Raw genomic sequence first — 111329 nt, forward strand, 5'->3', positions numbered from 1 at the left:
CCACCGCCTCACCGATCGTCTTGGCCGCGGCCGCGACCGAGGCCTGATCGATCAGGTCGAGCTGCACACCGATCAGGCGGTCGTCTTCCGCCGCCGCGCCGGTCGCCTCACGTAGCGATGCCATTCCGGTGTCCGGTGTGCGCATCGCCGCGACCACGCGCCACCCCTCGCGATACAGGCGCGCGGCGGTGGCGAGCCCGAGACCACGGGAGGCGCCGGTGACGACGACGCTGCGCGGCTCAGCCATTCTTGCTCGCGCAGGCGCCGACGCCGGGCGGTGGTGCATCGACGTGCGGGCGACCGTTGGGCTCACCGCTCGCCCACGTCGACCAGATGCCCACCGAGTACGGACCTTTCGCCCCGGCCTTCTCGTAAAAGCCTTGAGGGTCATACACTTTGGCCTCCGGATACGGCCACGGGCAGGCCACCGAGGTGGCCGAGTGGGTGACCTTGATGACCCAGAACCAGCCACCGTAGGCGAAGTAGGAGACGTTGATGATCGCGAACATCACCAGGAACGTGCCCAGCACCGGTCGAGTCGGGAACAACTTCGCCTTGGCCGCAAGCTTTTCCGCGACCGACTTGCCGGTGTCGTCGCGGTAGCACAGGATCGCGGCCGGCACCATCACGAAGCACACCGAGAACGACTCCCAGATCAGCGGGAACTGGAAGGTGGTGCCGGTGAACACCGAGCCCCACGGAATCACCTGCGAGTAGATGTACATGCCCCAGTGAATGAGGATGTTCTCCAGGCACGCATCGAAGACGAACCCGATCGCCAGCGTCAGCAGACCGAGGCTGATCAGCGGGTGCCGCGACACGTAACTCGCGGGTCCGTGTTTGGCCTGCAGCTTGCGCAGGATCCAGACCGCCGGGAAGTAGGGGCCGAAGTAGAACATCACGTAGCCGAAGACGACGAACGGCTCGACGGTCGGCGAGATCGACACCAGCGGAAAGTATTCCGGCCAGTGCACCAGATCGGGGTTGTACACCGCGAAGGGCGACCAGTTCATGATCGGGTCCTGCCACACGATCAACGTGGTGCACAGGAACATCAGCATCGCCGGGCTACCCGGGTTGCGCCGCCAACCCCGGATGAACACGACCAGCAGCAACAGCAGTGCCACCACCGTGGCGCCGTCCAGGAAGTCGATGTAGTCCAGCCCGAAGCTGAACTTCACCGGACGCGGGCGACCTTGCACATTGGGGTTGGCAACGCGCGGGTCAAGGGCCACACGGCAATTCACGATGAAGAACAGCGCGAAAGCGGCCAGCGCGGCGCCGGCGATCCAGCCACCCCAACTGCGCTTCGGCGCAGCCGGCCGGGTGCCCGTGGCCGGCGGTGTGGATTGGTCGGTACTCATTTCTTGCTCACCCTTCTTCGCCGAAGCGGTCAACGAGGTGCGAGTTGACGCCGTCGGCGTCCAGCGTGCGAGCCACCAGATAGCCGGCGCCCATCCAGGCACGGCGGGTCCATTTACCGAACGACACCCGAGTCCCGGGGGCGCCGGACGCAGCCGGCATCATCTTGACCCGCTCCAGCGCCTCTTTGACGCCGCGCGGGCTGAGCGGGTGGGCGTCGGTGAATGCCCGCACGAGGGTGGCGGCAACGTCGCGATTGACGACGGTTACGCAGAATTCGGGGCGACTGCCGCTGTACTTGGTCGCGTAGCTGTCGAGGAAGTCCTGCCCGATTCGATTCGCCTCGTCGTACTGGTCGACACCGGTCCAGCCCATGAACGCGTTCCACATGATCGGGTTGACCCACGCGTTCTGCCATGCGGTGGTGGTGAAGCGCGGCGGGTCCCAGCCGATGGCCTCCAGCGCGGGGTTGATGAAGACGACGCCGAATCCGAATCCCAGGTGGACGATCGCCTCGGCCTTGGCTTGGTGCAGCGTGCTGACCGCCTCGTTGATGTCCTGAGCCGTCTGGGCTATGGACGTCTCCGCGACGATCCGAATCCCTTTGCGCCGACACGCACTTCGCAGATTCTCCAGGTAGCTCTCGCCGATCAGGCTCTGCTCGACCAGAACACCGATCTCGGTAAGGCCGCGTTTGGCAACAAGGTCCGCGATGAAGATCGGCTCGTCGGTCATCGATCCCTGCGGAAAGGCGAACGTCCACTCGCCCAGCCAGTCGTCGGTGCCGGTCACGCTGATCGCGGGCACCTTGAACCGTTCCTCGATGGCTTCGCGCAACGGCACGCAGTTATCGGTGATGTTGGGGCCGAAGACCACCAGGCAGCCCTCGTCGACCAGCTCGCCGTAGGCGTCGATCACCGCTTTGACCGAACCCTTGGGCAGGCCCTCGACCTCGCGATAGATCATCTGGACGGGACGGTCCATCAGACCCTGCTGCAGGGCCTCCTCGAATATCAGGTCGAAGGTCTGAGTGAAGGAGGCGAACAGCTCCTCGGGAAAACCCGGCGGGAGCTTGAAGTCCATCAAATAGCCGACCTTGATCGGCTCAGCAGTGCTCTCGTAGGACATAGAACCTCCACTGGGCCGGTTCACCGCCTGTGGTCGCCCGGCCTCGGCAAACCTAATATTTGTTCAGACCCTAGCGTCGCCGCCGAGGTGCGTCAATCTCCGGATGCGACAGACTCGCTGAGGTAGACGCCGATCATTTCCTTGAGGCTGCGGGTGACCGCTGCGTCGTCGGTGAGCGGGCCGGCAATCGCCGCCTCAGCGGCGGCGTGCATCGGTAAACCCTCGGCGACCAGTCGGCCGGCGGCGATCAGCACCCGGGTGGAGGCCACCTCGCGCAGGCCGCCGGTTTCCAGGCGACGGATCGCCTGCCCGAAACGCACCAGCTCCGCGGCGGTGGCGGAATCCACCCCCGCCTCGTAAGCGACGATGCCTTCCTCGATTTCGCGTGCCGGAAAGCCGAATTCGATGGCGACCATCCGTTGACGTGTCGAGTCCTTGAGGTCCTTCAGCACGCTCTGGTAGCCGGGGTTGTACGACACCACCAGACCGAATCCCGGTGCCGCGTCCAGCGTCACCCCGAGCCGCTCTATCGGCAGCTGACGGCGGTAATCCGCCAGCGGGTGCAGCACCACGGTGGTGTCCTGACGCGCCTCCACCACCTCGTCGAGGTAGCAGATCGCACCCTCACGCACCGCGCGGGTCAGCGGGCCGTCCACCCACTCGGTCTCGCCGCCACGCAACAGATAACGGCCGACCAGGTCGGCGGTGGTGAGGTCGTCATGGCAGGCCACCGTGATCAGTGGCCGCTGCAGGTCGTGGGCCATCGCCTCGACGAACCGGGTCTTGCCGCACCCGGTCGGACCTTTTAAAACAATCGACAGGCCCTGGCGGTAGGCCGCCTTGAACACGGCCTCCTCGTTGCCGACCGCGGTGTAGAAGGGTCGCGTCGCATCCGCCGCGGACGATGCACCGTTCTGGTGCGCAAGCGCGGACTCGTTGGCCATCACTACCCTTCCGCCAGCCGCTGCATTGCGGTCCCTGGAGCCTAAACGGAACAGATGTTAGTTTCAACAGAGCTCGAGGCCCGCCCGGGCGTCACGACACCCGCCGCTTCACTTCTGCCGAGCGGATCGCCGAACGAAACAGCGGCCCAACGACACTCGTCAGCTCATCGGGTCGGGCGATGCCGGCGTGCGCGGTGCTGCCGAACACCCGGCGCAGCGACTCCACATCGGTGCCCGCGCCGACAGTCAGGCACACGCAGCCGGTGCCGCGCCGGCGGGCCTCGGTCAGTGCACGGCGGGCGTCCGCGGCACCGTAAGCGCGTTCATAGCCGTGGTCGTAGGCCAGTCCGTCGGACAACACCACCAGCAGTCGGCGTGACGTGCCGCCGCGCGCCTCCAGGACGGCCGAACCGTGTCGCACCGCAGCGCCGAGTCGCGAATAAGCGCCCGGTTCCAGGCTGTTCAACCGCCGCAGGACGTGGCTGTCGAGAGCGTCGTCGAATCGCTTGACCGGCACCATCGTCACGGCACCCCGGCCCTGCGAGTAGTAGGCGTACAGGGCGACCCGGTCGCCCAGATCGTGCAATGCGACGGCGAGGTTCGCCACGACGGTCCGCTGCTGTTGATGCACGGTCCGTCCCAGCGTGCCGGCCTCGGCCGTCGAACCCGAGATGTCCAGCAGCAGTAGCACCGACAAGTCCCGTCGGCGCCGCAGGCTGTCGAGATACACCGATTCGTCGGGCACGGAACCGGCCATCGCCTCGACACGGGCCTCGACCACCGCGTCGATGTCGATGTCGTCACCCTGCGCCTGTCGGTGCCGGCGATGCAGACCCATGCCGAGCCTGGCCAGCGGGCGCCGCAAGCCGATCGCATCGTCGATCGCCGCGCTCGCTGATACCTTTGTCGCACAATCGGTTTCGAGCACGGTGCACCAGTCGGCCCGGTAGCTCCAACGATGCAGGTCCCACTCCGGATACTTCACGCCGCGGCTGCTCAGGTCGGCCGCGTGATCGATGACGTCCTCGCTCACCGACGATGCCAGCGATGAGACGGCCAACGCGCCGCGAACCGAGGCGTTGGTGCGATGAGTGGGGTTGTCGGCACCGGGCGGGCCGCCGCCGCTGCCGGTCTTGCGTGCCGAGGACAACATCTTCTTCAACCACTTGCCGATGAACCCACCGCCGCCCACCGGGCTGGTGAACAGGTCGGGGTCATCGGTGTCGTCGACTTCACCGTCGTCGAGCTCGTCCAGCTCCCGGCTCTTCACGCTGCGCGGGACATGCGCGGCCTGTTCGCCTTCCGCCTGCTTGGCGGCGCGCGACGACGCGGCGATCAGCTTTCTCACCCGGATGACACCGAATTCCGGCGGTGGGTCGTCGACCGCTTCGCGTCCAGACGCCAGGGTGAGCGACGCGGCAGGACAATCACTGCGACTGGCTGTGTCCAGGTCGCCCAGCGATGCCAGTGCCCGCGGCAGCACATCGGCGTTGGCGATCAGAGCGCGATGCCCCTCAACGGCCAAATAGCGCCTGGCCGAACGGGAATGACCGGTCAGCGAGCGCACGACAGCGGGTTCGAAACTGTTCGCGGCGATCATCGAGGCCTGCACGGCGACCGCCGCGAGGTTCGTCCGAGCGGGCAGCGACGGGTCGACGAAGATCGTCTGCCCATCCGTCCACGGCGGCTCGCCCGGGCGCTGCGCGTCGATTGCCACCGCACGGCCTGCAAACGCGGAGGCCAGCATGCCGAGGGTGCGCAGCCGATCGGCTTCGGCGCCGTCGAGCGGGGTCACCTCGATGACGCTATCCCCCCGGGCCGTTGGGCCACTTCAGGAGCGAACCGGCGTCGACGCGGATCTGTTGACCGGTGATGTACCGACTGTCGTCGCTGGCCAGGAACACGCCGAGATTGGCACTGTCCTCGGGTTCGATGTACGGGATCGGCATCGCTTGAAAGATGGTGAACAGCGGCTCGGCGTCCTCGCGGGTTGCCTGCTTGCCCTGCTGGGTGAGGTCGGGCCGGAACATGCTGTACATGCCGTCGTTCTGCAGCAGCTGGGTGTTGCAGTTGGTCGGGTGGATGGCGTTGACGCGAATCATGCGGGGCGCCAGGTGCATACACATCTCTTCGATGTACTCCATCACGACTCGCTTGCTCCAGCCGTAGCCCGCACCGCCGGGTCCCATGTTCGGGTTGTCGGTGGTGCCGCGAATCATGCCGGCGGTCGATCCGGTGACGATGATCGACGCCCCGTCGGGCAGATGGGGCACGGTGACGGCGACGGTGTTCATCACGCCGAGGAGGTCGACGTCCGAGGCGTCGACGAACGACATCGCGTCGTGCGGGCGGCCCATCGCCATCGGCAGGATCCCTGCGTTGGCTACGACGATGTCGATACGTCCGAGATCGGCGAGGCCGGCCTCGACCGCCTCGCGGAGTTCATTGCGCTCACGCACATCGGCGATCCGCGCGACGACGCGACGGCCCAATTCCTTGACTGAGCGCTCGGTTTCGGCGAGATCGTCCGGAGTTGCGAGCGGATAGGGATTGGAGGGGATGTCGCGGCAGATGTCCGTCGCGATGATGTCGGCGCCCTCCCGGGCCATCGCGATGGCGTGGGCGCGGCCCTGCCCCCGGGCCGCCCCGGTGATGAAAGCGACCTTCCCCTCTAGCTTTCCGGGCATCCGTGCTCCGTCCTCGACGATCGTTGAGCGCGGGCCCAGTCCCCGTGCTCGAATTCACCGAACCTAGCCAGCGTTACGGATCGCGTCAACTCTGTAAGGACAAATGTTTGGTTATTGTGCGGGCGGCCGACCGACCGCTCGTTCCCGTCGTCAGACCGGGATCACAGCGATTCAGCTGCTCGGGGTGCTGATACCGGTGCTTTCGTCGCGCGGGCTAGGCCGGAGCGACGGGCAAACCCGAACATATATTTGGTTGAACGGCGTGCCGGGAGGCCGCGTCGATAAGATCCGTCAATGCAGATGCTGCTGATCAAACTCGGGCTGATCCTGTTTGTGATCGGCCTGTTGACCGGGTTCGCCGTTCAGGCGCTGAAGAATCCACGGATGGGTTTGACCAGTCATCTCGAGGGAGTGCTGAACGGCATGTTCCTGGTGCTGCTCGGCCTGCTGTGGCCACACGTCCACCTGCCGCATGCGTGGAGTGTCACCGCGGTCGCGCTGATCGTGTATTCCACCTACGCGAACTGGCTGGCGACACTGCTCGCCGCGGTGTGGGGCGCCGGCCACAGGTACGCACCGATCGCCGCGGGTGACCATGAAACCTCGGCGCTCAAGGAGCGGATCTTCGGCTCGCTGTTGATTTCGCTGTCGGTCGCGATCGTCCTCGGCGTCGTCATCGTGATCGTCGGGCTCTGAGGACTAAACGCCGCTACGGCCGAAGGAGAACCGCATGACTGCACCTGACACGCCTGCCGCAGCGCCCGCAGGAACCGTGACCGTAACAGAGAGCGGCACAGGGACTTACACGCAGCAGATCACCGCGGGGCGACACCGGCTCGTTGCCGACGAGCCGCAGCCTGTCGGAGACGATGAGGGGCCGAATCCGTACGATCTGTTGCTCGCCGCGCTCGGGTCATGTACCTCGATGACAGTGCGGATGTACGCCGACCGCAAGGGATGGCAGCTTGATCGGGTTCAGGTGACGTTGCAGCACAGTCGGATTCACGCGCGGGATTGCGCCGACTGCGAAACCAAATCCGGCTGGGTCTCCCACATCGATCGCGACATCGAGTTGACCGGAGACCTCGACGATGTGCAGCGGCAGCAGTTGCTGCATATTGCAGAACGCTGCCCCGTCCATCAGACACTGAAATCCGAGGTCGACATCGCAACGTCCTTGCGCTGAGCGAGGTGACAGACTGCCCGCCCGATCCCAAGCGCTATGTGGATCCGACTTACGGGCACATCTTCAGCGGTGGATCGATGCGGACGATCCGCCGGTCGTCCCGCTGACGGAGGCGTTCGCCTGGCCAACTGACGAAGCGCTCAGATGCTAGCGTGACCAACGACGGCCAGTACGTCCGGGCCAACGCCCCGAGCCGGATTCGCGTTCCTGAACCCTGCCGGCATCGTGCGAATCTTCCACGCCTGCTAAGCCCTGATCGGTTCTAGCACAACAGGATCGGCCCTCGCCTCCCTGACCGGAGGCTGGGGCCGGCCCGGCTACCTCGTGTCCTGTGGCGTCAGCTGATCTTGGTGTATTGCATGGTGTAGTGAAGGGTCTGTCCCACAAGAGTGTTGTTGTCGATCGTCTCGATACCGTTTGACCGCGGCGCGGTCCAGGTGTCTCCCTGTAAGTGAAACTCCTGCGCGTTGTATGGCCCGACCACTTGCGAGCGCTTGCAGCCGTCGCCACACGAAGTGAAGACGACAGTTACGGGTGGCGGGTTGTTGGGTCCGGCTAGGTACGTCAGCTGGTAGGTGCCGTCAGTTAGTTCGGCCGATGCCGGAGACGCCAGCCCAACTGCTGCGCCGGCCAGGGCAACGCCGACCGCAAGTCCACGAGTAAATGCCATCGTTCCCATTAACCCGCTGACCTCACTGATACCGTGTCAACTGAAAGTTGACATACTTTCCATCAGGGCACGTATAGCGACCGGCCAAGGAATTAGCGTCGATAGTTTCCTGGCAATCTGCGAGTTGCGCGGACCAGGTGGAGCCCCGCAAATGATATTCCTTGGTTGATTGATCCGGATGGCTCTCCTCTCGGGTGCAATCCGGACCACACGGAACGAACAATTGTGGCATGAAGGACCCCGCCGGAAATTTGTTCGAGTCGTTGACCGTATATCTGTAATTACCCGACAGCGGTTCCGCCGCCGACGCTGAACCGGCCAACCCCACCGCCGCACCGGCTATCACTGCGGCTACGGCCGCAATCCGTGTGGTCTTCATGGGCGCGCTCCCCTTCTGCTCAGATCCGATCGGAGCGACAGATTCGCCCCGCTCCGCAGACCGTATGCCGACCGGACTCCGACGCGATACAGGGATTTCCCTCGTATTCTCGCGCAGGGGACTGCTTGACATACCTGCGCTAGTGGCAGGTGGCACCGCTGCTGAGCAGGCACAGCCCGCCGTCGCTCCTCACCCCGGTGCTGGGTTTTCTGCCCTGGCTGGGGTTCGGCCCGGACGCGCCGGTCGCGGCGTGTCGTGCCTATCCGGTACAGATGGCGACGTGACTTAGAAACATCCGCGTCGCCGCCTGTCCCTCGCTCGGGTTCCCGTTGTTGATCTCGATCACAGATCCGTAATCGCAAATTATGTTTTCTGGAACCACACACCGCGTTCGCTTTTTTGTGATTAGGCAGCGTTTTGATGTAGCTCTGATTCTTCACGCAGGCGAGGCCAGCATCGCCAATGGCAAGCGCAATTCATTTCCCAAGAGAATCTCATCTAGAGATAGAAAAACGCGAAACACCCCCGGCCTGTTGGGGCCGGGGGTGTTTCGCGTGGCTGTTACTTAGTGAGCGTGGCCGTGGTGGTGGCCGTGCCCGTGGTCGTCGGCCTCTTCGGCCGGCTTCTCGACAATCGCGGTCTCGGTGGTCAGCACCATGCGGGCCACCGACGCGGCGTTGAGCACCGCCGAGCGGGTGACCTTGACCGGGTCGATGACCCCGTCGGCGCCGAGGTCGCCGTATTCCAGCGTTGCCGCGTTCAGACCGTGCCCTACCGGCAGCTCACTGACCTTGCTGACCGCGACCGCGCCGTCGAGCCCGGCATTGGTTGCGATCCAGTGCAGCGGGGCGCTGAGTGCGTTGGAGAACACCTCGACACCGCTGGCCTCGTCGCCGGACAGCGATGCCTGCAGCTCGCCGAGCGCCTTGCGCGCGTGGATCAGCGCCGACCCGCCACCGGAGACGATGCCTTCTTCCACCGCCGCCTTGGCCGCGGCCACCGCATCCTCGACGGCTTCCTTGCGCTTCTTGAGCGCGGTCTCCGTCGCCGCGCCGACCTTGATCACGGCCACGCCGCCGGCCAGTTTGGCCAGCCGCTCCTGCAGCTTTTCGCGATCCCAGTCGGAGTCGGTGGCTTCGATCTCGGCGCGCAGTTGCTTGGCGCGGTTGGTGATGGCGTCGGTGCCACCGCCACCCTCGACGATGACGGTGTCGTCCTTGCTGACCACCACGCGGCGGGCCGAGCCCAGCACGTCGAGGCCCACCTCGCGCAGCGACAGACCGACGTCGGGGTTGACGACCTGTCCGCCGGTGACGATCGCCAGGTCCTCCAGGAACGCCTTGCGGCGGTCGCCGAAGAACGGCGCCTTGACCGCGACGGCTTTCAGCGTCTTGCGGATCGCGTTGACCACCAGCGTCGACAGCGGCTCGCCCTCGACATCCTCAGCGATCACCAGCAGCGGCTTGCCGGCCTCGGCCACCTTCTCCAGCAGCGGAAGCAGGTCGGGCAGCGAGCTGATCTTGTCGCGGTGCAGCAGGATCAGGGCATCCTCGAGGATGGCCTGCTGAGCGTCGAAGTCGGTCACGAAGTAGGCCGACAAGAAGCCCTTGTCGAAGCCGACGCCCTCGGTGAACTCGAGTTCGGTGTTCAGCGTCGACGACTCCTCGACGCTGACCACACCGTCGTCGCCGACCTTGCTGATCGCCTCACCGACCAATTCGCCGACTTCCTCGTCACGGGACGAGACGGTGGCGATCTGCGCGATGCCGGTCTTGCCGGACACCGGGGTAGAAGCGGCCAGCAGCGCCTCGGAGACCGCGTCGGCGGCCTTGCTGATGCCCTGGCCCAGCGCGATCGGGTTGGCGCCGGCCGCGACGTTGCGAAGCCCGTGCTTGATGATGGCCTGCGCCAGCACGGTCGCGGTGGTGGTGCCGTCACCGGCGATGTCGTTGGTCTTGGTGGCCACCGACTTCACCAGCTGGGCACCCAGGTTCTCGAACGGGTCTTCCAGGTCGATCTCGCGAGCGACGGTGACGCCGTCGTTGGTAACGGACGGGCCGCCGAAGGCCTTGGCCAGCACCACATTACGGCCACGCGGGCCCAGCGTCACGCGGACCGCGTTGGCGAGCTTGTCGACACCGGCTTCCATTGCGCGGCGCGCAGTCTCGTTGAACTCAATCTGCTTGCTCATGAATGTCCTTCTGACTGACGAGTGCCGCCCCGGAGCTCACCCGTCGTGACGGGAAGCTCCGGGGCGGACACAGGTGCTTATTTGTTGACGACAGCCAGCACGTCGCGGGCCGAGAGGATCAGGTACTCCTCGCCGCCGTACTTGATCTCGGTGCCGCCGTACTTGCTGTAGATGACGGTGTCGCCTTCGGACACGTCCAGCGGAATCCGCTTCGAGCCGTCCTCATCCCACCGGCCGGGGCCGACGGCGACGACTTTGCCCTCTTGGGGCTTTTCCTTAGCGGTGTCGGGAATGACCAGACCGGATGCGGTCGTGGTCTCGGCCTCGTTGGCCTGTACGAGGATCTTGTCCTCGAGTGGCTTGATGTTGACGCTCGCCACGATTGGAGCCCTCCACTTAATTAGTCAGGTCGGGGGCGGTTGCCCCGATTTACCAGGTGTTTTTGGCTTTCGTCCGTACCTGCGCGTCGTCGTCGCGGGAGCCGACGCCGGGCTTGGCCGATTGCCACCTAGCACTCTATACATGCGAGTGCTAGCACTCAAGGCTGGGCTGGTGCTTCAGGCGACTTGGCCTTTTACCACCGGCAACCCCGGATCGCTGGCGACGTCGAGCGGAGACGGCGCCGCACCGGCGGCTAGCAGGTGCGCGGCGAACGCGGCGATCATCGCCCCGTTGTCGGTGCACAGCCGAAGCCGCGGGATGCGCAGGGTCAGTCCGACCGCCTCGCAGCGCTGCGCGGCGAGCTCCCGCAGCCGCGAGTTGGCGGCTACCCCACCCGCGATCAGCAGCGTGGACACTCCCAACTCGGTCGCGGCGCGAACCGCCTTGGCGGTCAGCACGTCGGCGACCGACTCCTGGAAGCCGGCCGCGATGTCGGCAGTCGACGCGTCCGGATGGCTCTCGACGTAGCGTGCCACCGCGGTCTTGAGGCCGGAGAAACTGAAGGCGTTTCGTTCGTCCCGCGGTCCGGTCATCCCGCGCGGAAAGACGATGGCCTGCGGATCACCGGTCTGCGCGAGATCGTCGAGCACCTTGCCGCCGGGATAACCCAGGCCCAGCAACCGGGCCACCTTGTCGTAGGCCTCCCCCGCGGCGTCGTCGACGGTGCTGCCCAGCTCGACGATCGGCTCGCCGAGCGAGCGGACGTGCAGCAGGTGGGTGTGGCCGCCCGAGACCAGCAGCGCGACGCTGTCCGGTAGCGGCCCGTGCTCGTAGACGTCGGCCGCCAAGTGACCGCCCAAATGGTTCACCGCGTAGAACGGCACGTCCCAGGCGGCTGAATACGCTTTGGCCGCAGCCACTCCCACCAGCAGGGCGCCGGCCAGACCCGGCCCGATGGTCGCCGCGACGACGTCGGGCTTCTGCAGGCCGGCGGTGTCCAGGGCGCGGCGCATCGCCGGACCGAGCGCTTCGAGGTGCGCCCGCGAGGCCACCTCCGGCACGACGCCGCCATAGCGGACGTGTTCCTCGACGCTGGACGCCACCTCGTCGGCCAGCAGCGTCACGGTGCCGTCGTCGTCAAGTCGTGCGATCCCGACACCTGTTTCATCGCAGGATGTTTCGATCGCCAAGATGGTCGTCACTGGGTCAGCGCCTCCCGTCGCATCGTGTACGCGTCCGCGCCGCTGATCCGGTAGTACCGCTTACGCACGCCCACCTGGGTGAACCCCACACTGCGGTACAACGCGATGGCCGCGTCGTTGTCGGTGCGGACCTCCAGGTGCACGACAGAGTTGCCGGCGATGCCCAGCAGGGCGTCCAGCATGCGCCGGCCGATACCGCGACCCTGATAGTCCGGGTCGACACCGATGGTGTGGATTTCGTATTCGAACGGCGGCGTGCGGCCCAGCCGGGAGATGCCGCCGTAGCCGACCAGCAGTCCGTCGCGGGCGGCCACATAGTGGTTGTGCTCAGCTGCGAGTTCACGGACGAATGCGACTGTGGGCCAAGGGTCGTCACCCGGAAACAGTATCGCTTCCAATTCGGCGCAGCGCTCCGCGTCGGCCTTGGTCAACCGGTCGATGGTCACGGTCACTGGGCGGCCCGCTCTGCCAGTGTCTTGGCGTCCGGTCGCCGCAGATACAGCGGCACCAGTGCCGCGGGCGGCCGCGACCAGTCGATCATGGCAACCAGGCCAACCGAATTGGGATACAGCGGTTCGACGCAGGGCAAACCGAACGTCACCGCGTGATCGGGCGAACCGGCGACCGACTGCGCACCAGCCGGTACCACGTCGGCCGGAGCGCTGACCGCGGGCCCGTCGACGCGGATCCCGTCACGGTAACGGGCCCAATAGATCTCGCGCCGACGGGCATCGGAGACCACCAAGACCTCGCCGCTGGTCTGCACGCCGATGGCATCCAGACTGCACACCCCGTACACCGGGATGTTCAGCGCGTGGCCGTACGCCGAGGCGGTCGCCATCCCGACCCGCAGACCGGTGAACGGCCCGGGGCCGCAACCGACCACCACCGCGTCGAGGTCGGCCATCGACCGTCCGGCGTCGGCTAGCGCGGCCAACACATTCGGGGTGATGCGTTCGGCGTGCGCGCGGGCGTCGATGCTGATCCGCTCGGCCACCAGCCGGCCGTCGGCGACCAGGCCCGCCGTGACCGCGGGTGTCGAGGTGTCGATGGCCAGGACGAGATTCACGGCACGCTCCACTGCCATGTCGCGGTTCGGGTGTCGGAGTTGCTGATCCGCTCCAGCCTGATGTCGAGGTGCCGATCGGACAGTCGTTCGGCCAGACCCTCGCCCCACTCCACCACGACCACGGCGTCGTCGAGTTCGGTGTCGAGGTCCAGGCTCTCGAGTTCGTCCAGCAGGTCTGCGCCGGTGTGGTCGAGGAGCCGGTAGACGTCGACGTGAATCATCGCCGGAGCTCCGTCATGCCGCGCCGGATGCACCCTGGCCAGCACGAAGGTCGGTGAGGTCACCGGGCCGTCGACATCCATGGCCGCCGCGATCCCCTTGGCCAGCACGGTCTTTCCCGCCCCCAGCGGTCCGGAGAGCACCACGACGTCGCCGGCCCGTAGCTGGCTGCCCAGTTGCGAGCCCAGCGCGACGGTGTCGTCGACGTTCGGCAGCGTCGCTATGCCCGACGCCCCGTCAGTCACGGCGCAAGACCCGATCGCGCAGCCGCTGGCTCAGCACCGCGAACCTCCCCGGGCTCGCGTGCTTGACCAGCCGCACCAACCCGTCGTTGACCGACGCCGGCTTGTCCAGCAGAACCAAATGGCCTGCCCGCGCCACGATCACCAATTCGGATTCCGGTAATGCCTCCGCCATCCTCCTGGAGTAGTCGGCGGGAGTGAGCAGATCGTGGTCGCCGCAGACGATCAGCGTCGGGATCTTGGCCAGTGTCGGCAGTGCCGCCGTTTCGTCATGCGCCTGCAGGGCTTGCAAGAACTCCACCATCGTCCGGACCGGGGTGTCGAGCATCATCGACTCGGAGAACGTCGTAATGCGGCGACTGACCCGCTTGTCGCTGTACGACGCGGCCCGCAGGATCGGTCCGATCAGCGACCGCGCGGCGGTGCGGCCACGGTGGACGAGCTTGGGCGCCGACCGTGCGGCTCGCCGAACCGCTTCCAGCGCAGGGTTGTTGAGGATCTCACCCAGCGGCGACTCGGCGACACCTTCGGCCGCCGACGAGATCAGCGCGGCCCCGGTGATCCGGCTGCCGTAATGCTGCGGGAACTGCCGGGCATGCGACAACACCGTCATGCCGCCCATCGAGTGGCCCACCAGGACAATCGAACCGCGGGGTGCGATCACTTGGAGCAGGGTCTCCAGGTCGCGGCCCAACTGGGTGATCGTGTAGGTCTTCGACGGCGCTTCGCCGGAGCGTCCGTGACCCCGCTGGTCGTAGAAGATCATCCGGACCTGTGGGCCCCATTCCTCAGACAATCGCATGCGCTGAAAGTGGAAGGAGCCCATGCGAAGACAGAAACCGTGGGCGAACACGACCGTCAACGGCGCATCGGTGGGGCCGACCTCACGCACCGCCAGATGCACACCGTCGGGGGTGGTCACCAGGTAGCTGCGATCACCGTCGAGGGTCTCGAAATCTTCGTGCTCGAACGGATCCTCGACCGCGGCGCGCCGGTTCAGCATCGAGTGCGCCACAGTCGCCCCCGCAATCGTGCCCACCGCACCGATTCCGGCGGCGCCGGCCAGCCAGCGTCCCCGCACCGGCCTACTGCGATGAAAGCCGTTGAAATGGTCGTCGCTCAATGCTTTTCAGCCTCGCGATAGGTTCGGACGATGCGGCCACGCGGACTGGTCACCACTTCGTAGTGGATGGTGTCCAGCAGGTCCGCCCAGTCCTGCGCGGTCGATTCACCCTCGGAGCCGGGCCCGAACAGGATCGCCTCGTCGCCTTCGGCGACGTCGACCGGCCCGGGACCGAGGTCCACCAGAAACTGATCCATGCAGACACGACCGACACCGGGCCGCCGGCGGCCGTTGATCAGCACTTCCAGCCGTCCGCCGAGCGACCGGAACACCCCGTCGGCGTAGCCGATCGGCATCAGGGCCACGGTGGTGTCCTGCTGGGCGATCCAGGTGTGTCCGTACGACACGCCTTCGCCGGACTTGATCGACTTGACCAGTGCGACAGTGCATTTCACGGTCATGGCCGGTAGTAGGCCCAGGTCGCCGAGCGTGGGCACCGGGCTCAGGCCGTACAGCGCGATCCCGGGCCGGACCAGGTCGAAGGCCAGCTCCGGGCGCGTCATGGTGGCCGACGAATTCGACAGGTGCGCCACCTCGAAGGGCACCTTGTGTTCGCGGGTCAGCGCCAGGATATCGGTGAACCGTTGCGCCTGAGTGTTATTGATCGGGTTGTTGGGCTGGTCGGCATACACCATGTGCGACATCAGACCGCGTAGCGTCACGCAGTTCTCGGCGATGGCCCGGCCCAGCGCTCTGAGCACCGTCGGGTACTGCGCCAACGGAACGCCGTTGCGGTTGAGGCCGGTATCGACTTTCAACGTGACCGCGGCGGGGCGCCCGGTGCGGCGGACCGCGGCCAACAGCTCGTCGAGTTGGCGCGCCGAGGACACCGCGATCTGCACGTCAGCCAGCAGCGCCGGCCCGAAGTCGATGCCGGGCGGATGCAGCCAGGCGAGCACCGGGGCGGTCAGGCCCGCCGCGCGCAACGCCAGCGCCTCGTCGACGGTGGCGACGCCCAGTTCCGCCGCGCCCGCGGCCAGAGCGGCCCGGGCGACCTCGACGGCGCCGTGACCGTAGCCGTCGGCCTTCACCACGGCCATCACCTGCGCGTCACCGGCGTGCTCGCGCAGCACCCGCACGTTGTGCTGGATCGCACCCAGATCCACGACTGACTCGGCGAGGACGCCCGGAGTCAAGGAGATCGGCGTGACGGACACGGACGCCATTCTCCCAGACCGGGCGAGTTACTCCGCCGAAGCGCCGAACGTGCAGCTACGGCGGCCACGAGGCCGAAAATCCCCCTGGTTGCACGTTCGGCGAGCGAGAGACTCAGTGGGCGAAGTGCTCGGCCTGGTAATGCCCGCCGGGCTTGAGCTTGTCCAGGCTGGCCAGGGCGCTGCGGGCGTCGTCGTGCAGGGCCCGGGCCAGGTCGGCCGACAGCCCCTCGCGGACGACGATGCGCAGCACCGACACGTCCGTCGCGTTGTCCGGCATGGTGTACGCCGGCACCTGCCACCCGTATCCGCGCAACTCGTGGGAGACGTCGAACTCGGTGTAGCCGCAGTTCCTGGCCAACCGGAAGCTGACCACCGGGATCGCCGAGCCATCCGAGATCAGCTCGCAGTGGTCTCCCACCCGCAACTGTTCGCCCAGCCAGCGCGCGGTCTGCGACAGCGTTTGCATCACCTGCGTGTAGCCCTCGCGGCCGAGTCGCAGGAAGTTGTAATACTGGCCGATCACCTGATTGCCCGCCCGGGAGAAGTTCAGGGTGAACGTCGGCATGTCACCGCCGAGGTAATTGACGTGGAACACCAGATCATCGGGCAGATGCTCCTTGCTGCGCCATACGACGAAACCCACGCCGGGATACGTCAAGCCGTACTTGTGACCGCTGACGTTGATCGATACCACCCGGGGCAGCCGGAAGTCCCACTTCAGCTCCGGGTGCAGAAACGGCACCACGAATCCGCCGCTGGCCGCATCGACGTGTACCGGGATGTCCGGGCCGCCGTCGGCCGCCAATGTGTCCAGCGCCGCGCAGATTTCGGCGATCGGTTCGAGTTCGCCGGTGTAGGTGGTACCCAGAATTCCCACCACCCCGATGGTGTCCTCGTCGACGGCGTCGATCACCTGCTCCGGCGTGATGACGTAGCGGCCTACCTCCATCGGCAGGTAGCGCGGCTCGACGTCGAAGTAGCGACAGAACTTCTCCCAGACCACCTGGACGTTGGAGCCCATCACCAGGTTCGGGGTGCGGCCCTTCCAGTCCTTGCCGATCTTTTCGCGCCAGCGCCATTTGAGCGCCAGTCCGCCGAGCATCACCGCTTCGCTGGACCCGATCGTCGACACCCCGGTGGCAGTCGACGGGTCGTCGTCGCGCAGACCGTCGGCGTGGAACAGGTCGGCCACCATGCACACACAGCGCTGCTCGATGGCCGCGGTTGCCGGGTACTCGTCCTTGTCGATCATGTTCTTGTCGAAGGTCTCGGCCATCAGCCGCCCGGCCTCCGGGTCCATCCAGGTCGTGACGAAGGTCGCCAGGTTCAGCCGGGAGCTGCCGTCGAGCATCAGCTCGTCGTGGATGAAGCGGTACGCCGCCTCGGGGTCCATCGACTCCTCGGGCATCCGCAGCGCGGGCACCGGCGTGGTGAAGAGCCGGCTGGTGTAGGCGGGGCTGACGGAATGCGATGGCACGGACGGGTGACTCATGTGGATCCTTTCGGCAGAAGCGCGGCGAGGGCAGGACGGATGTGGGCGAGGATGCGCGACGCCGAGGTCGGTGCGTCGCCGGGTCCCGGATCGGCGGCCGACGACGCGGCGGCGCGGGCGTGAACGAACGCCCCAGCGGTCGCGGCCTCGACAGCGGACAGGCCCGCGGCCAAGAGCGCACCGATGATCCCGGACAACACGTCTCCGGAACCGGCGGTAGACGCCCAGGACTGACCGGCCGGGTTGAGGTAGACCGGGCCGCCGGGATCGGCGACGACGGTGACGTTGCCCTTCAGCAGTACGGTCGCGCCCAGTGCGTCGGCGAGTTTGCGTGTCGCGCCGACGCGGTCGTCACCGGGAGGTGCGCCGGCCAGCCGGGCGAACTCGCCGGCATGCGGGGTGAGCACGGTCGGGGCGCGGCGCCCGGCCAGCACGTCGGGGTGCGCGGCCAGGATGGTCAGGCCGTCGGCGTCGACCAGCACCGGCAGGTCGGTCTGCAGCGCGAACCACAGTGCGGCAGCACCGGTTTCGTCGGTGCCCAGCCCCGGCCCGACCACCCAGGCCTGCACCCGCCCGGCGGCGGCCGGGGTGGGCGAGGCGATCACCTCGGGCCAGTGGCTGAGCACCTCGCGGTGGGCACTGCCGGAGTAGCGGACCATTCCCGACGTCGCCGCGACGGCAGCGCCGGTGCACAACACCGCGGCGCCCGGATACGTCGACGAGCCGGCCATCACGCCGGTCACGCCCTGGCTGTACTTGTCGTCGCGAGGTCCCGGCACCGGCCAGCGGGCCGCGACGTCGGCCGCGTCGAAGCCGACGAGGCCGGTGTCGGGCAGGTCGAGGCCGATGTCGACCAGTTGCACCCGCCCGCAGTCGGCCAGCGCGTGCGCCGGCTTGAGTCCGCCGAATGTGACCGTCAGCGCGGCCTGCACGGCCGGGCCGTCGGCCGCACCGGTCGCGACGTCGATGCCGCTGGGGATGTCGACGGCGACCACGGGTATCCCGCGCGCCCCGGCGAAGACCTCGGCCGCGTCGGGCCGCAGCGGCCCGGAGCCCGAGATACCGACCACCCCGTCGATCACCAGATCGGTTGCCCCGTCGACACTGTCGACGATCCGGCCGCCGGCCCTGCGGAACGCGGCCAAGGCCTTCGGGTGCGTGCGCTCCGGCTTGAGCAGGATCGCGTCGGCAGCCGCCCCGCGCCGCCGCAGGTAGGTCGCGGCCCACAACGCGTCGCCGCCGTTGTCGCCGGAGCCGACGACGGCGCACACCCGCCGGCCGGCGACTCCGCCGGTGCGGGCTTTCAGCTCGGCGAGGATCGCGGCCGCCAATCCATATGCCGCACGCGCCATCAGGGCGCCGTCGGGCAGGTTCGCCAGCAAGGGCGCCTCGGCCTCACGGATCGCGTCTGCGTAGTAGTAATGCCGCATCACCGCCAGCATTCCACGCTGGGAGAGGGATTCACACACAGCCCATACTCAGGGCCCGTCCGTACGGTCGGGCGCATGGCACGAACAGACAACGACACCTGGGACCTGGCCACCAGCGTGGGCGCCACCGCGACCGGCGTCGCGGTCGGACGCGCACTGGCGAACCGGGCAGCCCACCCACTGATCAACGACCCCTTCGCCGAGCCCCTGGTGCGCGCGGTGGGCGTGGACTTCTTCACCCGATTGGCCAGCGGTGAACTGGATGCCGCCGAGGTCGACGACGGCGGCGAGTTCGGCATGCAGCGGATGGGCGACATGATGGCCGTGCGCACCCGCTTCTTCGACGACTTCTTCACCGGGGCGGCCGACGCCGGCATCCGCCAGGCGGTGATCCTCGCCTCCGGTCTCGACGCCCGCGGGTATCGACTGCCGTGGCCGGACGGCACCACCGTCTACGAGATCGACCAACCCACCGTCATCGAGTTCAAGGCGCGCACCCTCGCCGAACTCGGTGCCGAACCGACCGCCGATCTGCGATCGGTCGCGATCGATCTGCGTAATGACTGGGCCGCCGCGCTGCGTGGAGCCGGTCACGACTCCACCCAGCCAACCGCCTGGAGCGCCGAGGGCCTGCTGCCGTTCCTGCCACCCGAGGCTCAGGATGCGTTGCTGGACAACATCACTCAACTCAGCGCCGGAGGCAGTCGATTGGCCACCGAGAACATCCCGAACGCCGGCGAGGCGGTACCGGTGATGGCGGACCGGATGCGGCAGTCCACCGAGGCCTGGCGCAGGCACGGGTTCGACGTGGAGATGACCGACCTCTGGTACGGCGGCGACCGGCACGACGTGGTCGAGTACCTTGGCCGCCACGGCTGGGAGGTATCCGCCGTCGGAGCTGCGGAACTCGTTGCCAAGCACGGTATTTCGGCAGTCGCCACCGGCGACGACGCAGCCAAGAATTTTGCCGGGATCAGCTATGTGAGCGCGACGCGGTTGTAACCCTTGATCCGGTGCGGCACCCCGCGTAACGTTGAGTTGCAATTACGAAACCCTGCGTATCGTAATTGAGGCTTCCGCCGCAGGCGCTCAGCGATGACGCGAAAGGATCTCCCCCGGTGCGCAGCCGTTACGCGGGCCAACCTTTCACCAGTTCCGACACCGACATCGCCGCCGCGCTGGAGCAGGTCAGCATTCCGACGCTGCTGCTGTCCCTGGTGCACATCTCCGGTGACCCTCGCTTCATCCGCGATTTCAGGCCCGCGGGGATCTTCCTCAACGAAGTCCAGGGCTACATGTCCGAGCAGGACAAGGCCCGCGCCCGCGCCGAGGCTCTTCCGGTGATCGCCGACTACCGCGACCGCGGCTGCCCCGAACCCGCTGCGCTGCCGCAGCAGCTCATCCGGGAGATGATGGACTGGGCGGTCTGCGAGAACGTGCCGGAGGACTACCTGCCGCTGCTCGCCGAGGAGATGGACCTCGACGGCGTCGATCCGCGCCGGCCGGCCGCGCTGGACTCCGACCGCGCAGCGCAGGTGCCGATGGTGGTGATCGGCTGCGGAGAGTCGGGAATTCTGGCCGGTATTCGGTTGCGCCAGGCCAACATTCCGTTCACCATCCTCGAAAAGAACGCCGGCCCCGGCGGCACGTGGTGGGAGAACAGCTACCCGGGTGCGCGGGTCGACGTCGCCAACCACTTCTACTGCTACAGCTTCGAACCGAGCAACGACTGGTCGCATTTCTTCGCCGAGCAGCCGGAACTGCAGAGCTACTTCGCCGGCGTGATGGACAAGCACCGTCTGCACGAACACGTGCGATGGCAGAGCGAAGTCGTCGCGGTCGAGTGGGACGACGAGGACGGCCTGTGGACCGTCACCACCCGCGAGGACGACGAAGGTCTGACCACATTGCGGGCGCGGGCCGTCATCACCGCCGTCGGACAGCTCAACCGCCCGCACGTGCCAGAGTTTCCCGGCGCGAACACCTTTCGCGGTCCATCGTTTCATTCTGCGAGCTGGGACCACTCGGTCGATCTGACCGGCAAACGGGTCGCGCTGATCGGCGCCGGCGCCAGCGGATTCCAGATCGCGCCGGCGATCGCCGACGACGTCGCGCACCTCACCGTCTTTCAGCGGACCGCGCAGTGGATGTTCCCCAACGCGATGTACCACGACGAGGTCGGCGACGGGGTCCGCTGGGCGATGCAGCACCTGCCCTATTACCAACGCTGGTACCGGTTTCTGGTGCTCTGGCCGGGTGCTGACAAAGGTCTGGACGCCGCGCGGGTCGACCCGGCCTACGCCAACCAGGACTACGCGGTCAGCGAGATCAACGCCATCGCCCGGGTGATGTTCACCGACTGGATCAGCGGTCAGGTGGACGGCGACGAGGATCTGCTGGGCAAGGTCCTGCCGGACTACCCGGCCACCGGCAAGCGGACGTTGCAGGACAACGGCACCTGGCTGCGGACGCTGTGCCGCGACAACGTCGAGTTGGTGCGCACGCCGATCACCGAGATCACCGCCGACGGCGTCGTCACCGCGGACGGCCGGCACCATGATGTCGACATCATGGTCTACGCCACCGGATTTCGGCACACCGACGTGCTGTGGCCGATGACGGTCACCGGCCGCGACGGCGTCGACCTGCACGGCGTCTGGGGCAGTCGGCCGTTCGCCTACCTGGGTATCACAGTTCCGCGATTTCCCAATTTCTTCGTCATCTACGGCCCAGGTGCCCACCTGGCCCACGGCGGTAGCCTCATCTTCAACTCCGAGCTACAGATGCGCTACATCAACAGCTGCCTGGCGAAACTGTCTGAACCCGAGGTACATTCGATCGAGCCGACCGCCGAGGCGGCGGCGGACTGGCATCGGCGCACTCAGCGCGAGATCAACCAGATGGTGTGGGCGCACCCGAAAGTCACGCATTCCTACTTCAAGAATGCCGACGGCGAGATCCACACGGTCAGCCCGTGGCGGCTCAACGAATACTGGTCGGCCACCCGCGAACCGGACTGGTCGGCGTTCGTGACCCGTACTACTCGACGGTAGTCGACGTGTCTCGTTCCCCTCGCCGCGTTCCGCGGCGCATCGTCACTCGACGGTGCTGAGTTGTCTCGTTCCTCCTCGCCGCGTTCCGCGGCGTATCGTCACTCGAGGTGATTGACTCGCCTCGTTCCTCCTCGCCGCGTTCCGCGGCGCATCGTCACTCGACGGTGACCGACTTGGCCAGGTTCCGCGGCTTGTCGACATCGTAGCCGCGGGCCTGGGCAACCGCCGCCGCGAACACCTGCAGCGGAATCGTCGACAGGAGTGGCTGCAAAAGCGTTGACACGGCTGGGATCTCGAACAGGTAGTCGGCATAGGGGCGAACCGTGTCGTCCCCCTCCTCGGCGATCACCACGGTGACCGCGCCGCGGGTCTGGATCTCACGGATGTTCGACAGCAGCTTGCCGTGCAGCATGGCCGAACTCTTCGGCGACGGCATCACCACGATCACCGGCAGGTCGTCTTCGATCAGTGCGATCGGACCGTGCTTGAGCTCGCCGGCGGCGAAGCCCTCGGCGTGCATGTAGGCCAGTTCCTTGAGCTTCAGGGCGCCTTCCAGCGCGACCGGGTAGCCGACGTGGCGACCCAGGAACAGGATCGTCGAGGCCTGGGCGAAGCGCTTGGCCAGCTCGGCGAACGGCTCGATCTCGGAGATCACCCGGGCCACCAGGTCGGGCATCGCCTCGAGGTCGCGGTACTCGCGTTCGACCTCGTCGGGGTATTTGGTGCCGCGCGCCTGCGCCAGCGCCAGTCCGACAAGGTAGTTGGCGGTGACCTGAGCCAGGAAAGTCTTGGTCGACGCCACCCCGATCTCGGGGCCGGCGCGGGTGTAGAGCACCGCGTCGCATTCGCGGGGAATCTGCGAGCCGTTGGTGTTGCAGATCGCCAGCACCTTGGCCTTCTGCTCCTTGGCGTGCCGAACCGCCTCGAGGGTGTCTGCGGTCTCACCGGACTGCGAGATCGCGATGACGAGCGTGCTGCGGTCCAATACCGGGTCGCGGTAACGGAATTCGCTGGCGAGTTCGACCTCGACGGGCAACCGCGTCCAGTGTTCGATCGCGTACTTGGCCAGCAGACCGGAGTGGTAGGCCGTGCCGCAGGCCACGATGAAGACCTTGTCGATCTCACGTAGTTCCTGATCGGAGAGCCGCTGCTCGTCGAGCACGATGCGGCCGTCGACGAAGTGCCCCAGCAGAGTGTCGGCGACCGCGGTGGGCTGCTCGGCGATCTCCTTGAGCATGAAGTACTCGAAGCCGCCCTTCTCGGCGGCGTCTACGTCCCAATCGATATGAAAAGTACGAGCGGTCGCGGTTACGTCATCGCCGTGGAAGTCGGTGATCCGGTAGCTGTCCGCGGTGATGACGACGGCCTGGTCCTGCCCGAGTTCGACCGCCTCGCGGGTGTGCCCGATGAAGGCGGCGACGTCGGAGCCGACGAACATCTCGCCTTTGCCGATGCCGACCACCAACGGTGTCGAGCGGCGTGCCGCGACGATCGTTCCCGGCTCGTCGGCGTTGGCGAACACCAGGGTGAAATGACCTTCGAGGCGACGCAGCACGGCCAACACGGACGCGGTGAAGTCGCCCGCCGTCTCACTGTGCTGGTAGGCCTGGGCGACCAGGTGGACGGCGACCTCGGTATCGGTGTCGCTGGCAAACTCGACCCCGGCGGCCTCGAGCTCCTGGCGCAGGGGTGCGTAGTTCTCGATGATGCCGTTGTGGACGACGGCGATCTTGCCGGCCGCGTCGCGGTGCGGGTGCGCGTTGCGGTCGGTGGGGCGGCCGTGCGTCGCCCAGCGGGTGTGGCCGACACCGGTGGTGCCGCGCAGCGCGGCGGCGTCGGTCTCGGCGAGCGCGACCTCCAGATTCGCCAGCCGGCCGGCCCGGCGGCGGACGGTCAGCTGACCTGCGCCGTCGACCAGGGCGATGCCGGCGGAGTCGTATCCCCGGTATTCCATCCTGCGCAGCGCGTCGACGACGACATCGAGGGCAGGCTGATGCCCGACGTAGCCGACGATTCCGCACATAGCCCTTCAGGGTAGTGCAGACGGCGCGTTCGGGCGGTCCGCCAGGGCTGCCTAGAGAGCAGAACAGCCGCCCCGATGGGGGCGGCTGCCTGCCTGTGACCTGGGAAAGGTCAGCGAAATGTCGTGGCGTGGAAGACGTGGCCGGGGCTCAGTGCTGCCAGCCGCCGTGGTCTGGTCCGTTGTTCCAGCCGTGGTCCGGTCCGTTGTTCCACCCGTGGTCCGGGCCGTGGTTGTCCCAGCCCCCCGGGCCGCCCTGCCAGGGGCCCTGACCGTGCCAATGGCCCTGGTCGTGGGGTTCGCCGTCGAAGAAGTTGTCATCGTGGCAGCGGCCCCCGTCCCAGTTCGGTCCCCACGCCGGGTCGAACCACTGCCCCGGGCACCAGTGGTAGTCCGGCATCGGAGCCGAGGGCATGGCCTCAGCGACGCTCGCCGCGCCCACGCCGGCGAGTCCGAGACCCGAGGCGATGGCGGTTGCAGCTGCGATTCGTTTGATGTTCATCACCGGCTGTTCGTACCACCCGAGGCCGTGCAGCTAAACCCTTAGCTGACAAAATTTGTTGTGAATCGCCGTGAATATCGTTGGTATGTCGTGTGTTCGAAGTTGCGCAAGACCTGTGTTGACGTCGGCGCACGTGCCCTGGGCTGCGGTGGACCGCCGAGCGGCCACCCACGCAGCCGACGTGTGTGTCCACCCGTGTCAGCAACTGCCGACTTGCTGTCAATGTGCTTGATATCGGCTGGAACGGCGCGTCGACGAGGCGTCGGTCTGGGCAGGCCGGTGCGCTACCGTCATCGGGTGGCGAAGACCAGCAAGGTTGTCGGTACTCTGAGCCGACGAGGCCCGCACCGAGTGCTGCGCGGCGACTTGGCTTTCGCGGGCTTGCCTGGCGTGGTGTACACGCCGGAGGCGGGTCTGCATCTGCCGGCTGTGGCGTTCGGCCACGACTGGCTCACCGGCGCGGCGCGGTACTCGGGTCTGCTGGAGCACCTGGCGTCGTGGGGCATCGTCGCGGCGGCGCCGGACACCGAACGCGGGGTGGCGCCGTCGGCGTTGAACTTCGCTTACGACCTGGGCACTGCGCTCGACATCGCCACCGGGGTGCGACTCGGGCCGGGCCGGATCAGCGTGCACTCCGACAAGCTCGGCGTGATCGGACACGGGTTCGGCGCCTCGGCCGCGGTGTTCGCCGCCGCCGGGATGAAGGTCAAACCCGCAGCGGTAGCGGCCATCTTCCCGGCCGTCACCACCCCGTCGGCCGAGCAGCCAGCCGCCGGCCTACGGGTTCCGGGCGTGGTGTTCAGTGCGCCCGGCTCGGCAAAAGCGCTGCGCTCCAACGCCATTGCACTCTGGAAAGCATGGGACACCGCGACGCTGCGGATCGTCAACAAAGCTCAGGCCGACGGCTTGGCCGAAGGCCGGCGACTGGCGACGGCCTTCGGGCTCGGCGGACCGGATCGCAAGACGCAGAAGACGATCCGCGCCCTGCTGACCGGCTACCTGCTCAGCACGCTCGGCGGCGACAAGACCTATCGCGATTTCGCCGACCCCGACGTGCAATTACCCAAGACCTCGCCACTCGGCGAGGAGGCCGCGGCCCTGACACCCGAAGAGAAGTTCGTCGCGCTGCTCAAGGGCTGAGCTACCGGTCGGCTGAGTCACTGGCCCGCTTGGGGCAGTTGGTCCTCGGCGATCTCGCACGGCGTTGCTCCGCCGGCCGTCGTTCCGGACGGCGGGTGCTGATCGGCGGGCGGCCCACCGGTCGGTGGCGCATCTGGCGGCGGCGCATCCGGCGGTGGTTCGGCCTGACGCGCGGCCGGGTCGCCGACGGCTTCAGCAGTAGCGGGCGGGTTCTCGGTCGCCGGCGGGCTTTCGATCGCCGGCGGATCAGGCAGCAGGTCATCGCCGGCCGGTGCGGCGGCGTCGGGCGGGTCGCCGGGTAGTGCATCGTCGGGCAGATCGTCGTCGTGCCGTGGATCCCCGTCGTCGAGGCCCAAGGGGTCGTCACCGAGTCCACTGCCGTTCGAACCGCCGCCCAGAGCGCCCAGCAGGCCGCCGATACTGTCGACGAGGCTTCCGAGGATGCCGCCGATGCCGCCCGTCATGCCCCCGAGCCCACCGAGACCGCCTGCGCCGGTGGACAACCCGGATGCGTCACCAAGCGGCGCCGTCGCCTCCGGTGCTGCCGGGCCGATGTCCTCCGGTGCATCTGGCGACACCGGCGGCGGCAGGTCAGGTGGCGGCGGCGACGCAGCCGGCACGGTCGGCGCCGGGCCGGCGGGCAGCGACAACGCCGGCGTCGTGGCCGGGACCGGGCGCTCCTCCGGCGCGGGTTGCCAGCCCGGGCCGAGGTCGCCCGGAATCTCGAAAGACACGTCGGCGGTAGCGGCCAGCGCCTGGATGGCGGAGTCGTAGGCCGCCGCGACCGAGGCACTGGCAGAGCTCATCGCCGCCACCCAGTCATTGCGAATGTCGTTGTCCACGTAGGGCAATACCTGCTCGCGAATCACCGTCTCGGCCACCGATCGCTCACCCGATCCGGTGGTGACGGTGTGCGCGGCAGCGAGCCATGTCGAGCGGTCGGCGGCCCGGCGTTCGTCGATGGCGACAGCGGTCGCGACCTTTCCGTCAATCGTCTGCCACAGCTGGTCTCGCAGCGCGGTGCACTGACCGGCCGCGGCGCGGACATGGTCGGCGACCACCGCAGCGGCATCGCAGTGCCGTCGTAGAAAACGCGTCGCCGCGTCAGCGCCGGAACCCCGCCAGGCCGAGGCTATTTCGGTGGCCTGGGTGCGCTGCACCCACAGCGCCTCCTCGACCGCGGTGAGCGCGACGCGGAGTTCGGCGGCGTCTCTGTCGAGCACGCGCAAGTCCAGCCCGGCCTCGCTCTCGTACCAGTCCTGCACCTGCGACGGGTGTGCGGTGAGGGCGGGTTGCTCGTAGCCGAGCGCCTGGCAGGCCTGCACGTAGGTTCGCGTGTGTTCAACCGCCGGCCGGCCTTCGTCGAGGCGCGCGGCGACGTCATAACGCTCACTCATTGCTTTCAGGCGATCCGGGCGGCGGCGAGGTGCTCGGCGTCGTCGTAGCGATCGGCGCCGGCCCGTAGCGCAGCGGCGACTTCCATGCTGGCCCGGGACCACTGGGCGAGCTCCGCGCCGAGGCGGTGCAGGGCGAACCTCAGCGCGTCACCTTGGCCGATGTGGGCGCGGCCAGAGCTGGTGCCGTCGAAAGCCAGCCTGCCGAAATGGGTCCGTGCTGCACCGTCGAGGAGGTGTGCGGCCTCGTCGAAGCGATTTGCGATGGTGTGTAGGGCCGCCGCGTCGACGTATACGTCTCGTTGTGCCATAACAGATTCGACGCAACGAGTTGCGAAACGGTTCCGCCGCTAGCGGGTGCTGCGTACCGTATCGGCGACGTGCGCGGCCAACCGATGGGCGACGTGCTCGTCGTCGGCTTCGACCATCACCCGGATCATCTGCTCGGTCCCCGAGGGCCGCAACAGGATACGACCGGTGTCGCCGAGTTCCTCCTCGACCTGCTGCACCGCGGTCTGCACCGACGGCGCCGCAACCGCAGCCGCCTTGTCGGCGACGTCGACGTTAATCAGCACCTGCGGCAGGGTGTGCATCGCGGAGGCGAGGTCGGCCAGCGAGTTGCCGGTCTGCGCCATCCGCGACATCAGCCGCAGACCGGTCAGGATGCCGTCGCCGGTGGTGGACAGCGTGGGCAGCACGATGTGCCCGGACTGCTCGCCGCCGAGGCTGAACTTGCCAGATCGCAACTCTTCCAACACATATCGGTCGCCGACGCTGGTAGTGCGAACCTCGACACCGGCCGCGCGCATCGCCAGGTGCAGACCCAGGTTGCTCATCACGGTGGCCACCAGGGTGTTGCCGGCCAGCTCGCCGGACTCCTGCATCGCCAGCGCCAGGACCACCATGATGGCGTCGCCGTCGATGACGCCGCCCGCGGCGTCGATGGCCAGGCAGCGGTCGGCGTCGCCGTCGTGGGCCAGGCCGAGATCGGCGCCGTGTTCCAGCACCGCCGCACGCACCACGTCGAGATGGGTGGAGCCGCAGCGGTCGTTGATGTTGCGCCCGTTGGGTTCGGCGTTGATCGCGATGACGCGGGCACCGGCGGCGCGGTAGGCACGCGGGGCGGCGGTCGAGGCGGCGCCGTGGGCGCAGTCGACCACCACGGTCAGCCCGTCGAGCTGGACGGCGTTGGCCTTGCCGACCTGACGGAGGTAGCGGTCCAGCGCATCCTCGGCGTCGATCACCCGACCGATGTCGGCGCCCACCGGACGCAAGCCCGGTCCGCCCGCGACCAGATCCTCGATCTGGTCCTCGGTCGCGTCGTCGAGCTTGTGCCCGCCCGGCCCGAAGATCTTGATCCCGTTGTCCGGCATCGGGTTGTGCGACGCGGAGATCATCACCCCGAAGTCGGCGTCGTAGGCGTGCGTCAGGTACGCCACCGCCGGGGTCGGCAGTACGCCGCAGCGCAACGCGTCGACGCCCTCACTGGTGAGACCGGCGATCACCGCGGCTTCCAGCATCTCGCCGCTGGCCCGGGGGTCGCGACCGATCACCGCGACGCGCCGACGGCCGGTTCCAGCCCTGGTCAGCCGCCGTGCTGCCGCGCCGCCGAGGGCCAGCGCGAGCTCGGCGGTGAGCTCGCGGTTGGCGACTCCTCGGACGCCGTCAGTGCCGAATAGTCGACCCATGCGGTCAAACCTCTCACAGTTGGTAACCGCGCACACATACGACAAAGGGATTGGCCGTAGTGCCATCCAACTGGTACGCGGCCGTGATCGCCGCCGGCGAACGAAGAAAGATCAGCGCTTGCTGTACTGCGGCGCCTTACGGGCCTTCTTCAGGCCGTACTTCTTGCGCTCGGTGGCACGCGGGTCACGGGTGAGGAAGCCGGCCTTCTTCAGCGCGGGCCGGTCCTCGGGCTGGACGATGATCAGCGCCCGGGCGATCGCCAGACGCAGTGCACCGGCCTGGCCGGACGGGCCACCACCGTCGAGGTGGGCGAAAACGTCGAAGGCGTCGACCCGGTCCACGGTCACCAGCGGAGCCTTGATCAGCTGCTGGTGCACCTTGTTCGGGAAGTAGGCCTCCAGGCTGCGGCCGTCGAGGTCGAACTTGCCGGTGCCGGGCACCAGGCGAACCCGGACCACGGCTTCCTTGCGGCGGCCGACGGTCTGGATCGGGCGCTCGATGTAGACGGCGTCCTCGCGCGGCGCCGTGGCGGCGGCGGTCTCGGTCTCGGCGACCTCTTCGACGACGGCTTCGGTCTCGGTTGCTGCGGTTTCGGTCATTACTGGGCCACCTGCTTGATCTCGTACGGGGTCGGCTGCTGAGCAGCGTGCGGATGCTGCGGACCGGCGTAGACGTGCAGCTTGCGCTTGATCTGACGGCCGAGCTTGTTCTTGGGGATCATGCCGATGATGGCCTTCTCGACCACGCGGTCGGGGTGCTTCTGCAGCAACTCGCCGATCGTGCGGCTCTTCAGCCCGCCGGGGTAACCCGAGTGGCGGTAAGCCAGCTTCTTCTGCAGTTTGTCGCCGCCGATGGCGACCTTGTCGGCGTTGACGATGATGACGAAGTCACCGCCGTCGGTGTTCGGTGTGAATGTCGGCTTGTGCTTGCCGCGCAGCAGATTCGCTGCCGCGACGGCCAGGCGACCGAGCACCACGTCCTGGGCGTCGATGACGTACCACGTCCGCGTGGTGTCACCCGCCTTGGGCGCGTATGTGGACACAGCGCTTACCTCTCGTAATCGGGCCGTCAGCCCGTTGTGGATCCCGGTGACCCGGGTGCCGGTCATTCGTTTGCGGCTTTGGGATGTTCTCGGCGACCGACATTGACCCGAGACCCGACGTACCGCACGCCAACGGAGCAGCTTACCGGCGGATATCCGGGCAGGTCAAAACGCCTCCTGCAGCGCTGGCGGCGGCTGCCTCCGGCCGGGGAACAGCCGGGTCTGCCCGGCCGATGCGCGAGGCGCAAAGGCGCCGCGTAAGGTAGATAAAATCGCGGTGACTTTAATTTCGAGGAGGTCAAACATGCCAAGCAACGGGATCGACGAACCCGAGCGAGCTGACCGACTGATCGACAAGATGTGGCACAAACGCGCCGAACTGCTGTGGGGCCTGGCGGCGGTGATCCTGCTGCTGACCTTCATCAGCCCTGTCGTACTGATCGGTGCGGCGCTGGTGATCGCGACGATCGCCACCGCGTGGATCGGATTTCACGAGTTGATGACCCGGGCGAAGAATGACGAAGCCGACCGTCCCGCGGCCCCCGTTCGACCCGCGAAACCCGCTCCCCCGGTGCCCGGCGATTCCCAGCTGTGGCGGGGCCACCACGCCGCTTAGATCGGCCAACGATTGACTGCGCGATTCCGCCGGTCTCTCCTTCCCGGCGGAACCGCGCAGAGTCTTGGGTCAGTGGCCCGGGCGGGCCCACGCACCTGCCGCTCGGTGATCGGCGGCCGCGACATCGTCGGCCCCGTCCCGCACCGCGTTTCCGAGTTCGACCAGGATCTCGTTGAGCGCCGTCGCCGCCTGATGCCACCTGACCTGCTCGATGCCGTAGGCGGTCGCGGCTTCGCGGGTCCACTGTTCCTGCAATGGCGCCACCTGCGCTCTCAACTCCTGCAGCGCGACATTGAATCGGGATGAGGTGGCGTGGATCTCTTGGCGTACCGACGCTTCGATCTCGTCGAAGTTGTACGACAGCCGGGTGTCCATCAGCGCGGCCTCACAGATTCCCGGCGGCGGCACCGATGTGCGCTGCGTGGCTGTCCGCCGCGTCCCGCAGCGCGACCTCGTTGCAGCGGATGGTGTCGGCGATCGCGTGCAGCGCTTGATGCAACTTCATCGTCTCCGCGTTCCACCGCTGTACGACGTCCTTGAACCGCGACGCCGCCATCCCGCCCCATACCGACTGCGGCACACCGCTCATCCGGCCGATGAACGCCTGTAGCTGCGCCCGGATCTCTTCGTTGCGGGTGTCGATCGCACCGGCGACCGATCGCATGAGGTCGAAGTCGGTGCTGAGTGCATTGCCGCCTGCCGGTGCGCTCACTGAATCCCCTCTCCGCGATGGGCCGCGCCCACTCGTCCTGACAACCAATAAGACTCCGGCCGGGACGATCCGGTTCCCTGTTCAATCGAGTGCCCGCGCGGAACGGACAGCCAGGTCGCACGCCTCGGTCACGAGTTCGGCGCGGCCGCTCCCGCTCTGGCAGCCGATGCTGATCCTGACGGCCTTGTCGACCCACACGGTCCACCGGATGTCGTGCCCGGACCGGACCTCCCGGTAGGTCACCGCCGGGCGACCCGCGGTTCGGCCCGCGGGGTTGAAGTCGACGAACACACCGGCGGGCGCTGCGTCGATCGCCCCTTTGAGAAATTCTGCGGTCGCAGCCAAGCCCGTCAGGGCCACCCGTGACTGAGTGGCATGGACAGCGACATCGGGATCGCTGGGTGACGTGACCTGAACCCGTGCCGATCCCGGTCCCGCCACGATCCGCCGCGTTGACCACTGGGCCGGAACGTCGAGTGCTATCCGACCCTCGACGAGCAATGTCGTCGGAAAGTGTTGGGGCGGGCGCGGTTCGGCCTGGCGCTGCCAGTCGGCGATGCCGAGGAAGACCACCGCCAGCAGCACCGCCGGCAGCAGCCTACGAATACGCCGCGTCGGATGGTCGGCGATAGCGACAGCCCGCGCTGAGGACGTGAGTTGTCCAACCAGCATTCTCCACCGCAGGTCGTCCACGATCACCACGTCCCCGCCGCGGCAGACCGCCAACCGTTTCGAGATCGCCGTCGCCAACGTGGCGGCACCGCAAACGATGGGCGGTGCATCGATCACCACCGTCTCGGCAGCGTCCGGCGCCATCGCGACCACCGACCCCGCGACCGTCCCGGCGTCGGCATCGACATGACCACTGCGGGTTTCGACGGTCACCGCGGTGCCGGTGATCACGACAATGTCGTCCGCGATTTCGACCACCACAGGTTCGCCCCGGCCGGTACCGGCCTGACGCAACAGCCATGTCCGCGGCCGGATTTCGGCCGACCCGGCCAGCACCTGCGCGGCCTCGTCGACGACTGTGACGCGGGCCGGCGACCACCAGGACGGGTGGACCACGGTGACGTGTCCGGACGCGCCGCAGTCGATCGAGGCAAGGACAGTTTTCCAGAGCGCCGTGACGGCGACCGGCCGGAGCTCGACCAGTGCGATGTGATCGTCGATGCTCTCGAACGCGGCCCGCTCTGCCTCCGTGTCGGCGATCGTGCCTCCGCCGCAACACAATCGGCGGATCGAATGCGGACCGACTTCCACAAGGTGCGCGGTCATGGCGCCGGCGTCCAGCCGACCTGGATGAGTTGCGTATCACCGCGGCGCGTGACCAGGACACCACGCCCGGGTGGCAACAGAGCGGGGCGCACCGATCCGATCGTCAGTCCCTCGTCTGGGCTTCCGCTCATCAGCAGCGTCGTGCAACCGGCATCCCGCAACCCCGCGAGCAGCGGCTCGAACATGGCACGCGCGGCGCCGCCGATTCGTCGCGCGACCACCAGATGCAGTCCCAGGTCTCGGCCGTAGGGCAGCATGTCCGCCAACGGCACCAACGGATTACCACCCGCCGCGCTGCCGATCAGGTCGTAGTCGTCGACGACGACGAAGATCTCCGGCCCGGACCACCATGACCGGTCGCGCAACTGCCGCGACGTGGCATTCGCCGGCGCCATCCGCTGCCGCAGCCGCTGCATCAACTCCGGCATCACCTCGGCGACTGCGTCCGCGGAAGCCAGGTATCCGCCGAGTTGTGCAGACCCCGAGTCGACAGCGTCCAACAGAGAGCGCCGCGGGTCGACAACGAAAAGTTCGGTAGCTGTCGAGGTTCTCAGCAACTCACCGCAGAGCAGACGCAGCGTCGACGTCTTCCCGCATTCGCTGTCGCCGAAGATCATCAGATGTTGGTGTTGCATGAAATCAATTGCCACCGGCCGAAGTTCGTCCTCTTCGACGCCCAGGATCGGTGTCGCTGGGTCACCGGCCTGCTCGAGCAGCCGAGCATGCTGGATCTGCGCGGGCAACACCGGGATGGCGGGTGCAGTCCACCCGTGATGGCGACGCCGCAGCGTCTCCCCAATCGCCAGTCCCGCATCCGCGAGGCCCTGTTCGGACTCGTCACCGTCGAGTCGCGGCAAAGCAATGATCATGTGCAGACCGTCGTGGCTGAGTCCGCGTCCGGGCATATTCTGGGGCACCTGATGGGCCCGCCGACGGTCCAGCTCGGAGTCCGACGGATCGCCGAGCCGCAATTCGATCCGCGTCCCCAGTTGATCCCGCAGGGCGGGCCGAATCTCGGCCCAGCGGGATGCCGACACCGCGACGTGCACGCCGTAGGCGAGACCCTCGGCGGCCAGCGTGGTGATCGAGGCTTCCGCGGTCTCGGATTCGCGTACCAGACCCTGCCATCCGTCCACGATCAGAAAGACGTCGCCGAACGGGTCGCACACCGGGTCGCGCGCCGTCTTGAGCCGCCGGTAGTGCTCCATCGATTCGATCCCGTGGTGGCGGAAAAGCCTTTCACGCGAGCGGGTTATCGCGAGGAGTCGGGCGATCGTGCGGCCCACCCGCTCCGGGTCGGCTCGCCCGGCTACCGAACCGACGTGCGGCCAGTCGCGCAGCGCTGCCAAAGCCCCACCACCGAAGTCGAGACAGTAGAACTGCACCATGCGGGGATGGTGATCGACTGTCAGCGCGGTGATCAGGGTGCGCAGCGCCGTCGACTTGCCGGACCGTGGGCTGCCGACCAGTGCGATATTGCCTGCAGCACCGGATAATTCGACGATCAATGGGGTGTGCCGCTGCTCGAACGGGCGGTCGACGATGCCGATAGGAGCAGAGAGCGCCGGTAGCGTTCCAGCCAGCTGCACGACCGTGTCCAGGGCCGGCGCCGCCTCCAGCGGCGGCAGCCACACCTCCCGTGCCGGTGGCCCGTCCTGCGACAGTCGCTGGATGACCGCTTCCAGCACGGTGGGCGATTCGCTTCGGTGGGCCTCGGTGATCAGGCCGTGACTGATCGGCCCGACGGGTTCAGCGGTGAACGGGCGGACCGCTGCGGCGTCGCAGTGCGGCACGCTCCGCTGTCCGGCGGAGCCGGTGGCCGCCGGGCCGGACACGTAGGCCGTACGGAACTGCACCGGCGCAGCCGTGCCGACTCGCAGAAATGCCGCGCCCGGCGTAGCGGGTAGTTCGTAGGCCTGGGACGTGCCCAGGACGACTCGGGATTCGTTGGATGACAGCGTTTTCAGACATATCCGGTAGGACAGATGTGATTCCAGTCCCCGCAGCCGCCCCTCGTCAAGCCGTTGACTGGCCAGCAGCAGATGCACACCCAGCGATCGCCCGAGCCGGCCGATGGCGACGAATACCTCCGCGAACTCCGGCTGCTGGCTGAGCAATTCGGAGAACTCGTCGACGATGACGAACAACGACGGCAGCGGTTCGAGACCGGCGTCGAGCGTCCGCTTGCGCCGATAGGCCGCCATTCCGTCGAGGTTGCCCGCTTCGCGAAGCATTTCCTGGCGGCGGTTCATCTCGCCCATCAACGCGTCGCGCATTCGAGCGACCAGCGCCGCCTTGTCGGACAGGTTTGTGATCAGCGCTGCGACGTGCGGAGCCGGCTCCAGTCCGGCGAACGTCGCACCACCCTTGAAATCGACCAACACCAGGTTCAGCTCCTGCGACGAGTGTCCGGCGATCATCCCCAGTGCGACGGTCCGGAGAAGTTCCGACTTGCCCGAACCCGTTGCGCCGATGCACAGTCCGTGCGGGCCCATCCCGCCCGCGGCGGCCTCGTTGATGTCCAGTTCGATCGGTGTCCCCGCGGCCGTGGTGCCGACCGGAACGCGAAGCGCCTTCCCGGCTCGGTGAGCGTGTGGGGCACAGCGTTCGACGTCGGGTATCCCGACGAGTTCCTGCCACGTGCTGCCGCTCGGCAGCGCCGACGGGCCTGCCCGGTAGCCGGCCAGCCGTTGTGCGCACATCAACGCTGCGGCGCAACTCAGCTGATCCGGATGGACGGCTACCTCGTCGCCGGACACCATGACCACCACCGGCCCGCCGCAACCGCCGTCGACCGTCAGTGTCGTCACGTTTCCGGCGGCCCATTCGGCATCATCGTGTTCGCCGTCGACAATGACGACGAGATGCGACCGCTCGGTCAGATCGCCGACCGCTTCGCCCGCGGCCACGGGCGACGCGTACACCATTCGCGCGGGGCCGATCTCGTCGACAGCGAGCGGATGTCTGTTGTGCGGCAGCCATTTCAACCACTCCCACGCCGCTCGGTGGTGTTCGTCGACCACGGCGGCGATCAACATCGTTGCCGGGCTGTGCAGGACGGCCAACTGGCAGATCATGGCCCGCACCAAGGCACGGCCCCGGCCCGGTTCTCCGCCGATGCCGACCGTCGTCACGCCGCGCAGCGCGATCGCGATCGGCATGTCCGGCATGGTCGAGTGCGTATCGAGGAATCGCCGCATCGCAGCCAAGGACAGCGGGTCCACCCGGTGTGCCGATTCGAGGACCGGAGGAATCAGGCGGGTGGCGAGTGGCAGCGCTCCGAGGCCGATCCGGACGTGGCCGAAGTCCGCGTCCGCGACGTCCCGCTCCCACATCCGGGGCCCGCCGATGAGGGTCCACAGCAGGCGCGGGTCGGGATGGCACCATACGGACGACTCATGCTGTGCCGCAGCAGCCTTGACGGCGGTGGCCCGCACCTCCGACAGATGAGCGAAGTAGTCCACTCGTTGCGCAGTGACCTCGCCGCGGCGCCGATCGACCCCGGAGAGCGCCGTCGCGACCGCCGACACCAGCATCATCACCGGGAGCATCATGAACACCGGATTGCGCGCCACCGCGGAGTGCGCGTGATACGCGAACGCCATCGCCCCCACCGTCACCAGAGCGGCGACGATCGGAAGTAAGCGAACCAGCTGATGCGTGTGTGGTCGTGGGGCCACGTCCGGCGGGGCCGCGACGACGAGGTCCCGGATCTCGCATAGCGGCGGCGGCAGTCGCTCCATGCCTCGGGCACGCTATGCACCGGCCGAATCACCGGCAAGTCGCCTGTGGATCAACGAAACCGGGGCGTCGACGTTCCGGCTAATGTGCGAGCCGGCGAGAGGGAGATCGGCGTGCACCACACATCGGCGGCACCGTCAGGTGTGCGTCACCTGACGGTTCACACCGGCACCCGCGGGGTCGACGTGGTGTTGTCGGCGCAGTCGCCGGTGGAGGCCTTGGTTCCCGCGATCGTCGATGTGCTGGGCATCGAACCCGGCCCGGTTGCAGTGGAGTTCCAGCTGCACACCCCGAGCGGGGCGGCTCTGGATCCATCGAAAACGTTGGCTGAGTTGGGTATTCGCGACGGGACAACGCTGTCGTTGGCCCGGTCGTCGACGGAGTGGGCGGCCCCGCGCTGCGACGATCCCGCCGAGGCGGTGTCGGCTGTGGTCACCGACATCGAGCATGGCTGGACCCGATCAGCGCTGCAGCGAGCCGGCACGCTGCTGGCGATCGGGTCGGCCGGTGTCGCCGCGGTGCTGCTGGTTCGGGCTGGGACCGATGCCGACGACACGCGTCACGCCGGTTGCGTCGGCATCTCCGCGGCGGTCAGCCTGCTTGCGCTGCTCGCGGCGGTCGGCGCGTATCGCGTTGCGCGCGTACCCCGGGCGGGGTGGGCGCTGGGCGTGATCGCCGTCGTGTTCGCCGCCATCTCAGGACTGTTCGCCGTTCCCGACGGCTTGGGCGCACCGAACGCGCTCCTTGCTGCCGCCGCTGCGGCATCATGCGCGCTGCTGATGCGTGTGATCGCCTGCCAGGCAATCATCTTCACTACCTTGACCTGCTTCGCGGTGACCTGTGTCGCCGTGGCCGGGGTGTCCGTGCTTGTCGGCGCTCCGCTTCCGGTGATGGGCGCGGTGCTGGCGGCGGTGTCGTTGGCCGTCATCGAAGCATCGCCCGCGGTGGCGGTCATGTTCACGCGGCTGTCGTCACACCAGGGTCGCGGTGTGCCCGCCACCGAGTCAGATCGGTGGCGGCTGAGCACAATCCGCGCCCACCGTTGGCTCGCCGGCGTGACGTCGGCGTTCTCGGCGTCGGCCGCCCTGGGGGCCGTCGGCGCACTGTCGGGGGCGTCTGCGCCGAGGTTGTGTTTCGGCGCGGTGATCGGCGTTCTTCTGCTGCTGCGGTCGCGGGCCCATCGGGACCTGAGCCGGTCCTTGCCGCCGCTGATCGGCGGAGCGGTGACGCTGGGCGCTGTCCTGGTTGCGGTCGGGGCGGTGTGGCCGGAGTACGCACCGCACGTCGCTGCCCTGTCGATGATGCTGGGGTTCGTCGCCTTGCACGTCGGTTATCTGGGGCCGCCCGCGACACCTTCCCTGGCCTGGCGGCGAACCGTCGAGGTGGTCGAGTATCTCGGCTTCGCAGCCGTTGTTCCGCTGAGCTTGTGGCTGTGCGGCCTGCTCACCGCTGCGCGCGCGGTGAATCTCTGGTGAAGACAAAGCGATCGGCATGGTGGCGATATCTGGCGGCGGCGACGTTGGCCACGTGGCCGCTTGGCGTCGCATCGCCGGCACGCGCGGTCGCGCCACCGCCGGTCGACGAGAGTTACCTGCCGCACGCGGGTCCGGCTCGCCCGCCCGGGTCGACGGTACAGCGAGAAATCTGCGCGGTGCCGGCCTTCGACCACGACACCGGGACTGGTCAACTCGCTGCGCTCGACGTGCGACCGGTGTGGCGCCTCACCCGCGGCGCCGGTCAACGCGTCGCGATCATCGACACCGGGGTCGCGCCGAACCCACGACTACCGCACGTGCTGCCCGGAGGTGACTATGTGTCCGCCGGCGATGGGACACAGGATTGCGACGGACACGGTACCGCCGTGGCCGGAATCATCGCCGCCGCAGCAGAATCCAACCACTCCGACGACTTCAGTGGCGTCGCCCTGGATGCCGCCCTGATCAGCATCCGGCAGTCCAGCACCAAGTTCGGCGCCGCGGATCCCGCGACGACGGGATACGGGGACGTGACCACCTTGGCACACGCGGTCCGAATCGCTGCCGATCTGAACGCCTCCGTGATCAACATATCCACGGTCGCCTGCACCCGCGTCGGCTCGGATCTGGACGATCGCGCCCTCGGCGCCGCGCTGTCGTATGCGGTCGACACCAAGGACGCCGTCGTGGTGGCCGCCGCGGGGAATGTGGGCGCCGGGCAGTGCCCTCCCCAGCAACACGATGCAACGTGGGACACCGCGACAGTCGTCGCGAGCCCAGGCTGGTACGACGACTACGTGCTCACGGTGGGTTCGGTGAACACGGCCGGAGAGCCCTCATCGTTCACCCTTGCCGGGCCATGGGTGGACGTCGCAGCGCCCGGTGAAGACGTCGTCTCGCTGGGCACATCAGGTGGCTTGGCGAATGTGCTTGGTGGAGGCCATGGTTCGACTCCGCTCTCGGGTACGAGTTACGCCGCGCCGGTGGTGAGCGGGCTGGCAGCGCTGGTGCGATCCCGCTTCCCGGCCTGGAACGCCCGCCAGGTGATGCAGCGCATCACGGCGACCGCGCATCATCCGCCCGGGAGACGGGATCCGCGCGTCGGCGCCGGCGTGGTGGACCTGCTTGCCGCCGTGAGCACCGATGCTCCCGTCGCGCCCTCCTCCACGACAGTGCGCGCACCGGCACCCCTCGACGAACCCGTGCCGACCCCGATGCCGGATCACCGCGCCCAGCGTGTGGCACTGCGCGGCGCGACGGTGTGCGGCGGATCGTTGGCGGTATTGCTGTCGATACGGACGACCTGGACCCGGTTACGGCGATCGGGTTCCGGCGACGGGCGGAACATCCTGCGCGACTGAGGCATTGGCCCGACTCAGCTCCGGACCAGTGGGCAGCGCCGCCAGCAGTGACCACGGTGCGGCCACCAACGGGTCCGCCAGGCCGAGATCGTGAGCCGCATCATCGTCATGCACGCCGAATCGAACCCCGGTGTCCGACACCAGATAGCGACCGCCCGCGCGGGCGCCGACACCGGACAGCCCGGTGGCGCGAACGAAGACCGCCCGCCCCGGCGGCAGGTACACCGCGTCGACGGCAGGCCCTGCGCCGTCCGCCTGCGCCAGCGCAACCGGTGCCTGTCCCGGCGCAATGGGCAGTCCACCAACCGAAAAAGACACCACCGGGGAACCCGACGTTGCGGGTCGCCAGCCCGCACACAACGTCGGGCCATCGGTGATCGGGGGAGCTTGCACATGATCGGGAAAATCGGTCACCGGCAGACGCGTCACCACCCTCGTCGTCCGGATGACGTCGGGTGCGACCGGGATGGCGGTGCGGGTGCCCTGTGAATCCGCGAATCGCACGAGATCGGCGACGACCTGCCCGACACGCTGAACCCCTTCTCGCAGAACGACGTAATGCTCGTCGCCGCCAGCCCGGGTCACCCGCAGCACACTGCCGACCCGGAAACCGGAGAGCGTGCCCGGGCCGCGGCGGCCGGTGTCGGGAATGCGCGGGGCGGTGATCGACGGCGACTCGGGTATCAGGTTCAGCAGCACCGGCGAGACCCGTCGCGGTGACCGTCCGTCGAGCAGCAAGGCGCGGGCCGTCGCAGTGTCAGCCGGGTCGACGACGGCCCGACGCCCGTCGAACAGCACATAGGTCGAGCCACCGGAAGTCGGTGTGACGAGCAAGGTCTGGTCTCGTTTCAGCAGATCCGATCGCCGGTCCGCGCCGACGATCACTGTCGTGCCGTCGCGGCCGTCGCACACCGTCCACTGTGATTCGTCGGCCTCGAGCGGCGCACCGACGAACTGGGGAGCGCCGGGGATGCCCACCAGCCGACCCAGTTTGGCGTGGCGCAAAGCGGTCGCGGCCATCGGCTGCGGGTCGGCGTTCGTCTTGGTGATCAACCGGGCCGACGCCAGGTTGAGCACCGGATGCACGGTGTCACCCATCCGGACGTACAGCGCCCCGGTCTGTTGCTCCATCAGGATCGGCGCCATCCCCAAGCCGGGTTGCGGGCGCATCAGAGCGAGTGCGAGACATCCCACGAGCAGGACGGTCGAGAGCGCGAGACCGACCGTCAACGCCTTCACGGGGCCGCGCGCCGGCTCCTCGACGGCCTGAACGTCGCCGCCCAGCAGCGCGCACTCGATACGCCGGCGCATGAATCGCTGACCGCTGATCTGCAGCCTGGTGGTCGGATGCCATGCCACCCGGTCACGGTAGGCACCGGTCGCGCCGTATCCCGACGGCAATCCACAGCCAATGCCTAAGCCGGTAGATATGACCGCGCGGCCGAAAATCCGTAGAATCACCCCGTGAGCATTAACTGCAAGAGCCGTCCCGCGCCTCGTCGCGCCTGGTCACGTGCCTTCGGCCTGACCGCGGCCGCATTGCTGAGCGCGGGCGTACTGCTCGTTGCACCCCACGGGACGCCGACCGCCGGGGCCGACAACTGCCCCGACATCGCGGTCACTTTCGCCCGCGGCACCGACGAACCCAAGGGGCTGGGCCGCGTCGGCGACGCTCTGGTCGACGGCATCCGGCAGAACACCGGCAAGAACGTCGACGCCTACGGCGTGAACTACCGCGCCACCCTGTTCCAGATCCACGGCAACGACGGCGCCAAGGACGCGATCAAGCACATCCAGGACATGGCCGACAAATGCCCGGCCACCCCGCAGGTGCTCGGCGGTTACTCCCAGGGCGCGTCGGTGGTCGACATCGTCACCGGAACCCAGATCGGCGGTGTCGGCTGGGGCGATTCGCTGCCGGCCAAATATGCCGATCACGTGGTCGCCGTGACCACCTTCGGCAACCCGGCCGACCGCAGCGGCGGGTCGATCGCCGCGCAGAGCGCCCTGTTCGGCGCCAAGGCCGTCGACTACTGCAACCCCGAGGACCCGATCTGTCACGCCGGCCAGGGCAACGAATGGAAGGGCCACACCGACGGCTACGTGCCGGTGTACACCAGCCAGGCCGTCAGCTTCGTCTCGACGCGGTTGCTGTCGGTGTTGCCGCAGACCGGGCCCACCGGTCCCGTCGGCCCGCAGACCGGGCCCACCGGTCCCCTCGGCCCGTTGCCCGGACCCAGCCCGCAGTCGAACCAGGGTCCGCTGCCCGGACCCAACCCCAACGTCCCGACCCCGTCGGTGGTCGACCAGACCCATCCCATCGCGTTCCGCTGATCACCGTGACACTGCGGGCCGCAGGTGCCCTCGTCGCGTTGGTCATGGTGGCGATGCTCGCGCCCGCCGCGGCTCCCTCGATGCTCTCGACCGCCTCCGCCGCCTGCCATGACGCCGAGGTGGTGTTCGCCCGCGGACGCCAGGAATCGCCCGGCGCCGGGATCCTCGGCAACGCCTTCGTCAGTGCGCTGCGATCGAGAGGCAACCGGGATGTCGGTCTCTACGCGGTGCAGTACCCGGCCAACACCGAGGTCACCATCGGCGCCAACGACATGAGCGCGCACGTGCAGTCGACCATCAACAGCTGCCCGAACACCCGCGTGGTGCTGGGCGGCTACTCGCTGGGCGCCGCGGTCACCGACGTCGTCATGGCCGCTCCCGGCGCGATGTTCGGCTTCACCAACCCGCTGCCGCCGGGCGCCGATCAGCACATCGCGGCGGTCGCGTTGTTCGGCAACGGCACCAAGTGGGTGGGGCCGATCGCGAACTTCAACCCGGTCTACACCGACCGGACCATCGACCTGTGCCACGGCGCCGACCCGATCTGCAATCCGGCCGACCCGCACACCTGGTCGGACAACTGGAATCAGCACATGGCCAGCGGCTACATCCAAGACGGCATGGTCAACCAGGCAGCCGACTTCGTCGCGGGCAAGCTCTCCTGAGCCACTGATCCAACACACAGGTCGGTACCAGCGGGCAACTAGTTTCACCCGCTAACTTTCCCCTATGCGCTCAGGTCTGCTCCGGCTGGCGGCGGTGGCGTTGTCGGCGGCCGTCCTGCTGACCGCCTCCGCCCTCGCCCCCCGCTCGATCACCAATGCGGCGACGGCGTCGGCGGCGTGCCCGGACGTCGAGGTCACCTTCGCCCGCGGCCGGGAGGAAGCCCCCGGTGTCGGCGCGGTCGGGCAGGCCCTCATCAACGGACTGCAAAAGCGCGTGCCGCACAGGACGATCGGCGCCTACGGCGTCAACTACCCCGCCGACGTCAGCGTCACCAAAGGTTCCAACGACATGAGCGCCCACGTCCAGTCGATGGCCAACGCCTGCCCGAACACCCGCCAGGTACTGGGCGGTTACTCGCTGGGCGCTGCCGCGGCCGACGTCGTAATCGCCGTGAACCAACCGGGATTCGGCTTCGTCAATCCCCTACCGCCGGCGACCGATCAGCACATCGCCGCGATCGCATTGTTCGGCAACGGCACTCAGAAAGTGGTCGGCGCCGTGCGCGGCCCCCGGCCGGACCTGGCCGGCAAGGTGATCGACTTGTGCGCGCCCGGCGATCCGATCTGCACCGGCGGCATCCAGGACCTGCACTGGCACTCGCATCTGCAGCCGTCGTACCTCGACTCGGGTCTGGTCGATCAGGCGGCGAACTTCGTCGCGGGCCGGCTCTAGTCCCGGGCGCGCAGGTCGCGGGTGATCAGCGTCCGGGCCTGCAACTCGCCGTCGGGCGGATAGTCCACCCCGACCAACGTCAAACCTCGCGCCGGCGCGGCCGCGTAGTCACTGGAACGCCTTGTGTCGGCGAGCAACTCGCCACACCACTCCGCGGTCCGCCGGTGCTCACCGACCGCCAGCAACGCGCCGACCAGCGATCGCACCATCGACCAGCAGAACGCGTCGGCGCTGACCTGCGCGGTGATCAGGTCGCCGTCGCGCTCCCAGTCGAAGCGCTGCAGGTCGCGAATGGTGGTCGCACCCTCACGATGGCGGCAGAAGGCCGCGAAGTCATTGAGCCCCAGCAGTTTCTGTGAAGCGGACGCCATCGCCTCGACATCCAACGGCCGCGGCCAGCTGGTGATGAAGTGGGCCTGCTGCGGATCCACCCCGTAGTCGGCGGTGGAGATGCGGTAGACGTAGTGCCGGCGCAGCGCCGAGAAGCGCGAGTCGAAACCCGCTGGCGCACGGATGATCCGGCGCACCCGCACGTCGGCGGGCAACAGTCTGGCGAGTCGACGGACCAGCGGCTGGAACTCCGGTTGATCCGGTCGCGGCGTGCGCGGATAGACGTGCGGCAGCGATTCCAGCGGAACGTCGACATGGGCGACCTGGCCTGTCGCATGTACACCGGTGTCGGTACGGCCGGCCGCGCCCAGCCGCAGCGAGGTACGGAACACCGTCGACAGCGATTCTTCGAGGACACCCGCGACCGTGCGTTGACCCGACTGAGTGGCCCACCCCGCGAAATCTGTTCCGTCGTAGGCGATGTCGAGCCTGAGACGAACGAGCCCGCCATCGGCGTCGATGGCGGGCACGTCGTTCAACGGCAGATCGTCAGGACTCGTCAGCGTCCTTGGCTTCTTCCCCGGCGGCCTCGGTCTCGGTGGCCTCGGCGGTTTCGGCCTCGGTGGTTTCAGCCTCGGCGGTGTCGGCCCCACCGGTCTCGGTGGCAACCTCCTGGACCGCCTCGGGCTCGACCGCGGCCTGCGGCGCCGCCGCGGCGGCCTCCGGTGCCGGTGCCTTCGCAGGCGCCTTCGAGGCGCCCACCCGACGCGCCCGGTCGGCTTCAGACGTCACCGTCTTCTCCTGCACCAGCTCGATGACCGCCATCGGGGCGTTGTCACCCTTGCGGTTCTCGACCTTGATGATGCGGGTGTAGCCACCGTTGCGGTCGGCGAAGAACGGACCGATCTCGGCGAACAGGTTGTGCACCACGTCTTTGTCGCGGATCTTCTTGAGCACCTCACGCCGGTTGTGCAGCGTGCCCTTCTTGGCGTGGGTGATCAGCTTCTCGGCATACGGCCGAAGTGCCCGCGCCTTGGGCTCGGTCGTCTTGATCCGGCCGTGCTCGAACAGCGCCGTCGCCAGGTTGGCCAGGATCGCCTTCTGGTGTGCAGACGATCCGCCGAGGCGAGGACCCTTGGTGGGCTTGGGCATTGCGACTTCTCCTCATTGGGGCCGACCCCCGTATCAGGTAGGGCCGGGACGGTGCTCTTCGAGCGGTTGGGCTTTAGAGCTGTTCGGTTTCGGCGTAGTCCTGGTCGTCGTAAGCGGCGGCCTCGGCGGACCAGGTGCCGGTGGCGACGTCGTAACCCGCGACCTCCGACGGGTCGAAGCTGGCCGGGCTGTCCTTGAGCGACAGACCCAACTGGTGCAGCTTGACCTTGACCTCGTCGATGGATTTCTGACCGAAGTTGCGGATGTCGAGCAGGTCGGACTCGGTACGCGAGACCAACTCGCCGACGGTGTGCACACCCTCGCGCTTGAGGCAGTTGTACGAACGCACGGTCAGGTCCAGGTCGTCGATCGGCAGGGCGAACGACGCGATGTGGTCGGCCTCGGCCGGCGACGGGCCGATCTCGATGCCTTCGGCCTCGACGTTGAGTTCGCGTGCCAGACCGAACAATTCGACCAGCGTCTTACCCGCCGACGCCAGCGCGTCACGGGGGCCGATCGAGCTCTTGGTCTCGACATCGAGGATCAACTTGTCGAAGTCGGTGCGCTGCTCGACACGGGTCGCGTCCACCTTGTAGGTGACCTTCAGCACCGGCGAGTAAATGGAATCGACTGGGATGCGGCCGATTTCGGCACCCGAGGCCTTGTTCTGCACGGCTGGGACATACCCGCGGCCCCGCTCGACGACGAGTTCGATCTCGAGCTTGCCCTTGTCGTTCAGCGTCGCGATGTGCATGTCCGGGTTGTGCACGGTGACGCCGGCCGGCGGCACGATGTCACCCGCGGTGACCTCACCCGGGCCCTGCTTGCGCAGGTACATGGTGACCGGCTCGTCCTCCTCGGAGGACACCACCAGGCTCTTGAGGTTCAGGATGATGTCGGTGACGTCTTCCTTGACCCCGGGCACGGTGGTGAACTCGTGCAGCACACCGTCGATACGGATGCTGGTGACGGCCGCGCCCGGAATCGAGGACAGCAGCGTGCGCCGCAGCGAGTTACCGAGCGTGTAACCGAAACCCGGCTCCAACGGCTCGATGACGAACTGCGAACGGCTGTCGCTGATGACCTCTTCGGACAGAGTCGGTCGCTGTGAAATCAGCATGGTGTTCTTCTATCTCCTTCTCGGCACCCGCTATTTGATGCCGTTCAGACCTCGGGGCGTTGTGCTCCGAGAAAACTGCGGTTACTTCGAGTAGTACTCGACGATGAGCTGCTCGGTGAGCGGCACCTCGATCTGCGCGCGCTCGGGCAGTTGGTGGATCAGGATCCGCTGCTGCTCACCGACCACCTGGATCCACCCGGGGATCGGGCGGTCGCCGGCGGTCTCGCGGGCGATCTGGAACGGCACGGTGTTCAGCGACGTCCCCTTGATGTCGATGATGTCGTACTGCGACACCCGGTAGCTGGGGATGGTCACCTTGACGCCGTTGACGGTGAAGTGACCGTGGCTGACCAGCTGACGGGCCATCCGGCGGGTCCGCGCGATGCCGGACCGGTACACGACGTTGTCCAGCCGGCTCTCCAGGATCTGCAGCAGCTCGTCACCGGTCTTGCCGGGACGACCGGCCGCCTCGGCGTAGTAGCGGCGGAACTGCTTTTCCATGACGCCGTAGGTGAAGCGGGCCTTCTGCTTCTCCTGCAGCTGCTGGCGGTACTCGCTCTCCTTGATCCGCGCGCGGCCGTGCTGGCCGGGCGGGTAAGGACGCTTCTCGAACGATTGGTCACCGCCGACCAGGTCGACGCCGAGGCGGCGCGACTTGCGGGTGATGGGTCCGGTGTAACGAGCCATTTTTCTTTACCTAGACCCTTCTGCGCTTCGGCGGGCGGCAGCCGTTGTGCGGCTGGGGGGTGACGTCGGAGATCGCGCCGACCTCCAGGCCGGCGGCCTGCAGTGAACGGATCGCGGTCTCGCGGCCCGAACCCGGGCCCTTCACGAACACATCGACCTTCTTGACGCCGTGCTCTTGAGCCTTGCGGGCGGCGTTCTCGGCGGCCAGCTGTGCGGCGAACGGAGTCGACTTACGCGACCCCTTGAAGCCGACGTGGCCCGACGATGCCCACGCCAGGACGTTGCCCTGCAGGTCGGTGATCGTCACGATGGTGTTGTTGAACGTGCTCTTGATGTGTGCGGCGCCGTGCGGGACGTTCTTCTTTTCCCGGCGCCGGGTCTTCTGACCCTTCTTCGGCGCGGAGGCGGCCTTCTTTGCTGGAGGCATGACTTACCTGGCCTTCTTCTTGCCGGCGATGGTGCGCTTGGGGCCCTTGCGGGTACGCGCATTGGTCTTGGTGCGCTGACCGCGGACCGGCAGGCCGCGGCGGTGCCGAAGGCCCTGGTAGCAGCCGATCTCGATCTTGCGGCGAATGTCGGCCTGAACCTCGCGGCGCAGGTCACCTTCGACCTTGAGGTTGCCTTCGATGTAGTCACGCAAGTGGGTCACCTGGTCGTCGGTGAGGTCCTTGGTGCGCAGATCTTTGTCGATCCCGGTAGCGGCCAGGATTTCGTTGGAACGGGTGCGACCCACTCCATAGATGTAGGTCAACGCGACCTCCATGCGCTTGTCGCGCGGGAGGTCGACGCCCATTAGTCGAGCCATGAATGGCGTTCCTTCTCTAAGCGGAGGTCTGAATCCCAGCCCGTTCCCTGGCCCAGACAACAACTCGGGGCTCCGGGGTCCGGCCTCCGTTCCGGACGTGGCTGAGCGCCCTATGCGCTCAGTGGTGCTGGGAGGTCTTCATTCAGTTGTGCGCGCCCGCGGTTCGGTGGGACTGAGCGTCGGGGCTAGCCCTGACGCTGCTTGTGGCGCGGATCGGAGCAGATCACCATGACCCGTCCATGCCGACGGATGACCCTGCACTTGTCGCAGATCGGCTTGACGCTCGGGTTCACCTTCACGGCTGTTCAGATCCTGTTCTGTCTACTCGTTGGCTGGTGGTTCGGGCTTTTACTTGTATCGGTACACGATGCGGCCCCGGGACAGGTCGTAGGGAGACAACTCCACCACCACCCGGTCCTCGGGCAGGATGCGGATGTAGTGCTGCCGCATCTTGCCGCTGATGTGCGCCAGCACCTTGTGGCCGTTTTCCAGCTCAATGCGGAACATCGCATTGGGCAGGGGCTCGACCACGCGGCCCTCGACCTCGATGGCGCCGTCCTTCTTGGCCATACTTCTCTTCGAATCCTCGTCTTTTAGTTTCGTATTGCTCGCCCGTAGGAGCGCAGCAGTCACCCGACCCCAAACGTGAGCCGGTGACAGGAAATTCCTAGGACAGGGCACGAAAGGTCGGCAAGACACGCCGCACAGATAGAAGACTGTACCTGTATCAGCGCAGTCGGCGCAAAATGCGCCAGCCGGGGTCCACCGGCCGTGCCTAGGTGGGTCGCAACGCGAGGATCTTGTTGTTACGGCCGGCGACGTACACCGTGCCGTTGTTGTCGACCGCCAGGCCCCACGGATAGTCGAGGCCGGTGAAGGACAGCTCCTCCTGCTGGGTCGATCCCACCGTGAGCTTCAGCGCGCGGTTGTCCGCGCTGTCGGTGACATACACCGCGCCGTTGCTGTCCACCGTGACGCCGCCGGGGTCGGCGAGGCCGACGAACGGCAAGGTGGTCTGGCTGTCCGAGCCGGGGGCCAACGCCAGCACCCGGTTGTTGCCGCCGTCGGCGACGTAGGTGGTGCCGTCCTTGCCGACCACCAGACCGGTGGGCGAATTCAGACCGTTGAAGGGCAGCCGGTACTGCTTGTTCGACCCGACGGCCAGCGCGACCACCTGGTTTCTGGTGGTGTCGGTGACGTAGACGGTGCGGGCGGCGTCCACGGTCAGCCCGGTCGGCCGGTCCAGATCGGCGAACGGCAGTTGGTTCTGTGTCCTGGTGCCGGCCGGCAAGACCAGCACCCGCTTGTTGCCGGAGTCGTTGACGTAGACGGTGCCGGTGTTGTCGGCCGTCACTCCGGTCGGCGAGTTGAGGCCTTCGAACGGCAGCTGGACCGGCTCGGTGGAGCCCGCGGACAGCGCCAGGATTCGGTTGTGCATGGTGTCGGCGACATACACCGTGCCGCCGTAGTCCACCGACAATCCCTGCGGTTCCCGCAGTCCGGTGAAGGGCAGCAGGCTCTGCCGCACGTTCTCGACCGGCGTTCCGTTGCTGCCGCTCAGGGTGACGGCCATGACGACGGCGATCAGCGCGAGCACCGCGGTGGCCGGGATCAGGACACGCGGTCGGCGCCACCACGGCGGCCGGCCCAGCAGCAACGCCTGCTGGCTGCGGGGCCCGATCTGGGTGAAGGACTCCGGCCGCGAGGCGGTCGGCTCGGGCGCTCCGCGTAACGAGCCCGACGCGACGTTGCCCGGGGGGCCCGGCTGCGGGCCGGACCGCCGCCGTCCATGCCGTCCGGGCGAGGGCGCCGGCGCGGTGAGTGCCTCGCGCGCGGCGCGGGCCAGGTCCATCGCGCTGCCGAAGCGCTCCGCGGGCGCCTTGGCCATGCCCTTGGCGATGACGGCGTCGAAGTTGTCCAGCCCCGGCCTGGACTGCGACGGTCGCGGCGGTGGAGCGACCAGATGGTTGCCGACCTGCTGCTCCAGGCTGTCGCCGGGGAAGGCGTGCTCGGCGGTCAAGCACTCGTAGAGCACGCACGTCAACGAGTAGATGTCCGAGCGGGCGTCGATCGCGGGCGCGCCGGACTCCTGGCCGGAGAACCGTTCCGGAGCCATGTAGTGGAAGGTGCCGATCACATCTCCGACACTGGTCAGACCGCGCTCACCGACCGCGAGGGCCAGGCCGAAATCGATCAGGTAGGCGTAGTCGTCGTCGTCGATCAGGATGTTGGACGGCTTCACGTCGCGGTGCAGCAAGCCCGCCCGGTGCGCCGTCTGCAGGGCCATCGCGATCTGTTCGACGAAGCGGACCGCCCGCGCCGGCGGAAGCGGGCCGACGCTCAGCATCGACTGCAGATCGGTGCCTTCGACGAGCCGCATGTCGACGAACAGCCGCCCGCCGATTTCACCGTGGGTGTGGATCGGCACGATATGCGGACTGTTCAGTCGCGCGGCGGCATGTGCTTCACGACGGAACCGCTGCTGGAACACCTCGTCGCGGGAGATCTCGGCAGGCAGGATCTTGATGGCGACCGTGCGGTCGATGGCGGTGTCGTGGGCGCGCCACACTTCGCCCATGCCGCCTCGGCCCAGCAACTCGATCAGCCGGTAGTTCCCGAACGTCGATCCCTGCAACAAGTCCCTCCCGTCGCACCTTTAACAGCTTGTCATGGTTGCATGTGAAGCTATCGTGCGTCGCCGCATTGGCGCGACTTCGCCGCGAGCCGGGGCGACATTCCGCCGGGTCCGTCGACTCGCCGCCGGCACCGACACCAGCCCGCTCGGACAACCTGCCGCAGCGGTCGTGACGAGGGCATACTTACTAGCGATGACTAGTCCCCCAAGTGCCGACAACGCATCCCGCAAACCGGTGATGCTGACCGTTGACGACGACCCGGCGGTGTCCCGCGCCGTCGCCCGGGATCTGCGGCGCCGATACGGCGACGCTCACCGCATCGTGCGGGCCGAATCGGGTCCTGACGCGCTGGAAACCCTCAAGCAGTACAAGCTGCGCGGTGAGACGGTCGCGATGCTGGTCGCCGACTACCGGATGCCTCAGATGACCGGTATCGAATTCCTCGAAGCGGCGATGGACCTCTACCCCGCCGCCAAGCGGGTGTTGCTCACCGCCTACGCCGACACCCACGCCGCGATCGACGCCATCAACGTCGTCGACCTCGACCACTACCTGCTCAAGCCGTGGGATCCGCCCGAGGAGAAGCTGTACCCCGTCATCGACGAGCTGCTCGAAGTGTGGAGACGAGCGCCTGAGCGGCCCATCCCGCACACCAAGGTGATCGGCCACCGCTTCTCGGCGCGATCCCTGGAGGTCCGCGACTTCCTGGCCCGCAACGGACTGCACTACAACTGGTTCTCCTCCGACGAGCCCGTTGGTGAGCAATTGCTGCAAGCCGCCGGCGTCGACGACAAACGACTCCCGGTCGTCGTCACCGAACACGGTGACCCACTCGTCGAGCCCAGCGACGCCGAACTGGCCGACACGCTGGGCCTGACGACGACGCCGTCGCAAGACTTCTACGACCTGATCGTGGTCGGCGGCGGGCCCGCGGGTCTGGCCGCCGCCGTCTACGGCGCCTCCGAGGGTCTGCGCACCGTGCTCATCGAAACCACCGCAACGGGCGGCCAGGCCGGCCAGAGCTCGAAAATCGAGAATTACCTGGGCTTTCCGGACGGGGTGTCGGGCAGCCAACTGGCCGAGCGCGCCCGCAGGCAGGCAGAGAAGTTCGGCGCCGAACTCATCACCGCCCGCACGGCGACCGCCCTTGAGGTCAACGGACCGAAACGCACGATCCGCTTCGCCGACGGCGGTTTCATCGACGCGCACGCGATCATCGTCGCGACCGGGGTCGCCTACAACGAGCTGTCGGCGGACGGCTGCGACAACCTCAAAGGCCGCGGCGTGCACTACGGGGCGGCGGTGTCCATCGCCGCGGAGTGCGAGGGTGAAGAGGTCTACGTGATCGGCGGGGCGAACTCGGCCGGCCAGGCTGCGATGTACCTGTCCCGCGAGGCGAAATCGGTGACGATCGTGGTCCGCGGGCCGTCGCTGGAGGCCTCGATGTCGCACTACCTGATCCAGCAGATCGAGCAGCGACCCAACATCACCGTCCGCACCTGTACCGAAGTGCACTGCGCCGTCGGCACCGACCACCTCGAACGACTGACCCTGATCGACAACAGCACCGGTCAGACCGAAGACGTCAGCTGCGCCCGGATGTTCATCTTCATCGGCGCCGCACCCCGCACCGACTGGCTCCAGGATGTGCTCGCCCGCGACGACCACGGCTTCATCCTCACCGGCCCCGATCTGCGCAACGTGTGCGGCTGGACGCTGGATCGGCCACCACACCACCTGGAAACCAGCGTGCCGGGCGTGTTCGTGGCCGGCGACGTGCGGTCCGAATCGGCCAAGCGGGTCGCCGCGGCGGTCGGCGAAGGGTCGATGGCCGTCATGCTGGTCCACCGTTACCTGGCGGAGTCATGACGATCGAAAAAGGTTGCGACGCAGACGAATTGCGGACACTCTTCCTGTTCGAGCACCTCAATGACGCGCAGCTGGCGACGCTGTGCGCCGACGGGGAGATCCAGGTCTACGAACCCGGGCCGCTCTGCGTGGAAGGCGAGCCGGCCACCTGTTTCTACGTGCTGATCGAGGGCGAGCTGGCCATGTCCAAGCTGTCCGGCGGGCAGGACATCGAAACCAATCGGACGTCGCACCGCGGCGTGTATTGCGGTGCCTGGCAGGCGTTTACCGGCGAGAAGCAGCAGCTCTACACCACGTCGGTGCACGTGACCAAGCCGTCGCGGTTTTTCGTGATGGACGCTCCGGCGTTCGCCGCGTTCATGAAGGACCAGTTCCCGATGGCGGTCCACCTGCTCGACGGCATCGCCGTGGGCACCGAACGAACCCGGCGCCTGATCGACAACCGCGAGAAGCTCTTGGCGCTGGGCCAGTTGTCGGCCGGCCTCACCCATCAGCTGAACAATCCGGCGGCGGCCATCTCGCGGGCGGCCCAGGAGTTGCGCGGCCGAATCTCCAACATGCGCGGCAAATTGGCGATGCTGGCCGACGGCACCGTCAGCCCGGAGACGCTGAACGCCCTGGTGCGACTGCAGGATGCGGTCGCCGAACAGGTCTCCAAGTCGGCGGCGGTGCATCTGAGCGCGATCGAGACCTCGGACCTCGAAGACACCGTCGGCGACTGGCTCGAAGACCACGGCATCGACGGCGGCTGGGACATCGCGCCCAACTTCGTCGAAGGCGGCATCGACACCGACTGGCTCGAGCGGATCGCCGCCACCGCCGAGGAACTCGAAGCGGCGACCTCGTTGGGGCAGGCGATCCAGTGGATCAACTACACCATCGAGAGCGAGCTGCTGATGAGTCAGCTCGTCGAAGCGAGCCAACGGATTACAGCGCTGGTCGCCGACGCCAAGCAGTATTCGCAGATGGACCGGGCGCCGTTCCAGGTGGCCGACGTGCACGACCTGCTGAAGAGCACGCTCACCATGTTCGCCGACCGGCTGGGCAAGGACAGCACGTGCCACATCAAGGTGGCCAAGGACTGCGATCACGCACTGCCGCCGATCCCCTGCTATCCAGGCGATCTCAACCAGGTGTGGACCAACATCATCGACAACGCGATCTCGGCCATGGGGACCGCGGGCGGCACGCTGACGATCCGCACCTGCCGCGAAGCCAACGAGATGCTGCGGGTGGAGATCTGCGATACCGGGCCGGGCATCCCCGAGGACGTTCGCGAACGCATCTTCGAGCCGTTCTTCACCACCAAACCGGTCGGCGAAGGCACCGGATTGGGCCTGGACCTGGCGTGGAAGATCGTGGTGAACAAGCACCACGGCGATCTGCGGGTGGAGTCGGTTCCCGGCGACACCCGCTTCATCGTGCTGCTTCCGCTGGAGATGCCGCCGGCGGTCGATGTCACGCTGCCCGAGGACGGCGACCCCGCCGAGCGTGATTTGAACAAAACGTAACCAACAATCGTTATAACGGCGTCGAATAACTATTATTGTGACCGGTGGTCCAATCGGGTACGCCGGACCAAGCTACGCGCGGGGACTCCTCATCAGAGGTGGCGTGTTGGGGGTGGCTATGACGCCGATGGCTCACAGAGCCTTTCGGCCTACTGCCTGCACGTGTATCTCAGAGATCTCCGTGACCGCAAGGGGTAACTACACGGGGGTGCTGCGAACATGGACAGTCAGCGGGAAACTTTTTCGGTAACCGGCGACATCTCCACAGATGTCAGCCAGCGGGTCGCGATGGCCCGGCATTTCGCGTCGATCGGACAGTTGCCGTTCTTCCAGGAGATCAGTTCGGTCGACCCGCCGCGCGTCGGTGTTCGCGGGCATCAGTGCGTGTTGCTGGGCTCGAACTCCTACATCGGACTCTCGACGCATCCGGGCGTGATCGCCGCGGCGACGCGGGCCACCGAGGAATTCGGCACCGGCACCACCGGTAGCCGCCTACTCAACGGGACCTACAGCCTGCACGTCGCGCTGGAGAAGAAGCTCGCCGACTGGCTCGGACACGACGACGCGGTCGTCTTCACCACCGGCTACCAGACCAACGTCGGCACCATCCAGGGCCTGATCGGCTCGGACTGCCTCGCCGTGGTCGATTCGTACGCGCACGCCTCGATCCGCGACGGGGTCCGGCTCAGCCGGGCCGTCGAGGAGAGGTTCGACCACAACGACGTTGCGTCGCTGAAGGACGCGCTGCACCGGCACGCCGGTACGCAGTTCCGGCGGACCCTGGTGCTGGTCGACTCGCTGTACTCGATGGAGGGATCGACGGCCCCGCTCGAGCAGATCATCGACGTGTGCAAGAACGCCGGCGCGCTGCTGATGGTCGACGAGGCCCACGGCATCGGGGTCTTCGGGCCGACCGGTGCCGGGTTGTCCGAACTCACCGGGGTCACCCAGGACATCGACGTCCTGATGGGTTCGCTGTCCAAGGCCGTCGGCGGGTTGGGCGGCTTCGTCGCGGGATCGCAGGACATCGTCGACGAGATCCGGTTCAGTGCACGCTCCCTGTGGTTCAGCACCTCCGGCACCCCGGCGTCGATGGCGGCGGCGGCGGCGGCGATCGACGTGATCCGCAGCGACGAGGGCGCCCGGCGCCGACAGCAATTGGAGCGCAACGCCCGACTGATGCGTGAGTCGTTGCGACCCCTCGATGTCGAGCTGAACCGCGCCGACGAGCGCAGTCCGGACTGGTCGCCGATCATCCCGATCCGGCTGTTCGACGAGTTGCGCACCGTACTGAGCTGGAACAACCTCAGCGACGCCGGCGTCTTCGTCACGCCGGCGGTCTATCCGGCCGTGCCGGTCGGCAAACCGGTGCTTCGGGTGTGCATGACCTCGGAGCTCAGCGAAGACGACATCCGTTGGTGCGCAAAGACTTTGTCAGCAGAACTGTCGTGGGCCCTGGCCGCCGCATGAGAGACGGCTTCCGCCTGGCCATCACGGGCGCGACCGGAGACTTCGGCCGTAGCGTGCTGCGCTGGGCGTGTGGCTGCGACGACATCGCCGAGATCACCGCGCTCGGCCGACGCCCGTCCGGTGTGCGCCACGACAAGGTGCGCGAGACGACCTTGGACCTGAGCGGCCCGTTCGATCTCGAGTCGGTGCGCGGCTACGACGCGTTGATCCACCTGGCCTACTGCGTCGAGGAACCGCACGACAAACGCCGCGCCTACCAGGTCAACGTCACGTCCACCCGGGTCTTGCTGGAGCAGGCCCGCCTGGCGGGCATCGGGCAACTCGTCCTCACGTCGAGTGCCAACGCGCTCGGTGTGTCGGCGTGCGGCACCGGCGAGGCGCACACCGAAACGAGCTATCCGGCCGGCGATCGGGACACCGGGCACTACTACTTCCAGCACAAGGCCCTGCTGGAGCACCTGGCCAACTGGTACTGGGTGAACGCCACCGACGGCAAGATGTCCTTGGCCGTCGTGCGGCCCTGCTACGTCGTCGGCGACCATTTCGACAACTCGGGCCTGCAGACGATGTTGTCGAAATCGGTTGTCTATCCCAAACCTTCGCGATCGTTCTACCAGTTTCTCTGGGACTCCGATCTGGTCGATGCCTACGCGACCATCCTCTCGGGTGGGCTGAGCGGCCTCTACAACGTGGCGCCGGCCGACCACACCAGCGTCGCGGAGATCTGCACGATCACCGGCGCCAGACTGATCCCGGGCCCACTGAGCCTGCTGAAGCCGGGCGCGGACCTGTTGTTCCGGTTGCGCCTGTCCCCCTTCTCCGGGCACTGGGTGACGCTCGGCGACCCGGTGCTCGACTCCGGGTTGCTGCAGTCGACCACCGACTGGCGGCCGTCGATGAATTCGGCTGCGGCACTGCGGAAATACCTGACCGCGCGCGACAACCTCCCGATCCAGGAAGGACACACCGCATGAATCGCACCGAACTCGAAGCGCGACTCTCCTATGTCGACGCCGTGCGCCGACACCTGCCCACGTTGGCCGACCAGCTCGAGAAGCTGGGACTGTTGGCCATCGAGGACCCGGGCAGCGGCGTCATCGACTTGTGGAAGGAGCACGACGGCCCGCGGCTGACCGCGCCGACGGAGCTCAGCGGCCTCGGCGCCAGCTGCGTGGAAACCGTTGAGCTGCAACGGGGTGTCGGCTACCTGAGTCCGTCGCTGGCCGCCGCCACCACCATGCACTACCTCTCGGTGGCCGGCCTCGTCGACTTCGCCGAAACCGCCGACCAGGCGACGGTGGGACTGGTCAAATCCCTGATCGAGAACAACACGGTGTTCGCGTCGGGCTTCTCGGAGGGCACGATCGAGGGCAGCGTCTTTCGTCCGACCATGAAGGCGGACCCGGCTGACGGCGGCTACACCGTCACCGGCAGCAAGAAGCCCTGCAGTCTGGCCGACAGTATGGACTGCGTGATGGCGAGTGTGGTGCTCAGCGACACCGGGCAGCGCGCCATCACGCTGATCTGGAACGGCAGCCCCGGTCTGTCCGTCAGCCCGCTCTGGACCAGCCCGGCGCTGGGTGCCGCGCAAACCCATGCGGTCAACTTCGAAAACGTCTTCGTGCCAAACGATCTGTCTATGGTCAGCGACATCGAAGATCCCGATGGCCGCAACGAGAAGTCCGGTTACGTGCTGTTCGGGCTGATCATCACCGCCGGTTATGTCGGCGCCGCGACGCGACTGGCACTCAAACTCGTCGAGCGGCCCAACTTCACCGAAGCCGACTTCGTCGAATTGTTCTCCCCCATCGAGGGAGTATGGCGGGCGCTACGCATGGTCGCGGCCCGCTACGACGGTGGCGATCGCAGCGACGACCTGTTCGCCGACCTGTTGTGGATCCGGCTCGGTCTGCGCGACCAATTGCAGAGCAGCGTCGCCCGCCTGGTGTCGCGGGTCGGCGGTGTCGGATTCGCCACCGATCCCGAAGTCGCCTATCTGGTCGGGTGCATCAGCGCCTACTCGTTCCACCCGCCCAACCTGCGCGAGGCGGGGACCTTCCTGATCGACCACGAGTTGGCGGGCAAGATCGACCTGACGCGCAGCTAGCTTTCGCTGATCCCCACGGCCGCATGCAGTTTGGCGAGCGGCTTGGGCGCCCACCAGTTCCACCGGCCGACCAGCTTCATGAAGGCCGGCACCAGCACCATCCGCACCAGCGTGGCGTCGACGATCACCGCCAGCGCCAAACCCACACCGATCATCCGCATGAACGACACCTGACCGGTGCTGAGCGCGGCGAAGACGATCACCATCAACAGCGCGGCGGCGGTGATCACCCGGCCCGCCGTCGCGATGCCCATTGTCACCGCTTCGGCGTTGTCCTCCGGCCCCTGAGCTGATTTCAGCCAGTGCTCCTGGATCCGCGACAGCAGGAACACCTCGTAGTCCATCGACAAACCGAACGCGGTGGCGAACAGGAACACCAGCACGTCGGCGACCAGGGTGCCGGTCGCCGTGGTGCCGAGCCCGCCGAGGTGGCCCTCCTGGAACACCCACACCAGCGCGCCGAGCGTCGCCGACAGTGACAACGTGTTGAGCACCAACGCTTCCAGCGGCAGCACCAAGCTGCCGGTCAGTAGGAAGATCAACACGAAAGTCGTTGCGGCGACCAGTAACAGCACCACGGGCAACCGCCGGACGATCTCGTCGACCGAATCCCGGTTCAGCTGGTCGGCCCCGGTGAACAACGCCTCGGCCCGGTGCGGCACCGGGACGCCCCGGAGTTGGTCGATCGCGGTGCGGTACCGCGAGTCCAGCGACGAGCCGGGCACCGACACCGACAGCCAGAGGCTGCCGTCTTTGGCCGCCGTCGGCGACATCGGCGGCCCGACGCTGTTGCCGGCAACAAACGAACCATTGGGCGCGGCAACGGCTTCCACGCCCGGAACATTGGACAGCGCGGTCGCGTAGTCGGAGACATCGCCCTCGCTCAGGCTGCGCGCATCGGGGATCACGATCGACGTGGCCATCGCCGGATCAGCCGGGAACTCGCTGCGCATGATGTCGCCGACCTGGCGGGACTGTGCCGTGGTCGGAAGGACCCGGTCGTCCGGCAAGCCGAAGCGGGCCCGCGCGAACGGCGACCCGAGCAGGAGCAACAGTGCCACGACGGCCAGGGCGCAAGGCAACGCGTGGCGCATCACGAACGTCGCGACCCGGTACAGCGCGCCGTGCCGCACGTCCGGGTCCGGCTTGGCGCGACGGAACAGCGTCCGGATGTTCAGCGATTCGATCCGGTCGCCCAGCAGCTTGATCACCGCCGGAGCCACGACGACGGCGTACAGCCCGGCCAGGGCCACCACCCCGCATCCGGCGTAGGCCATCGAACGCAGGAAGTACATCGGGAACACCGCGAGCGCGCTGACCGCGAGGAACACCGTGCAGGCGGAGAACAAGATCGTCCGCCCTGCAGTGGTGACCGCCCGGCGCAACGCGAGGTCGCGATCGCCGACATCGAGGTACTCCTCGCGATAGCGGCTGATCAACAGCAGCGTGTAGTCGATGGCCAGCGCCAGGCCCATGGCGGTGGTGAGGTCGAGGGAGAAGATCGACACGTCGGCGAACAGCGTGATCCCCCGCAGCATCCCGAGCGTCCCGACGATCGCCAGCCCACCCACAACCAGTGGCAGCAGGGCGGCGAAAAGCCCGCCGAACACCCACACCAGGACGATCAGTGACAACGGCAGCGTGATGGCCTCGGCGGCCAGTAGGTCCTTCTCGGACTGGTCGTTGATCTCCGAGGCCACCGTCGCGGTGCCACCGGCCAGCACCTCGACTCCGTCGCGCTTGCCGGTGAACCGGTCCGAGATCGCCTTGGCGTGCTTGGGTGCGTCGTTCTCCGATCCGGTGATACCGGTGATCACCAGACCCGTCTTGCCGTCCTTGCTGACCAGACCGGGGCTCTGCGGGGTGCCGTCCCAGGGCGATTCGACGTCGTTGACGAATTCGGATCGCCGTAATTCATCGACGAGTTTGCGTCCGGCTGCCGCTGCCGCCGGGTCCTGCACGCTGCTGGGTGCGCGCACCACCAGCGTCAGGTCCATATCACCCTGGCCGAACGTGGTGGTGAGTACTTTCATGCCGCGAGCCGACGGCGAGCTCGGATCTTGAAAGCCCGCAGCGCCAAGGTGTTCGGTGACGGTGGCGCCGAACGCCGCCGCGACGACGGTGAGCAGCAGCACGCCGGCAAGCACTCGCTTGGGGGCTGCGATGACGAGACGAGCCAGCAGCGAAAGCATCCAGGCGATGCTACCCAGGGCAACCCGCCGCCAAACCCGGAATAGCGGCGGTCGGACGGTAGGTTGGAGCAACCATGACCGACTCAGCGACAGCTAAACCCGATCTCGGACGCTTCGGATCATTCGTACGCGGCGTCACTCCCGCCCAAGCCAAGGACATCGAGGCGCTGGGCTATGGATCCGTGTGGGTGGGTGGTTCGCCGCCCGCCGAACTGGCGTGGGTGGAGCCGATTCTCGAGGCGACGACCACGCTGCAGGTCGCTACCGGCATCGTCAACATCTGGTCGGACGCGGCCGGACCCGTCGCCGAGTCGTTCCACCGGATCGACCGGGCCTACCCGGGCCGCTTCCTGCTCGGCATCGGCGTCGGGCATCCCGAAGCGATCGCCGAATATCGCAAGCCCTACGACGCGCTGGTGGAATACCTCGACCTACTCGACGAACACGGCGTGCCCGCCAACCGCCGGGTGGTCGCGGCGCTGGGTCCGCAGGTGCTGAAGCTGTCGGCGCGTCGCAGTGCGGGCGCGCACCCGTACCTCACCACCCCCGAACACACCGCACAGGCCCGCGAGCTGATCGGACCGTCGGCGTTCCTGGCACCCGAGCACAAGGTCGTCCTGACCACCAACGGCGACGAGGCCCGGGCGGTCGGCCGAAAGGTGCTGCCGGTGTACTTCAATCTGGCCAACTACCGCAACAACTGGAAGCGGCTCGGGTTCACCGATGCCGAAACCACCTTCCCGGGCAGCGACCGCCTGCTCGACTCGCTGATCGCGTACGGCACTCCGGAGGCGATCGCGGCGCGCCTCAAGGAGCACCTTGATGCCGGCGCCGACCACGTGCCTGTGCAGATCTTGACCAAAGATGAAAACCTGGTCTCGGCGTTGGCCGAACTCGCGGGGCCGCTGGGACTGACACCGGCCTGACGAACCAGAGAGGGATGAGATGACCGAGGGCGTTTCGCTCAAACCCGATCTGGGCCGTTTCGGCGTCTGGCTTCCCGGCCGATCCGTCAGCCCGGGCGTCGCGCAGCAGATCGAAGCGTTGGGTTACGGCGCGCTGTGGGTCGGCGGCTCGCCCGACGCCGACCTCAGCTGGGTGGAACCGGCGCTCGCCGAGACCTCCACGCTGCACCTGGCCACCGGGATCGTCAACATCTGGTCGTCGCCGGCCACCGAGGTAGCCGATTCCTTCCGCCGCATCGAAAGTGCTTACCCCGGAAGGTTTTTGCTGGGCGTCGGGGTGGGGCATCCCGAGCACACCGACGAGTACAAGAAGCCCTACGACGCACTGGTCGAGTATCTCGACGTGCTCGACGGCGCGTCGTTGCCGACCAGTCGCCGCGTGCTCGCAGCGCTCGGCCCCAAGGTGCTGGCGTTGTCCGCCGAGCGCAGCGCCGGTGCCCACCCGTACCTCACCACGCCCGAACACACCGCGAACGCCCGCGAACTGGTCGGCAACACCGTGTTCCTGGCCCCCGAGCACAAGGTCGTGTTGACCGAGAACGCCAACGAGGCCCGTGAGATCGGCCGGCGGACCGTCGAGTTCTACCTCGGCCTGAGCAACTATGTGAACAACTGGCGCCGACTCGGCTTCGACGACGCCGATGTGGAAAAGCCCGGCAGCGACAGGCTGATCGACGCGGTGGTGGCCCACGGGACGGTCGAGCAGATTGCCGCGCGCCTGGTCGAACACCTGGATGCGGGCGCCGATCACGTGGCGATCCAGGTGCTGGGCGGGCCCGACGGCAAGCTGCTCGGCGCTTTGGAAGCGCTCGCCGGACCGCTGGGGTTGACGCCTCCGGGCTGATCGCCGGGCTAGGGTTTCTGCATGCGGCTGCTGGTCACCGGTGGCGCTGGCTTCATCGGCGCCAACTTCGTGCACGCCACCGTGCGCGACCATCCGGCCGACGCGGTGACGGTGCTGGACGCCATGACCTATGCGGGTAGCCGTGAATCGCTGGCTCCCGTCGCGGGCGACATCCGGCTGATACAGGGCGACATCACCGATGCGGACCTGGTGACGGACTTGGTTGCCGAGAGCGACGCGGTGGTGCACTTCGCGGCCGAGACGCACAACGACAACTCACTGGCCGACCCGGCGCCGTTCCTGCAGGCCAACGTGATCGGGACGTTCACCATCCTGGAGGCGGTGCGCCGGCATGGGGTCCAGCTGCATCACGTGTCCACCGACGAGGTGTACGGCGATCTGTCGCTGGACGCCGCGGATCGTTTCACCGAGGCCACCGCGTACAACCCGTCGAGCCCCTACTCGTCGACCAAGGCCGCCGCCGACATGCTGGTGCGCGCCTGGGTGCGCTCCTACGGCGTGCGAGCGACAATCTCCAACTGCTCCAACAACTATGGGCCCTATCAGCACGTGGAGAAGTTCATTCCGCGGCAGATCACCAACGTGCTGACCGGCCGACGCCCGAAGCTGTACGGCACCGGCGCCAACGTGCGGGACTGGATTCACGTCGACGACCACAACGCCGCGGTCCGCCGCATCCTCGACGACGGCCGCACCGGGCAGACCTATCTGATCGGCGCCGACGGCGAGCGCGACAACCTGACGGTGCTGCGCACTCTGCTGGAGCTGATGGATCGCGATCCCGACGACTTCGATCACGTCGTCGACCGCGCCGGCCACGACCTTCGTTACGCGATCGACCCTTCCCGACTTCGCGACGAATTGGGTTGGAAGCCTTCGCATGTCGACTTCGACGGTGGCTTACGCGCCACGATCGACTGGTATCGGTGTCACGAGTCGTGGTGGCGGCCGCTCAAGGATGCCGTCGAGGCGCGGTACGAAGAGTGGGGGCAATGACGTGGACATCCGCGAACTCGACATTGCCGGCGCGTGGGAGATCACGCCCGCAGTGCATCCCGATTCGCGCGGGCTGTTCTTCGAATGGCTGACCGACCGGGACTTCACCGCCTTCGCCGGACATCGGCTCGATGTTCGTCAGGCCAACTGCTCGGTCTCGGCGGCCGGCGTGCTGCGCGGGCTGCACTTCGCCGAACTGCCGCCGAGTCAGGCGAAATACGTGACGTGCCTGTCCGGCTCGGTATTCGACGTCGTGGTCGACATCCGGGTGAGTTCGCCGACTTTCGGCCGATGGGACGCGGTGGTGCTGGATGACCACAGCCACAATTCGGTATATCTCTCCGAGGGCTTGGCGCATGGTTTCCTTGCGCTGCAGGACAATTCGACGGTGATGTATCTGTGTTCGGCGGAATACAGCCCACAGCGTGAACACACCATCGCCGCAACCGATCCGGCGTTGGCCATCGAATGGCCGGACGGGCACGAGCTGGTGATCTCGGACCGGGACGCCGCGGCGCCGTCGTTGGACGAGGTGCGGGCCGCCGGGCTGCTGCCGACGTGGGAAGAGGCCCAGGCGTTCACGCGGGGCCTCCGGGGCGGTTAGAGCCGGGCCGACCGGGGTACCTACACCTTTTCCTCATCGAGGAGGTCGACATGCTCCACCAACTACTGCTGGCCAGCTACAGCCAGCCCGAAGCCGCGGGGTTCATCCTGCGGGGCATCAAAGGCATCTTTGTACTCATCGGCGGCTTCATCGCCGCCATCGTCTGCGGCGCCATCGCAGCTTTCAAGGGCCGCAACCCTTTCGGATGGGGCATTCTCGGCTTCTTCTTCAGCATCATCACGCTGATCGTGGTGACCGTGATCCCGTCCAAGAAGTAGGCGCGGCCCGGCCGTCCTAGAAGGGCGGCGGCTCGTCGTTGGCGACAAGCGGCTCGGACCAACCGTGGTAGGCGTGCTGGGTTCGGCTGCGCGCTTCCCGGTTTCGCCGGCGCTCGGTCGCAAGGTAACGCGCGCGGTTCTGGGCGCGGGTTCGGCGGCGCAGGGGCATCATCGCGGTCCGGTCGACGCATCGCGACCGGCGGGCGGACTGCTCGAGCCCGCCCGTGGGCGCACAGAGTTGCGGGAACAGCAACGCGCTCCCCGGTGTGGTGACGTACGTCTGCCCCGAGGGTGAAGACCAGATCAGGGTTCCGTCGGGAAGCTGGCGGTCGCTCCAGCCCCAGAATGTCTTCATCAGATGATGAAGTCGGCACAGGAATTTCAGGTTGGACGCGTGAGTGGCCCCACCGTCGCCATAGGGCGTCGTATGGTCGAGATCGCAAGCGGTGGCGGGCTGTTCACAACCGGGGAACCTGCACGTGAGGTCGCGGCACCGGACGAAGTCGGCCAATGCGTGCGAGGGCACGTAACGGCGTTCCGGTGCGGCGTCCGCGGGATGGACCAGCGGCCGCAACCGGGCCGAGCGCGCGAGGTCGGCGAGGAGCCTCGCGGGGATCAGCGCGTCACTGCCGATCAGTGAGCCCGGAGCCGGGTCGGTACCGTCGAGCGCGGTCCGCTCGGCGATCACATGGATCACGACCGGGCTCGGCACCGGTGTCGCGGCGGCGGCGCAATGTGGTTGTCCGCAAAGGCAGTTCAACCGGTCGGCCCCGACGGCCATGGCGCCCATGGCATCAGCGCGGCGTTGGTTGCGCGTGCGAGGATCGTCGGCGCAAACCGTGGCAGCCAGCGCGTCCAAGCGGGCGTCGACGGCGTGCGCATCAGTGGTGACCAGTCGCCCGAAAATCTCAGTGAGACCGGCCTCGTCACCCCAGATGGCGAATTCGCGATCACCGCGGCGCTCCCGTCGACGCCGCACCGCATCACGATCCGCGCGCGCCACGACCTGGTCGACGTATCCGCCCAGTCGCCCCTGGGTGACGCCACGCCATCGCGCAAGCCTGACGGCCAACGACGCATCGACCGCGGCCAGCACGTCGGGGTCGGTGATCAGATCGGTCCGATACACGACGGTCCTGAACGTCCGGTAATCGATGTCACCGGCCACCAGCAGCGCGCCCACCCGTGGCACCCGCAACCGCATCGCCCGCGAATACTCCAGGTAGCTCGTCGCCAACCCCCGCGTGATGCTCAGTGCCGCTGCCACTTCCGCGGTGATCGCTTCGTGGGTGTCGCTACACCACGTCTCACGCTCGCCGGCCTCGCGCAGCCACATGACGTCGAGTTCTCCGATGACGGCCAGCCGCTCACCGGCCGCGCGATTCTCCGCTCGCACGGCGGCCTGCAACCGCTGCACTGCGGACGCGGCGTCATCGAACATACATTCGACTCTACCGAGCGGGTCCGACAGAAACCATGCGCCAGGAAAGCCATCGGCCGGACACCACACGGTGCCCGGCCGACAGATGAAGATAGGTGGTGGCTAGCCCGCGGATGCGGCGTTCGCGGCCTCGGTGGCGGCGTACGAACCGGCGCTGGTCCCGAGCGTGTTGACGAACTGCTCATGGATCGCCTGGGCCTGCGCGGCGACAGCCTGGTACAGCTGCGCGTGCGCGGCGAACTGCGCGGCGGTCAGGGCCGACACCTCGTCGGCGGCGGCCGGCACGACACCGGTGGTGGGTGCGGCGGCGGCGGCGTTCTGCGCGGAGAACGATGAGCCGATACCGCCCAGGGCGGTTGCTGCCGAGCTCAGGGCTTCGGGCTGGGTGGTCACGAATGACATGGGCGTGTCTCCTCAGGTGCGAACTCCACGAGGTCGCGGAGTGGATAACCGTGGCTTGTGGCCAAGACTGTATGACCCAACTATGCCGGAAAACGGGGCGACGGGTCCAGGTTCAGTGCGCATGTCGACAGCGAAACGCCAGTCGCTTGCCCCGGAAAGGGCCTTGGCCTGGTGAAACGCCGACTTCCGCGGCGGCACGCACCCGCCGCGGATCGCAGGCGGGAGTAAGAATCTGCCGGTGCATTAACGCTGGTCGCCGAGTCCGGCATTTTGGATGTCCAGATTTTTAATCTAGGCCACCAACCGTTCACCGCCCGCCCCGCGGCCGGCGACCTGCGTCCAGCCGGGCTTCTCTGCAGCTCATCGGCAGTATTTCAGGCCAAATTCATCGCTTCGCAGCGGTTCCTGTGAGGCGCCTGACCGGGGGTGTCGGGGCCAACCGAGCGTCGTTGGCGCACGCCGGTTTTCGCGAACGTCGATAACCTTCCATCTACGAAAAGATCCAGGTAGCTGCCAGCCGGTTTGCACTCAATTGCCAGCTGTCCCGGACGTTTCGTCAAACCAATTCCGCTCAGCGCTGGGACAGCGCGCAGCACTCACTGACGACCCACTCACCCGGAGCGAGGCACACGGATGGTTTTCGATTTTGGAGCGCTACCGCCGGAGATCAACTCCGGCAGGATCTACACCGGACCGGGATCGGCGCCGCTGATTGCGGCCGCCACGGCCTGGAATGCACTGGCGAGCGAGTTGCAGACCACGGCGGCCGGTTATACGGCCACGATCACCGAGTTGGGTTCGAGCTGGACCGGACCGTCGTCGACGGCGGCGGCCAGCGCGGCCGCTCCCTACATCGATTGGCTGAGCACCACCGCCGCACAAGCCGAGCAGACCGCAGCCCAGGCCCAGGCCGCGGCGGCTGCCTACGAGGCGGCGTTCGCCGCCAGCATCCCGCCGCCGGTGATCGAGGCCAACCGGGCGCTGCTGGCCGCACTGGTCGCCACCAACTTCCTGGGCATCAACACCCCGGCGATCGCAGCCACCGAGGCCGCCTACGCCGAGTTCTGGGCGCAAGACGCCGGGGCGATGTACGCCTACGCAGGAGCAGCGAGCACCGCCACCCAGCTGACGTCATTCGCTGAAGCGCCGCAGACCACCAACGCCAGCGGCCAGGCAAGTCAAGCGGCGTCAACCGCCCAGGCGGCCGCCGCGCAGCCCGCCGACGCGACCAGCGACCTCTTGAGTTACCTGACGCAGCTGAACACCCAATGGGGGTCGCTGAACACCGAGATCCTGAACTTCGGCACCCAGTTGACGAATGCGCAGAATGCATTCATCAACTCGCTCGGCATACCCGCGCTCACGGCATCCCTGCCACCGGACGTGACGGGCGGGCTGTCCAGCATCTCCAAGTTCTTCACTGCCATCAACGGCAGCATCAGCACGTTCCTCTCTGGGCCGTTCACCCCACTGGGGTACACCGGCGGTGTCGTCAGGAGCTTCTACCAGGCCTCGATCAGTATCCCGAGCCTCGGTACGGGTATCCAGGGCATCGGCCCGCTGCTCCACCCGACGCCCATCACGGGAGCGCTGTCGCCGCTGCTGCACAGCGGCTTGCTGAGCGGCTCCACCCAGAGTTTCGCCCCGGCAACGGCTTTGGCGGGCCGGGCCAGCACCATCGGCGCCTTGTCGGTGCCGCAGAATTGGGCGGCCGCGACGCCGGCCGTCCGCTCCGTTGCCGCCGAGATGGAAGCCAGCGCGGTCGACGCCGCCCCGGAGATGGGCCTGGCTCAGCCCGGCATGTTCGGCCAGACGGCGCTGTCCAGCCTGGCCGGCCGGGCCATCGGCGGTTCCGCGACCCGGGCGGCTGTGGGCCAGGGCTATCGCGTGCCGGGCGCGGTCGCTACCGACGAAATCGCCACCACCGCCACCATCATCGTGATCCCGCCGAGCGCGGAATAAGGAGATTCAGCAATGGTTTTCGATTTTGCAGCGCAACCGCCGGAGCTCATCTCCGCCAAGATCTACTCCGGTCCCGGTGGGGAGTCGTTGCAGACCGCTGCAGCTGCCTGGGACGCGTTGGCCGGTGAATTGCAGTCGGTGGCAACGCAATTCGAGTCTACGATTGCCGGCCTGGTGGGTGGCGACTGGACTGGTCCGTCGGCGGAGGCCGCGGCAGCGGCCGCACAGCCGTACGTAGCATGGCTGGGGACGACTGCGGGACAGGCCGAGCAGACCGCCGGCCAGGCCCGGTCCGCGGCCGGCGCTTACGAAGCGGCATTGGCGGCGACCGTGCCGCCGGCCGAGATAGCGGCGAACCGCGCTCAGCTACTGCAGCTGGTGCCGGCGAACATCTTCGGTCAATACAATGCGGCCATTGCGGCCCTCGAAGCCGAGTACGCCCAGTTCTGGGCCCAGGACGTAGCCGCCATCACCGGCTACTCCGCATCGGCGCAGTCGGCGACCACCGGGTTGGGCTCTTTCACCGAAGCGCCGCAGACCACCAACGCCGCGGGGACGACAGCACAGGCCGCCGCCACCCAGGCTGCCGCGGTAGCTCCGTTGGACCCCTCCGGGGTCCTCACCGCAATCGAGACCAACCTGAACTCGTTCTCGACAGCGCTGACCAGCTTGAACAGCACCTATACGAACTTCTTCACCAACGCGTTCAATGCGATCCCGGGCGGCTCAAGCATCTCGTCGGCGTACCAGAGCGTGTTGACATTCGCGAACAACGTGGGCAGCCAGGCCACCTACACCAACGTCATCAACAGCTCCCAGAGCCTGGGTATCTCGCAGTGGAAGAACTTCTTCATCTACCAGCCGTGGAGCCACGGCGTCGGCCTGGGCTCGCTGGGCGCCGGCCTGTCGTCCCCCGGCCATCTCGGTGGCCTCGGTATCGGAGCAAAGGCGGCGTCGGCGGCGATCGGCAGCGCGCACACCATCGGCAAGCTGTCCGTGCCGCCGAGTTGGGCCGGTGCCACACCGGCGATCAGGCTGGCCGCCACGTCGTTGCCGGATGGGGCTTTTGCTGCGACGGCGGCTCCGACGATGGAGGTCCCGCTGAGCGCGCTGAACCAGGCCAGCCTGGGCAGCCTCGCAGGTGGCGCACTGGGCAGCCCGGCGTCCCGGGTCGTCAGCTCGACGGGGGTGCGGGCCAAGGTCGCAGCGCCCCGCAAGCAGGGTCCAGTACCGCTCGACAAGGTCATCGCGAAGCTGCAGGAGTCTCCGGATGAGGTGCAGCACTGGAACGTCGACGAGGCCGGGCTCGACGATCTGGTCGCCAAGCTGTCGACCAAGCCGGGCATTCACGCCGTGCACCTGACCGACGGCAAAGCCACCGAAGCGGTCGCGAAGGCCGCAGCCGAAACCGGATGAGGAGGATCACATGAAACAACTACTTGCCCTACTCGGGGTGTCGCTTGGACTGATGCTCGCCGCGCCGGCGCATGCCGAACCCGGCCTCGACGAGCCGGCCGGCGACGAGAACAACGGCTCGTTCATCGCCGACCTGAAAAAGGTGGGAATCGGTTTCGCCGACGAGGGTCAAGCCGTCAGCGCCGGCCAGGCCGTCTGCGGAGCACTGCACAACGGGATGGGTGGTCTGCACCTGATCCAGCACCTACAGGAGAGCAACCCGTCGCTGACCGAGAACGGCGCCGCTCAGTTCGCCACGATCTCGGCGAAGGCGTACTGCCCGAAGCAGCTCGATGAGGAAAAGGAACCCGGCAAGAAATACCTGAAGGGCAACGCCCCGGGCAAGGGCACCGGGGAAGACGAGACGGCGGTCATGAAAGGCGGCGGCGGTGGTGGTGGCTAGGCCTTGACCGCCTGCACGAAATAGCCACGCGGAGCGTTGGGTACGTCAGCCGGAACCGGCGGATGTGCCCAACGTTTCCATTTGTGGCCGGCGACGGCCAGGTCGGTGACGGTCGCGGTCCAGCCGTGGCGCTCAACCAGATCCGCTGGGGTGTCGCTGCTGAAAACCCATGGGGCGCCCAGCTTTTCCATGTACGCCAGGGTGGCCGCGGAGAACGGTGCTTGCAGTAGCGCCGTGCCGACCACGTCGTAGAGTAGCGCGGAGCCCGGCGCGGACAGCCCGTCGACGCGCGCGAACAGCCGCTCGACGTCGGTCGCAGGCAGATACTGCAGCAGTCCTTCGATCGTCCAAGCGGTCGGCGCTGAAGTATCGAACCCCTGCGAGACAAGCGCTTTCGTCCAGTCGCCGGCCAGATCGGCACCGACCGCGACGCGCCGGCAGCGCGGCCGTTCTCCGCCGAGACCCGCTTCTTTGGCCGCGATCACCTGCGGTTGGTCGATTTCGAAGACCGTGGTGCCGTCGGGCCACGGCAGCCGAAACGAGCGGGCGTCCATCCCGGCGGCCAGGATCACCACCTGCTCCACGCCGGACATCCGCAGCAGCGCGTCGTCGTACAGCTTGGTGCGCACCACGATTGCCGCCGACGCCTGCCCCGTCTCCGCGGTCGCTTCGGCAAGCAGTTGCCGGCCGTCGGCACCCGCCAGTCGGTCGGCAAAGGGGTCATCGAAAAGCGGGTCGTCGCGCCGGGATTCCTCGGCGCGCATCGCCGCGACGAGCAAGCCCGTCGCCGCTACCGCATGTTTGGCGTCGTCCATCCCACGATCATGGGTGCGCGCCGGCCGGCGGTCTTGGATATTTGTGCCGCTGGATGACGGGTACATGGCTGGGCAGTACGAGCGGCTGTTCGGCGTACTGGGTCGGCGTCATCCCGGTGAAAGTCCGGAATTCCCGGACGAAGTGGGCCTGATCGAAGTAGCCGACCTCGGCCGCCACCCGGGCCCCGTTCATCGTGCCGAGCAATCGCAGAGCTGCCTGCAGCCGGCGAATACGCGCATAGGCCTTGGGTGACAAACCGACTTCGGCGCGGAACACCGCGATCAGTCGCTTGGTGGTCATGCCCACCAGGTCGCGGATGTCGCTCATCCGGATCGAGGGGTTGGCTTCGATCGCCGCGACCGCGGCCGCAACGGCGGGATGCCGTCGCACCGACGACCAGGGCCGCGTCAGCAAGAAGGCCTCCAGGATGGCGAACCGTGCCGCCGCCGTCGGCGCGTCGATAAGCCGCTCGTGCAACTCGGCGCCGTCGCGGCCCCAGATGTCGTCGAGGCCGACGGAGCCGTTCTCCAGTTCGCCCAACGGGATCCCGAGGAACGGGTACGCGCCGCCGGGCCGGAAATGGATTGCCATCGCCGGCTCGTCAGCGGGCATCTCCGACACGTACGAATCGGTGTGCGAGCCGGTGACGAAAGCCGGCGGGACACTCAGCCTGGTGACACCATCGGCGGCGTAGAAGTCCACCCGCTGTCGTTGACCGACGTCGATGATGACCGTGACCGCCCCGCGCGGCAGCGCCCGGCTGCGGTATCCGATCGGAGCCTGCCAATGCCCGACGATCTCGGTGTAGTCGGCCAGCGCGGACGTCGGCCGGTACATGCAGACGCCGCTCATCCAGCGACGATAACGCAGCCGCTTGCCACCGGTCGGGCCCATTTACTAGGATGTCCTAGTAACCAACGCGCTTACTTTTCTATGTCCGAGGGACAACATGACTCAAAAGATTCCGCACTTCATCGACGGACGCCGCAGCGATCTCGCGTCCACCAGAACCGCCGACGTCCTCAACCCCAGCACCGGCGAGGTGCAGGCGCAGGTGCTGCTGGCGTCGGCAGCCGACGTCGACACCGCGGTGGCCTCCGCCAAGAAGGCGCAGCGCGAGTGGGCGGCGTTCAATCCGCAGCGGCGCGCCCGGGTGATGATGCGGTTCGTCGATCTGGTCAACCAGAACGTCGACGAGTTGGCCGAACTGCTCTCGCTGGAGCACGGCAAGACGGTCCCCGACGCACGCGGCGACATACAGCGCGGCATCGAGGTCATCGAGTTCTCCATCGGCATTCCGCATCTGCTCAAGGGTGAGTTCACCGAGGGTGCCGGCACCGGAATCGACGTCTACTCCATTCGCCAGCCGCTCGGCGTGGTCGCCGGTATCACCCCGTTCAACTTCCCGGCGATGATCCCGCTGTGGAAGGCAGGGCCGGCGCTCGCATGCGGAAATGCGTTCATTCTCAAGCCTTCTGAGCGTGACCCGTCGGTACCGGTGCGCCTGGCCGAGTTGTTTCTCGAAGCCGGCCTGCCGGCCGGGGTGTTCCAGGTGGTCCAGGGCGACAAGGAAGCGGTCGACGCGATCCTGCATCACCCCGACATCGAAGCGGTCGGTTTCGTCGGCAGCTCCGACATCGCGCAGTACATCTACGAGACCTCGGCCGCCAACGGCAAACGATCGCAGTGCTTCGGCGGTGCGAAGAACCACATGGTGATACTTCCCGACGCCGACCTCGACCAGGCGGTCGACGCGTTGATCGGCGCCGGCTACGGCAGCGCGGGTGAGCGGTGCATGGCGATCAGCGTCGCTGTGCCGGTCGGCGAAGATACCGCTAACCGGTTGCGTAACAGGCTGGTTGAGCGGATCAACCAGTTGCGGGTCGGACACAGCCTCGACCCGAAGGCCGACTACGGTCCGCTGGTCACCGAGGCCGCACTCAAGCGGGTGCGCGACTACATCGGTCAGGGCGTCGAGGCGGGCGCCGACCTGGTGGTCGACGGCCGCGAACGCGCCACCGACGAACTCACCTTCGACGACCAGAGCCTGGAAAAGGGCTTCTTCATCGGGCCCACCCTGTTCGACAACGTCACCACCGACATGTCGATCTACACCGACGAGATCTTCGGCCCGGTGCTGTGCATCGTCCGGGCGCACGACTACGAAGACGCGCTGCGGTTGCCCTCGGAGCACGAATACGGCAACGGGGTGGCCATTTTCACCCGCGACGGCGACGCCGCCCGCGACTTCGTGTCCCGCGTGCAGGTCGGCATGGTGGGAGTGAACGTGCCGATCCCGGTGCCGGTGGCCTATCACACCTTCGGCGGTTGGAAGCGGTCCGGCTTCGGCGATCTCAACCAGCACGGCCCCGCGTCGATCCAGTTCTACACCAAGACCAAGACCGTTACCGAGCGCTGGCCGTCCGGGATCAAAGACGGAGCCGAATTCAGCATCCCGACGATGAAGTAGCCGGCGATGCAATTGTTCGGTCTGGACGACGACGAACGGGTCATCACCGAGACGGCCGCCGCGTTCGCCGCCAAGAAGCTGGCCCCGTATGCCCTGGAATGGGATGCCACACACCACTTTCCGGTCGACGAGCTGCGGGAGGCCGCGAGCCTCGGGATGGCGGCGATCTACTGTCGCGACGATGTCGGCGGCAGCGCACTGCGTCGCCTCGACGGGGTGCGGATCTTCGAGCAGCTGGCCGCCGCCGATCCGACCACCGCGGCGTTCCTGTCGATCCACAACATGTGCGCCTGGATGGTCGACGCGTTCGGCACCGACGAACAGCGCAAGGACTGGATACCGCGACTGGCAACGATGGACGCGATCGCCAGCTACTGCCTGACCGAGCCGGGCGCCGGCTCGGATGCCAGCGCGTTGAGCACGAAAGCCGTCAAGAGCAACGGCGACTACGTGCTCGACGGCGTCAAGCAGTTCATCTCCGGGGCGGGAGCCTCCGACGTCTACGTGGTGATGGCCCGGACCGGTGGTAGCGAGAAGCCCGGACCGCGCGGCATCTCGGCGTTCATCGTCGAAAAAGGCACGCCCGGGCTGAGTTTCGGTGCGCACGAGGAGAAGATGGGCTGGAACGCGCAGCCCACCGCGCAGGTGATCCTGGACGGGGTGCGGGTGCCCGCGGACGCGATGCTCGGCGGCGTCGACGGCGAGGGCGGCGGGTTCGGCATCGCGATGAACGGCCTCAACGGCGGCCGGATCAACATCGCGGCGTGCTCGTTGGGCGGCGCGCAGGCCGCCTACGACAAAGCCGCCACCTACGTCGCCCACCGCGAAGCGTTCGGCGCTCCCCTGCTCGATGAGCCCACCATCCGCTTCACCCTGGCCGACATGGCCACCGCGCTGGAAACGTCGCGACTGATGCTGTGGCGGGCGGCCGCAGCGCTGGATGACGGCGCCGAGGACAAAGTCCAACTGTGCGCGATGGCCAAAAGGTATGTCACCGACGCGTGTTACGAGGTCGCGGACCAGGCTCTGCAACTGCACGGCGGCTACGGCTATCTTCGCGAGTACGGTCTGGAGAAGATCGTGCGCGACCTCAGGGTGCACCGCATTCTCGAGGGCACCAACGAGATCATGCGGGTGGTCATCGGCCGAGCCGAGGCAGCCCGAGTCCGCGCCAGCGCCTAGGTAGGGGCCAGATGACACAGACATTCACTGTCGCGTTCTTGGGATTGGGTCACATGGGCGGCCCCATGTCGAAGAACCTGGTCGACGCCGGCCACACCGTGCGGGGCTTCGATCCGGTGCCCGCCGCCGTCGAGGCCGCGACCGCCAACGGCATCGAGGTGTTGAACAGCGGCGCGGCAGCAGCCACCGGAGCGGACGTGGTGATCACGATGCTGCCGAACGGCGACCTGGTGAAGCGGTGTTACGCCGAGATTCTGCCGGCCGTCGGCGAAGGAACGTTGTTCATCGACAGCTCAACCATTTCCGTCGACGATGCCCGTGAGGTCCATGCGCTGGCCGGTTCACGCGGTGTGGTCCAACTGGACGCCCCGGTGTCCGGCGGGGTCAAAGGAGCGGTCGCGGGCACGTTGGCCTTCATGGTCGGCGGCGACGCAGCGGCGCTGGAGCGGGCCCGGCCGGTGCTGGAACCGATGGCGGGCAAGATCATTCACTGCGGCGGCGCCGGAGCCGGCCAGGCCGCGAAGGTCTGCAACAACATGGTGCTGGCCGTGCACCAGATTGCCATCGGCGAGGCGTTCGTGCTGGCCGACAAGCTCGGGCTGTCGGCACAGGCGCTGTTCGACGTGATCACCGGTGCGACCGGAAACTGCTGGGCGGTGCACACCAATTGCCCGGTGCCCGGCCCGGTTCCGACGTCGCCGGCCAACAACGACTTCCAGCCCGGCTTCGCCACGGCGCTGATGAACAAAGACCTCGGTCTCGCGATGGACGCGGTCACCTCGACCGGCTCGACCGCGCCGCTGGGTACCCACGCCGCCGACCTCTACGCGAAATTCGCAACTGCTTACGGCGACAAGGACTTCAGCGCGATCATCGAGACATTGCGCTAATCAGGCGGCCCGGCGGATCCACCAACGCCGGTGCGCCTGCTGGCAACTGGCCGCCGACAACCGCTCCGCGACATGGACGGCGGGAAATCCGGTCGCGGCCGGGGCGGTGACGCCGCCGGTGACGGCGAGCGCATCGCGCGCGGTGATGCCCATCTCCCACAACGCCAGCCGGTACAACTCGCTCCGACAGGCCAGTCCCCCATCGGGTTCGGGTAAGTCGTCGATGGTCACGATGGTCTCGACGAGACCGTCGCCGAGCAGCCGGCGCACCATGGTCTCCACCTGGGCACGCGGTCGGGCGCTCACCACGCTCACCCAGATACCGGCGACGAAAAGGCTCATCACCGCGTCGATCAATTCCGTCCTGGCCGACTCGTCGCTGTCGGAATCGATGGCATCCAGCGCGGAGTCGGCGTCGAAGATCACCGCCCGCAGTTGGTCGGCGTCGGTCCGGGCTTCCCGATCCCACCAGAACGTCCGGGCAGGACGAATCGATCCGTTGGCTCGCACGTCACACAGGGTGCCCCGGATCGCCACGGCCCAGCCTCCCCCATTAGGGGGATTCGGATGATCAAACACCTGCCTCCTCCTAGGGTGTTGCCATGATTTCTGCGCCGGTGCGCGTCGTACTCGTCGATGACCACGAGATGGTGATCGAGGGCCTCAAAGCGATGCTGACCGCCTTCAAGGACCGGGTGCAGGTGGTCGGGCAGGCGGTGGGCGTCGACCGTGCCGTCGAGGTCGTCGACGAGTTGCAACCCGACGTCGTGCTGTCCGACGTGCGTATGCAGGGCTCCAGCGGCCTCGACCTGTGCAAGATGCTGCTCGAGCGGCGGGCGGACCGCAAAGTGGTGATGCTGTCGGTCTACGACGACGAGCAGTACCTGTATCAAGCACTCCGCGTCGGTGCCAGCGGTTACCTGCTGAAGAGCATCAACAGCGACGAGCTGGTCCGTCAGCTCGAATTGGCGTACCGGGGTGAAACCGTCATCGATCCGGGCATGGCGGCGCGCGCGGCCGACACCGCGGCCCGGATGCAACGCGACGAGTTCTGGCCGGGCGCCCGGCAGGGGCTGACGCAGCGCGAGAGCGAGATCCTGTCGTGCATGGTCAACGGGCTGTCCAACCGGGGGATTGCGGGCAAGCTGATCATCGGCGAGGAGACGGTCAAGAGCCACCTGCGTTCGATCTACCGCAAGTTGGGGGTCAACGACCGCACCGGCGCGGTGGCAACGGCTCTGCGCGAAGGCATCTACCAGTGAGCACCACCTCGCGGCGGGGCTCGAACGCCGTGCACGACCTCGTCGACACCGATCGCGAACTGGCACTGCTGCGCGAACTGATCCAGGCCGCATCCAGTGGACCCGGCGTCGAGCCGCTGGCCGCCGCCGCGGCGCGGATGATCACCGCGGCCACCGGAGCGGACGTGTGCTTCGTGCACGTGCTCGACGACGGCGACCGCTCGCTGACGCTGGCCGGCGCGACTCCGCCGTTCGACGCGTCGGTGGGAAAGATCCGGCTGCCGTTGGGATCCGGCATCTCCGGCTGGGTGGCGCGGCATCGTGAGCCGGTCGTGATCACCGACGACAAAGAGGCCGATCCCCGCTATCTGCCCATCCAGTCGCTGCGCGGACGCGACTTCACCTCGATGGTGTCCATGCCGATGGAGACCGATCCGGGCGGGCTGGTCGGCGTGCTGAACGTGCACACGGTCGCCCGGCGCGAATTCACCGACGGCGACGTCGAACTCCTGCGGGTGATCGGCCGACTCATCGCCGGCGCCATGCACCAAGCTCGGCTGCACCGACGGTTGGTGGCCAGGGAGCGCGCCCATGAGCTGTTCGTCGAGCAGGTGATCGAGGCGCAGGAGATCGAGCGCCGCCGGGTCGCCGGCGACATCCACGACGGCATCTCGCAGCGCCTGATCACGCTGTCCTACCGGCTCGACGCGGCGGCGCGGGCCATCGGTACCGATCCGACCGAGGCCTCCAGCCAACTCGCCGAAGCCCGCGAGCTGGTCGGCCTGACGCTGGGCGAGGCGCGGGTGGCGATCAGCGGGCTGCGCCCGCCGGTGCTCGACGACCTGGGCCTGGCCGGCGGTCTGGCCAGCCTGGCCCGGTCGATTCCGCAGCTGGACAGCGAACTCGACCTGGCCGACGTGCGGCTGCCCGAGCACATCGAGATCGCGTTGTACCGCATCGCCCAGGAGGGCCTGCAGAACATCGTCAAACACGCCAACGCGTCGGTGGCACGGCTGCGCTTCACGGTCGCAGAAGCCACCGCCCGGCTCGAAATCGTGGACAACGGAATAGGTTTCGACACCTTCGAGAATCCGCTGGGTAGCGACGAGATGGGTGGTTACGGCGTGCTGTCGATGGCCGAACGCGCCGAGCTGGTCGGCGGCACGCTGAACATCCGGTCGCGGCCCGGCTCCGGGACGGCCGTCACCGCGACGATTCCGGTGCCCTCGCCGATCGACTAGAAGTCGCCGGCGTTCTGCCGCAGCGTCTCGATCGACGACACCAGCGCCTGCGACTCGTGTTCGGAGATGCCGATGTCGGCGAACACCTGCTCGTTGAGCGTGACGGTGGCGTCCTCGACGGTCGATCGGCCGAGATCGGTGATCTGCACCAGCGTGGTCCGTCCGTCGGTCGGATGCGGCACCCGCTGGACCAGATTGTTGGCCTCGAGCCGGCGGATGGCGTGGGTGACGCTGGTGACGTGCACCTGCAACCGGTCGGACGCTTTGGTGATCGGCAACGCCCCGCTGCGGCTGAATGCCAGCAGCCGCAGCAGCTCGAACCGGGAGAAGCTCAAATCGTAAGGCCGCAAAGCATTCTCGACCCGGGCCAGCAGAATCTGGTGGGCCCGCATCACCGAGGTCACCGCGACCATGCCTTCGGCGACACCGCCCCATCCGGCGCGCTCCCAGTTGACCCGCGCGACGGCGATCGGGTCGCGGTTGTCCGCTCTGCCGCGGTCGCTGGATGGGGCCACGCCTTTTCATACCAGCCCGGTCGCGACGATGCGGGCGTTGGGGCTACAACGAACGCTGTAGCAGCACCGCTCCGGTGTCGGCGGAAACCACTTGCACCGCGGCAATCTGGTCGACCGGGGTGGAGATGCTGCCGGCGGTGTTCGCCGTGTGACCCGGCTCGGCCACCCAGGTCGCCAACTGGGTCTGGCTGCCGTCGCGGCCCACGACGATCATCGCCAGCCGGTCATGACGAGCATTCACCGGGGCCAGGCACACGCATCGAAGGTCGATCGAGGTGCCCCAATGTTGGCCGCTGAGAGCGACTGTCGAGGCCAGCGCCGTGGTGCCGACCTGGGCCATCGGTTGCGCGGACACGCTCGCGTGCGGAGGCGGAGTCGTCGGCGAGTGGTTCGACACGCCCACCAGGATCGTGATCGCCAGCAGTACCGAGGCCGCCGCCCCCAGCGACCAGGCCACCGCACGCGAGCGACGGCGGCGCCGGCGAACGGCAAACATCAACCCCGGCAACATGTTCGGCGGCGCGTCGAGGTCGTGGACATCGTCCATCGCGGCCACCACGTCACCGTCGAGCTTGCCCAGAAGTGCGGGCATCCCGCTGATTTCGTCGACGGCCGCCCGGCATGACGCACAGCCGGTCAGGTGCGCCTCGTAGGCCACCCGGTCAGCGGCCGTCAGCGACCCGAGCACGTAAGCCGCGTCCCAGGTGGCGAACTCGTCACCCGGCGGACTGAAACCGTGGGTCGTGTTCATCGTGTTACCCCCATCTCCTGCATTGTCAGTCGCAAAGCCCGCACCGCATAGTGCAGTCGCGACTTCACTGTCCCCTCCGCTATGTCGAGGTCGGCGGCGATCTGTGCCGTCGTCCAGCCCCGGTAGTAGGCCCGCTCGACAACCGCCCGGTGATCCGCCGACATCTGCGCCATCGCGTCGGCGATCAGCAGCCGGTCCACCGCCGCGTCCACCTCGTCCGGAGCGGCCCGCTCCGGCACGCCCGGCTCGTCCAGCGAGCCCCCCGCTGTTCGGAACCGGGCGCTGCGCGTCTCGTCGATCACGATGTTGCGGGCCACGGTGTACAGCCAGGCCCGCGGTGGGCGTTCCGGATTGGCGATCACCTCCGGGTGCTGCCACGCCCGCAACAACGTCTCCTGCACGACGTCCTCCGCGCGGCTGGCATCGCCGGTCAGCCGGAGCACGAAACGCCACAATGGCGCTGCATGCTCCTGATACAGCGACGTCATCAACGCGGTTTCGGCGTCAGTAGTGCCGGTGGATCGACTCACCCGAACACCTCCCGATCACCAGCTTCTCGGTGATGACACGAAGTCGGTGTCCGTTTGGTTCAGCCGAGCGTCAGGATGCGGGGCCCGTCGTCGGTGGCAGCCACCGTGTGCTCCCAGTGCGCCGCGCGCGAGCCGTCTCCGGTGACGACCGTCCATTGGTCGTCCAGGATCACGGTCTTACGGGTGCCCAGCGTCAGCATCGGCTCGATCGCCAGCACCGATCCGGCGGCCAGCAGCGGACCGCGGCCGGGAGCTCCTTCGTTGGGCAGGAACGGGTCCATGTGCATCTGCCTGCCGATGCCGTGACCGCCGTAGCCCTCGACGATGCCGTACGTGCGCCCGTAGCGGGCCTCGGCGGCATGGGTCGCGGTCTCGATGGCGTGCGAGACGTCGGTCAGCCGGTTGCCGGGGATCATCGCGGCGATCCCGGCCTCCATGGACTCCCTGGTGGCCTGCGACAGCAGTTCGTCGGCGGCAATCAGCGGGCCGACGCCGAAGGTGATCGCGGCGTCGCCGTGCCAACCGTCCAGGATCGCGCCGCAGTCGACGGAGACCAGGTCGCCGGCAGCGAGTTCGTCAGCCGCCGACGGGATTCCGTGCACGACACGGTCGTTGACCGAGGAGCAGATCGACGCCGGGTAGCCGTGGTAGCCGAGGAAAGACGGCGTGGCGCCGGCGTCGCGGATCACCGCCTCGGCAATCTGGTCGAGGTCGTGGGTCGTGGCTCCGGGGACGGCGGCTTCGCGTGCCGCCGCCAGGGCCGCGGCGACCACGGCGCCGGCCGCGGCCATCGCGTCGAGTTCTGCGGCGCTGCGTTGCGGCACCACCTTGCGGGTGCGCAGGCCGGCCAGGCCGATCACCGCTACTTCCCGAGCGCCTGCAGCGCGCGGGCGAACACCTCGTCGACCTCACCCACGGCGTCGACGGTCTTCAGTTCATCGGTGTAGTACTCGATCAGCGGCGCGGTCTCGTCGCGGTAGACCCTCATCCGATTGAGGATGATCTCGTCGGTGTCGTCGGCCCGGCCGCGGGCCTTCAGGCGCTCCAGCAGGGTTTCCTCGGAAACCCGGAACTCCAGGACCGCGTCGAGCTGGGTGCCGCGCCGCTCGAGCATGTCGTGCAGCGCCTTGGCCTGCTGCACCGAACGGGGGTAGCCGTCCAGGATGAAGCCGTTGCCGGTGTCGGGATTGCTCAGCCTGTCGTCGACCAGCTCGTTGGTCAGCTCAGACGGCACCAGGTCACCGGCGTCCAGATAGCGCTTGGCCTCCAGACCCAGCTCGGTGCCATTGCCGATGTTCTCGCGGAACAGGTCACCGGTGGACAGATGCGGAATCTCGAGCTTTTCGGCCAGCTTGACCGCCTGCGTCCCCTTGCCGGCCCCGGGCGGCCCCAGCAACACGACTCTCACTTGAGGAACCCTTCGTAGTTGCGCTGCATCAGCTGACTTTCGATCTGCTTCACCGTATCCAATGCGACACCGATCGCGATCAGCACCGCAGTACCACCGAACGGCAGGTTCTGCACCGATCCGCCGTTGCCGATCTGCAGGAACAAGTTGGGCAGCACCGCGATCACGCCGAGGTAGATCGACCCGGGCAGGGTGATCCGGCTCAGGACGTAGCGCAGGTAGTCGGCGGTCGGCTTGCCCGGCCGGATACCGGGGATGAACCCACCGAACTTCTTCATCTCGTCGGCGCGCTCGTCGGGGTTGAACGTGATCGACACGTAGAAGTACGTGAAGAAGATGATCAGGCTGAAGTAGATGCCGATGTAGACCGGGCTGCCGGGGTTCGACAGATAGTTGCTGACGAACTTGTCCCACCAGCTGTTGCCCATCCCCCCGCTGCCGCTGCGGATCAGCTGGGTGATCAGGTGCGGGATGTAGATCAGCGACGACGCGAAGATCACCGGGATGACACCGGCCTGGTTGACCTTCAGCGGCAGATACGTCGAGGTGCCGCCGTACATTCGCCGGCCGACCATCCGCTTGGCGTACTGCACCGGAATACGGCGCTGACCCTGCTCGACGAAGACCACGCCGACAACGATGATCAGCGCGGCCACACAGACCGTGGCCAGCACCACTCCGCCGCGGCTGTCCAGGATGCTCTTGCCCTCACCCGGTATGCGCGCGGCGATGCCCGCGAAGATCAGCAACGACATGCCGTTGCCGATACCGCGTTCGGTGACCAGCTCGCCCATCCACATCACCAGCGCCGCACCGGCCGTCATCACCAACACGATGACGACCAGGGTGAAGATGCTCTGGTTGGCGATGATCTCCAGGCTGCAGCCCTGCAGCAGCCCGCCGTTGGCGGCCAGCGCCACGATGCTGGTGGCCTGCAGGACGGCCAGCGCGATCGCCAGGTAGCGGGTGTACTGCGTCATCTTGGCCTGGCCGGACTGGCCCTCCTTACGAAGCTCCTCGAACCGCGGGATGACCACGGTGAGCAGCTGCACGATGATGCTGGCGGTGATGTAGGGCATCACGCCGACGGCGAACACGGTCAGCTGCAGCAGAGCCCCGCCGGAGAACAGGTTGATCAACGAGTAGATCTGCGCGGAGTCCCCGCCGCTGATCTGCGCGAGGCACTTCTGCACGTTGGGGTAGTTCACACCGGGAGACGGCACCGTGGCGCCGAGCCGGTACAGCACCACGATGCCCAGCGTGACCAGGATCTTCCGTCTCAGGTCGACTGTTCGCAGCGATGAGATGAAAGCCGAAAGCACTCTTCCTCCTGCGCAGCCGAGCTCTGGTCGCGGCATGCCTACTGGCTGGTGTATCCAGCACCGAAATGTCCTGGATGGTCTTTCGTCGCGCGCCTGGCACATGCAGGCAGGACGTGGACACGCGCGCGTCAGACAGTCTACGAGACTAACAGCGCGTGAAGCGCCCGCCCGCAAATGGGTGGACTGCGATCGGCCGGTGGGCGCCGCCCCGGCTCGCAGCCCATCCACAGACAGGGCGGGTAAGGTTTCATTGGCTCTTTACCTTGGCTAAATATCAATCGACTACAGCTGAGTGTTGACGGAAAGGGTGAGCATGACGCGCAGCGATACCGACACTTGGGATCTGGCCTCCAGCGTGGGCGCCACCGCGACGATGGTCGCGGCGGCACGAGCGCTGGCCACCGAGGACAGCGACCCCATCATCAACGACCCGTTCGCCGCCCCGCTGGTGCGCGCGGTGGGCATCGAGTTCTTCACCCGGGTGGTCGACGGCGACATCGACCCGGCCGATGCGGGCGAGAACGGCAAGACCGAACTGCAGAACGAGACCGACTCGATCGCGGTCCGCACCAAATTCTTCGACGAGTTCTTCAACGATGCGGCCGCGGCCGGCATCGAGCAGTCGGTGATCCTGGCCGCCGGCCTGGATTCCCGGGCCTACCGGCTGAACTGGCCGGCCGGCAGCGTCGTCTACGAGGTCGACCAGCCGCAGGTCGTCACGTTCAAAACCGACACCATGGCGGGCCTGGGCGCCGAGCCGGTGGCCGAGCGCCGCACGGTCAGCATCGACCTGCGCGAAGACTGGCCGGCCGCGTTGCGCGCCAGCGGCTTCGACCCCACCCGGCCGTCGGCCTGGAGCGCCGAGGGGTTGCTGATGTATCTGCCACCCGAAGCCCAGGACCGGCTCTTCGACCACATCACCGCGCTCAGCGCCCCCGGCAGCCAGATCGCCACCGAGTACCACCCGGTCAGCGGCCCGTCGATGGCCGAGCGCGGCAAAGCGATGAGCGACCGGTGGGCCAGCATCGGCTGCGACGTCGACCTGTCCGGTTTGTTCTACGAGGGCGAGCGCAGCAACGTCTCCGACTACCTCACCGGCCACGGCTGGGACGTGCTGGCGCGCAATCGCCGTGAACTGTTCGGCGAGTACGGCCGCGTCTTCCCGGACGACTCGGCGCACGCCGCCTTCCGGGACATCGTGTCCGTCATCGCAACTCGCCGATAGGAGGTCCTGAGATGGCCGAGAACGACACCATTCGCCACGACGGCGACAGCTGGGATCTGGCGTCCAGTGTCGGCGCCACCGCCACCGCGGTGGCCGCCCGGCGCGCCATGGCGTCCAAGGGACCCGATCCGCTGATCGACGACCCGTTCGCCGAGCCCTTGGTCAGGGCGGTCGGCGTGGAGGCATTCATCAAGATGGTCGACGGCGAGCTCGAACTCGGCGACGACGATCCGGCCTTCACCTCGCAACGACTGTCCGAGGGAATGGCCGTCCGGACCCGATTCTTCGACGACTTCTTCGCCGGCGCCGCTGCCGCTGGGCTGCGCCAAGCCGTCATCCTGGCCGCCGGGCTCGACACCCGTGCCTACCGGCTGACCTGGCCCGCGGGCACCACGGTCTTCGAGGTCGATCAGCAGCAGGTGATCGATTTCAAGACCCGAACGCTGGCCGATCTGGGTGCGGCCCCGACCGCGGAGCGCAAAGCGGTGGCCGTCGACCTCCGCGACGACTTGGTGGGTGCGTTGCGGGACAACGGATTCAATTCCGAACGGCCGACGGCCTGGATCGCCGAAGGGCTGCTGGGTTATCTGCCACCGGACGCGCAGGACCGGTTGTTCGACACCATCACCACGGTCAGCTTCAGCGGCAGCCGGATCGGCACCGGCTACGTCCCGGACATCCGCGATCGAATCGCCCAGCGGGGCAACGAGATCAGCGAACGCTGGCGCCGGCTCGGGTTGAACCTGAACTGGTCCGAGCTGGTCTACGACGGCGAACGCAACGACGCCGCCGAGTACCTGGCCGAGCGCGGTTGGCAGACGACCGTGCACACCACACCGGAGCTCTACGCCGCCAACGGTTTCGAGTTCCCGGATGCGCCGTCGATGGTTGCCTTCGGCGACATCAGGTACCTCTCGGCCGAGCTGCCATAACGCCGCCGACGCGTCTGCAGCCGGGTGCGTTACCTGTGCGCCAACCCGCTGTAGTCACGCCAGCTGCGCGGCGAAGCGCCGTGCTTGCGGCGGAACAACCGGCTGAAATACCCCGGATCCGGAATGCCGACTCGCATCGCCACCTCGTGAATGGCGATGTCGCTGTCCGTCAGCAACTTTCGCGCTTCGGCCATCCGGCGTTCGATGATCCACTCCTGGACGGTACGGCCGGTTCTGCGGCGCACCACGGTGGTCAGATGCCCGGCCGTCATGCCCACCTCGTGGGCGACGTCCCGCAGCGACAACGGCTCGTTGTGCCGTCGATCGATGATCGCGAAGACTTCGGCCAGCATCGGCTCGCCGCTGCGCCGCAAGTCGCCGACGACATCGCCGGCCAGCCGTACCACGTCGATCAACAGCAGGGTGAGACTCGCCAAGGCGGCCTGCTGGTAACCCTCACGGCGGTCGGCGAGTTCGGACTCGATCGCTTCGATCGCCGAATCCCAGTTCGGATGGCGAGATTTCGGCAAGTCCAGCCGCAGCAGCCCACCGGACTGCCCGTGCAGGAAAGGGAACAGCAGGGGATGCGTCCGCCAGGTCGGCCACGGCGACTGCGCATCCTCGCCCAGCGCGGCCGGGTCGAACAGCACCCCGATACCCCCCTCGAGGTCGCCGAGCTTCTGCGGGTCGAGCACCTCCCCCGCCGCGACCACGTACACCGCACCCACCGCCGGCCGGTACCACAGGGCCGGGAAATCGTGAATGTGCCGGCCTTGGTTGCGCACCTGTCGGCCACGGCGGATCACCGACAACGGCGGCGTGTGCGGGTCGGTCCGGTACTGATAGACCGGGACTCCGCTGCGGTGACGGATCAGCCTCGTCGGCGCGACCATCTCCTCGGGCATTGGACCGAAGATAGTCCAAGTATCGTCAAAGATCACCCAAACCTGTTCAGCCCCGGTATCTGATGATTGATGGCATGACCAAACATCATCCTCACGACTACATGCCCGCCGCTCAGCACGACGCCCTGCTGCCCGCCTACGATCTGCTGTCGCGCGTGCTGGGCATCGCCAAGGTGCACCGGACGTTGGTGGATCAGGCTGAGATCGCCGGCGCCCAGCGGGTGCTGGAGATCGGCAGCGGAACCGGCAACCTGACCATGCGCACCAAGCATTCGCATCCCTTAGCCGATGTGGTCGGCGTGGACCCCGACCCGCTCGCACTGGCCCGTGCGCAACGAAAAGTGCAGCGCCAGAGTGGTATTCGCTTCGATCACGGCTACGCCCAACAGCTGCCGTACGCCGACCGCGAATTCGACCGGGTGCTGTCGTCGCTGATGCTGCACCACCTCGACAGCCAGGCCAAACCCGCCGCGGCGGCCGAGGCCTTCCGGGTGCTGCGGCCCGGCGGCCGCCTACACGTGGTCGACATCGACGCCGACGAGACCGAGCACGGCGGCCCGGTCGCGCGGTTCCTGGCGCGACGCCGGCATGCTTCCGCGCACTTCGGCGAGTCGATTCCAGACCTGCTCGCCGCGGCCGGCTTCGACTGCACCGAGGTCGGCACTCGACGGCATCCCGTCATCGGGCGTCTCGCGTTCTACCGCGCGACCCGGCCCGAATGAATCACGGTGGTAGCCTCGTTATATTGGCTAAGTAATAACTCGGAATCGAGGCGAGGGGACGGCGATGGCACGCACCGACGACGACACCTGGGACCTGGCATCGAGCGTCGGCGCGACGGCGACCATGGTCGCGTCGGCCCGCGCGATGGCCACTAAGGCCGATCACCCGCTGATCAACGACCCGTATGCCGAACCGCTGGTCAAGGCCGTGGGTCTGGACCTGTTCACCAAACTGGCGACCGGCGAGTTGTCCCCCACCGACCTCGAGGAAGACGGCGAAGCGCCCAGCGCCCAGCGGATGACCGACAACATGGCGGTGCGCACCAAGTTCTTCGACGAGTTCTTCATCGAGGCAACGGCCGCCGGCATCACGCAGGCGGTGATCCTGGCGTCCGGGCTCGACTCGCGGGCCTACCGGCTGCCCTGGCCCAAGGGCACCGTCGTCTACGAGATCGACCAGCCGCAGGTCATCGAATTCAAGTCCCGCACGCTGGCCGATCTGGGTGCGGAACCGACCGCGCAGCGGCGCACGGTGGCGATCGATCTGCGCGACGACTGGCCGGCGGCGCTCAAGGACGCGGGCTTCGACTCCGGCCGGCCCACCGCCTGGAGCGCCGAGGGTCTGCTGGGCTATCTCCCGCCCGACGCGCAGGATCGACTGCTGGACACCATCACCGAGCTCAGCGTCCCGGGAAGCCGCATCGCGACCGAGAGCGGACCGGCCCGCGACGAGGCCCACCGGGAGCGAATCAGGGCCCGGATGCAGCTGGTTGCGCAACGCTGGCGTAAACACGGACTCGATCTGGACATGACGCAGTTGGTGTATGACGGCGACCGCAACGAGGCGTCGCCGTACCTGGCCGATCTGGGCTGGGAGATGGGCGGTAGCACCATCCGAGAGTTGTTCGCCGCCAACGGTCTCGAGCCGCTGCACGAAGACGATCTGCCGTTCGCCGATCGTCTCTATGTCAGCGGAACGCTGGCCGACAAGAAATAGGAGGCACCGATGCCACGCACGCACGACGACAGCTGGGATCTGGCTTCCAGCGTGGGCGCGACCGCGACGATGGTCGCCGCCGCCCGCGCGCTGGCCTCGCAAGGCCCCAAGCCGTTGCTCGACGATCCCTTCGCCGCGCCATTGGTGCGCGCGGTGGGCATGGCTCCGTTCATTCGGCTGATCGACGGTGACATCGAGGACGACGACGGGCCGGGCCTGACCAGCGAAGCGCGCGCACAGCAAATGACGGTGCGCACAAGGTTTTTCGACGACTTCTTCGTCGCCGCCAGCACAGCGGGCATCCAGCAGGCGGTCATTCTGGCCTCCGGCTTGGACACCAGGGCGTATCGACTGCCGTGGTCGGCCGGCACCGTCGTCTACGAGGTCGACCAGCCGGAGGTCATCGAATTCAAGACCACGACCTTGGCGGACCTCGGGGCGGAGCCGACCGCCAAACGCCGCACGGTGAGCATCGATCTGCGTGAAGACTGGCCGGCGGCACTGCGCGAGCACGGTTTCGACACCGGCCGGCCGACCGCGTGGAGCGCCGAGGGTCTGCTCCCCTACCTGCCCCCCGATGCCCAGGATCGGCTGTTCGACAACATCGCCGCGCTCAGCGCGCCGGGCAGCCGGCTCGCGACCGAGAACATCTCCGACCCGGATGCGTTCTCCGGGGAGAAGCTGCAGCGCCTCGGCGAGCGTTGGCGCCGAGCGGGATTTGACCTGAATCCGGCCGATCTCTTCTACCAGGGCGAACGCCACGTCGTGATCGACTATCTGACCGAGCACGGCTGGCGGGTCGAGAATCATCCCGCTCTTGTGTTGTACGAACGCAACGGATTTCCCTTCCCGGACGACGAGTCGATGACGGTGTTCCGGGACATGAGTTACGTCGCGGCGACCCGGACTGAGGACGGCAATGACACGGACCGATGACGACAGCTGGGACCTTGCTTCCAGCGTGGGTGCCACCGCGACGATGGTCGCCGCGGGTCGCGCGATGGCGACCAACGACGCCCGGCCACTGATCAACGATCCGTACGCCGACCCGTTGGTGCGCGCGGTCGGACTGGATTTCTTCGTCAAGATGATCGACGGTGAACTCGATCTCTCGCTGCTCCCGAATTCATCGCCGGATCGGACGCAAGCGATCGCCGACGGAATGGGCGTGCGCACCAAGTACTTCGACGATTATCTGCTGGCCGCCGCCGACACCGGTGTCCGGCAAGTGGTGATCCTGGCTTCCGGTTTGGACGCCCGCGCATACCGGTTGGACTGGCCCGCGGGCACGGTGGTCTACGAGATCGACCAGCCGCAGGTGATCGAGTTCAAGACCCGTACCCTCGCCGACCTGGGCGCCGAGCCCACCGCGACGCGTCGCACCGTCGCCATCGACCTGCGCGGCGACTGGCCGGCCGCGTTACGGGACGCCGGTCTCGACACCGACGCGCCGACGGCCTGGCTGGCCGAAGGTCTGCTGATCTACCTGCCGCCAGAGGCCCAGGATCGGTTGTTCGACAACATCACCGCGTTGAGCGCACCGGGTAGCACCGTCGCCACCGAATACGTCCCGGGCATCGTTGATTTCGACGCCGACAAGGCGCGAGAGATGTTGGCCCCGTTCCGCCAGCACGGTGTCGACATCGACATGCCGTCGCTGATCTACGCTGGGCAGCGCAACCACGTCGTCGATTACCTGCGCGGTAAATCGTGGGATGTCGTCGACACGTCGCGATCCGAGCTGTTCACCGCAAACGACCGCGCCGTCCCCACACCGGAGAACGACGATCCGCTGGGCGACATCATCTACGTCAGCGCAACGTTCGCCGGCTAGAAGCGGGACTCCCCGAGCCACAGCACATTCGCTCCGGTCAGCGACCGCTCGGCCTGCTCGATGAGGCCGGCCACCGAGGCGGTGATCAACCCGCCCAACGCATCCGGCAGCGACGCCGCTGCGGGCTGCGACGAGGCACGCGGCCGTAGCAGCTCCCACAGCGACGAGCCCGGGTAGCCGACGAGGCGGACCTTGGCGTCTTCGTCCAGCCCGGCCAGCACCTTGGCCTTGCGCACCGCCGTCCGCAGGCCGCCGAGCTCGTCGACCAGGCCGTGCTCGAGCGCGTCGGCACCGGTCCAGACCCGGCCACGGGCCACCGCATCGACCGCTTCGACGCTGAGGTTGCGCCCCTCGGCGACCCGCTCGACGAAGTCGGTGTAAAACAGGTCGGCTTCGGCCTCGACCTGTGCCTGCTGCTCGGCCGTGAACGGCGCATTGATCGACCAGGCGTCGGCATTGGCGTTGGTACGCACCGCGTCTGAGCCCACACCCAGCCGGTCCTTCAGGTCACGGGCGATCAGCTTTCCGGTGATGACGCCGATCGAGCCGGTGATCGTGCCCGCATTGGCGACGATCGCGTCGGCGCACATCGAGACGTAGTAGCCGCCGGAGGCCGCGACCGCACCCATCGACGCCACCACCGGCTTACCGCGCTCACGAGCCTTCTTGACTTCCCGCCAGATGGTCTCCGACGCGGTGACCGAACCACCCGGCGAGTCGACCCGCAGCACGATCGCCGACACCGAATCGTCGTGCGCCGCCTCGCGCAGCGCCGCCGCAATGGTGTCGCCGCCCGCGTTCGACGAGCCGAGCGGAACCCGCGAGCCGCCGCGTCCACTGACGATCGGCCCGGCGACGGTGACGACGGCGATCGTCGACTTGGGCCCGCGCCCGGGCACCGATGGCCCGCCCGGACCGGTGGCCCGCGCGTATCGGCTGACGAACAGCCGCGGCGGGGCATCGTGGTCGTCGGCGTCGCTCGAGATGCCTTCGCTGCCAGCCAGTTCCGCGATCCGCGCGTAGGCCTCGTCGCGGAAGCCGACCCGGTCGATCAGTCCCGACTCGAGCGCGACGTCGCGCAGCAGCGGCGCGCGGTCGGCCAGGCCGTCGAGGCTGTCCTGGCTGATCGTGCGTGACTCCGCTATCGCCTGCCACACCTGGCCGCGAAGGCTTTCCAGCAGTCGCGTGTCGGCTTCTCGATGCGCGTCGGTGTAGCCGGCCTGGGTGAAAAGGTTTGCCGCGGACTTGTATTCGCCGCGCGCGACGAACTGCGCTTCGATGCCCGCTTTGTCGAGCGCGTCGCGCAGAAACAGCGCGTTGGTGGCAAACCCGATCAGCCCGACGGTGCCCGACGGCTGCATCCAGACTTCACCGAACGCTGACGCCAGGTAGTACGACAGGGTGCCCGGGTAGGTCTCGGACCAGGCCAGCGACGGCTTCTTCGCCGAGAATGCCGCGATGGCTTCCCGCAACTCCTGAACCGGTCCAGCCGCGGCGGCGGGGAGCTGGACCTGTGCGATCAGGCCCGCGACCCGAGGGTCCTCGGCGGCACGGTGCAGGGCGGCAACCGCCTCGCGCAACACCAGCGGACGTCCGCCGCCGGTGATCATTGCGAGCGGATCCAGGCCACTGGTCTCCGGCGGCGCCGCCCGCAGGTCGAGTTCGAGCACGCAGCCGTTGGGAACGCCGTGGTGGCGGGCGGTGTCCACCCGGCGGGCCAGCGCGCGGACGTCGTCGATGCCGGGCGGGTCGGGCAGGAAGGAGAACATGCGACGAGCCTACCGATGGCCCGCCGTACCGTGATGGGGTGCGATTCTCGATCTCGATTCCTCAGCTCGATACGACCGGTTTCGACGCGGCCGGCGTGCGCGACTATCTGGCCCGGGCCGAGGAGCTCGGCTTCGAAGCCGGCTGGGTGCTGGAGCAGATCATCGGCCCGGCGCCGTTGCTCGCGCCGCTGGAACTGCTGGCCTACGCGGCCGCCTGCACAACGCGCCTGCGCCTCGGCGTGGGCGTGCTGGTCTCGTCGCTGCACGATCCACTGCAGTTGGCGTCGTCGATCACCGCGGTGGACCGACTCAGCCACGGCAGACTCGACGTCGGGGTGGCACCGGGCGGTGGGGGCCGCCGGTTCGCCGCGTTCGGGGTGGACGACAAGACGTTCGTGGGCAGCTTCACCGAGGGGCTCGAGCTGATGAAGGCGGCATGGTCCGACAACCCGCGGGTGACGTTCGACGGCCGTTTTCGTCAGGTGGACGATCTACCGATTCAGCCCAAGCCCGTGCAGCGGCCGCATCCACCGATCTGGTTCGGCGGCCGGGCGCCGAAGGCACTGGCGCGCGCGGTGCGCCACGGCGACGCGTTTCTCGGTGCAGGTTCGTCGACCACCGCTGCATTCGCCGAGACGGTCGCAGTCCTGCGAGGCGAATTGACCACGCAGGAACGGGATTCCGCGGAGTTTCCGATCGGGAAGCGGGTCTATCTGATGATCGACGATGACCCGGCTCAGGCGCGCAAGCGGGTGCTCGACGGGCTGCACCGCATTTACGGCGGGATGTCCGGGATCGACGACGTCCCGGTGGCCGGCACCGCCGACGACGTGGTGTCCGGTCTGCGTGCGGTGATCGAGGCCGGCGCTGAGACGATCCTGCTCAACCCGGTCGGTGGCACTGTCGCCGAGGACCGCGAACAGATGGAACGTCTTGCGGCAGAGGTCATTCCGCGGCTGAACTGAGTCACCCCGGCCTCATCCGCGCTCTGCAGGGGCGGCTCGCTTGTGCCGTGCTGTGCCACCGGCAACGAATTCGAAGCGGTGTCACTCAACTGACTTTGCCGCGGTGACTTCTGGTGTATAACCGCCTCATGGTGCTCAAGGTCGCGGTGTCGCCGGACCTGATCGGCGGCGACGTCGAGGACGGCTACGGCAAGGTCGCCGATGCATTCCGGGCCAACTTCGCGGCCGGCCGCGAGGTCGGCGCCGCCGTCGCGGTGTATCGCGACGGCATCAAAGTGGTCGATATGTGGGGTGGCTATCGCAACGGGTTGACCAAGACGCCGTGGCAGCGAGACACCATGGTCAATATGTTCTCGACCACCAAAGGTGTTGCCGCCCTTGCCCTTGCGCTCGCCGTGTCGCGAGGGCTGTTCGGCTACGACGACAAGGTCGCGGACCACTGGCCGGAGTTCGCCCAGGCGGGCAAGGCCGAGGTGACCGTGCGCCAACTGCTGGGCCACCAAGCCGGACTGTGCGTGCTGAAACCAGCGCCGACCGTGCACGATGTCGCCGACCCGCCCCGGCTGTCGGAGCTGCTCGCAGCCCAGAAACCGGTGTGGCGGCCGGGCACCCGGCACGGCTATCACGCGATCACGCTGGGCTGGTACGAATCCGAGCTCATCCGCCGCACCGACCCGGCCGGCCGTACCCTGGGCCGCTTCTTCGCCGACGAGGTCGCCGGCCCGCTCGGGCTGGATCTCCACATCGGACTTCCGGATTCCGTGTCGCGCGATCGGGTGGCGCATCTGCACAACTGGCGTCGCGCCGAGTCTCTGCTGCACCTGCACACGCTGCCGGCTCCACTGGTGGCCGCATCGTTCAACCCGGCCGGTCTGCTCGCCCGCGCCGGGTCTCTTCCGCGCGGCGTCGTACCGTGGGACGGCGACTACAACCGAGATGACGTGCGCGCCATCGAGATCCCGTCGGCCAATGGAATCGGGACCGCGAGGGCCGTCGCCAAGCTCTACAGCGCGGCCACGGTCGGCGACCGGGCGCTGGGCCTCGAGCCGAACGTGCTCGACGAACTCATGGCCCAGCCCGCCACGCCGAGCCGCGGGTTGCGCGACAAGGTGCTGCGGGTCAATGTGTTGTATTCACTGGGACTGTCGAAACCGGCCCCGCTGTGCGAGTTCGGATCAAGCGACAAAGCTTTCGGCACACCAGGTTACGGCGGCTCGTTCGGGTTCGCCGATCCCGATACCGGGATCGGGTTCGGCTACGTGATGAACCGGCTCGGCTTCCACCTCACCAGCGATCCGCGCGAACTCGCGCTGCGCCAAGCGTTGTTCCGCGACGTGCTGGGCGCACGACCGCAGAAGTAGCGAGGGCGTCTAGAGCTCGGTCGCCGAGCCGCCCGCCGCGCTGATCTTCTCGCGCGCGCTGCCGCTGAACTTGTGCGCGGTGACGTCCACCTTCACGGCCAGCTTGCCGTCGCCGAGAACCTTGACGAGGGTGTTCTTGCGAACCGCACCCTTGGCGACCAACTCGTTCAGACCGACCGAACCGCCTTCGGGGAACAGACGATTGAGGTCGCCGACGTTGACGACTTCGTACTCGGTGCGGAACCGGTTGCGGAACCCCTTCAGCTTGGGCAGCCGCATGTGGATCGGCATCTGCCCACCTTCGAAGGTGGCCGGCACGTTCTTGCGAGCCTTCGTACCCTTGGTTCCGCGGCCGGCGGTCTTACCCTTGGAGCCCTCACCGCGGCCGACCCGGGTGCGCTTGGTCTTCGACCCGGGCGCTGGGTGCAGGTCGTGCAATTTGATGGTCACTTGCTACCTCCCTCAGCCGGCTCGACCTCGATGAGGTGATGGACGGCCTTGATCAGCCCGCGGGTCTGCGCGTCGTCGTCGCGGATAACGGACTGCCGGATCTTCCGAAGGCCCAGGGTGCGAAGGCTTTCCCGCTGCTTCCAGCGGGCGCCGATCACGCCGCGGACCTGAGTGATCTTCAGCTGCGTCGGTTGTGCTGATTTCGCTGCCATGATTATGCGCTTCCTTCACGAGCGGAACTGGCGGCCAGCGCATCACTTTCGCGGCGGGCGCGCAGCATGCCGGCCGGAGCGACGTCTTCCAGCGGAAGTCCACGTCGGGCGGCGACCTCTTCGGGCCGCTGCAGCATCTTGAGCGCGGCAACGGTCGCATGCACGACGTTGATCGCGTTGTCGCTACCCAGCGATTTGGACAGAATGTCGTGGACGCCGGCACATTCCAGCACCGCGCGCACCGCACCACCGGCGATCACACCGGTACCGGGGCTGGCCGGGCGCAGCAGCACCACGCCGGCGGCCGCCTCACCCTGTACCGGGTGGACGATGGTTCCACCGATCATCGGCACCCGGAAGAATCCCTTGCGGGCTTCTTCGACGCCCTTGGCGATCGCGGCGGGTACTTCCTTGGCCTTGCCGTAGCCGACACCGACCATGCCGTTTCCGTCGCCAACGATGACCAGCGCGGTGAAGCTGAAGCGCCGACCACCCTTGACCACCTTGGAGACTCGGTTGATCGTGACAACCCGCTCCAGGTAATTGCTCTTGTCGCCGTCACGGTCACGACCACCGCGGCCGCCACCGTCCCGGCGGCCCCGGTTGTCACGCGAGTCGCGACGGTCGTCGCGGCCCTCGTTCGTGGGGCCGGCCGTTCCAGCCGGTTGCTCCGCCATTATGCGGTCCTTCCGCTCAGGTTTGATTCCGCAAGGTTGTTGCTTGCCATCAGAATTCCAATCCACCTTCACGGGCGGCGTCGGCCAGAGCCGCGATCCGTCCGCCGTAGGTGTAGCCACCACGGTCGAACACCACGGTGTTGATACCGGCGGCCTTGGCCCGCTCGGCGATCAACTGGCCGACCCGCACGCTGTGGGCCTTCTTGTCGCCGTCGACGCCGCGCACGTCCGCCTCGATCGAGGAGGCGGCGGCCACGGTGGTGCCGGTGAGGTCGTCGACCAGTTGCACGTGGATGTGCCGCGACGAACGGTGCACCACCAGGCGCGGACGCTCCGCGGTGCCCGAGATCTTCTTACGCAGCCGCGCGTGACGACGCAGCCGCTGCTTGCGCCGCACGGCAGACACGCTCTGCCCGGGCGCCTTCTGCGCGGTACCAACTTGTGTTTGCGCCATGACTACTTACCTGTCTTTCCGACCTTGCGGCGGATCTGCTCACCTTCGTATCGGATGCCCTTGCCTTTATAGGGATCGTTCTTGCGAAGACGGCGGATGTTGGCCGCGATCTGGCCGACCTTTTGCTTGTCGATACCCGTGATCGAGAACTTGGTGGGCGTCTCGACCGCGAAGGTCACGCCCTCGGGAGCCGTGATCAGCACCGGGTGGCTGTAGCCAAGGGCGAACTCGAGGTTGCTGCCCTTGGCCTGCACGCGGTAGCCGACGCCGAAGATCTCCATCTTGATGGTGTAGCCCTGCGTCACACCGACGACCAGATTGGACACCAGGGTGCGGGACAGCCCGTGCAACGAACGGTTGTGCCGGTCGTCGTCCGGACGGGCGACCACGATGGCGCCATCGTCGTTGCGCGCCACGGTGATCGGCTCGGAGACCTTCAGATCGAGGGTGCCCTTGGGCCCCTTGACCGAGACCTGCTGGCCGTCGATGGAAACCTCGACCCCGGACGGGATCAAGATCGGTTGCTTACCAATACGCGACATGTGTCAGTCCCCTCTCACCACACGAATGCGAGGACTTCGCCGCCCACGCCCTGTCTGGCAGCCTGACGGTCAGTGAGCAGACCCGAGGACGTCGAGATGATCGCCACGCCCAGGCCGCCGAGTACCCGCGGCAGATTGGTCGACTTGGCGTACACCCGCAGACCCGGCTTGGACACCCGGCGCAGGCCGGCGATGCTGCGTTCCCGGCTCGGCCCGTACTTGAGCTGAACCTTGAGCGCCTTGCCCACTCGCGCGTCCTCGGTTTGGTAGTCGGTGATGTAGCCCTCGCGCTTGAGGATCTCGGCGATGTTCGCCTTGAGCTTCGAGTGCGGCAGGGTCACCTCGTCGTGGTACGCCGAGTTGGCGTTGCGCAGACGCGTCAAGAAGTCTGCGATGGGGTCAGTCATCGTCATTGTTGGTTCTCCCGCCCCGTCACCAACTGCTCTTCGCCACACCGGGCAGCTCGCCCGCGTGCGCCATCTCACGCAGGCAGATCCTGCACAACCCGAACTTGCGGAAGACAGCGTGCGGACGGCCGCATTTGTTGCAGCGGGTGTACGCGCGAACCGCGAACTTCGGCTTGCGCTGGCTCTTGTTGATCAGTGCTTTCTTCGCCATTGCTCAGTTCTCCTTGAACGGGAAGCCGAGGGCGCGCAGCAGCGCCCGGCCTTCGTCGTCGTTGGTCGCCGATGTGACGACTGTGATGTCCATGCCCCGGGGGCGGTCGATGTTGTCGACGTCGATCTCGTGGAACACCGACTGCTCGGTCAGCCCGAAGGTGTAGTTACCCCGGCCGTCGAACTGCTTGGCTCCCAGACCACGGAAGTCACGGATACGCGGCAGCGAGATCGAGATCAGGCGGTCCAGGAACTCCCACATCCGGTCGCCGCGCAGCGTGACGCGCGCACCGATCGGCATGCCCTCGCGGAGCTTGAACTGCGCGATCGACTTGGTGGCCTTGCGGATTTCCGGCTTCTGGCCGGTGATCAGCGCCAGGTCGTTGACCGCGCCGTTGATCAGCTTGGCGTCGCGGGCGGCGTCTCCCACGCCCATGTTCACCACGACCTTGACCACGCCCGGGATCTGCATCACGTTGGCGTAGCCGAATTCTTTGTTCAGCGCCTCACGGATCTCTTCGCGGTAGCGCGTCTTGAGCCGGGGCTGAACCTTCTGCTGCTCGGTGGTCGTCATGCCGTGATGTCCTTGCCGTTGCGCTTGGAGATGCGAACCCGCTTACCGGACTCCTCGTCGACCCGGTAACCGATCCGGGTGGGGCTGCCGTCGGAGTCGACCACCATCACGTTGGACACGTGGATGGGGGCTTCCTGGGTGACGATGCCGCCGGACTGTGCGCCGCGCTCGTTGGTCGAGACCGCGGTGTGCTTCTTGATCCGGTTGACGCCTTGCACCAGCACCTTGTTGCGGGTCGGGAAAGCTTGGATCACTTTGCCTTTGGCGCCTTTGTCCTTACCCGAGATGACGAGGACGGTGTCGCCCTTGTGCACCTTCATCTACAGCACCTCCGGGGCCAGCGAGACGATCTTCATGAAGCGCTTCTCACGCAGCTCGCGGCCGACCGGGCCGAAGATGCGGGTTCCACGCGGGTCGTTGTCGGGCTTGATGATGACGGCCGCGTTCTCGTCGAACTTGATGTAGCTGCCGTCCGGGCGGCGACGCTCCTTGACGGTGCGTACGACGACCGCCTTGACCACATCACCACGCTTGACGTTGCCGCCGGGGATGGCGTCTTTCACCGTCGCGACGATGACGTCGCCGATGCCGGCGTAACGCCGCGACGAGCCGCCGAGAACGCGGATGCACAAGATCTCCTTGGCACCCGTGTTGTCGGCCACCTTCAGCCGCGATTCCTGCTGAATCACTCGATCTCCTGCCCTGGTTCACGTATGCACGCCCACGCGTGACCGGGCCGGAGGACACCCGAAAGCAGCATCCACCAGACCTGTCTTGCATGGTCTTTGTCGTCGAAAGGCACGCAGGGCTGACGGTAAAACTCGAGATGCCAGCCGAGGTCTGCCCACGGCAACCCCTAGAGTCTAGGGGAAGTCCTACCGAGAGCCAAATTCCTGGTCAACCGCGGTGAGCGGCGGCCCGCGGGCGTCGTGACCCGCGTTTTCAGTCGCCCTGGCGGATGTAGGAGTAGATGTAGAGCGCCATCGCGGTGGCCAGTGCGAGCAACACCCATTGCACCAGCGCCTGGTCGATCATCGAGCCCGGCGGCGGCGCACCGGGGAGGATGTTGCGCAGCGGAACGATCGCGAAGAGGTTGGCCGCGTACCACGTGGCGAACGGCGGCACGAACTTTCGCCGGCCCATCGCCATCGGAATGGCCACCACCAACGCCAGGGTCGGCAGGCTGATCAAGACCAGGATGATGCCCAGGTCGAAGATCAGGGGTCCCTTGGCCCGGTGCAGGGTGACCACCACGTTGCTGGTGTTGTGGTTACCGGTCTCACTGGAGTCGCTGTTGCGCCGGACGGTGGCATCCCAGCCGTCCATCGATCCGGTGACCTGGACGTGAGCGGGTAGCCGCTTGCGCTGCGCACCGTTGCCGACGAACACGTCCGCGGAGATCGGCTCGGTGCGGTAGGAGTCGAAGGGCCAGTTACCCGGATCACCGTGCGCCTGGATCGTCGTGCTGACCTGGGCCGGCGCCTTCCCCTTCGGAAACTGCAAGTCGCCGAGGTCGTTGGGCGGGTACAGCCGGACCGCGATGTCGGTGTTCAACTCGTCGAAGCGCTTGTCCTCGAGCGACTCGCCCGGATAGATGAGCACGTTGACGGTGAGCCGGTTCGTCGTGGACTTGAGCTCTTCGAGCCGGATCTGCACGACGGTTTCGTCGGCTCCGGCCTGGCTCAGGTCCAGCGGCGGGAGCGGGCCCTCGGACTTCTGCAGCAAGTGGACACCGAACAGCGAAAGGCCGTAGGCGGCGACCACCGCCATCATGATGGCCACCCCGATCACGATTCGCGGCCGCTGCCGGTCCTGCGGCGTCGGTGGCGCCGAGATCGAGGACGGGGTCTGGACGGTCATCGCCGGCCGCCGTTCGGTGAATTCGGGGCCACGCGCCGCACGCGGACGGGCCCGGGGCGGTGGACGTCAGCCGGTCGGGGCAACACGGTCGTCAGGTTAGCGAACCACGATGCCCGAAGCGCGCCGAAAGTGGGATCGTGCACAGGGTGCCCGACGCTCGTCACCCGTTGTCCACCCGGCAGTCACTCGGAGTTCAGGAATACAAACAGAAAACATGAATTCGCCCATGGGGCGGGACAGTTCGGCTGTCGAGCGGTTAATCTAACGGCGGTTCACGGGGTCGAATCGTGCGCCGAAAATCTCAACAATGGGTCGATGCTCGGGGTGAGGCAACCAAGATGAAGCGCAACCGAATGGCCGCTGCCGTTAGTTTGCTGGCGGCGGGTGCCACGGTGCTGTCGGGGTGCGAGGTCCCGCACACCAGCATGGCGTATGCAAGCGAGGTCGTGACCTGTGGCGGCAAGTCGACGATCTCGGCCAGCGGGTCCACCGCGCAGACCAACGCGATGAAGCGGTTCGTCGAGGCCTACAGCAAGTCCTGCCCCGGGCACGGCTTGAACTACACGGCCAATGGCTCCGGCGCCGGGATCGCCGACTTCCTTTCCGGCAAGAGCGATTTCGCGGGTTCGGACACCCCGCTGAGTGAGGACCAGTACGACGCCGCCAAGCAGCGTTGCGGCGGGGCCGAGGCGTGGAACCTCCCGGTGGTCTTCGGCCCGCTGGCCGTCACCTACAACCTCCCGGTCGATTTCCTGGTGCTCGACGCGCAGACGCTGGCCGGCATCTTCAACGGCAGCATCACCCGCTGGGACGACCCGCAGATCACCTCGCTCAACGCGTCCATGCCGCCTGAGGAGATTCACGTCGTGCACCGCAGCGACAACTCCGGCAGCACTGCCAACTTCCAGGCCTACCTGCAAGCCGCGGCGGGCGGCGTCTGGAAACAAGGCACCGGCAAAGCGTTCAAGGGCGGGGTCGGGACCGGTGCCAAAGGCAACGACGGAACCTCCGCGATGGTGAAGAACACCGAAGGCGCGATCACCTACAACGAGTTGTCGTTCGCGATGGACGAGGGCCTGTTCGCGGCCGAGATCAAGACGCCGGCCAGTCGCAAGACCCGACGGCCGGTACGGATCGGCACCGATTCGGTCGGCAAGACCATCGCCGGCGCCAAGGTCATCGGCAAGGGCAACAACCTGGTGCTCGATCTCTCGTCGTTCTACAACCCCAGCCAGGACGACGTCTATCCGATCGTGATGGCGACATACGAGATCGTCTGCTCGAAGTACCCCGATCCGCAGACCGGTATCGCGGTCAAAGCCGCCCTGCAGGCTACGCTCGGGCCCGGTCAGATCGACCTGGACAAGCACGGTTACATCCCGCTGCCACCCGAATTCCAGTCGAAAGTGATGGCCGCGGCCAACGCCATGAGCTGACCGGCCGGCTAGGGCAGATCGCCCGCGCAGCGGAATCCGATGTGGGTGGTCGCGGTGTCCTGCGACTGCGGCGAGCGTGCCGCGGGCCGATAGCGGTGGCAGTACTCCGGGGCGCACAGGTGTGAACCGCCCTTGAGTGTCTGCGTGACTGTCGGGTCGGCGGGTCCAGTTGGGGCACAACAGCTCTTGGGCGGCTGGTCGAGCCGATGGTGGGCGGAGAACTCGGTGGTCGTCCACTCCCAGACATTGCCGATCATGTCGAACAATCCGAACCCGTTGGGCGGGAATGCCGCCACCGGAGACGTGCCGGACCATCCGTCGTTGCGATAGGGAAAGCTGCCCTGCCAGGTGTTGGCCATCGGCGTACCGTGCGGCTTCTCCTGCTCACCCCAGGCATAGGTGGTGACGGCTCCCCCGTGCGCGGCGTATTCCCACTCGGCTTCGGTCGGCAGCCGGCGGCCGGCCCAGCGCGCGTACGCGGCCGCATCGGGATAGGCCACCTGCACCACCGGGTGATCGGCACGATCGTCGACATCGCTGTCCGGGCCGAACGGACGGCGCCAGCTGGCACCCGGCACCCAGATCCACCACTGCCGCCAGTCCCGGAGGTCGACCGGACCGGGTGTGGGCTGGAAAACCATTGCGCCGGGCTGGAGTTCGGCCGGATCCGCTCCCGGGTAGAGGCTGGGGTCGATGGGTTGCTCGGCCACCGTGACATAGCTTGTCGCGCCCACGAATTCGGCGAACTGTGCGTTGGTCACCGGGTGCCGCTCGATGGCGAAGGCGTCGACCGCCACGGTGTGGATCGGCGCTTCCTCGGGGTAGAAGCTGGTCGAGCCCATCCGGAACGAGCCGGGTGGCAGTGCGACGAGCTCGGTCGGCATGAGTTCAGGGTATGACGACCGCGAAGTCCTGGGTGAGGGTGGTTTTCGCGGCGCCGAACCCCGGGGTGTCGAGCGGGCCCTCGACGTGGACGGCGACCAGGTAGTCGGCGGTGTTGGTCCAGATGTGGGTGAGCCGGTCGCCGAACTCCACGGTGCCCGACGGCTCCACGAACGTCCCGACCAGCTTTTGACTGCTGAACCCGCAGAATTTGGCCCCGAGGGTCTGCACCTGGAAGTCGGACTTCGAATGCGCCAACGTGGCCGCGTAGTCGGAAAAAGCCCGGGCCGGATCGAGTTTCGTCGCGACGATGGTCACCGTTGCGGTCATCCCGTCGGGACCGCTGAGTGACAGTGCCAGGTCCCGCTGACCCGGTTCGCTGGTCCACCCGTCGGGAACGGTGACGGTGATCCGCGGTGCGGCCGAATCGTCGACCTGCGCCACGGTGCCGATGCCGTCCCCACCCGGCGCCGGGAAGCAGACGAACGCGTTGGGCGGGACCGGCTGCCGCAGCGTCGTCTCGATCCCCGGCGCGGGCCTGCCCTGGTGAGTCGGTGGCTGACGAGACTGCGGTACCACCGACCCGCCTGTCCAGGTGGCCGCGCCGCCGGTGTTCCGGACGCAGCCCGGCAGCGCGGCGATCGCCAGCAGACCCGCGGCGCCCAGTGCGGCCCAGCGGGCGCGGGACGGCGTCTCAGTCACGCGAAAAGGCTAGCGCCAATTCCTTTTCCACGTCTTGGTATGGCCGACCGGAGACATCGACGGTGACCTGTGCGATGGTGCCGCCGCTGAACGCGAACGGCGCTGTGTAGCGGCTGGACACCGCCGAGCCGCCGTTGCGCCCGACCGTGATGCCGGCACCGGCCAGACCGAACGTGCCGGGATGCGACTGGACGTCGGCCAGCGTGCCCACCGTCTCGTCGTCGACGAACAGCGTGATGTCGCCGAGCGGCGTGTGGCTGTTCTGCACGGTGCCGGTGCGTGCGTAGCGAACGCCGAACAGGTGCCGGCCCAGCGGCACCGCGCCCGACGACGCGACCTCCTGTTGGCGCTCGCCGAGGAAGTTGTAGACGTAGTGCAGCCGCCCGTCCTGGATGAAGAGCACGTGACCACCATGACCGCCGCCGTGCTTGAACAGCACGCCTTCAGCCCCGGCGGTGTCGACGGTGACGTCGGCCAGCACCGCGAAGGAGCGCCCGCGAATCTCGACCGCGGCGCCGGTGGCCACCTCTGCGCAATCGGGGTAGTAGACGTAGCTGTCGCGGTCACCACTCAACGTCGGGCGGGAGCGCATCAGCGTCTCCATGATGTTGAGATCCGACAACGGCAGCCCGTTGTACTTGGCCGCCTCCGAAAACCACAGCGCCTTCAGCTCTTCCAGTTTGTCGGGATGCTCGGCGGCGAGGTCGTGAACCTGGCTGCGGTCGGCCTCGATGTGGAACAGTTCCCAGCGGTCAGCGTCGAAGTGTCCCCAGCCTGCCGGGGTGGCGGCGTGCACGGTGTTGGCGAACCAGCCGTCGTGCCAGATTCCGCGAGTGCCCAGCATCGTGTAGAACTGGGTTTCCTTACCGGTGTCGGCGGACGAATCGATTAGCGCCGCTTTGAAACTCACACCGTCCAGCGGCCTCTGCGGAATGCCTTTGACGCTGTCCGGCGGCTGGATGTTCAACAGGTCGTAGACCGTCGGGGTGATGTCGGAGACGTTGACGTAATTGTCCCTGACCTCGCCGTGTGCGGCAATCCCGTTGGGCCAGCTGACGATTGCGGTATCGGCGATGCCGCCTTCATGGGAGGCGTACCTCTTGTAGAGCTTGTACGGGGTGTTGAAGGCCATCGCCCACCCGATCGGGTAATGGTTGTAGGTCTGCGGCCCGCCCAGCTGATCGAACAGCTTGAGACTCTCCTCGACGGTGTCGATGTAGCCGTTGAAGAACTTGCCCTCGTTCACCGAACCGTTGGGACCGCCCTCACCGCTGGCGCCGTTGTCGGAGATCACCACGATCAGCGTGTTGTCCAGCTGACCCGACTCCTCGAGATAGTCCAGGATTCGGCCGATCTGGGCGTCCGTGTAGCTCAGAAAACCTGCGAACACCTCCGCCATGCGGCTGAACAGGCGCTTCTCTTCGTCATCCAGCGACTCCCACGGCCGGACCGTGTCCTGCAGCGGCCACGGCTGGCCGTCGGGCCCCGTCACGTCGAGATAGGGGTTGACCGGCGACAGCTCGGTGTCCGGCGGCACGATGCCCAGCGATTTCTGCCGCTCCAGCACGATCTCGCGATAGCGTTCGTAGCCCATGTCGAACTTGCCGGCGTAGCGGTCGGCCCATTCCCTGAAGACGTGATGCGGCGCGTGGCCGGCGCCCGGGCATACGTAGCTGAACCACGGCTTGTCCGGGGCGATCACCTTCGCATCGCGAATGAATTCAATTGTCTTGTCCGCGAGGTCTTTCGACAGGTGATAGCCCTCTTCCGGAGTAGCGGGCGGGTTCACCGGGTGGTTGTCGTAGACCAGGTCCGGGTACCACTGGTCGGTCTCGCCGCCCATGAACCCGTAGAAGCGCTCGAAGCCGCGCGAGGTCGGCCAGTGTCGCTTGGTCGAGGCCAGGTTGGACTCCTCGAGCGGGGTCAGATGCCACTTGCCGATGCAGTAGGTGTTGTAGCCCTGCTCAGTCAAAACCTCGGACAGCAAAGCGGTTTCGAAGGGGATCCGGCCGTTGGAATTGGGGAAGCCCTCGGTGAACTCCTCGATCATCGCCATGCCGACGGTGGTGGCGTTGCGACCGGTCAGCAGTGCGGCACGGGTCGGCGAACACAGCGCGGTGGTGTGAAACTGTGACAGCCGCACGCCGCGCTCGGCGATCCTGGTCATGGCGGGCATCTCCACCAGTCCACCGAAACAGTCCCAGGTCGCGATGCCGGTGTCGTCCCACACCAGATACAGGACGTTGGGCGCGCCCTCCGGCGCGGTCGGCGCGGCGTACGGGCCCCAATCCGGCTCCGAGTCACGGATATCCAGTTCGATCTTGCCGGTGAACTCGGTAGCCATCGCTGGCCTCACTCTCGTAGTGGACCCCCGGGACTACCGATGCAGACTACACCGCTGCTAGCCGTTCTGACCCTCGTCCGGCGTCCAGGTATGCGGCAACATCGGCAGCCTGGGTCCAGGGCCGAAGTCGTCGCCGTCCAGCGTCGCCAGTCCCGCCGCCTGCTCGGTGGACTTTGTCACCGTGCCGGCGAAACCGAGCGAACCTGCGCCGCTGTCCGATGCGGCAGTAGAGGCGGGCGGCGGGTTGTCCCATTCCGGGTCGACCTCGTAATCCATTGTGGCATGGGCATAGTCATGCTTGTGCGCCTGCTGCGTCCGTTTCCGTCGTGACCGTCGACGGGCGGCTTCGGCGGCGGCCACCCCAGCCGACTCGGCGGGTGCCTTCGCTCGCGCACTGGCGGCGGCGCCGGCCTTGGCCCCGGAATCGAAGTTGATCGGCGGTCCACCGCCGGCGAAGAACGCGTACGGCAATGCCAACCCGTGGGCGGCGGCGGGCGGCGGAGGGGGTGACGCCGGTGCCGAGCCGCCGGCAGCGCTTGGTGCGGGTGCGGCTGGGGCCGATGGCGCCGGCGCCGTGGGTACGACGGTTGCGGCGGCCAGCGGGGTCGACGCGATCACCGGTGCGATCGGTAGCGCGATCGGCGGGACCGGCGGAAGGAAGGGCTGAAAGAGCGAGGGATCGATCAGGCCCACCACAGCGGCCACGGATGCCACCGCTGCCGCGGCGGCCGCGGGCAGTGCAGTAAGGGTGGAGCTGGCCGCAACGGCGGCGGCGACCACGGGATGCGCCACCAGGAACGCGATGATGTTGGCCGGCGTCAGGCTCGCCAGTGCCGCCTGAGGATTGGTGGCCAGCAACTGGGCGAAGGTCTCGAGCTCTTGAACGAGGGTGACCGTGTTCTTCACCCAGTAGAGCTGTGTCAGCGGGTTGGTGTACGCCGAGTAGGGCAGCCCGTTCAGGGTGCCACTGGCCGGATCCCAGGTGATACCACGCGCCTGCAGGAACTGGACGATGAGTTGATCCAACGGCGTGACGGTGGAATCGGCCGGTGCCGCTGTCGAGCTGGTTTGACTGTCCCCCTTGAGGATTGGCGGCGCAGGCTCGGTCACCGGCGTCGCCGCGACGGCTGATCCGGCGACCGCTTGGTAAGTGCCCATGGTGGCGGCGGCCTGCACCCACATGCGTGCGTAGTCCGCCTCGTTCAGCGCGATCGGGATGGTGTTGATCCCGAAGAAGTTGGTCGCCACCAGCGCGCCGTGCACCACGTGGTTGGTGGCCAGCTCCGGCAGGGTCGGCATGGCGGCCAGTGCGGCGGTGTGGGCCGCGGCCAGCGTCTCGTGCTGAGCGGCGGCGGCGGCACTGTTCGCGCCGGCTTGGTTCAGCCAGGCCAGGAAGGGCGCGTTCGCGGCGACGAACGACTCCGCGCTCGGCCCCTGCCACGCACCGGCCTGCACCTCGGCGAGCAGTTCGGTGAGTTCGTCTGCCACATCGGTGTATTCGGTGCTCAGAGAAGTCCAGGCGCCGGCCGCCTGCAGTAGCGGGCCGGCCCCCGGACCGCTGCTCAACAGCGTCGAGTGCACCTCCGGTGGTGCCGCGATCCAGATCGGCGCGGTCATCGTCAGCCCACCGGGGAGAGGTATGCCGAGGACCCCGCCGCGTCGCCCGCGGCATAGCTGGTACCCGACTCCCCTACACCGACCCCCGCGCGACCGAGTTCTTCGGCACCCTGGGCGGCGACCGCCGCGTGCAGTCCACCGCGGGCACTGAACTCCGCGGCGCTCTGCAGCGACACCGGATCTGCGGCAGGCGGCACGACGGCGGTGATCAGCGGCGCGGCAGCGGCGTGGGCGGACGCCAGGCGGGCCGTCAAGGCCTCTACCCCGGAACAAGCGGCGGCCAAGCCTTCGGGAACGACGCGCAAAGTCATAACTGCCACTCCTTCGATGGGTTGGTCGGGGCTGACATGGGGAGCATTGGAAATCTATCCAATTGAGGTCCGGCTGCCTGATGTCGAGAGCCACCGCGATTGTGTCCCGCCGCGCGTTGTACCAAGCGCGCTTTCACCAGCTCGAAATCCAAATATGTTCACTTGCATGGCTATTCGGTGTTTTTTCTGGCAAATGTACTGATCAGGGCGCTGCTGTCTACACTGCTTTGAATCACGGTGGTTTTGACATCGCCACCGCGTCAACGTGTTTCAAATATTGAAGTATCTGCGTGCACTCGGCTTTCGCGGCGCCCACTGTGCCGCCCAGCAGCACCGCACCGCCGCCGAGTTTTGGCTCATGATGATTCGAGCCGAATCGGTGCCGAATCGGTGCCATAAGAGACTTGCCGGGTAGTCGGCACTCGGGGGCTTCGTAGCGTCAAATAGATTGGCCGACAATGTATTTGAGCCTGCCGATCTCGACGTTTCGATGGACGACCGCTGGCGCGGCCGGGGACGGAAGGCCGGGGCTCCAGACGCGTCCGACGACGCCCGAGACCGCCCGGAGCTGACGCCACCGATCCGCCAGGCCGTAGAGTCCTAGATAGTCAGCTAAGCCGAGCTAACTAGCTGCCTGCGTCGCCGCACGCTCGATGCCGATCGGCACTGGCGATGCGGCCCTCGACACTTGGAGCGTCATGGACAACCGGTACTTCCCGCTGGTCGTCGTGCCCGTCATGCTGGCCCTCGGGCTGACGCTGACGGTCGCCGACTTCCGCCGCGCAGCCTCATTACGCCGCCCGCTGGGTGTGGCCCTGCTGTGCCAAGCCCTGGTGTTGCCCGGGTTCTGCCTGCTGATCGCCGAGGCGTTTCACCTGCAACCGAAGTTGGCGGTCGGACTCCTGTTGATGTCCGCGGCGCCGGGCGGCCTGATGGCGAACATCATGAGCCACCTGGTCAACGGAGATCTGGCGGTCAACCTGACTCTCACCGCGATCAACGCGGTCCTGTCGGTTGTCACCCTGCCCGCGACAGTGGCGTTTTCGATGTTCTGGTTCCTGGACGAGGGCCGATTCATCCCGCTGCAGGCGGACAAATTCCTGGGGGTGTTCGGGCTGATCCTGATACCGACGGCGATCGGCGTCGCCGTCCGTCACCGGTATCCGGCGCTGGCGGAACGGCTGAAAAAGCCGGTGCGGATCGCGGCCGCGGTTCTGCTGGTGGCGGTCAGTCTCGGGGCCATTGCCGGCGGCAAGACGACGATATGGACCAACCTCGGCCCCCTGGTCGGAGCCGTCGTCACGTTCTGCGTGGTCAGCCTGACTGTCGGCTACCTGGCACCACGTCGACTGAACTTGGCGCCGCCACAGTCCGTCGCCGTCAGCCTGGAGATCGGGTTGCACAACGCCATGCTGGCGATGGGCATCGCTTTGAGTCCGCAACTGCTCAACAGCGTCGAAATTGCCACGCCCGCAGCTGTTTACGGATCGATCGCGCCGCTGATCGCGCTGGCGTTCGTCTTCACGATTCGCCGGCTCGACCCCGCCTACCGGAAGGCTCCGGCTCCCGCGACCGTCTAGTCGGCCGCGGGGCGGATGACTACTTGGCCTTCTCCAGGATCTCGACGAGCCGCCAGCGCTTGGTGGCCGACGTCGGGCGGGTCTCCATCAGCGAGACGCGGTCGCCGATGCCGGCATCGCCGTGCTCGTCGTGCGCCTTGACCTTCTTGGTGGTCCGGATGATCTTGCCGTACAGCGGGTGACGCATACGGTCCTCGAGCTCGACCACGATGGTCTTCTGCATCTTGTCGCTGACCACATAGCCGATGCGCGTCTTACGACGACCACGCGGCTTGGGCGTGGCCGGAGTGCGCTTGGGCCCCTTGGCGCCAGCGTCTTTGTCCGCCGTCTTCGCGGGGGCGGCTTTGCTCGCCTCAGCCATTACGACTCACCACCTTCTGCACCGAGCGGCCCGGAAGCCAGGCCGAGTTCACGTTCACGAAGCACGGTGTAGATCCGTGCGATTTCCTGGCGGACCGTGCGGAGCCGGCGGTTGTTCGCGAGCTGGCCGGTCGCCATCTGGAAGCGCAGGTTGAACAATTCTTCTTTGAATTCGCGCAACTTCTCGACGAGCTCCTCGTCGTTGAGCTCGCGCAGTTCGCCCGGCGAAGTTCCCACTGCCATCAGAACTGATCCTCTCGGGTGACAATGCGTGCCTTGATCGGCAGCTTATGGATCGCGCGGGTCAGTGCTTCCCGGGCGGTCTGTTCGTTGGGGTAGCTCAGCTCGAAGAGCACGCGACCCGGCTTGACGTTGGCGATCCACCACTCCGGCGAACCCTTACCCGAACCCATGCGGGTCTCGGCGGGCTTCTTGGTCAGCGGACGGTCCGGGAAGATGTTGATCCACACCTTGCCGCCACGCTTGATGTGCCGGTTGATCGCGATACGCGCGGACTCGATCTGGCGGTTGGTGATGTAGGCGTGCTCCAGTGCCTGGATGCCGTAGTCACCGAAGCTGACCGACGTTCCGCCGCTGGCGATCCCGCGCTGACGCGGGTGGTGCTGCTTGCGGTGCTTGACTCTGCGGGGAATCAACATGATTAGCTCTCCGTACTCTGCGCCTCGGCGGCGGGCGCCTCGGCGGTGGGCGCCGCTGCCGGTGCGGCAGAAGCCTCCTCGGCGCTCGACGCGGCGCGGCCGGCCTCGGTGCTGGTCGCCGTCGTACCCGCGGATCCGCTACGACGCGGGCGGGTGCCCGACGGACGCTCACGACGCGGACGTTCGGCGCCGGCCGAAGGCGCAACCAGCTCGCGCTTGCCACCGACGATGTCGCCCTTGTAAATCCAGACCTTCACGCCAATGCGGCCGAAGGTGGTCTTGGCCTCGTACAGGCCGTAGTCGATGTCGGCGCGCAGCGTGTGCAGCGGCACCCGACCTTCGCGGTAGAACTCCGAGCGGCTCATCTCGGCGCCGCCGAGACGGCCCGAGCACTGCACCCGGATGCCCTTGACGTTGGGCTGGCGCATCGCCGACTGGATCGCCTTGCGCATCGCGCGACGGAACGCCACCCGGTTGCTCAACTGCTCGGCAACGCCCTGCGCGACCAACTGCGCCGTCGACTCGGGGTTCTTCACCTCGAGGATGTTCAGCTGGACCTGCTTGCCGGTCAGCTTCTCCAGGTCGGCGCGGATGCGGTCGGCCTCGGTGCCGCGGCGACCGATCACGATGCCCGGACGGGCCGTGTGGATGTCCACCCGGACCCGGTCACGGGTGCGCTCGATCTCCACGTCGGCGATGCCGGCGCGCTCCAGGCCGGTCGACAGCAGCTTGCGGATCGCCACGTCTTCCTTGATGTAGTCCGCGTATTGCTTGTCGGCGTACCACCGGGATTTCCACTCGGTGGTGATGCCGAGCCGGAATCCGTGCGGATTGATCTTCTGGCCCACTACTCCGAGCCCTCCTTCGATTCCGAAGTCGCTTCAGGAGCAGCGGACTTCGCGGCGGTTGCCTTCTTGGGGGACGCCTTCTTGGCCGGCGCCTTGTCGGCTGTTGCTTTCTTGGCGGGTGCCTTGTCGGCGGCAGCCTTCTTGGCGGGTGCGGTGCCCGCGGCCTTGCTGGCCTGCGCGCGCCGGGCGCGGGTGGCGCTCGCGGACTGCGAGCCCCGCCCGTCCTTGCTCGGCCGGCTTTCGACGATCACCGTGATGTGGCTGGTGCGCTTGCGGATCCGGAACGCGCGGCCCTGGGCGCGGGGACGGATCCGCTTGGCGGTCGGGCCGCCGTCGGCGTAGACCGTGGCCACCACGAGGGTCGCCGGGTCGAGCCCATTGTTGTTCTGCGCGTTGGCCGCAGCGCTCGCGATGACCTTGGCCACCGGCTCGCTGGCCGCCTGGGGCGCCCAGCGAAGGATGTCGAGTGCCTCGGTCACCGACTTGCCGCGAACCAGGTCGATGACCCGGCGCGCCTTGGTCGGCGACACCCGCACGAACCGTGCGACGGCGGTCGCCGACGGGAATTCAGTAGCCGTGCTCATCGCCGCTTCGCCTTCCGGTCGTCCTTGATGTGTCCCTTGAAGGTGCGCGTCGGTGCGAACTCACCCAGTTTGTGGCCCACCATCGACTCGGTGACGAACACCGGCACGTGCTTGCGGCCGTCGTGGACGGCGAAGGTGTGGCCGATGAAGTCAGGAATGATGGTCGAACGGCGAGACCAGGTCTTGATGACCTGCTTGGTGTTCTTCTCGTTCTGGACGTCGACCTTCTTGAGCAGATGGTCGTCGACGAACGGACCCTTTTTGAGGCTGCGTGGCATGTCTGTTTCTCCTGGCTGCCGCTAGCGAGACTTCTTGCCGGTGCGCCGGCGTCGGACGATGAGTTTGTCGCTGGGCTTGCTGCCCTTACGGGTACGGCCTTCGGGCTTACCCCACGGGCTGACCGGGTGACGACCACCGGAGGTCTTACCCTCACCACCACCGTGCGGGTGGTCGACCGGGTTCATCACGACACCACGGACGGTGGGGCGCTTGCCCTTCCAGCGCATCCGGCCGGCTTTACCCCAGTTGATGTTGGCCTGCTCGGCGTTACCCACCTCGCCGACCGTGGCGCGGCAGCGCACGTCGACCCGGCGGATTTCACCGCTGGGCATACGCAGCGAGGCGTAGGTGCCTTCCTTACCCAGCAATTGGATGCTGGAGCCCGCCGAGCGAGCCAGCTTGGCACCGCCGCCGGGCCGCAGCTCGACCGCGTGGATCAAGGTACCGGCCGGGATGTTGCGCAGCGGCAGGTTGTTGCCCGGCTTGATGTCGGCGTTGGCGCCGGACTCCACCACGTGGCCCTGCTTGAGTCCTTGGGGCGCGATGATGTAGCGCTTCTCGCCGTCCAGGAAGTGCAGCAGTGCGATGTTCGCGGTGCGGTTCGGGTCGTACTCGATGTGCGCCACCTTCGCGTCGACGCCGTCCTTGTCGTTGCGACGGAAGTCGATGACGCGGTAGGCCCGCTTGTGCCCGCCACCCTTGTGACGAGTCGTGATGCGGCCGTGCGCGTTACGCCCACCCTTGCCGTGCAACGGCTTGATGAGCGACTTCTCCGGAGTCGAGCGAGTGATCTCGGCGAAATCGGAGACGCTGGCACCGCGACGACCGGGGGTCGTCGGCTTGTACTTGCGAATTCCCATGTCTGTTAAGTCTCTCTATCCTCGGCTGTTCCGCGGCTACGCCGTGACGCCGAACAGCTCGATCGGCTTGCTGCCAGGCGCCAACGTCACGATGGCGCGCTTGGTGCTCTTCCGTTGTCCGAAACCACTGCGGGTGCGCTTGCGCTTACCCTGGCGGTTCGCGGTGTTCACTGCGGCCACCTTGACCGAGAAGATCTTTTCGATCGCGATCTTGATCTGCGTCTTGTTCGAGTCGGGGTGAACCAGGAACGTGTACACGTTGTCATCGATCAGGCCGTAGGACTTCTCCGAGATGACCGGGGCCAGGATGATGTCGCGGGGGTCAGTGATGGTTGCCATCAGACCGAAACCTCCTCGGCGCCACGGGTGTTCGCGGTAATGAAGGCGTTGAGCGCCTCCACCGAGAACACCACGTCGTCAGCGCGCAGCACGTCGTAGGTGTTGAGCTGGTCCGGCGAGAGGATGTGCACGCCCGGAAGGTTGCGCACACTCTTGGCACCGGCCTCGTCGCTGCGACCGATGACCACCAGCACCTGCGTGCGTTCGGTCAGCGAGGCCAGGAAAACCTTGGCGCTCTTGGTCGACGGCGTCTGACCCGACACCAGCTCGGTGACCGCGTGGATGCGGCCGTTGCGCGCCCGGTCCGACAGCGCGCCACGCAGTGCGGCGGCGATCATCTTCTTCGGGGTGCGCTGGCTGTAGTCGCGCGGCTGCGGACCGTGCACCACACCACCACCGGTGAACTGCGGCGCACGCGTCGAGCCCTGGCGTGCGCGGCCAGTGCCCTTCTGCCGGTACGGCTTGCGTCCACCCCCGCGAACTTCGCCGCGGGTCTTGGTCGCGTGCGTTCCCTGGCGTTTCGCGGCCAGCTGGGCCGTGACGACCTGGTGCAGCAGCGCGATGTTGGCGGGCGCGTCGAACAGCTCGGCTGGTAGCTCGACGGAGCCTTCCTTCTTACCGGCGGGCGTCTGGACGTCGATCGTCAGACCCTTCGCCGCTTTTTCGGCAGCCATTACTTCTCACCTCGTTTGATCGCGCTGCGGACCACGACGAGTCCGCCCGTGCGGCCGGGCACCGCGCCTTTGATCAGCAACACGCCGTTCTCGGCGTCGACCAAGTGCACCAACAGATTCTGGGTGGTCACCCGGTCGCTACCCATCCGACCGGCCATCCGGGTGCCCTTGAAGACACGCGCCGGGGTGGCACAACCGCCGATGGATCCGGGCCGGCGGTGGACCGCCTGGGCACCGTGGCTGGCGCCTTGGCCCTTGAAGCCGTGGCGCTTCATGGTGCCCGCGAACCCTTTACCCTTCGAGGTGCCGGTCACGTCGACATACGTTCCGGCAGCGAAGATCTCGGCCGTCAGCTCCTGGCCCACCTCGTAGTCGGAAGCCGCGGCCTCGTCCTCCAGACGGAACTCGGCCAGGTGCCGGCGTGGGTTCACACCGGCGGCGGCGTACTGACCCGCCAACGGCTTGTTGATCTTGCGTGGACTGATTTCGCCGTAGGCCAGCTGCACCGCGCTGTACCCGTCGACCTCGGGGGTACGGATGCGGGTCACCACGTTCGGCCCGGCTTTGACCACCGTCACGGGGACGACGCGGTTGTTCTCGTCGAACACCTGCGTCATGCCGAGCTTGGTGCCCAGAATGCCCTTTCTCGCCATTGCTCGCAGCTCTCCTACTGGATGTTGACGTCGACGCTGGCAGGCAGATCGATGCGCATCAGCGCGTCAACGGTTTTCGGGGTTGGGTCAAGGATGTCGATCAGGCGCTTGTGAGTGCGCATCTCGAAGTGCTCCCGCGAGTCTTTGTACTTGTGCGGTGAGCGGATAACGCAATACACGTTCTTCTCAGTCGGCAGCGGCACTGGGCCAACCACACTGGCGCCCGTACGGACAACCGTCTCGACGATCTTGCGCGCCGAGGCGTCAATGGCCTCGTGGTCGTAGGCCTTGAGCCTGATGCGGATCTTCTGTCCCGCCACGCTTCCTCACTCTCCAGGTCGAGACCCGGTTTCCTGCCGGACACCATCGTCAACGTCCGGCTCGGCCGAACATGACGCTGCGCCCGGTTGTGCGCCGCTGTTTACCTGTCTTGGTTCACCGACCCCCGCGGTCGGGTGTGTCGCCCTCACGCAGCCTGGGCCGCGACCGAAATTGGTCACGCTCCAGATTGGGACCGGATGCGCCCGTGTGGGCGCTGGTCGTATGCCCAGCCAGGCGCGAACCTGCCTCAAGGCAACCCGAACAGTATGCCCCAGAACCCGGTGCGGGCCAAATCCTTGCGAATAGGCGACCGCGCGGATGCCCGATCACCCGCCGCACCATTCTTACTCCAGAGTAAGGTGTCCGGACATGGCACGCTCGACCAGCACATATGCGGCTTGGCAACGGCTTTCCGGCGCACCCGGCGGCAGCCGGTTGTTTTCAGTGGCGGCGATGGCGCGCGTCCCGTACTTCGCCTCAGTGCTGCCGCATGTGGTCACGATGGAACCGGGCCTGGCCGAGGTGCGGGTGCCGAAGTGGTTCTTCGTCCA

The 111329-nt window shown here is 67.2% G+C and carries 118 protein-coding genes and 1 pseudogene (2 of these 119 cut by a window edge); 40 read left to right on the top strand and 79 right to left on the bottom strand.

All coding sequences use genetic code 11. The annotated features are described in order from the left end of the window. The 6 genes from ACZYW1_RS06305 to ACZYW1_RS06330 all read right to left on the bottom strand — a co-directional run. Window positions 1-247, bottom strand: the start of a protein-coding gene (locus ACZYW1_RS06305) for an SDR family oxidoreductase (protein ID WP_463784171.1). Its footprint begins 734 nt before the window's first position; the window shows 247 of its 981 coding nt (coding positions 1-247); the start codon lies at window positions 245-247; the stop codon falls past the left edge of the window. Continuing rightward, window positions 240-1364: a spirocyclase AveC family protein gene (locus tag ACZYW1_RS06310; RefSeq protein WP_463784172.1), complete on the bottom strand. Its 1125-nt coding sequence runs from the start codon at window positions 1362-1364 to the stop codon at window positions 240-242. The genes ACZYW1_RS06305 and ACZYW1_RS06310 overlap by 8 nt, the downstream gene beginning before the upstream one ends. Before the next feature lie 7 nt (window positions 1365-1371). Continuing rightward, window positions 1372-2490: an ABC transporter substrate-binding protein gene (locus ACZYW1_RS06315; protein WP_463784173.1), complete on the bottom strand. Its 1119-nt coding sequence runs from the start codon at window positions 2488-2490 to the stop codon at window positions 1372-1374. Window positions 2491-2582: 92 nt separating this feature from the next. Continuing rightward, entirely contained in the window at window positions 2583-3434 is an 852-nt protein-coding gene (locus tag ACZYW1_RS06320; protein ID WP_463784176.1) for an AAA family ATPase, read from the bottom strand. Between the two features lie 91 nt (window positions 3435-3525). Then, window positions 3526-5181, bottom strand: a complete 1656-nt coding sequence (locus ACZYW1_RS06325) for a nitric oxide reductase activation protein NorD (protein WP_463787714.1) — start codon at window positions 5179-5181, stop codon at window positions 3526-3528. A 58-nt stretch (window positions 5182-5239) separates the two neighbouring features. Then, window positions 5240-6121, bottom strand: coding sequence for a mycofactocin-coupled SDR family oxidoreductase (locus ACZYW1_RS06330; protein WP_463784177.1), 882 nt, complete (start codon window positions 6119-6121; stop codon window positions 5240-5242). Window positions 6122-6415: 294 nt separating this feature from the next. On the opposite strand from ACZYW1_RS06330, the gene ACZYW1_RS06335 reads away from it, so the two are divergent. Next, on the top strand, window positions 6416-6817 hold the full coding sequence (locus ACZYW1_RS06335) for a hydrogenase (RefSeq protein ID WP_463784179.1): 402 nt from the start codon (window positions 6416-6418) through the stop codon (window positions 6815-6817). Window positions 6818-6851: 34 nt separating this feature from the next. After that, entirely contained in the window at window positions 6852-7307 is a 456-nt protein-coding gene (locus tag ACZYW1_RS06340; RefSeq protein ID WP_463784181.1) for an OsmC family protein, read from the top strand. 337 nt (window positions 7308-7644) lie between these two features. Here ACZYW1_RS06340 and ACZYW1_RS06345 read toward each other — a convergent pair whose 3' ends face one another. The 11 genes from ACZYW1_RS06345 to ACZYW1_RS06395 form a co-directional block, all read right to left on the bottom strand. Continuing rightward, a complete protein-coding gene (locus tag ACZYW1_RS06345; protein WP_463784184.1) occupies window positions 7645-7977 on the bottom strand; it encodes a hypothetical protein in 333 nt (110 codons plus the stop codon). Between the two features lie 944 nt (window positions 7978-8921). Beyond that, entirely contained in the window at window positions 8922-10547 is a 1626-nt protein-coding gene (gene groL, locus ACZYW1_RS06350) for a chaperonin GroEL (protein WP_463784186.1), read from the bottom strand. A gap of 77 nt (window positions 10548-10624) precedes the next feature. Then, on the bottom strand, window positions 10625-10927 hold the full coding sequence (gene groES, locus ACZYW1_RS06355) for a co-chaperone GroES (RefSeq protein ID WP_163779981.1): 303 nt from the start codon (window positions 10925-10927) through the stop codon (window positions 10625-10627). Window positions 10928-11104: 177 nt separating this feature from the next. Continuing rightward, on the bottom strand, window positions 11105-12130 hold the full coding sequence (gene tsaD / locus ACZYW1_RS06360; RefSeq protein WP_463784188.1) for a tRNA (adenosine(37)-N6)-threonylcarbamoyltransferase complex transferase subunit TsaD: 1026 nt from the start codon (window positions 12128-12130) through the stop codon (window positions 11105-11107). Beyond that, entirely contained in the window at window positions 12127-12582 is a 456-nt protein-coding gene (gene rimI, locus ACZYW1_RS06365; RefSeq protein WP_463784190.1) for a ribosomal protein S18-alanine N-acetyltransferase, read from the bottom strand. Before rimI ends, tsaD begins: the two co-directional genes overlap by 4 nt. Next, the gene (gene tsaB / locus ACZYW1_RS06370) at window positions 12579-13217 is read right to left on the bottom strand and encodes a tRNA (adenosine(37)-N6)-threonylcarbamoyltransferase complex dimerization subunit type 1 TsaB (RefSeq protein ID WP_463784192.1); all 639 of its coding nucleotides are present in this window, start codon (window positions 13215-13217) and stop codon (window positions 12579-12581) included. Before tsaB ends, rimI begins: the two co-directional genes overlap by 4 nt. Next, window positions 13196-13663, bottom strand: a complete 468-nt coding sequence (gene tsaE / locus ACZYW1_RS06375) for a tRNA (adenosine(37)-N6)-threonylcarbamoyltransferase complex ATPase subunit type 1 TsaE (RefSeq protein WP_463784194.1) — start codon at window positions 13661-13663, stop codon at window positions 13196-13198. Before tsaE ends, tsaB begins: the two co-directional genes overlap by 22 nt. Further along, window positions 13656-14708, bottom strand: coding sequence for an alpha/beta fold hydrolase (locus ACZYW1_RS06380; RefSeq protein ID WP_463787715.1), 1053 nt, complete (start codon window positions 14706-14708; stop codon window positions 13656-13658). Before ACZYW1_RS06380 ends, tsaE begins: the two co-directional genes overlap by 8 nt. A gap of 71 nt (window positions 14709-14779) precedes the next feature. Further along, window positions 14780-15940 (bottom strand): alanine racemase, encoded by a 1161-nt coding sequence (gene alr / locus ACZYW1_RS06385; RefSeq protein ID WP_463784196.1) that lies wholly within the window; start codon window positions 15938-15940, stop codon window positions 14780-14782. Window positions 15941-16052: 112 nt separating this feature from the next. Then, window positions 16053-17438, bottom strand: a complete 1386-nt coding sequence (locus ACZYW1_RS06390) for a glutamate decarboxylase (protein ID WP_463787716.1) — start codon at window positions 17436-17438, stop codon at window positions 16053-16055. Next, on the bottom strand, window positions 17429-18862 hold the full coding sequence (locus tag ACZYW1_RS06395) for an NAD(P)H-hydrate dehydratase (RefSeq protein WP_463787717.1): 1434 nt from the start codon (window positions 18860-18862) through the stop codon (window positions 17429-17431). The genes ACZYW1_RS06390 and ACZYW1_RS06395 overlap by 10 nt, the downstream gene beginning before the upstream one ends. Before the next feature lie 75 nt (window positions 18863-18937). On the opposite strand from ACZYW1_RS06395, the gene ACZYW1_RS06400 reads away from it, so the two are divergent. Both ACZYW1_RS06400 and ACZYW1_RS06405 read left to right on the top strand, forming a co-directional pair. Then, on the top strand, window positions 18938-19864 hold the full coding sequence (locus ACZYW1_RS06400) for a class I SAM-dependent methyltransferase (RefSeq protein WP_463784198.1): 927 nt from the start codon (window positions 18938-18940) through the stop codon (window positions 19862-19864). 116 nt (window positions 19865-19980) lie between these two features. After that, window positions 19981-21915, top strand: coding sequence for a flavin-containing monooxygenase (locus ACZYW1_RS06405; protein ID WP_463784199.1), 1935 nt, complete (start codon window positions 19981-19983; stop codon window positions 21913-21915). A gap of 154 nt (window positions 21916-22069) precedes the next feature. Here ACZYW1_RS06405 and glmS read toward each other — a convergent pair whose 3' ends face one another. Together glmS and ACZYW1_RS06415 are read right to left on the bottom strand one after the other, a co-directional pair. Continuing rightward, the gene (gene glmS / locus ACZYW1_RS06410) at window positions 22070-23938 is read right to left on the bottom strand and encodes a glutamine--fructose-6-phosphate transaminase (isomerizing) (RefSeq protein WP_463784202.1); all 1869 of its coding nucleotides are present in this window, start codon (window positions 23936-23938) and stop codon (window positions 22070-22072) included. Window positions 23939-24086: 148 nt separating this feature from the next. After that, window positions 24087-24437 carry a hypothetical protein gene (locus tag ACZYW1_RS06415; protein ID WP_463784204.1) on the bottom strand — a complete coding sequence of 117 codons (351 nt, stop codon included), beginning with the start codon at window positions 24435-24437 and terminating at the stop codon, window positions 24087-24089. A gap of 297 nt (window positions 24438-24734) precedes the next feature. On the opposite strand from ACZYW1_RS06415, the gene ACZYW1_RS06420 reads away from it, so the two are divergent. Continuing rightward, on the top strand, window positions 24735-25577 hold the full coding sequence (locus tag ACZYW1_RS06420; RefSeq protein ID WP_463784206.1) for a dienelactone hydrolase family protein: 843 nt from the start codon (window positions 24735-24737) through the stop codon (window positions 25575-25577). Between the two features lie 17 nt (window positions 25578-25594). Here the strand turns inward: ACZYW1_RS06420 and ACZYW1_RS06425 are convergent, their stop codons facing one another. The 5 genes from ACZYW1_RS06425 to rplM all read right to left on the bottom strand — a co-directional run bounded on the left by ACZYW1_RS06425 (window position 25595) and on the right by rplM (window position 29702). Beyond that, window positions 25595-26974, bottom strand: coding sequence for a hypothetical protein (locus ACZYW1_RS06425; RefSeq protein ID WP_463784207.1), 1380 nt, complete (start codon window positions 26972-26974; stop codon window positions 25595-25597). Between the two features lie 5 nt (window positions 26975-26979). After that, on the bottom strand, window positions 26980-27282 hold the full coding sequence (locus ACZYW1_RS06430) for a type VII secretion target (protein ID WP_463784209.1): 303 nt from the start codon (window positions 27280-27282) through the stop codon (window positions 26980-26982). A 39-nt stretch (window positions 27283-27321) separates the two neighbouring features. Next, complete coding sequence (glmM, locus tag ACZYW1_RS06435) at window positions 27322-28659, bottom strand: phosphoglucosamine mutase (protein WP_463784210.1); 1338 nt, start codon at window positions 28657-28659, stop codon at window positions 27322-27324. 111 nt (window positions 28660-28770) lie between these two features. After that, entirely contained in the window at window positions 28771-29259 is a 489-nt protein-coding gene (gene rpsI / locus ACZYW1_RS06440) for a 30S ribosomal protein S9 (protein WP_463784211.1), read from the bottom strand. Next, window positions 29259-29702, bottom strand: a complete 444-nt coding sequence (gene rplM / locus ACZYW1_RS06445) for a 50S ribosomal protein L13 (protein ID WP_463784212.1) — start codon at window positions 29700-29702, stop codon at window positions 29259-29261. Before rplM ends, rpsI begins: the two co-directional genes overlap by 1 nt. A 304-nt stretch (window positions 29703-30006) precedes the next feature. On the opposite strand from rplM, the gene ACZYW1_RS06450 reads away from it, so the two are divergent. Then, a complete protein-coding gene (locus tag ACZYW1_RS06450; protein WP_463784214.1) occupies window positions 30007-30318 on the top strand; it encodes a hypothetical protein in 312 nt (103 codons plus the stop codon). A gap of 69 nt (window positions 30319-30387) precedes the next feature. Here the strand turns inward: ACZYW1_RS06450 and ACZYW1_RS06455 are convergent, their stop codons facing one another. The 4 genes from ACZYW1_RS06455 to eccCb form a co-directional block, all read right to left on the bottom strand. Beyond that, entirely contained in the window at window positions 30388-30693 is a 306-nt protein-coding gene (locus ACZYW1_RS06455; RefSeq protein ID WP_463784215.1) for a WXG100 family type VII secretion target, read from the bottom strand. Window positions 30694-30703: 10 nt separating this feature from the next. Next, window positions 30704-31030 carry a WXG100 family type VII secretion target gene (locus tag ACZYW1_RS06460; protein WP_463784216.1) on the bottom strand — a complete coding sequence of 109 codons (327 nt, stop codon included), beginning with the start codon at window positions 31028-31030 and terminating at the stop codon, window positions 30704-30706. Window positions 31031-31111: 81 nt separating this feature from the next. Beyond that, the gene (locus ACZYW1_RS06465; protein ID WP_463784217.1) at window positions 31112-32308 is read right to left on the bottom strand and encodes a type VII secretion-associated protein; all 1197 of its coding nucleotides are present in this window, start codon (window positions 32306-32308) and stop codon (window positions 31112-31114) included. After that, entirely contained in the window at window positions 32305-36051 is a 3747-nt protein-coding gene (gene eccCb, locus ACZYW1_RS06470) for a type VII secretion protein EccCb (RefSeq protein WP_463784218.1), read from the bottom strand. Before eccCb ends, ACZYW1_RS06465 begins: the two co-directional genes overlap by 4 nt. A 111-nt stretch (window positions 36052-36162) precedes the next feature. Between eccCb and eccD the strand changes: the two genes are divergently transcribed. Further along, window positions 36163-37524 (top strand): type VII secretion integral membrane protein EccD, encoded by a 1362-nt coding sequence (gene eccD, locus ACZYW1_RS06475; protein WP_463784219.1) that lies wholly within the window; start codon window positions 36163-36165, stop codon window positions 37522-37524. Then, the gene (gene mycP / locus ACZYW1_RS06480) at window positions 37521-38885 is read left to right on the top strand and encodes a type VII secretion-associated serine protease mycosin (RefSeq protein ID WP_463784220.1); all 1365 of its coding nucleotides are present in this window, start codon (window positions 37521-37523) and stop codon (window positions 38883-38885) included. Before eccD ends, mycP begins: the two co-directional genes overlap by 4 nt. Here the strand turns inward: mycP and eccB are convergent. Beyond that, window positions 38838-40244, bottom strand: coding sequence for a type VII secretion protein EccB (eccB, locus tag ACZYW1_RS06485; protein WP_463784221.1), 1407 nt, complete (start codon window positions 40242-40244; stop codon window positions 38838-38840). The genes mycP and eccB overlap by 48 nt on opposite strands. A 183-nt stretch (window positions 40245-40427) precedes the next feature. Between eccB and ACZYW1_RS06490 the strand changes: the two genes are divergently transcribed. The 3 genes from ACZYW1_RS06490 (at window position 40428) to ACZYW1_RS06500 (ending at window position 42617) form a co-directional block, all read left to right on the top strand. After that, complete coding sequence (locus ACZYW1_RS06490; RefSeq protein WP_463787718.1) at window positions 40428-41219, top strand: cutinase family protein; 792 nt, start codon at window positions 40428-40430, stop codon at window positions 41217-41219. A 44-nt stretch (window positions 41220-41263) separates the two neighbouring features. Next, the gene (locus ACZYW1_RS06495; RefSeq protein WP_463787719.1) at window positions 41264-41884 is read left to right on the top strand and encodes a cutinase family protein; all 621 of its coding nucleotides are present in this window, start codon (window positions 41264-41266) and stop codon (window positions 41882-41884) included. A 64-nt stretch (window positions 41885-41948) separates the two neighbouring features. Beyond that, entirely contained in the window at window positions 41949-42617 is a 669-nt protein-coding gene (locus ACZYW1_RS06500; RefSeq protein ID WP_463784223.1) for a cutinase family protein, read from the top strand. Here ACZYW1_RS06500 and truA read toward each other — a convergent pair. The 9 genes from truA to ACZYW1_RS06545 form a co-directional block, all read right to left on the bottom strand. Next, window positions 42614-43486, bottom strand: a complete 873-nt coding sequence (truA, locus tag ACZYW1_RS06505; protein ID WP_463784224.1) for a tRNA pseudouridine(38-40) synthase TruA — start codon at window positions 43484-43486, stop codon at window positions 42614-42616. The two genes, ACZYW1_RS06500 and truA, sit on opposite strands and share 4 nt — an antisense overlap. Window positions 43487-43496: 10 nt before the next feature. Further along, entirely contained in the window at window positions 43497-44099 is a 603-nt protein-coding gene (rplQ, locus tag ACZYW1_RS06510; RefSeq protein ID WP_463784226.1) for a 50S ribosomal protein L17, read from the bottom strand. Window positions 44100-44172: 73 nt separating this feature from the next. After that, a complete protein-coding gene (locus tag ACZYW1_RS06515; RefSeq protein WP_240259689.1) occupies window positions 44173-45219 on the bottom strand; it encodes a DNA-directed RNA polymerase subunit alpha in 1047 nt (348 codons plus the stop codon). An 81-nt stretch (window positions 45220-45300) separates the two neighbouring features. Next, window positions 45301-45906: a 30S ribosomal protein S4 gene (rpsD, locus tag ACZYW1_RS06520; protein WP_292992066.1), complete on the bottom strand. Its 606-nt coding sequence runs from the start codon at window positions 45904-45906 to the stop codon at window positions 45301-45303. Between the two features lie 10 nt (window positions 45907-45916). After that, on the bottom strand, window positions 45917-46333 hold the full coding sequence (rpsK, locus tag ACZYW1_RS06525) for a 30S ribosomal protein S11 (protein ID WP_292992068.1): 417 nt from the start codon (window positions 46331-46333) through the stop codon (window positions 45917-45919). Window positions 46334-46336: 3 nt separating this feature from the next. Then, a complete protein-coding gene (rpsM, locus tag ACZYW1_RS06530; protein ID WP_292992070.1) occupies window positions 46337-46711 on the bottom strand; it encodes a 30S ribosomal protein S13 in 375 nt (124 codons plus the stop codon). A gap of 185 nt (window positions 46712-46896) precedes the next feature. Then, entirely contained in the window at window positions 46897-47010 is a 114-nt protein-coding gene (gene rpmJ, locus ACZYW1_RS06535) for a 50S ribosomal protein L36 (RefSeq protein WP_003879483.1), read from the bottom strand. 49 nt (window positions 47011-47059) lie between these two features. Beyond that, window positions 47060-47281: a translation initiation factor IF-1 gene (gene infA / locus ACZYW1_RS06540; RefSeq protein WP_003418601.1), complete on the bottom strand. Its 222-nt coding sequence runs from the start codon at window positions 47279-47281 to the stop codon at window positions 47060-47062. 205 nt (window positions 47282-47486) lie between these two features. Beyond that, window positions 47487-49349 (bottom strand): serine/threonine-protein kinase PknD, encoded by a 1863-nt coding sequence (locus ACZYW1_RS06545; RefSeq protein ID WP_463784229.1) that lies wholly within the window; start codon window positions 49347-49349, stop codon window positions 47487-47489. A gap of 190 nt (window positions 49350-49539) precedes the next feature. Between ACZYW1_RS06545 and ACZYW1_RS06550 the strand changes: the two genes are divergently transcribed. The 5 genes from ACZYW1_RS06550 (at window position 49540) to ACZYW1_RS06570 (ending at window position 56304) form a co-directional block, all read left to right on the top strand. Then, window positions 49540-51216 carry an NAD(P)/FAD-dependent oxidoreductase gene (locus ACZYW1_RS06550; RefSeq protein ID WP_463784231.1) on the top strand — a complete coding sequence of 559 codons (1677 nt, stop codon included), beginning with the start codon at window positions 49540-49542 and terminating at the stop codon, window positions 51214-51216. Next, entirely contained in the window at window positions 51213-52727 is a 1515-nt protein-coding gene (locus ACZYW1_RS06555) for an ATP-binding protein (protein WP_463784234.1), read from the top strand. Before ACZYW1_RS06550 ends, ACZYW1_RS06555 begins: the two co-directional genes overlap by 4 nt. 219 nt (window positions 52728-52946) lie before the next feature. Continuing rightward, window positions 52947-54197, top strand: a complete 1251-nt coding sequence (locus ACZYW1_RS06560) for an aminotransferase class I/II-fold pyridoxal phosphate-dependent enzyme (protein WP_463784236.1) — start codon at window positions 52947-52949, stop codon at window positions 54195-54197. Continuing rightward, complete coding sequence (locus tag ACZYW1_RS06565) at window positions 54194-55171, top strand: NAD-dependent epimerase/dehydratase family protein (protein ID WP_463784238.1); 978 nt, start codon at window positions 54194-54196, stop codon at window positions 55169-55171. Before ACZYW1_RS06560 ends, ACZYW1_RS06565 begins: the two co-directional genes overlap by 4 nt. Continuing rightward, window positions 55168-56304, top strand: a complete 1137-nt coding sequence (locus ACZYW1_RS06570) for an acyl-CoA dehydrogenase family protein (protein ID WP_463784240.1) — start codon at window positions 55168-55170, stop codon at window positions 56302-56304. Before ACZYW1_RS06565 ends, ACZYW1_RS06570 begins: the two co-directional genes overlap by 4 nt. Here ACZYW1_RS06570 and ACZYW1_RS06575 read toward each other — a convergent pair. Next, complete coding sequence (locus tag ACZYW1_RS06575; RefSeq protein WP_463784242.1) at window positions 56301-58496, bottom strand: MMPL family transporter; 2196 nt, start codon at window positions 58494-58496, stop codon at window positions 56301-56303. The genes ACZYW1_RS06570 and ACZYW1_RS06575 overlap by 4 nt on opposite strands. A gap of 74 nt (window positions 58497-58570) precedes the next feature. On the opposite strand from ACZYW1_RS06575, the gene ACZYW1_RS06580 reads away from it, so the two are divergent. From ACZYW1_RS06580 to ACZYW1_RS06600, 5 genes are read left to right on the top strand one after another with little or no spacing between them, the layout of a single operon-like run. Further along, entirely contained in the window at window positions 58571-59422 is an 852-nt protein-coding gene (locus ACZYW1_RS06580; RefSeq protein ID WP_463784244.1) for an LLM class F420-dependent oxidoreductase, read from the top strand. A gap of 19 nt (window positions 59423-59441) precedes the next feature. After that, a complete protein-coding gene (locus tag ACZYW1_RS06585) occupies window positions 59442-60305 on the top strand; it encodes an LLM class F420-dependent oxidoreductase (RefSeq protein ID WP_463784245.1) in 864 nt (287 codons plus the stop codon). 21 nt (window positions 60306-60326) lie between these two features. Next, window positions 60327-61322, top strand: a complete 996-nt coding sequence (rfbB, locus tag ACZYW1_RS06590; protein ID WP_463784247.1) for a dTDP-glucose 4,6-dehydratase — start codon at window positions 60327-60329, stop codon at window positions 61320-61322. Window position 61323: 1 nt separating this feature from the next. Next, entirely contained in the window at window positions 61324-61926 is a 603-nt protein-coding gene (gene rfbC / locus ACZYW1_RS06595; RefSeq protein WP_463784248.1) for a dTDP-4-dehydrorhamnose 3,5-epimerase, read from the top strand. A gap of 50 nt (window positions 61927-61976) precedes the next feature. Then, window positions 61977-62204: a deoxyribodipyrimidine photolyase gene (locus ACZYW1_RS06600; protein WP_463784250.1), complete on the top strand. Its 228-nt coding sequence runs from the start codon at window positions 61977-61979 to the stop codon at window positions 62202-62204. Between the two features lie 16 nt (window positions 62205-62220). On the opposite strand, the gene ACZYW1_RS06605 is transcribed toward ACZYW1_RS06600, so the two are convergent. Continuing rightward, entirely contained in the window at window positions 62221-63645 is a 1425-nt protein-coding gene (locus tag ACZYW1_RS06605) for an HNH endonuclease signature motif containing protein (protein ID WP_463784252.1), read from the bottom strand. A 102-nt stretch (window positions 63646-63747) separates the two neighbouring features. Further along, window positions 63748-64047 carry a PE family protein gene (locus tag ACZYW1_RS06610; protein ID WP_293000790.1) on the bottom strand — a complete coding sequence of 100 codons (300 nt, stop codon included), beginning with the start codon at window positions 64045-64047 and terminating at the stop codon, window positions 63748-63750. Between the two features lie 633 nt (window positions 64048-64680). On the opposite strand from ACZYW1_RS06610, the gene ACZYW1_RS06615 reads away from it, so the two are divergent. From ACZYW1_RS06615 to ACZYW1_RS06625, 3 genes and pseudogenes are all read left to right on the top strand, one after another. Next, entirely contained in the window at window positions 64681-66009 is a 1329-nt protein-coding gene (locus ACZYW1_RS06615; RefSeq protein ID WP_463784256.1) for a PPE family protein, SVP subgroup, read from the top strand. A 12-nt stretch (window positions 66010-66021) separates the two neighbouring features. Beyond that, a complete protein-coding gene (locus ACZYW1_RS06620; RefSeq protein ID WP_463784258.1) occupies window positions 66022-67425 on the top strand; it encodes a PPE family protein in 1404 nt (467 codons plus the stop codon). 10 nt (window positions 67426-67435) lie between these two features. Next, a pseudogene (locus tag ACZYW1_RS06625) lies at window positions 67436-67780 on the top strand (DUF732 domain-containing protein); the annotation flags it as partial. A gap of 83 nt (window positions 67781-67863) precedes the next feature. On the opposite strand, the gene ACZYW1_RS06630 reads toward ACZYW1_RS06625, so the two are convergent. Further along, the gene (locus ACZYW1_RS06630) at window positions 67864-68682 is read right to left on the bottom strand and encodes an SAM-dependent methyltransferase (RefSeq protein WP_463784260.1); all 819 of its coding nucleotides are present in this window, start codon (window positions 68680-68682) and stop codon (window positions 67864-67866) included. 7 nt (window positions 68683-68689) lie between these two features. Continuing rightward, window positions 68690-69535, bottom strand: a complete 846-nt coding sequence (locus ACZYW1_RS06635) for a helix-turn-helix domain-containing protein (RefSeq protein WP_463784262.1) — start codon at window positions 69533-69535, stop codon at window positions 68690-68692. 97 nt (window positions 69536-69632) lie between these two features. Between ACZYW1_RS06635 and ACZYW1_RS06640 the strand changes: the two genes are divergently transcribed. From ACZYW1_RS06640 to mmsB, 3 genes are read left to right on the top strand one after another with little or no spacing between them, the layout of a single operon-like run. Next, window positions 69633-71153 (top strand): CoA-acylating methylmalonate-semialdehyde dehydrogenase, encoded by a 1521-nt coding sequence (locus tag ACZYW1_RS06640; RefSeq protein WP_463784263.1) that lies wholly within the window; start codon window positions 69633-69635, stop codon window positions 71151-71153. A 12-nt stretch (window positions 71154-71165) separates the two neighbouring features. Next, on the top strand, window positions 71166-72335 hold the full coding sequence (locus ACZYW1_RS06645; protein ID WP_463787720.1) for an acyl-CoA dehydrogenase family protein: 1170 nt from the start codon (window positions 71166-71168) through the stop codon (window positions 72333-72335). 11 nt (window positions 72336-72346) lie between these two features. After that, window positions 72347-73225, top strand: coding sequence for a 3-hydroxyisobutyrate dehydrogenase (gene mmsB / locus ACZYW1_RS06650; RefSeq protein WP_463784267.1), 879 nt, complete (start codon window positions 72347-72349; stop codon window positions 73223-73225). On the opposite strand, the gene ACZYW1_RS06655 is transcribed toward mmsB, so the two are convergent. Continuing rightward, window positions 73226-73804, bottom strand: a complete 579-nt coding sequence (locus ACZYW1_RS06655; protein ID WP_463784269.1) for an HAD family hydrolase — start codon at window positions 73802-73804, stop codon at window positions 73226-73228. Window positions 73805-73827: 23 nt separating this feature from the next. On the opposite strand from ACZYW1_RS06655, the gene ACZYW1_RS06660 reads away from it, so the two are divergent. Both ACZYW1_RS06660 and ACZYW1_RS06665 read left to right on the top strand, forming a co-directional pair. After that, window positions 73828-74487, top strand: coding sequence for a response regulator (locus ACZYW1_RS06660; RefSeq protein WP_463784272.1), 660 nt, complete (start codon window positions 73828-73830; stop codon window positions 74485-74487). Further along, complete coding sequence (locus ACZYW1_RS06665; RefSeq protein ID WP_463784275.1) at window positions 74484-75707, top strand: GAF domain-containing sensor histidine kinase; 1224 nt, start codon at window positions 74484-74486, stop codon at window positions 75705-75707. The genes ACZYW1_RS06660 and ACZYW1_RS06665 overlap by 4 nt, the downstream gene beginning before the upstream one ends. Here ACZYW1_RS06665 and ACZYW1_RS06670 read toward each other — a convergent pair. From ACZYW1_RS06670 to secY, 6 genes are all read right to left on the bottom strand, one after another. Beyond that, window positions 75704-76222, bottom strand: coding sequence for a MarR family transcriptional regulator (locus ACZYW1_RS06670; protein ID WP_463784278.1), 519 nt, complete (start codon window positions 76220-76222; stop codon window positions 75704-75706). The genes ACZYW1_RS06665 and ACZYW1_RS06670 overlap by 4 nt on opposite strands. Before the next feature lie 43 nt (window positions 76223-76265). Beyond that, a complete protein-coding gene (locus ACZYW1_RS06675; protein WP_463784281.1) occupies window positions 76266-76973 on the bottom strand; it encodes an anti-sigma factor family protein in 708 nt (235 codons plus the stop codon). Then, the gene (locus tag ACZYW1_RS06680; RefSeq protein ID WP_463787722.1) at window positions 76970-77461 is read right to left on the bottom strand and encodes a sigma-70 family RNA polymerase sigma factor; all 492 of its coding nucleotides are present in this window, start codon (window positions 77459-77461) and stop codon (window positions 76970-76972) included. The genes ACZYW1_RS06675 and ACZYW1_RS06680 overlap by 4 nt, the downstream gene beginning before the upstream one ends. Window positions 77462-77562: 101 nt before the next feature. Continuing rightward, window positions 77563-78363 carry a type I methionyl aminopeptidase gene (gene map / locus ACZYW1_RS06685; RefSeq protein WP_463784284.1) on the bottom strand — a complete coding sequence of 267 codons (801 nt, stop codon included), beginning with the start codon at window positions 78361-78363 and terminating at the stop codon, window positions 77563-77565. Between the two features lie 2 nt (window positions 78364-78365). Then, a complete protein-coding gene (locus tag ACZYW1_RS06690) occupies window positions 78366-78911 on the bottom strand; it encodes an adenylate kinase (RefSeq protein ID WP_463784287.1) in 546 nt (181 codons plus the stop codon). Next, complete coding sequence (gene secY, locus ACZYW1_RS06695; RefSeq protein WP_293000822.1) at window positions 78908-80233, bottom strand: preprotein translocase subunit SecY; 1326 nt, start codon at window positions 80231-80233, stop codon at window positions 78908-78910. The genes ACZYW1_RS06690 and secY overlap by 4 nt, the downstream gene beginning before the upstream one ends. A 313-nt stretch (window positions 80234-80546) precedes the next feature. On the opposite strand from secY, the gene ACZYW1_RS06700 reads away from it, so the two are divergent. Together ACZYW1_RS06700 and ACZYW1_RS06705 are read left to right on the top strand one after the other, a co-directional pair. Then, window positions 80547-81458 (top strand): class I SAM-dependent methyltransferase, encoded by a 912-nt coding sequence (locus ACZYW1_RS06700; RefSeq protein WP_463784290.1) that lies wholly within the window; start codon window positions 80547-80549, stop codon window positions 81456-81458. An 11-nt stretch (window positions 81459-81469) separates the two neighbouring features. Further along, window positions 81470-82390, top strand: coding sequence for an SAM-dependent methyltransferase (locus tag ACZYW1_RS06705; protein WP_463784294.1), 921 nt, complete (start codon window positions 81470-81472; stop codon window positions 82388-82390). Between the two features lie 29 nt (window positions 82391-82419). Here the strand turns inward: ACZYW1_RS06705 and ACZYW1_RS06710 are convergent, their stop codons facing one another. After that, entirely contained in the window at window positions 82420-83283 is an 864-nt protein-coding gene (locus tag ACZYW1_RS06710) for a helix-turn-helix transcriptional regulator (RefSeq protein ID WP_463787723.1), read from the bottom strand. An 86-nt stretch (window positions 83284-83369) separates the two neighbouring features. Here ACZYW1_RS06710 and ACZYW1_RS06715 point away from each other — a divergent pair, with 86 nt between their 5' ends. The 4 genes from ACZYW1_RS06715 to ACZYW1_RS06730 all read left to right on the top strand — a co-directional run bounded on the left by ACZYW1_RS06715 (window position 83370) and on the right by ACZYW1_RS06730 (window position 86848). Beyond that, a complete protein-coding gene (locus tag ACZYW1_RS06715; protein WP_463784297.1) occupies window positions 83370-84017 on the top strand; it encodes a class I SAM-dependent methyltransferase in 648 nt (215 codons plus the stop codon). 64 nt (window positions 84018-84081) lie between these two features. Then, complete coding sequence (locus tag ACZYW1_RS06720; protein ID WP_463784300.1) at window positions 84082-85014, top strand: class I SAM-dependent methyltransferase; 933 nt, start codon at window positions 84082-84084, stop codon at window positions 85012-85014. A 9-nt stretch (window positions 85015-85023) separates the two neighbouring features. After that, window positions 85024-85950: a class I SAM-dependent methyltransferase gene (locus tag ACZYW1_RS06725; RefSeq protein WP_463784302.1), complete on the top strand. Its 927-nt coding sequence runs from the start codon at window positions 85024-85026 to the stop codon at window positions 85948-85950. After that, a complete protein-coding gene (locus ACZYW1_RS06730) occupies window positions 85934-86848 on the top strand; it encodes a class I SAM-dependent methyltransferase (protein WP_463784305.1) in 915 nt (304 codons plus the stop codon). Before ACZYW1_RS06725 ends, ACZYW1_RS06730 begins: the two co-directional genes overlap by 17 nt. Here ACZYW1_RS06730 and sppA read toward each other — a convergent pair. After that, a complete protein-coding gene (gene sppA, locus ACZYW1_RS06735) occupies window positions 86845-88617 on the bottom strand; it encodes a signal peptide peptidase SppA (RefSeq protein ID WP_463784308.1) in 1773 nt (590 codons plus the stop codon). The genes ACZYW1_RS06730 and sppA overlap by 4 nt on opposite strands. 38 nt (window positions 88618-88655) lie before the next feature. Here sppA and ACZYW1_RS06740 point away from each other — a divergent pair, with 38 nt between their 5' ends. Continuing rightward, on the top strand, window positions 88656-89582 hold the full coding sequence (locus tag ACZYW1_RS06740; protein WP_463784309.1) for an LLM class flavin-dependent oxidoreductase: 927 nt from the start codon (window positions 88656-88658) through the stop codon (window positions 89580-89582). Window positions 89583-89710: 128 nt separating this feature from the next. After that, window positions 89711-90943, top strand: coding sequence for a serine hydrolase domain-containing protein (locus ACZYW1_RS06745; protein ID WP_463784311.1), 1233 nt, complete (start codon window positions 89711-89713; stop codon window positions 90941-90943). Window positions 90944-90952: 9 nt separating this feature from the next. Here the strand turns inward: ACZYW1_RS06745 and rplO are convergent, their stop codons facing one another. From rplO to ACZYW1_RS06800, 11 genes are all read right to left on the bottom strand, one after another. Next, on the bottom strand, window positions 90953-91393 hold the full coding sequence (gene rplO / locus ACZYW1_RS06750) for a 50S ribosomal protein L15 (RefSeq protein WP_463784314.1): 441 nt from the start codon (window positions 91391-91393) through the stop codon (window positions 90953-90955). Then, the gene (rpmD, locus tag ACZYW1_RS06755) at window positions 91390-91605 is read right to left on the bottom strand and encodes a 50S ribosomal protein L30 (RefSeq protein WP_463784316.1); all 216 of its coding nucleotides are present in this window, start codon (window positions 91603-91605) and stop codon (window positions 91390-91392) included. Before rpmD ends, rplO begins: the two co-directional genes overlap by 4 nt. Before the next feature lie 2 nt (window positions 91606-91607). Next, complete coding sequence (gene rpsE, locus ACZYW1_RS06760; RefSeq protein ID WP_463784317.1) at window positions 91608-92282, bottom strand: 30S ribosomal protein S5; 675 nt, start codon at window positions 92280-92282, stop codon at window positions 91608-91610. 49 nt (window positions 92283-92331) lie between these two features. Then, window positions 92332-92736 (bottom strand): 50S ribosomal protein L18, encoded by a 405-nt coding sequence (gene rplR, locus ACZYW1_RS06765; protein ID WP_463784319.1) that lies wholly within the window; start codon window positions 92734-92736, stop codon window positions 92332-92334. Between the two features lie 2 nt (window positions 92737-92738). Beyond that, on the bottom strand, window positions 92739-93278 hold the full coding sequence (gene rplF / locus ACZYW1_RS06770) for a 50S ribosomal protein L6 (protein ID WP_463784321.1): 540 nt from the start codon (window positions 93276-93278) through the stop codon (window positions 92739-92741). Between the two features lie 14 nt (window positions 93279-93292). Then, window positions 93293-93691 (bottom strand): 30S ribosomal protein S8, encoded by a 399-nt coding sequence (gene rpsH / locus ACZYW1_RS06775; protein WP_463784323.1) that lies wholly within the window; start codon window positions 93689-93691, stop codon window positions 93293-93295. Window positions 93692-93710: 19 nt separating this feature from the next. Further along, complete coding sequence (locus ACZYW1_RS06780) at window positions 93711-93896, bottom strand: type Z 30S ribosomal protein S14 (protein WP_424754123.1); 186 nt, start codon at window positions 93894-93896, stop codon at window positions 93711-93713. Window positions 93897-93899: 3 nt separating this feature from the next. Further along, the gene (rplE, locus tag ACZYW1_RS06785) at window positions 93900-94469 is read right to left on the bottom strand and encodes a 50S ribosomal protein L5 (protein WP_463784326.1); all 570 of its coding nucleotides are present in this window, start codon (window positions 94467-94469) and stop codon (window positions 93900-93902) included. Further along, window positions 94466-94789, bottom strand: coding sequence for a 50S ribosomal protein L24 (rplX, locus tag ACZYW1_RS06790; RefSeq protein WP_463784328.1), 324 nt, complete (start codon window positions 94787-94789; stop codon window positions 94466-94468). The genes rplE and rplX overlap by 4 nt, the downstream gene beginning before the upstream one ends. Further along, complete coding sequence (gene rplN / locus ACZYW1_RS06795) at window positions 94790-95158, bottom strand: 50S ribosomal protein L14 (protein ID WP_045373371.1); 369 nt, start codon at window positions 95156-95158, stop codon at window positions 94790-94792. Window positions 95159-95411: 253 nt separating this feature from the next. Then, window positions 95412-96329, bottom strand: coding sequence for a DUF4436 domain-containing protein (locus tag ACZYW1_RS06800; RefSeq protein WP_463784331.1), 918 nt, complete (start codon window positions 96327-96329; stop codon window positions 95412-95414). Window positions 96330-96667: 338 nt separating this feature from the next. Here ACZYW1_RS06800 and pstS point away from each other — a divergent pair, with 338 nt between their 5' ends. Next, window positions 96668-97765, top strand: a complete 1098-nt coding sequence (gene pstS, locus ACZYW1_RS06805) for a phosphate ABC transporter substrate-binding protein PstS (protein WP_463784333.1) — start codon at window positions 96668-96670, stop codon at window positions 97763-97765. An 8-nt stretch (window positions 97766-97773) separates the two neighbouring features. Here the strand turns inward: pstS and ACZYW1_RS06810 are convergent, their stop codons facing one another. From ACZYW1_RS06810 to ACZYW1_RS06830, 5 genes are read right to left on the bottom strand one after another with little or no spacing between them, the layout of a single operon-like run. Beyond that, window positions 97774-98649, bottom strand: a complete 876-nt coding sequence (locus ACZYW1_RS06810) for a formylglycine-generating enzyme family protein (RefSeq protein WP_463784335.1) — start codon at window positions 98647-98649, stop codon at window positions 97774-97776. Between the two features lie 4 nt (window positions 98650-98653). Continuing rightward, complete coding sequence (locus ACZYW1_RS06815; RefSeq protein WP_463784337.1) at window positions 98654-99349, bottom strand: hypothetical protein; 696 nt, start codon at window positions 99347-99349, stop codon at window positions 98654-98656. Further along, window positions 99342-101693 (bottom strand): arylsulfatase, encoded by a 2352-nt coding sequence (locus tag ACZYW1_RS06820; RefSeq protein WP_463784339.1) that lies wholly within the window; start codon window positions 101691-101693, stop codon window positions 99342-99344. Before ACZYW1_RS06820 ends, ACZYW1_RS06815 begins: the two co-directional genes overlap by 8 nt. A gap of 57 nt (window positions 101694-101750) precedes the next feature. Next, window positions 101751-103310 (bottom strand): PPE domain-containing protein, encoded by a 1560-nt coding sequence (locus ACZYW1_RS06825; protein WP_463784341.1) that lies wholly within the window; start codon window positions 103308-103310, stop codon window positions 101751-101753. Between the two features lie 2 nt (window positions 103311-103312). Next, window positions 103313-103621: a PE family protein gene (locus tag ACZYW1_RS06830; RefSeq protein ID WP_463784342.1), complete on the bottom strand. Its 309-nt coding sequence runs from the start codon at window positions 103619-103621 to the stop codon at window positions 103313-103315. 653 nt (window positions 103622-104274) lie between these two features. Between ACZYW1_RS06830 and ACZYW1_RS06835 the strand changes: the two genes are divergently transcribed. Then, window positions 104275-105201 carry a bile acid:sodium symporter family protein gene (locus ACZYW1_RS06835; RefSeq protein ID WP_463784344.1) on the top strand — a complete coding sequence of 309 codons (927 nt, stop codon included), beginning with the start codon at window positions 104275-104277 and terminating at the stop codon, window positions 105199-105201. Window positions 105202-105220: 19 nt separating this feature from the next. On the opposite strand, the gene rpsQ is transcribed toward ACZYW1_RS06835, so the two are convergent. The 11 genes from rpsQ to rpsJ are packed head-to-tail and all read right to left on the bottom strand — an operon-like array spanning window position 105221 to window position 110777. Next, complete coding sequence (gene rpsQ / locus ACZYW1_RS06840; RefSeq protein ID WP_463784345.1) at window positions 105221-105562, bottom strand: 30S ribosomal protein S17; 342 nt, start codon at window positions 105560-105562, stop codon at window positions 105221-105223. Further along, entirely contained in the window at window positions 105562-105804 is a 243-nt protein-coding gene (gene rpmC, locus ACZYW1_RS06845; protein WP_463784347.1) for a 50S ribosomal protein L29, read from the bottom strand. Before rpmC ends, rpsQ begins: the two co-directional genes overlap by 1 nt. Beyond that, a complete protein-coding gene (gene rplP, locus ACZYW1_RS06850) occupies window positions 105804-106220 on the bottom strand; it encodes a 50S ribosomal protein L16 (protein WP_240259930.1) in 417 nt (138 codons plus the stop codon). The genes rpmC and rplP overlap by 1 nt, the downstream gene beginning before the upstream one ends. 2 nt (window positions 106221-106222) lie before the next feature. Continuing rightward, window positions 106223-107068: a 30S ribosomal protein S3 gene (gene rpsC, locus ACZYW1_RS06855; RefSeq protein WP_463784348.1), complete on the bottom strand. Its 846-nt coding sequence runs from the start codon at window positions 107066-107068 to the stop codon at window positions 106223-106225. Continuing rightward, on the bottom strand, window positions 107068-107652 hold the full coding sequence (gene rplV, locus ACZYW1_RS06860) for a 50S ribosomal protein L22 (protein ID WP_293000891.1): 585 nt from the start codon (window positions 107650-107652) through the stop codon (window positions 107068-107070). Before rplV ends, rpsC begins: the two co-directional genes overlap by 1 nt. Beyond that, window positions 107649-107930: a 30S ribosomal protein S19 gene (gene rpsS, locus ACZYW1_RS06865; RefSeq protein ID WP_006245110.1), complete on the bottom strand. Its 282-nt coding sequence runs from the start codon at window positions 107928-107930 to the stop codon at window positions 107649-107651. The genes rplV and rpsS overlap by 4 nt, the downstream gene beginning before the upstream one ends. A 21-nt stretch (window positions 107931-107951) precedes the next feature. After that, window positions 107952-108791: a 50S ribosomal protein L2 gene (rplB, locus tag ACZYW1_RS06870; protein ID WP_463784350.1), complete on the bottom strand. Its 840-nt coding sequence runs from the start codon at window positions 108789-108791 to the stop codon at window positions 107952-107954. 36 nt (window positions 108792-108827) lie between these two features. After that, window positions 108828-109130 (bottom strand): 50S ribosomal protein L23, encoded by a 303-nt coding sequence (rplW, locus tag ACZYW1_RS06875; RefSeq protein WP_463784352.1) that lies wholly within the window; start codon window positions 109128-109130, stop codon window positions 108828-108830. Beyond that, window positions 109130-109804 (bottom strand): 50S ribosomal protein L4, encoded by a 675-nt coding sequence (gene rplD / locus ACZYW1_RS06880; protein ID WP_463784353.1) that lies wholly within the window; start codon window positions 109802-109804, stop codon window positions 109130-109132. Before rplD ends, rplW begins: the two co-directional genes overlap by 1 nt. Further along, window positions 109804-110457 (bottom strand): 50S ribosomal protein L3, encoded by a 654-nt coding sequence (rplC, locus tag ACZYW1_RS06885; RefSeq protein WP_293000927.1) that lies wholly within the window; start codon window positions 110455-110457, stop codon window positions 109804-109806. Before rplC ends, rplD begins: the two co-directional genes overlap by 1 nt. 14 nt (window positions 110458-110471) lie before the next feature. Next, a complete protein-coding gene (gene rpsJ / locus ACZYW1_RS06890; protein ID WP_003873519.1) occupies window positions 110472-110777 on the bottom strand; it encodes a 30S ribosomal protein S10 in 306 nt (101 codons plus the stop codon). Window positions 110778-111147: 370 nt separating this feature from the next. Between rpsJ and ACZYW1_RS06895 the strand changes: the two genes are divergently transcribed. Then, on the top strand, window positions 111148-111329 hold the 5' portion of the coding sequence (locus ACZYW1_RS06895; RefSeq protein ID WP_463784355.1) for a hotdog fold domain-containing protein. 304 nt of this gene lie beyond the right edge of the window; only the first 182 of its 486 coding nucleotides appear in the window; it begins with the start codon at window positions 111148-111150; its stop codon lies off the right edge, out of view.

This window comes from Mycobacterium sp. IDUB_36, from assembly GCF_055419225.1.

Excerpts from the sequence above, each read along its gene's own strand:
- ACZYW1_RS06745 (WP_463784311.1), top strand. The coding sequence starts at position 89,711 with ATGGTGCTCAAGGTCGCGGTGTCGCCGGACCTGATCGGCGGCGACGTC.
- mmsB (WP_463784267.1), top strand. The coding sequence starts at position 72,347 with ATGACACAGACATTCACTGTCGCGTTCTTGGGATTGGGTCACATGGGC.
- ACZYW1_RS06330 (WP_463784177.1), bottom strand. The coding sequence starts at position 6,121 with ATGCCCGGAAAGCTAGAGGGGAAGGTCGCTTTCATCACCGGGGCGGCC.
- ACZYW1_RS06550 (WP_463784231.1), top strand. The coding sequence starts at position 49,540 with ATGACTAGTCCCCCAAGTGCCGACAACGCATCCCGCAAACCGGTGATG.
- ACZYW1_RS06580 (WP_463784244.1), top strand. The coding sequence starts at position 58,571 with ATGACCGACTCAGCGACAGCTAAACCCGATCTCGGACGCTTCGGATCA.
- rpsM (WP_292992070.1), bottom strand. The coding sequence starts at position 46,711 with ATGGCTCGACTAATGGGCGTCGACCTCCCGCGCGACAAGCGCATGGAG.
- groL (WP_463784186.1), bottom strand. The coding sequence starts at position 10,547 with ATGAGCAAGCAGATTGAGTTCAACGAGACTGCGCGCCGCGCAATGGAA.
- ACZYW1_RS06680 (WP_463787722.1), bottom strand. The coding sequence starts at position 77,461 with ATGACGTCGCTGTATCAGGAGCATGCAGCGCCATTGTGGCGTTTCGTG.
- rplW (WP_463784352.1), bottom strand. The coding sequence starts at position 109,130 with ATGGCAACCATCACTGACCCCCGCGACATCATCCTGGCCCCGGTCATC.
- rplD (WP_463784353.1), bottom strand. The coding sequence starts at position 109,804 with ATGGCTGCCGAAAAAGCGGCGAAGGGTCTGACGATCGACGTCCAGACG.
- ACZYW1_RS06640 (WP_463784263.1), top strand. The coding sequence starts at position 69,633 with ATGACTCAAAAGATTCCGCACTTCATCGACGGACGCCGCAGCGATCTC.
- ACZYW1_RS06635 (WP_463784262.1), bottom strand. The coding sequence starts at position 69,535 with ATGAGCGGCGTCTGCATGTACCGGCCGACGTCCGCGCTGGCCGACTAC.
- ACZYW1_RS06455 (WP_463784215.1), bottom strand. The coding sequence starts at position 30,693 with ATGGACACCCGGCTGTCGTACAACTTCGACGAGATCGAAGCGTCGGTA.
- ACZYW1_RS06325 (WP_463787714.1), bottom strand. The coding sequence starts at position 5,181 with ATGCTGGCCTCCGCGTTTGCAGGCCGTGCGGTGGCAATCGACGCGCAG.
- rpsQ (WP_463784345.1), bottom strand. The coding sequence starts at position 105,562 with ATGGCTGAGGCGAGCAAAGCCGCCCCCGCGAAGACGGCGGACAAAGAC.
- rplE (WP_463784326.1), bottom strand. The coding sequence starts at position 94,469 with ATGACGACCACCGAGCAGCAGAAGGTTCAGCCCCGGCTCAAGACGCGC.
- ACZYW1_RS06600 (WP_463784250.1), top strand. The coding sequence starts at position 61,977 with ATGCTCCACCAACTACTGCTGGCCAGCTACAGCCAGCCCGAAGCCGCG.
- rplV (WP_293000891.1), bottom strand. The coding sequence starts at position 107,652 with ATGAGCACGGCTACTGAATTCCCGTCGGCGACCGCCGTCGCACGGTTC.
- rpsE (WP_463784317.1), bottom strand. The coding sequence starts at position 92,282 with ATGGCGGAGCAACCGGCTGGAACGGCCGGCCCCACGAACGAGGGCCGC.
- ACZYW1_RS06725 (WP_463784302.1), top strand. The coding sequence starts at position 85,024 with ATGCCACGCACGCACGACGACAGCTGGGATCTGGCTTCCAGCGTGGGC.
- ACZYW1_RS06700 (WP_463784290.1), top strand. The coding sequence starts at position 80,547 with ATGACGCGCAGCGATACCGACACTTGGGATCTGGCCTCCAGCGTGGGC.
- ACZYW1_RS06835 (WP_463784344.1), top strand. The coding sequence starts at position 104,275 with ATGCCGATCGGCACTGGCGATGCGGCCCTCGACACTTGGAGCGTCATG.
- ACZYW1_RS06570 (WP_463784240.1), top strand. The coding sequence starts at position 55,168 with ATGAATCGCACCGAACTCGAAGCGCGACTCTCCTATGTCGACGCCGTG.
- ACZYW1_RS06820 (WP_463784339.1), bottom strand. The coding sequence starts at position 101,693 with ATGGCTACCGAGTTCACCGGCAAGATCGAACTGGATATCCGTGACTCG.
- rplC (WP_293000927.1), bottom strand. The coding sequence starts at position 110,457 with ATGGCGAGAAAGGGCATTCTGGGCACCAAGCTCGGCATGACGCAGGTG.
- sppA (WP_463784308.1), bottom strand. The coding sequence starts at position 88,617 with ATGTTCTCCTTCCTGCCCGACCCGCCCGGCATCGACGACGTCCGCGCG.
- rplQ (WP_463784226.1), bottom strand. The coding sequence starts at position 44,099 with ATGCCCAAGCCCACCAAGGGTCCTCGCCTCGGCGGATCGTCTGCACAC.
- rplB (WP_463784350.1), bottom strand. The coding sequence starts at position 108,791 with ATGGGAATTCGCAAGTACAAGCCGACGACCCCCGGTCGTCGCGGTGCC.
- ACZYW1_RS06620 (WP_463784258.1), top strand. The coding sequence starts at position 66,022 with ATGGTTTTCGATTTTGCAGCGCAACCGCCGGAGCTCATCTCCGCCAAG.
- ACZYW1_RS06495 (WP_463787719.1), top strand. The coding sequence starts at position 41,264 with ATGGTGGCGATGCTCGCGCCCGCCGCGGCTCCCTCGATGCTCTCGACC.
- ACZYW1_RS06730 (WP_463784305.1), top strand. The coding sequence starts at position 85,934 with ATGACACGGACCGATGACGACAGCTGGGACCTTGCTTCCAGCGTGGGT.
- ACZYW1_RS06660 (WP_463784272.1), top strand. The coding sequence starts at position 73,828 with ATGATTTCTGCGCCGGTGCGCGTCGTACTCGTCGATGACCACGAGATG.
- rpsI (WP_463784211.1), bottom strand. The coding sequence starts at position 29,259 with ATGACCGAAACCGCAGCAACCGAGACCGAAGCCGTCGTCGAAGAGGTC.
- ACZYW1_RS06400 (WP_463784198.1), top strand. The coding sequence starts at position 18,938 with ATGGCACGAACAGACAACGACACCTGGGACCTGGCCACCAGCGTGGGC.
- rplF (WP_463784321.1), bottom strand. The coding sequence starts at position 93,278 with ATGTCGCGTATTGGTAAGCAACCGATCTTGATCCCGTCCGGGGTCGAG.
- rfbB (WP_463784247.1), top strand. The coding sequence starts at position 60,327 with ATGCGGCTGCTGGTCACCGGTGGCGCTGGCTTCATCGGCGCCAACTTC.
- ACZYW1_RS06395 (WP_463787717.1), bottom strand. The coding sequence starts at position 18,862 with ATGCGGCATTACTACTACGCAGACGCGATCCGTGAGGCCGAGGCGCCC.
- ACZYW1_RS06310 (WP_463784172.1), bottom strand. The coding sequence starts at position 1,364 with ATGAGTACCGACCAATCCACACCGCCGGCCACGGGCACCCGGCCGGCT.
- pstS (WP_463784333.1), top strand. The coding sequence starts at position 96,668 with ATGAAGCGCAACCGAATGGCCGCTGCCGTTAGTTTGCTGGCGGCGGGT.
- ACZYW1_RS06450 (WP_463784214.1), top strand. The coding sequence starts at position 30,007 with ATGCCAAGCAACGGGATCGACGAACCCGAGCGAGCTGACCGACTGATC.
- glmS (WP_463784202.1), bottom strand. The coding sequence starts at position 23,938 with ATGTGCGGAATCGTCGGCTACGTCGGGCATCAGCCTGCCCTCGATGTC.
- ACZYW1_RS06610 (WP_293000790.1), bottom strand. The coding sequence starts at position 64,047 with ATGTCATTCGTGACCACCCAGCCCGAAGCCCTGAGCTCGGCAGCAACC.
- ACZYW1_RS06555 (WP_463784234.1), top strand. The coding sequence starts at position 51,213 with ATGACGATCGAAAAAGGTTGCGACGCAGACGAATTGCGGACACTCTTC.
- rplX (WP_463784328.1), bottom strand. The coding sequence starts at position 94,789 with ATGAAGGTGCACAAGGGCGACACCGTCCTCGTCATCTCGGGTAAGGAC.
- ACZYW1_RS06320 (WP_463784176.1), bottom strand. The coding sequence starts at position 3,434 with ATGGCCAACGAGTCCGCGCTTGCGCACCAGAACGGTGCATCGTCCGCG.
- eccCb (WP_463784218.1), bottom strand. The coding sequence starts at position 36,051 with ATGGAGCGACTGCCGCCGCCGCTATGCGAGATCCGGGACCTCGTCGTC.
- ACZYW1_RS06575 (WP_463784242.1), bottom strand. The coding sequence starts at position 58,496 with ATGCTTTCGCTGCTGGCTCGTCTCGTCATCGCAGCCCCCAAGCGAGTG.
- ACZYW1_RS06810 (WP_463784335.1), bottom strand. The coding sequence starts at position 98,649 with ATGCCGACCGAGCTCGTCGCACTGCCACCCGGCTCGTTCCGGATGGGC.
- rpsK (WP_292992068.1), bottom strand. The coding sequence starts at position 46,333 with ATGCCTCCAGCAAAGAAGGCCGCCTCCGCGCCGAAGAAGGGTCAGAAG.
- ACZYW1_RS06425 (WP_463784207.1), bottom strand. The coding sequence starts at position 26,974 with ATGAGTGAGCGTTATGACGTCGCCGCGCGCCTCGACGAAGGCCGGCCG.
- ACZYW1_RS06615 (WP_463784256.1), top strand. The coding sequence starts at position 64,681 with ATGGTTTTCGATTTTGGAGCGCTACCGCCGGAGATCAACTCCGGCAGG.
- infA (WP_003418601.1), bottom strand. The coding sequence starts at position 47,281 with ATGGCCAAGAAGGACGGCGCCATCGAGGTCGAGGGCCGCGTGGTCGAG.
- glmM (WP_463784210.1), bottom strand. The coding sequence starts at position 28,659 with ATGGGTCGACTATTCGGCACTGACGGCGTCCGAGGAGTCGCCAACCGC.
- ACZYW1_RS06780 (WP_424754123.1), bottom strand. The coding sequence starts at position 93,896 with ATGGCGAAGAAAGCACTGATCAACAAGAGCCAGCGCAAGCCGAAGTTC.
- ACZYW1_RS06315 (WP_463784173.1), bottom strand. The coding sequence starts at position 2,490 with ATGTCCTACGAGAGCACTGCTGAGCCGATCAAGGTCGGCTATTTGATG.
- rpmC (WP_463784347.1), bottom strand. The coding sequence starts at position 105,804 with ATGGCAGTGGGAACTTCGCCGGGCGAACTGCGCGAGCTCAACGACGAG.
- ACZYW1_RS06705 (WP_463784294.1), top strand. The coding sequence starts at position 81,470 with ATGGCCGAGAACGACACCATTCGCCACGACGGCGACAGCTGGGATCTG.
- ACZYW1_RS06585 (WP_463784245.1), top strand. The coding sequence starts at position 59,442 with ATGACCGAGGGCGTTTCGCTCAAACCCGATCTGGGCCGTTTCGGCGTC.
- ACZYW1_RS06720 (WP_463784300.1), top strand. The coding sequence starts at position 84,082 with ATGGCACGCACCGACGACGACACCTGGGACCTGGCATCGAGCGTCGGC.
- rpsS (WP_006245110.1), bottom strand. The coding sequence starts at position 107,930 with ATGCCACGCAGCCTCAAAAAGGGTCCGTTCGTCGACGACCATCTGCTC.
- ACZYW1_RS06345 (WP_463784184.1), bottom strand. The coding sequence starts at position 7,977 with ATGGCATTTACTCGTGGACTTGCGGTCGGCGTTGCCCTGGCCGGCGCA.
- rpsD (WP_292992066.1), bottom strand. The coding sequence starts at position 45,906 with ATGGCTCGTTACACCGGACCCATCACCCGCAAGTCGCGCCGCCTCGGC.
- ACZYW1_RS06500 (WP_463784223.1), top strand. The coding sequence starts at position 41,949 with ATGCGCTCAGGTCTGCTCCGGCTGGCGGCGGTGGCGTTGTCGGCGGCC.
- ACZYW1_RS06830 (WP_463784342.1), bottom strand. The coding sequence starts at position 103,621 with ATGACTTTGCGCGTCGTTCCCGAAGGCTTGGCCGCCGCTTGTTCCGGG.
- rpmD (WP_463784316.1), bottom strand. The coding sequence starts at position 91,605 with ATGGCAGCGAAATCAGCACAACCGACGCAGCTGAAGATCACTCAGGTC.
- ACZYW1_RS06430 (WP_463784209.1), bottom strand. The coding sequence starts at position 27,282 with ATGGCACAACGAGACGTATACGTCGACGCGGCGGCCCTACACACCATC.
- tsaB (WP_463784192.1), bottom strand. The coding sequence starts at position 13,217 with ATGGCAGTGGAGCGTGCCGTGAATCTCGTCCTGGCCATCGACACCTCG.
- rplP (WP_240259930.1), bottom strand. The coding sequence starts at position 106,220 with ATGTTGATTCCCCGCAGAGTCAAGCACCGCAAGCAGCACCACCCGCGT.
- ACZYW1_RS06630 (WP_463784260.1), bottom strand. The coding sequence starts at position 68,682 with ATGGACGACGCCAAACATGCGGTAGCGGCGACGGGCTTGCTCGTCGCG.
- ACZYW1_RS06415 (WP_463784204.1), bottom strand. The coding sequence starts at position 24,437 with ATGAACATCAAACGAATCGCAGCTGCAACCGCCATCGCCTCGGGTCTC.
- ACZYW1_RS06565 (WP_463784238.1), top strand. The coding sequence starts at position 54,194 with ATGAGAGACGGCTTCCGCCTGGCCATCACGGGCGCGACCGGAGACTTC.
- ACZYW1_RS06715 (WP_463784297.1), top strand. The coding sequence starts at position 83,370 with ATGACCAAACATCATCCTCACGACTACATGCCCGCCGCTCAGCACGAC.
- ACZYW1_RS06710 (WP_463787723.1), bottom strand. The coding sequence starts at position 83,283 with ATGGTCGCGCCGACGAGGCTGATCCGTCACCGCAGCGGAGTCCCGGTC.
- ACZYW1_RS06605 (WP_463784252.1), bottom strand. The coding sequence starts at position 63,645 with ATGTTCGATGACGCCGCGTCCGCAGTGCAGCGGTTGCAGGCCGCCGTG.
- rpsH (WP_463784323.1), bottom strand. The coding sequence starts at position 93,691 with ATGACGATGACTGACCCCATCGCAGACTTCTTGACGCGTCTGCGCAAC.
- ACZYW1_RS06800 (WP_463784331.1), bottom strand. The coding sequence starts at position 96,329 with ATGACCGTCCAGACCCCGTCCTCGATCTCGGCGCCACCGACGCCGCAG.
- ACZYW1_RS06335 (WP_463784179.1), top strand. The coding sequence starts at position 6,416 with ATGCAGATGCTGCTGATCAAACTCGGGCTGATCCTGTTTGTGATCGGC.
- ACZYW1_RS06675 (WP_463784281.1), bottom strand. The coding sequence starts at position 76,973 with ATGAACACGACCCACGGTTTCAGTCCGCCGGGTGACGAGTTCGCCACC.
- ACZYW1_RS06465 (WP_463784217.1), bottom strand. The coding sequence starts at position 32,308 with ATGACCGCGCACCTTGTGGAAGTCGGTCCGCATTCGATCCGCCGATTG.
- ACZYW1_RS06825 (WP_463784341.1), bottom strand. The coding sequence starts at position 103,310 with ATGACCGCGCCGATCTGGATCGCGGCACCACCGGAGGTGCACTCGACG.
- rplR (WP_463784319.1), bottom strand. The coding sequence starts at position 92,736 with ATGGCGCAAACACAAGTTGGTACCGCGCAGAAGGCGCCCGGGCAGAGC.
- ACZYW1_RS06515 (WP_240259689.1), bottom strand. The coding sequence starts at position 45,219 with ATGCTGATTTCACAGCGACCGACTCTGTCCGAAGAGGTCATCAGCGAC.
- ACZYW1_RS06340 (WP_463784181.1), top strand. The coding sequence starts at position 6,852 with ATGACTGCACCTGACACGCCTGCCGCAGCGCCCGCAGGAACCGTGACC.
- ACZYW1_RS06560 (WP_463784236.1), top strand. The coding sequence starts at position 52,947 with ATGGACAGTCAGCGGGAAACTTTTTCGGTAACCGGCGACATCTCCACA.